The organism is Amycolatopsis halotolerans, assembly GCF_042647905.1.
Classification (GTDB): domain Bacteria; phylum Actinomycetota; class Actinomycetes; order Mycobacteriales; family Pseudonocardiaceae; genus Amycolatopsis; species Amycolatopsis halotolerans.
Genome location: NZ_JBHRWI010000015.1, coordinates 1 through 115343, shown reverse-complemented (window position 1 = coordinate 115343; position 115343 = coordinate 1). Strand labels below are relative to the sequence as shown.

The 115343-nt window shown below is 70.3% G+C and carries 92 protein-coding genes and 1 tRNA gene (1 of these 93 running past the window's edge); 52 read left to right on the top strand and 41 right to left on the bottom strand.

What is annotated here, in order from left to right; genetic code table 11:
- The 3 genes in view from ACFORO_RS10780 to ACFORO_RS10770 are tightly spaced (at most 4 nt apart) and all read right to left on the bottom strand, a layout consistent with a single transcriptional unit that may run on beyond the window.
- On the bottom strand, positions 1-6108 hold the beginning of the coding sequence (locus tag ACFORO_RS10780; protein ID WP_377868626.1) for a WXG100-like domain-containing protein. The gene continues 6915 nt to the left of window position 1, outside the view; only the first 6108 of its 13023 coding nucleotides appear in the window; its start codon is at positions 6106-6108; the stop codon falls past the left edge of the window.
- A 4-nt stretch (positions 6109-6112) separates the two neighbouring features.
- A complete protein-coding gene (locus ACFORO_RS10775; protein ID WP_377868627.1) occupies positions 6113-6487 on the bottom strand; it encodes a hypothetical protein in 375 nt (124 codons plus the stop codon).
- A complete protein-coding gene (locus tag ACFORO_RS10770) occupies positions 6487-6864 on the bottom strand; it encodes a YbaB/EbfC family nucleoid-associated protein (protein ID WP_377868628.1) in 378 nt (125 codons plus the stop codon). Before ACFORO_RS10770 ends, ACFORO_RS10775 begins: the two co-directional genes overlap by 1 nt.
- Before the next feature lie 117 nt (positions 6865-6981).
- On the opposite strand from ACFORO_RS10770, the gene mycP reads away from it, so the two are divergent.
- Complete coding sequence (gene mycP, locus ACFORO_RS10765; RefSeq protein ID WP_377868629.1) at positions 6982-8268, top strand: type VII secretion-associated serine protease mycosin; 1287 nt, start codon at positions 6982-6984, stop codon at positions 8266-8268.
- Positions 8269-8325: 57 nt separating this feature from the next.
- On the opposite strand, the gene ACFORO_RS10760 is transcribed toward mycP, so the two are convergent.
- Positions 8326-8622, bottom strand: coding sequence for a hypothetical protein (locus tag ACFORO_RS10760; RefSeq protein ID WP_354735005.1), 297 nt, complete (start codon positions 8620-8622; stop codon positions 8326-8328).
- Between the two features lie 28 nt (positions 8623-8650).
- Positions 8651-9004: a WXG100 family type VII secretion target gene (locus tag ACFORO_RS10755; protein WP_377896538.1), complete on the bottom strand. Its 354-nt coding sequence runs from the start codon at positions 9002-9004 to the stop codon at positions 8651-8653.
- 157 nt (positions 9005-9161) lie between these two features.
- Between ACFORO_RS10755 and eccCa the strand changes: the two genes are divergently transcribed.
- Genes eccCa through ACFORO_RS10730 form a run of 5 tightly spaced genes read left to right on the top strand, consistent with a single transcriptional unit; the run spans position 9162 to position 16624 of the window.
- Entirely contained in the window at positions 9162-13127 is a 3966-nt protein-coding gene (gene eccCa / locus ACFORO_RS10750; RefSeq protein WP_377868631.1) for a type VII secretion protein EccCa, read from the top strand.
- 45 nt (positions 13128-13172) lie between these two features.
- Positions 13173-13571, top strand: coding sequence for a hypothetical protein (locus ACFORO_RS10745; RefSeq protein WP_354735002.1), 399 nt, complete (start codon positions 13173-13175; stop codon positions 13569-13571).
- Positions 13572-13581: 10 nt separating this feature from the next.
- The gene (locus ACFORO_RS10740; RefSeq protein WP_377868632.1) at positions 13582-14952 is read left to right on the top strand and encodes a hypothetical protein; all 1371 of its coding nucleotides are present in this window, start codon (positions 13582-13584) and stop codon (positions 14950-14952) included.
- Between the two features lie 11 nt (positions 14953-14963).
- A complete protein-coding gene (locus ACFORO_RS10735; protein WP_354735000.1) occupies positions 14964-15410 on the top strand; it encodes a hypothetical protein in 447 nt (148 codons plus the stop codon).
- Between the two features lie 14 nt (positions 15411-15424).
- Positions 15425-16624, top strand: a complete 1200-nt coding sequence (locus ACFORO_RS10730; RefSeq protein ID WP_377868633.1) for a hypothetical protein — start codon at positions 15425-15427, stop codon at positions 16622-16624.
- A 393-nt stretch (positions 16625-17017) separates the two neighbouring features.
- Here the strand turns inward: ACFORO_RS10730 and ACFORO_RS10725 are convergent, their stop codons facing one another.
- The gene (locus tag ACFORO_RS10725; RefSeq protein ID WP_354734998.1) at positions 17018-18268 is read right to left on the bottom strand and encodes a sensor histidine kinase; all 1251 of its coding nucleotides are present in this window, start codon (positions 18266-18268) and stop codon (positions 17018-17020) included.
- Positions 18265-18939: a response regulator transcription factor gene (locus tag ACFORO_RS10720; protein WP_354734997.1), complete on the bottom strand. Its 675-nt coding sequence runs from the start codon at positions 18937-18939 to the stop codon at positions 18265-18267. The genes ACFORO_RS10725 and ACFORO_RS10720 overlap by 4 nt, the downstream gene beginning before the upstream one ends.
- A 34-nt stretch (positions 18940-18973) precedes the next feature.
- Here ACFORO_RS10720 and ACFORO_RS10715 point away from each other — a divergent pair, with 34 nt between their 5' ends.
- Genes ACFORO_RS10715 through ACFORO_RS10705 form a run of 3 tightly spaced genes read left to right on the top strand, consistent with a single transcriptional unit; the run spans position 18974 to position 22681 of the window.
- Complete coding sequence (locus tag ACFORO_RS10715; protein ID WP_377868634.1) at positions 18974-20368, top strand: BTAD domain-containing putative transcriptional regulator; 1395 nt, start codon at positions 18974-18976, stop codon at positions 20366-20368.
- Positions 20368-22008, top strand: a complete 1641-nt coding sequence (locus tag ACFORO_RS10710) for a right-handed parallel beta-helix repeat-containing protein (protein WP_377868635.1) — start codon at positions 20368-20370, stop codon at positions 22006-22008. The genes ACFORO_RS10715 and ACFORO_RS10710 overlap by 1 nt, the downstream gene beginning before the upstream one ends.
- A gap of 10 nt (positions 22009-22018) precedes the next feature.
- Positions 22019-22681, top strand: coding sequence for a response regulator transcription factor (locus ACFORO_RS10705; RefSeq protein WP_354734994.1), 663 nt, complete (start codon positions 22019-22021; stop codon positions 22679-22681).
- Here ACFORO_RS10705 and ACFORO_RS10700 read toward each other — a convergent pair.
- Positions 22663-23346: a hypothetical protein gene (locus ACFORO_RS10700; RefSeq protein ID WP_377868636.1), complete on the bottom strand. Its 684-nt coding sequence runs from the start codon at positions 23344-23346 to the stop codon at positions 22663-22665. The two genes, ACFORO_RS10705 and ACFORO_RS10700, sit on opposite strands and share 19 nt — an antisense overlap.
- A 148-nt stretch (positions 23347-23494) precedes the next feature.
- Here ACFORO_RS10700 and ACFORO_RS10695 point away from each other — a divergent pair, with 148 nt between their 5' ends.
- Together ACFORO_RS10695 and ACFORO_RS10690 are read left to right on the top strand one after the other, a co-directional pair.
- On the top strand, positions 23495-24664 hold the full coding sequence (locus ACFORO_RS10695) for a sensor histidine kinase (RefSeq protein WP_377868637.1): 1170 nt from the start codon (positions 23495-23497) through the stop codon (positions 24662-24664).
- On the top strand, positions 24661-25341 hold the full coding sequence (locus ACFORO_RS10690; RefSeq protein WP_377868638.1) for a response regulator transcription factor: 681 nt from the start codon (positions 24661-24663) through the stop codon (positions 25339-25341). Before ACFORO_RS10695 ends, ACFORO_RS10690 begins: the two co-directional genes overlap by 4 nt.
- Here ACFORO_RS10690 and ACFORO_RS10685 read toward each other — a convergent pair.
- Together ACFORO_RS10685 and ACFORO_RS10680 are read right to left on the bottom strand one after the other, a co-directional pair.
- Positions 25299-26510, bottom strand: a complete 1212-nt coding sequence (locus ACFORO_RS10685) for a macrolide family glycosyltransferase (RefSeq protein WP_377868704.1) — start codon at positions 26508-26510, stop codon at positions 25299-25301. The two genes, ACFORO_RS10690 and ACFORO_RS10685, sit on opposite strands and share 43 nt — an antisense overlap.
- Positions 26511-26521: 11 nt before the next feature.
- Positions 26522-39904, bottom strand: a complete 13383-nt coding sequence (locus ACFORO_RS10680; RefSeq protein ID WP_377896537.1) for an amino acid adenylation domain-containing protein — start codon at positions 39902-39904, stop codon at positions 26522-26524.
- 210 nt (positions 39905-40114) lie between these two features.
- Here ACFORO_RS10680 and ACFORO_RS10675 point away from each other — a divergent pair, with 210 nt between their 5' ends.
- Genes ACFORO_RS10675 through ACFORO_RS10665 form a run of 3 tightly spaced genes read left to right on the top strand, consistent with a single transcriptional unit; the run spans position 40115 to position 50072 of the window.
- Positions 40115-44566, top strand: coding sequence for an SDR family NAD(P)-dependent oxidoreductase (locus tag ACFORO_RS10675; protein WP_377868640.1), 4452 nt, complete (start codon positions 40115-40117; stop codon positions 44564-44566).
- Positions 44563-48906, top strand: coding sequence for a type I polyketide synthase (locus tag ACFORO_RS10670; RefSeq protein ID WP_377868641.1), 4344 nt, complete (start codon positions 44563-44565; stop codon positions 48904-48906). The genes ACFORO_RS10675 and ACFORO_RS10670 overlap by 4 nt, the downstream gene beginning before the upstream one ends.
- Positions 48903-50072, top strand: a complete 1170-nt coding sequence (locus ACFORO_RS10665; protein WP_377868642.1) for a cytochrome P450 — start codon at positions 48903-48905, stop codon at positions 50070-50072. Before ACFORO_RS10670 ends, ACFORO_RS10665 begins: the two co-directional genes overlap by 4 nt.
- Here the strand turns inward: ACFORO_RS10665 and ACFORO_RS10660 are convergent.
- The 3 genes from ACFORO_RS10660 to ACFORO_RS10650 are packed head-to-tail and all read right to left on the bottom strand — an operon-like array spanning position 50066 to position 52084.
- Complete coding sequence (locus ACFORO_RS10660) at positions 50066-51181, bottom strand: MAB_1171c family putative transporter (RefSeq protein WP_377868643.1); 1116 nt, start codon at positions 51179-51181, stop codon at positions 50066-50068. The genes ACFORO_RS10665 and ACFORO_RS10660 overlap by 7 nt on opposite strands.
- On the bottom strand, positions 51178-51666 hold the full coding sequence (locus ACFORO_RS10655) for a hypothetical protein (protein ID WP_377868644.1): 489 nt from the start codon (positions 51664-51666) through the stop codon (positions 51178-51180). Before ACFORO_RS10655 ends, ACFORO_RS10660 begins: the two co-directional genes overlap by 4 nt.
- A gap of 22 nt (positions 51667-51688) precedes the next feature.
- Positions 51689-52084 carry an XRE family transcriptional regulator gene (locus ACFORO_RS10650; RefSeq protein ID WP_344276142.1) on the bottom strand — a complete coding sequence of 132 codons (396 nt, stop codon included), beginning with the start codon at positions 52082-52084 and terminating at the stop codon, positions 51689-51691.
- 157 nt (positions 52085-52241) lie between these two features.
- Between ACFORO_RS10650 and ACFORO_RS10645 the strand changes: the two genes are divergently transcribed.
- Entirely contained in the window at positions 52242-52781 is a 540-nt protein-coding gene (locus ACFORO_RS10645; protein ID WP_354734983.1) for an RICIN domain-containing protein, read from the top strand.
- A 512-nt stretch (positions 52782-53293) separates the two neighbouring features.
- Here ACFORO_RS10645 and ACFORO_RS10640 read toward each other — a convergent pair.
- The gene (locus tag ACFORO_RS10640; RefSeq protein ID WP_377868645.1) at positions 53294-57187 is read right to left on the bottom strand and encodes a WD40 repeat domain-containing protein; all 3894 of its coding nucleotides are present in this window, start codon (positions 57185-57187) and stop codon (positions 53294-53296) included.
- A gap of 557 nt (positions 57188-57744) precedes the next feature.
- Here ACFORO_RS10640 and ACFORO_RS10635 point away from each other — a divergent pair.
- The 5 genes from ACFORO_RS10635 (at position 57745) to ACFORO_RS10615 (ending at position 62355) form a co-directional block, all read left to right on the top strand.
- Entirely contained in the window at positions 57745-58794 is a 1050-nt protein-coding gene (locus ACFORO_RS10635; RefSeq protein ID WP_377868646.1) for a ParB/RepB/Spo0J family partition protein, read from the top strand.
- 181 nt (positions 58795-58975) lie between these two features.
- Positions 58976-59845 carry a 3-hydroxyacyl-CoA dehydrogenase family protein gene (locus ACFORO_RS10630; RefSeq protein WP_377868647.1) on the top strand — a complete coding sequence of 290 codons (870 nt, stop codon included), beginning with the start codon at positions 58976-58978 and terminating at the stop codon, positions 59843-59845.
- Complete coding sequence (locus tag ACFORO_RS10625; protein ID WP_377868648.1) at positions 59845-60120, top strand: acyl carrier protein; 276 nt, start codon at positions 59845-59847, stop codon at positions 60118-60120. Before ACFORO_RS10630 ends, ACFORO_RS10625 begins: the two co-directional genes overlap by 1 nt.
- Positions 60113-61249 (top strand): acyl-CoA dehydrogenase family protein, encoded by a 1137-nt coding sequence (locus tag ACFORO_RS10620; RefSeq protein WP_377868649.1) that lies wholly within the window; start codon positions 60113-60115, stop codon positions 61247-61249. The genes ACFORO_RS10625 and ACFORO_RS10620 overlap by 8 nt, the downstream gene beginning before the upstream one ends.
- Complete coding sequence (locus tag ACFORO_RS10615; protein WP_377868650.1) at positions 61246-62355, top strand: HAD-IIIC family phosphatase; 1110 nt, start codon at positions 61246-61248, stop codon at positions 62353-62355. Before ACFORO_RS10620 ends, ACFORO_RS10615 begins: the two co-directional genes overlap by 4 nt.
- Here the strand turns inward: ACFORO_RS10615 and ACFORO_RS10610 are convergent.
- Entirely contained in the window at positions 62327-62995 is a 669-nt protein-coding gene (locus tag ACFORO_RS10610) for an O-methyltransferase (protein WP_377868651.1), read from the bottom strand. The two genes, ACFORO_RS10615 and ACFORO_RS10610, sit on opposite strands and share 29 nt — an antisense overlap.
- A 373-nt stretch (positions 62996-63368) precedes the next feature.
- Here ACFORO_RS10610 and ACFORO_RS10605 point away from each other — a divergent pair, with 373 nt between their 5' ends.
- From ACFORO_RS10605 to ACFORO_RS10585, 5 genes are all read left to right on the top strand, one after another.
- Entirely contained in the window at positions 63369-64745 is a 1377-nt protein-coding gene (locus tag ACFORO_RS10605; RefSeq protein WP_377868652.1) for an SUMF1/EgtB/PvdO family nonheme iron enzyme, read from the top strand.
- A gap of 214 nt (positions 64746-64959) precedes the next feature.
- On the top strand, positions 64960-66597 hold the full coding sequence (locus ACFORO_RS10600) for an ABC transporter substrate-binding protein (protein ID WP_377868653.1): 1638 nt from the start codon (positions 64960-64962) through the stop codon (positions 66595-66597).
- Positions 66594-67667, top strand: a complete 1074-nt coding sequence (locus tag ACFORO_RS10595; RefSeq protein WP_377868654.1) for a hypothetical protein — start codon at positions 66594-66596, stop codon at positions 67665-67667. The genes ACFORO_RS10600 and ACFORO_RS10595 overlap by 4 nt, the downstream gene beginning before the upstream one ends.
- A complete protein-coding gene (locus ACFORO_RS10590; protein ID WP_354734972.1) occupies positions 67664-68740 on the top strand; it encodes a mandelate racemase/muconate lactonizing enzyme family protein in 1077 nt (358 codons plus the stop codon). Before ACFORO_RS10595 ends, ACFORO_RS10590 begins: the two co-directional genes overlap by 4 nt.
- Positions 68737-69990 carry an MFS transporter gene (locus tag ACFORO_RS10585; protein WP_377868655.1) on the top strand — a complete coding sequence of 418 codons (1254 nt, stop codon included), beginning with the start codon at positions 68737-68739 and terminating at the stop codon, positions 69988-69990. Before ACFORO_RS10590 ends, ACFORO_RS10585 begins: the two co-directional genes overlap by 4 nt.
- Positions 69991-70014: 24 nt before the next feature.
- On the opposite strand, the gene ACFORO_RS10580 is transcribed toward ACFORO_RS10585, so the two are convergent.
- Genes ACFORO_RS10580 through ACFORO_RS10570 form a run of 3 tightly spaced genes read right to left on the bottom strand, consistent with a single transcriptional unit; the run spans position 70015 to position 72319 of the window.
- Positions 70015-70467: a pyridoxamine 5'-phosphate oxidase family protein gene (locus ACFORO_RS10580; protein WP_377868656.1), complete on the bottom strand. Its 453-nt coding sequence runs from the start codon at positions 70465-70467 to the stop codon at positions 70015-70017.
- The gene (locus ACFORO_RS10575; RefSeq protein ID WP_354734969.1) at positions 70464-71435 is read right to left on the bottom strand and encodes an ATP-grasp domain-containing protein; all 972 of its coding nucleotides are present in this window, start codon (positions 71433-71435) and stop codon (positions 70464-70466) included. The genes ACFORO_RS10580 and ACFORO_RS10575 overlap by 4 nt, the downstream gene beginning before the upstream one ends.
- Positions 71432-72319, bottom strand: coding sequence for a GNAT family N-acetyltransferase (locus ACFORO_RS10570; RefSeq protein WP_377868657.1), 888 nt, complete (start codon positions 72317-72319; stop codon positions 71432-71434). The genes ACFORO_RS10575 and ACFORO_RS10570 overlap by 4 nt, the downstream gene beginning before the upstream one ends.
- 289 nt (positions 72320-72608) lie before the next feature.
- Here ACFORO_RS10570 and ACFORO_RS10565 point away from each other — a divergent pair, with 289 nt between their 5' ends.
- The 5 genes from ACFORO_RS10565 to ACFORO_RS10545 all read left to right on the top strand — a co-directional run bounded on the left by ACFORO_RS10565 (position 72609) and on the right by ACFORO_RS10545 (position 76256).
- Entirely contained in the window at positions 72609-73394 is a 786-nt protein-coding gene (locus tag ACFORO_RS10565) for a methyltransferase domain-containing protein (protein WP_377868658.1), read from the top strand.
- Positions 73391-74317 carry a 2OG-Fe(II) oxygenase family protein gene (locus ACFORO_RS10560; RefSeq protein ID WP_377868659.1) on the top strand — a complete coding sequence of 309 codons (927 nt, stop codon included), beginning with the start codon at positions 73391-73393 and terminating at the stop codon, positions 74315-74317. The genes ACFORO_RS10565 and ACFORO_RS10560 overlap by 4 nt, the downstream gene beginning before the upstream one ends.
- Complete coding sequence (locus ACFORO_RS10555) at positions 74314-75171, top strand: prenyltransferase/squalene oxidase repeat-containing protein (protein ID WP_377868660.1); 858 nt, start codon at positions 74314-74316, stop codon at positions 75169-75171. The genes ACFORO_RS10560 and ACFORO_RS10555 overlap by 4 nt, the downstream gene beginning before the upstream one ends.
- 362 nt (positions 75172-75533) lie before the next feature.
- A complete protein-coding gene (locus ACFORO_RS10550) occupies positions 75534-75881 on the top strand; it encodes a hypothetical protein (protein ID WP_377868661.1) in 348 nt (115 codons plus the stop codon).
- Positions 75882-76004: 123 nt separating this feature from the next.
- Positions 76005-76256, top strand: a complete 252-nt coding sequence (locus ACFORO_RS10545; RefSeq protein ID WP_354734963.1) for a hypothetical protein — start codon at positions 76005-76007, stop codon at positions 76254-76256.
- A 222-nt stretch (positions 76257-76478) separates the two neighbouring features.
- Here the strand turns inward: ACFORO_RS10545 and ACFORO_RS10540 are convergent, their stop codons facing one another.
- The gene (locus ACFORO_RS10540) at positions 76479-77003 is read right to left on the bottom strand and encodes a DUF6292 family protein (protein WP_377868662.1); all 525 of its coding nucleotides are present in this window, start codon (positions 77001-77003) and stop codon (positions 76479-76481) included.
- Between the two features lie 256 nt (positions 77004-77259).
- Here ACFORO_RS10540 and ACFORO_RS10535 point away from each other — a divergent pair, with 256 nt between their 5' ends.
- Genes ACFORO_RS10535 through ACFORO_RS10525 form a run of 3 tightly spaced genes read left to right on the top strand, consistent with a single transcriptional unit; the run spans position 77260 to position 80336 of the window.
- Positions 77260-77388: a hypothetical protein gene (locus tag ACFORO_RS10535; RefSeq protein ID WP_377868663.1), complete on the top strand. Its 129-nt coding sequence runs from the start codon at positions 77260-77262 to the stop codon at positions 77386-77388.
- An 11-nt stretch (positions 77389-77399) separates the two neighbouring features.
- Positions 77400-78395 carry a zinc-binding alcohol dehydrogenase family protein gene (locus ACFORO_RS10530; protein WP_377868705.1) on the top strand — a complete coding sequence of 332 codons (996 nt, stop codon included), beginning with the start codon at positions 77400-77402 and terminating at the stop codon, positions 78393-78395.
- A gap of 54 nt (positions 78396-78449) precedes the next feature.
- On the top strand, positions 78450-80336 hold the full coding sequence (locus ACFORO_RS10525; RefSeq protein WP_377868664.1) for an HAD-IC family P-type ATPase: 1887 nt from the start codon (positions 78450-78452) through the stop codon (positions 80334-80336).
- A gap of 405 nt (positions 80337-80741) precedes the next feature.
- Here the strand turns inward: ACFORO_RS10525 and ACFORO_RS10520 are convergent, their stop codons facing one another.
- The gene (locus ACFORO_RS10520) at positions 80742-81878 is read right to left on the bottom strand and encodes a serine hydrolase domain-containing protein (protein ID WP_377868665.1); all 1137 of its coding nucleotides are present in this window, start codon (positions 81876-81878) and stop codon (positions 80742-80744) included.
- Positions 81879-82458: 580 nt separating this feature from the next.
- Positions 82459-82656 (bottom strand): hypothetical protein, encoded by a 198-nt coding sequence (locus ACFORO_RS10515; protein ID WP_377868666.1) that lies wholly within the window; start codon positions 82654-82656, stop codon positions 82459-82461.
- Positions 82657-82862: 206 nt separating this feature from the next.
- Here ACFORO_RS10515 and ACFORO_RS10510 point away from each other — a divergent pair, with 206 nt between their 5' ends.
- The 6 genes from ACFORO_RS10510 to ACFORO_RS10485 all read left to right on the top strand — a co-directional run bounded on the left by ACFORO_RS10510 (position 82863) and on the right by ACFORO_RS10485 (position 85755).
- Positions 82863-83234, top strand: coding sequence for a hypothetical protein (locus ACFORO_RS10510; RefSeq protein WP_377868667.1), 372 nt, complete (start codon positions 82863-82865; stop codon positions 83232-83234).
- Positions 83221-83595: a hypothetical protein gene (locus tag ACFORO_RS10505; protein WP_377868668.1), complete on the top strand. Its 375-nt coding sequence runs from the start codon at positions 83221-83223 to the stop codon at positions 83593-83595. The genes ACFORO_RS10510 and ACFORO_RS10505 overlap by 14 nt, the downstream gene beginning before the upstream one ends.
- Before the next feature lie 217 nt (positions 83596-83812).
- On the top strand, positions 83813-84154 hold the full coding sequence (locus tag ACFORO_RS10500; RefSeq protein WP_377868669.1) for a hypothetical protein: 342 nt from the start codon (positions 83813-83815) through the stop codon (positions 84152-84154).
- Positions 84155-84254: 100 nt separating this feature from the next.
- Positions 84255-85235 (top strand): helix-turn-helix domain-containing protein, encoded by a 981-nt coding sequence (locus ACFORO_RS10495; protein ID WP_377868670.1) that lies wholly within the window; start codon positions 84255-84257, stop codon positions 85233-85235.
- A gap of 8 nt (positions 85236-85243) precedes the next feature.
- The gene (locus ACFORO_RS10490) at positions 85244-85555 is read left to right on the top strand and encodes a hypothetical protein (RefSeq protein ID WP_377868671.1); all 312 of its coding nucleotides are present in this window, start codon (positions 85244-85246) and stop codon (positions 85553-85555) included.
- The gene (locus tag ACFORO_RS10485; protein WP_377868672.1) at positions 85555-85755 is read left to right on the top strand and encodes a hypothetical protein; all 201 of its coding nucleotides are present in this window, start codon (positions 85555-85557) and stop codon (positions 85753-85755) included. The genes ACFORO_RS10490 and ACFORO_RS10485 overlap by 1 nt, the downstream gene beginning before the upstream one ends.
- Before the next feature lie 508 nt (positions 85756-86263).
- Here ACFORO_RS10485 and ACFORO_RS10480 read toward each other — a convergent pair.
- The 12 genes from ACFORO_RS10480 to ACFORO_RS10425 all read right to left on the bottom strand — a co-directional run bounded on the left by ACFORO_RS10480 (position 86264) and on the right by ACFORO_RS10425 (position 94791).
- On the bottom strand, positions 86264-89146 hold the full coding sequence (locus ACFORO_RS10480; RefSeq protein WP_377868673.1) for a phage tail tape measure protein: 2883 nt from the start codon (positions 89144-89146) through the stop codon (positions 86264-86266).
- A gap of 2 nt (positions 89147-89148) precedes the next feature.
- Positions 89149-89475, bottom strand: a complete 327-nt coding sequence (locus tag ACFORO_RS10475) for a hypothetical protein (RefSeq protein WP_377868674.1) — start codon at positions 89473-89475, stop codon at positions 89149-89151.
- A 1-nt stretch (position 89476) separates the two neighbouring features.
- Entirely contained in the window at positions 89477-89758 is a 282-nt protein-coding gene (locus tag ACFORO_RS10470) for a hypothetical protein (protein WP_377868675.1), read from the bottom strand.
- Positions 89759-89922: 164 nt separating this feature from the next.
- Positions 89923-90504 carry a hypothetical protein gene (locus ACFORO_RS10465; RefSeq protein WP_377868676.1) on the bottom strand — a complete coding sequence of 194 codons (582 nt, stop codon included), beginning with the start codon at positions 90502-90504 and terminating at the stop codon, positions 89923-89925.
- A 12-nt stretch (positions 90505-90516) separates the two neighbouring features.
- Positions 90517-90900: a helix-turn-helix domain-containing protein gene (locus ACFORO_RS10460; protein ID WP_377868677.1), complete on the bottom strand. Its 384-nt coding sequence runs from the start codon at positions 90898-90900 to the stop codon at positions 90517-90519.
- A gap of 2 nt (positions 90901-90902) precedes the next feature.
- Positions 90903-91199 (bottom strand): hypothetical protein, encoded by a 297-nt coding sequence (locus ACFORO_RS10455; protein ID WP_377868678.1) that lies wholly within the window; start codon positions 91197-91199, stop codon positions 90903-90905.
- A gap of 47 nt (positions 91200-91246) precedes the next feature.
- Entirely contained in the window at positions 91247-91483 is a 237-nt protein-coding gene (locus ACFORO_RS10450) for a hypothetical protein (protein ID WP_377868679.1), read from the bottom strand.
- A complete protein-coding gene (locus ACFORO_RS10445) occupies positions 91480-92271 on the bottom strand; it encodes a hypothetical protein (protein ID WP_377868680.1) in 792 nt (263 codons plus the stop codon). Before ACFORO_RS10445 ends, ACFORO_RS10450 begins: the two co-directional genes overlap by 4 nt.
- Positions 92271-92651, bottom strand: a complete 381-nt coding sequence (locus ACFORO_RS10440; RefSeq protein ID WP_377868681.1) for a hypothetical protein — start codon at positions 92649-92651, stop codon at positions 92271-92273. The genes ACFORO_RS10445 and ACFORO_RS10440 overlap by 1 nt, the downstream gene beginning before the upstream one ends.
- A 447-nt stretch (positions 92652-93098) precedes the next feature.
- Complete coding sequence (locus tag ACFORO_RS10435) at positions 93099-94217, bottom strand: AAA family ATPase (protein WP_377868682.1); 1119 nt, start codon at positions 94215-94217, stop codon at positions 93099-93101.
- Complete coding sequence (locus ACFORO_RS10430; protein WP_377868683.1) at positions 94214-94348, bottom strand: hypothetical protein; 135 nt, start codon at positions 94346-94348, stop codon at positions 94214-94216. The genes ACFORO_RS10435 and ACFORO_RS10430 overlap by 4 nt, the downstream gene beginning before the upstream one ends.
- 209 nt (positions 94349-94557) lie before the next feature.
- Positions 94558-94791, bottom strand: a complete 234-nt coding sequence (locus ACFORO_RS10425) for a helix-turn-helix transcriptional regulator (protein ID WP_377868684.1) — start codon at positions 94789-94791, stop codon at positions 94558-94560.
- A gap of 245 nt (positions 94792-95036) precedes the next feature.
- Between ACFORO_RS10425 and ACFORO_RS10420 the strand changes: the two genes are divergently transcribed.
- Positions 95037-95513, top strand: coding sequence for a hypothetical protein (locus ACFORO_RS10420; protein WP_377868685.1), 477 nt, complete (start codon positions 95037-95039; stop codon positions 95511-95513).
- Positions 95494-96693, top strand: coding sequence for a tyrosine-type recombinase/integrase (locus ACFORO_RS10415; protein WP_377868686.1), 1200 nt, complete (start codon positions 95494-95496; stop codon positions 96691-96693). Before ACFORO_RS10420 ends, ACFORO_RS10415 begins: the two co-directional genes overlap by 20 nt.
- Before the next feature lie 118 nt (positions 96694-96811).
- Here ACFORO_RS10415 and ACFORO_RS10410 read toward each other — a convergent pair.
- The 3 genes from ACFORO_RS10410 to ACFORO_RS10400 all read right to left on the bottom strand — a co-directional run bounded on the left by ACFORO_RS10410 (position 96812) and on the right by ACFORO_RS10400 (position 98789).
- A tRNA-Pro gene (locus ACFORO_RS10410) sits at positions 96812-96885 on the bottom strand.
- 246 nt (positions 96886-97131) lie between these two features.
- A complete protein-coding gene (locus tag ACFORO_RS10405) occupies positions 97132-97902 on the bottom strand; it encodes an enoyl-CoA hydratase/isomerase family protein (RefSeq protein ID WP_377868687.1) in 771 nt (256 codons plus the stop codon).
- Positions 97899-98789, bottom strand: a complete 891-nt coding sequence (locus ACFORO_RS10400) for a PaaX family transcriptional regulator (protein WP_377868688.1) — start codon at positions 98787-98789, stop codon at positions 97899-97901. The genes ACFORO_RS10405 and ACFORO_RS10400 overlap by 4 nt, the downstream gene beginning before the upstream one ends.
- Positions 98790-98910: 121 nt before the next feature.
- Here ACFORO_RS10400 and ACFORO_RS10395 point away from each other — a divergent pair, with 121 nt between their 5' ends.
- Positions 98911-100548 carry an ABC-F family ATP-binding cassette domain-containing protein gene (locus ACFORO_RS10395; protein ID WP_354734903.1) on the top strand — a complete coding sequence of 546 codons (1638 nt, stop codon included), beginning with the start codon at positions 98911-98913 and terminating at the stop codon, positions 100546-100548.
- Positions 100549-100600: 52 nt separating this feature from the next.
- Here ACFORO_RS10395 and ACFORO_RS10390 read toward each other — a convergent pair whose 3' ends face one another.
- Positions 100601-101548, bottom strand: coding sequence for a methionyl-tRNA formyltransferase (locus ACFORO_RS10390; protein WP_377868689.1), 948 nt, complete (start codon positions 101546-101548; stop codon positions 100601-100603).
- A 137-nt stretch (positions 101549-101685) separates the two neighbouring features.
- Here ACFORO_RS10390 and ACFORO_RS10385 point away from each other — a divergent pair, with 137 nt between their 5' ends.
- Together ACFORO_RS10385 and ACFORO_RS10380 are read left to right on the top strand one after the other, a co-directional pair.
- The gene (locus ACFORO_RS10385) at positions 101686-103023 is read left to right on the top strand and encodes a lysine N(6)-hydroxylase/L-ornithine N(5)-oxygenase family protein (RefSeq protein WP_354734901.1); all 1338 of its coding nucleotides are present in this window, start codon (positions 101686-101688) and stop codon (positions 103021-103023) included.
- A 23-nt stretch (positions 103024-103046) separates the two neighbouring features.
- Positions 103047-103256, top strand: coding sequence for an MbtH family protein (locus ACFORO_RS10380; protein WP_377868690.1), 210 nt, complete (start codon positions 103047-103049; stop codon positions 103254-103256).
- A gap of 94 nt (positions 103257-103350) precedes the next feature.
- Here ACFORO_RS10380 and ACFORO_RS10375 read toward each other — a convergent pair whose 3' ends face one another.
- Positions 103351-103947: a TetR/AcrR family transcriptional regulator gene (locus tag ACFORO_RS10375; RefSeq protein ID WP_377868691.1), complete on the bottom strand. Its 597-nt coding sequence runs from the start codon at positions 103945-103947 to the stop codon at positions 103351-103353.
- A gap of 106 nt (positions 103948-104053) precedes the next feature.
- Between ACFORO_RS10375 and ACFORO_RS10370 the strand changes: the two genes are divergently transcribed.
- Entirely contained in the window at positions 104054-104800 is a 747-nt protein-coding gene (locus ACFORO_RS10370) for an SDR family NAD(P)-dependent oxidoreductase (protein WP_377868692.1), read from the top strand.
- Positions 104801-104815: 15 nt separating this feature from the next.
- Here ACFORO_RS10370 and ACFORO_RS10365 read toward each other — a convergent pair whose 3' ends face one another.
- The 3 genes from ACFORO_RS10365 to ACFORO_RS10355 form a co-directional block, all read right to left on the bottom strand.
- Positions 104816-106576, bottom strand: a complete 1761-nt coding sequence (locus tag ACFORO_RS10365; RefSeq protein WP_377868693.1) for an ABC transporter ATP-binding protein — start codon at positions 106574-106576, stop codon at positions 104816-104818.
- On the bottom strand, positions 106573-108264 hold the full coding sequence (locus ACFORO_RS10360; RefSeq protein WP_377868694.1) for an ABC transporter ATP-binding protein: 1692 nt from the start codon (positions 108262-108264) through the stop codon (positions 106573-106575). Before ACFORO_RS10360 ends, ACFORO_RS10365 begins: the two co-directional genes overlap by 4 nt.
- 122 nt (positions 108265-108386) lie before the next feature.
- A complete protein-coding gene (locus ACFORO_RS10355; RefSeq protein ID WP_377868695.1) occupies positions 108387-109277 on the bottom strand; it encodes a DMT family transporter in 891 nt (296 codons plus the stop codon).
- A 43-nt stretch (positions 109278-109320) separates the two neighbouring features.
- Between ACFORO_RS10355 and ACFORO_RS10350 the strand changes: the two genes are divergently transcribed.
- From ACFORO_RS10350 to ACFORO_RS10320, 7 genes are all read left to right on the top strand, one after another.
- On the top strand, positions 109321-109821 hold the full coding sequence (locus ACFORO_RS10350) for a DinB family protein (protein WP_354734894.1): 501 nt from the start codon (positions 109321-109323) through the stop codon (positions 109819-109821).
- 24 nt (positions 109822-109845) lie between these two features.
- Complete coding sequence (locus tag ACFORO_RS10345; protein WP_377868696.1) at positions 109846-110556, top strand: MBL fold metallo-hydrolase; 711 nt, start codon at positions 109846-109848, stop codon at positions 110554-110556.
- A 681-nt stretch (positions 110557-111237) separates the two neighbouring features.
- Complete coding sequence (locus tag ACFORO_RS10340) at positions 111238-112053, top strand: ABC transporter permease (protein ID WP_377868697.1); 816 nt, start codon at positions 111238-111240, stop codon at positions 112051-112053.
- Positions 112038-112742 carry an ABC transporter ATP-binding protein gene (locus tag ACFORO_RS10335; RefSeq protein ID WP_377868698.1) on the top strand — a complete coding sequence of 235 codons (705 nt, stop codon included), beginning with the start codon at positions 112038-112040 and terminating at the stop codon, positions 112740-112742. The genes ACFORO_RS10340 and ACFORO_RS10335 overlap by 16 nt, the downstream gene beginning before the upstream one ends.
- Positions 112729-113739, top strand: coding sequence for an ABC transporter substrate-binding protein (locus ACFORO_RS10330; RefSeq protein ID WP_377868699.1), 1011 nt, complete (start codon positions 112729-112731; stop codon positions 113737-113739). Before ACFORO_RS10335 ends, ACFORO_RS10330 begins: the two co-directional genes overlap by 14 nt.
- On the top strand, positions 113736-114890 hold the full coding sequence (locus ACFORO_RS10325; protein ID WP_377868700.1) for an LLM class flavin-dependent oxidoreductase: 1155 nt from the start codon (positions 113736-113738) through the stop codon (positions 114888-114890). The genes ACFORO_RS10330 and ACFORO_RS10325 overlap by 4 nt, the downstream gene beginning before the upstream one ends.
- Before the next feature lie 240 nt (positions 114891-115130).
- Positions 115131-115310: a hypothetical protein gene (locus ACFORO_RS10320; protein ID WP_377896536.1), complete on the top strand. Its 180-nt coding sequence runs from the start codon at positions 115131-115133 to the stop codon at positions 115308-115310.
- Positions 115311-115343 lie beyond the last annotated feature (33 nt).

The following is a 115343-nucleotide window of genomic DNA, read 5'->3' as shown; positions in this document are numbered from 1 at the left end:
CCGCTGCCGGGCGGCGGGGATCGTGCTGAGCGGGGTGTGGATCTCGATGGTTCCGGTGAGGGGTGGTGCTGCCGCGGCTTCCGCTGCGGGCCGGACGGCGCTGGGCTGGACGGCGCTGGGTTGGCGGGCATGGGGCTGGACGGCGTTGGGAGGCTGGGGCACGGCGGGGGAGCGCTCGGCCGCTTCCACCGCGCGCTGCGCCTGTTCGGCGAGGCGGACGTGTTCTCGGTGCCTGGCCGCCGCTTTGCCGGACAGCCATTCGGCGAGTCCCGGGGCGATCGTCGGCCGGGGCGGGCCGACGGCGTGCGCGGTCAGGCTGGTGAGGAGGTTCGTCCGCGCGGCGAGGACGTCGAACGCCGAGCCGGGGCGGTGGACCGCGACCGCGTCGAAGCCCTCGGCGAGCAACTGCTGGGACAGTTCACGCAGCGCTTCGGGGTCCGCGGCCGTCATCTCGCCGGTGAGCACGACGAACTGGGGGTGCGCGCCGTTCGCGGCCAGATTCCGCCGCAACCGGGCGAAGGTCGTCTCGCGCTCGTCGAGGCTGTCCGCCCGAGCGACGACCACGTGATAGTCCGGGCCGGTCGAAGTCGCGTCCCGCACGGGGAAATCCGGGAAGGCCGCCGGGTCGCCGTCCGGCCGGGCCGGTGCTTCGAAGACTCCGGGCTGCCACAGATCGCCCAGCCCGTGCCAGTGAAGGGCCAGTTCGGCCAGCACCGCCGCGGCGGCGACCTCCTCGTCCGGGCTCGCGTGCAGCGGCCCGAAATCCGGTGCGAACTGCCGAATGTCCTTAATGGACACTCCGGCGCTCAGCGCGGCGAACAGCGCGGACGCGGTCCACAGTCCTTGCGCGTCCTCGTAGGCCTGCTTCCAAGGCGGTCGTCCGTCGATCCATTCCCCGAGCCACTGCAACTTGTCGCGCAGCGCCTGACGCTGATCCTCCGGCACCCGCGCCAGTTCCCGCCCGAGTGCCGCGAAATGCGTATCCCTCGCCGCGGGCGTGCTGTCGGGCCGGAGCAGCAACGACAGGACGTCGACAGCGTCCTTCGCGGGCAGCTGGGCGATCTGCCGCAAGCCCGGCTGCCCGTTGGGCCCGGCGGCCTTCCACAGTTCCGAGAAAACCCTGCCCAGCCAGGGTTTGTCCGAACGCGCCGGTGCCGCGACCGATTCGGCGCGCACTGTGTCGTCGAGATGCAGCGCAGTGACCCGAGGCTCCTCGGCAGGCCGGGTCGGGTCGCTGTACAGGACGGCGGCGAAACCCATTTTCCGCAAGCCGTCAGTGAGCTCCGCGAGATCTGCTTCGCCGACGTTGCGCCAATCCCGGCTGAGGACGAGGTAAGGCTTCTTCTCGCCGGATCGCTGATTCCGCAGATAACGCCGCGCGTTCTTGACCAGCCGTTCGCGGTCGGCGGAGCCGGGACTGCGCAACCGGGCGACGACGACGTTCCGCCGTCCGCCGTCGGCGTGGGAGAAGGAGAACTCGGCCAGCCCGATGGTCTCGCCGTGATCGTGGACCTGCCCGCGCGGCTGGAAATCCGTCGCGCCGCCGAACCCGAGCGCGGCTCGCTCCGCGTCGTCGCAAAGGCTCAGCGCGTGGATGAAACCCAGGTCCGGGCCGACCAGGTCCAGGTATTCCTGGGCCAGTTCCAACGCCAGTTCGTACGCTCGTTCGGCGAGTTTCGGGCTGTCGGCCGCCGCGGACTTCGCGAGCGCCAGCTGCGCCTCGATGCGGTCGAGGAGGTCTCGTCGCTTGGCGAACTCGGCGTAGGCGAAGGACAATGTGGTGAGGACGCCGTAACGCAGGAAGATGCCCGCCGCGCCGTCGCCGCGGGTTTCCTCCTCTTCGGCGACCTGGACGCGCGACTGCGGCCTGCCGGTGAGTTCCGCGAGCCGGTCGCCGACGAGGAGCCGGTCCGTTTCCCGTTCGGTGGCGAGAAACCGGAGCTTGTCCGCGAGACTCGTGTCTTGATGCGGCAGCCCGCGGCCCGGTTTGCGGATGCGGTCGTAGAGGACCTTGTCGACGATCCAGCGAAGGATGTCGCCGGGGCGGGCGCCGGTCGCGCGGACGAGCGCCCACAGGTCGGCGAGTTCCTGTTCGGTGAGCTGCTCGCGGACCTCGCGCGGGAGGTCGAAACGCTCGTCTGTGTCCTCGTCCGGCACCGGCGGCGGTGGCTTCGTCTCGCCGGGATAGTCGTGGCGCAGCGGTACGACCTCGGTGTGCTCGCGGACCGGCCGCGCGACGGTTTTGTCGGTGGGGTATGGGAAAGTGGCGGGTACTACGGGCGGGACCTCCGGTACGGCCGGTTGTGGGTAGCGCACGTCCGGGACGGGTTTCGGCTGGTTGCCGCGGCCGGGGAAGTCCGGCGGGAGTCGCGGAAGCGGGGCGACGTCGCCTGTGCGGAACGGGTCGCCGACGCGCACTGGCGCCGGGTCGCCGGGGACCGGTGTTCCCGGACGGGGATCGCCGACGCGGACCGGTGCCGCATCGCCCACCCGAGGCGGGCGCGGATCGCCGACGCCCGGGAACGGTTCCGTCCGCACCGGAGTCCGGGCGGGGAAGCCGATCGACGGCCGCACCGGATCTGTCACGGTCGTCGGCGCCGGGCTGACGACCGGGCCGAGCAGGCTTTCGGCGAAGCTCACCGACTGCCCCAGCCGCGCCCGGGGAAGCATCGGCTCGGCCCGGACGGATTCCGGCCTGGCGGGTGGCGAGTGGGGGTTGGTCTGGACGGGTTGTGGCCTGGCGGGTGGCGAGTGGGGGTTGGTCTGAACGGGTTCGGGCCCGGCGGACGGCGACTGCGGTTCGTCCCGGACGGATTCCGGCCTGGCGGACGGAGAGTGGGGGCCGGTCTGGACCGGTTCCGGCTCGGCGGGTGGCGAGTGGGGGTTGGCCTGGACGGGTTCGGGCCCTGCGGATGGCGACTGCGGTTCGGCCTGGACTGGGTGCGGCTCAGCGGAAGGCGAATGCGGGCCGGTGCCCAGGTGGTCCAGCTGGTCGAAGGCAGCGCGGAACTGGGCGCGCAGCCCGGTTCCTTCCGGAGTCGGCGTCTCGGTCAGCCAGTCGTGCAACGCCAGCCGGAAGTCGTGGCGTCCGGCGGCGTCGAGGTTTCCGGTTTGGGCGCCGTTCAGGAGCGTCAAGTGCGCGGACAGGCCGCCGGAACGAGCCTGTGCGTGGTAGTTGTTCCAGAGGTCGGGGAGCGCTCGGGCCCGGTCCGGAGAGATCGGGGCGTCGCCGTCCGGCAAGTGCGCTCCGACGGTCTCCGGCGCACGCGCCCCGGCAGGTCGATTCCCGCCGGCCAGCGCTTCGCTCGCCCCGGTGATGACAGGCACCGAACGCAACGCCGCTCGCGTGCCCGGCTCCCCGTCCGAGACACCCTCGCCGTGGAGCACCGTGAAGGCGACGGGATCCGGTTGTGGTTCGGGCGTCCGAGCTATCGCTTCGTGGGCTTTGGCTTCCAGCCCTTTGGCCTCGGCGAGCAGGTCGCCTGTCCTCGACAGCACCTCGTCGAACGCGGTGCGGGCGGGATGTCCTTCTGCGGAGGACAGGTTGGTCCGCGCCACGAGCGCCTGTTTTAGTTCCCACTCGCTCAGTTCCCGGTGCACCATCCGGTCGACGAGCGCGAGATGCCGGGACGCGACGCCCTGCTCGGCGAGGTCCGGCAGCGAGTACCCGAGTCCGCGCAGGCGTCCGAGCACGTCGGCGAGTTCGGCCTCGTTGCGGCGGGTCTCGAGGGTGAACCACCGATCGCCCGGCCTCGGACCGGCGGGGTGACCGCCGAGCGAACCGAGCAGCTGGTCGCCCAGCCAGCCGACGCCGCGATCGCGCGCGTAGGCGGCGCGCTCGGAGAGTTCCGCCAGCTTCGCCTCGGGCTCGGACACGAGAACCCTCTTGACCCGCCCGGCGAACGTCTCCTTCGGCCGGAAATCCTTGAGCTCAGCGGGCGATTTCGCCGATGCGGACTCCTCGCTGCCCGCGGTCTCCGATCGCTGCGGCGCGGACTCGCTGCGGGGCGCAGCGGCGTCGGTCGACCGGGTGGTTCGGAGTGGCGTGGGTTCGTTGTGGGGTGCTGTGGTTCGGGTCGGTCGGGCACCGGTGTCCGGCGATCCGGCCGGACGTGGCGGCGCGGATTCGCCGCGGGTGGCGGTGGCGGTTTTTGTCGGCTGAGCGCCGGTGTCGGCTGATCGGGTGGTTCGGAGCGGTGTGGGCTCGTTGTCGGGTGCGGTGGTCCGCGTCGGCCGGGCACCGGTGTCGGGCGATCCGGTGGTCCGGAGCGGTGTGGGTTCGCCGTGGGGAGCCGTAGCGGAGGCCCCCGGCGGCCGGGTGTCCGGCGATCCGGTCGCTCGCGGCGCATCCTTCTGACTCGCGGAGGGCCCGGACGGTCCAGCCGACTCATCCGGCTGCGGAACTGGCGGCTCGTCCGGCGGGGTGTCCGCCTCAGGAGCCCTCTTCTCCCCAGCCGCCTCGACCGGCTTGCCTTCCGCGGCGGAGTCGGGATTCCGCCGCGAGTCCAGGTCGATTACCTTCCCTGCCTTGGACTCTCCGGCCGCCTCAGCAGACGAGTGTCCCTCTTCCGCGGCACCGGAAGCACCGTCATCAGCGCGCGTCGGTGCAGTCTTCTCCGGCGCGGCGGCGCTGTCCTTGCCCGAAGACGAACCTTTGGCACCACCGCCTGACCCAGCGTCCCTGGTCGGTGCCGAGGCGGGCGCATCGCCAGACCGCGCCGGAGGAGTTCCGTGCGCGGGCGAGTGCGGCGCGAGGGTAGCGGTCCGCGCAGGCAGCTGCGCCGGTGCCGAGGACGGCGGCCGGGCCAGGTTCGTCACTTCCGCGCCAGAAGACCCGGCGTCGACTCTCGGGGCCAGTCCCGCACCGGAATGGGCGCCGTCTGTACCGGTGGCCCGTTCGGCGAGAGGTACTTCGGCGTGCTGGGCCGAGGCCTGCTGTTCGGCGGAGTTGTGCACTCCGGGGTGCTGAGACGTGCCAGCCTGTTCGGCCGAGCCGCGCGCCTCTCCGCCGGACGGGGCGGCGGAGCCGTGGTCGGGAGGCGGCATCGGGGTGTTCGGGGGACCGCCGTCGGGCGGGGTCGGCAGGTGGGACCGGATCAGGTCGCGGATGGTCGGGTGCTGCTCCCCGGTGATCCGCTCATAGGTGTTCTTCATGCCGTTCGCCCCGAGCGCGTGCATTCCGCCCCGCGCGGCGCCGGCGATCGCACCCTGGCCCATGGGGTGGTCGAGGATGTAGTTCGTACTGGCGCCGGTGATGGCTCCGGACACGCTCGCGCCGGCGACCGAGCCGAGCTGTTTCGCGGCGTCCTCGGACAGTTTCGGCAGTTTTCCCAGGCCCTTGGCCGCGGTGTCGGAAACGACCTTCCCCACCGTCCGGTTCGCCACGTGCCCGAGTGCGCCGCCGATGGCGCCCGCCTTGATCGCGTTCTTGACCTTGTCCTTGTCGACGTCCCCGTACCCGCGCCACGAGCTGAACTCCTGGCCCAGCAGATTGCCGACCCCGCCGCCGGCGGCTCCGCGCCCGGCGTTCCAAGCCGCCTCGACGGTGAACTTGCCCAGGCCCACAGCCAGCCGCGCTGCCCGGCTGGAAGCGGCGATCTTCTCGACGAACGCGGCGACCCTGGCCGCGATCTGAGCGCCGAGCCTTGCTGCGAAGAGGGCTTCGCCCGCCGGTCCGGCGATCAACGTGGACAGCGCGAACAGCGCGACGTTGATCAGGATGTCCGCGACGATCTCGCCCTTGATGTCCGCGAGGTCCTTCGCGTACTTCCGGCAGGCTTCGGCCAGCTCATGGCAGTGCCCGGCGAGCTGGGACAGCCCCTCGCCGCCGGACGAACCGTCGAGGAAGCGGTGCAAGGCGTTGTACGCGGAAACGCCCGCGAGGTCGGTCCAGGTCTCGTGCAGGCTCTCGACGTGCGGACCGGCCTGGTCGTGCAGCGTGTTCAGCGCGTCGCGCAGATGGTCCCAGGCGTCGCCCAGCTTCCGCGCGTCGGATTCGCTGTCCAGCGGCCAGATCGCGTCGAGCCATCCGGCGTGCCGCGAGAGCCAGTCGGACTTGACGCGGATCCACAGCTCTTCGGTCGGTTCCTGGACGTCGCCGGGGGCCATCCGGCTACTGCCCGGTCTGGGACGAACGCAGCTCGGCGGCGTTCTTCGCGTCCGCGGTGCGGTATTCGGCGATCTGCCCGACGGCCTGGTCGGTCATCTGCGCGAGGCCGAGCGAGGCCAGCTGCGCGTTCCGGTCGAGGCTTTTCGCCCAGTCGCGGTAGGAATCCAGGAAAGCCTTGCCGGTCGCTCCGTTGCCGACCTGGTACTCCTGCTGCAAGTCGTCGCGGATGCCGCCCAACGTGGTGTGGTAGGTCTGCTGCAGTTGCGCCAGCGCGCGGAACACCTGCTCGGTCGCGTCGGGGTACATCCCGGCGTACCCGCCGGGGTCGGTGCGGTCGACGAGGTGTTCGCCGGGGGCGGGTTTCTCCGGCGGTGCCATCAGCGGCCCTCCCCGGTGAGCTGACGGTCGAGTTCGTGCAGCATCGGATCGGCGCGCAGGTCCGCGGTCTCCGGAGTGGCGTCGGCAGGCAGGTATCCGGACAGGATCGAGAAAGTCTCCTGACGGGCAAGCTCCGCGGCCCGGTGCACGACGTCGGTGATGTCGGCGGCCAGCTGGGCCGAATCGGGCGCACGGTAGATCCGGGAGTCCAGGCGCAGTTCGACGAGTTCGCCGGAACTGCCGACGACCGCGGTGATGAGGTCGTCGTCGGAGGAGGCTTCGGCGCGGACTTCGGCCATCCGGGACTGCGCGGCCCTGATGTCGGCGGCCAGCTGCCGGTATTCCTCGTACATGTTCAGGTGCGGTGGCGTGTCCATGCCAGTCCTCCTCGCTTCCGGACGCCAGTCTGGGACCGCGAGCGCGGTTGTGGCGGGCGGTGACCGGTAGCGGCCACGGAGCCGGGAACGGGCGCCAAGTGCCGCAGTATCGCGAGGGTGACCCGACACCGTAAGGCTTCTGTCGCCACCGTGCTGACGGTGACGTCGCTCCAATTCGTCCTCGGCGGCGGCACGGCGCGCGCGGCGCCTCCTGCTGGGGCCTGTGCCAACGCGCAACCCGCGCACCCCGAGATCGCCGCGCAGCCTTGGGCGCAGCAGACGCTCGCCCCCGAGTCGGCGTGGCGGTACACGCGCGGCGGCGGGGTAGTGGTGGCGGTCGTGGATTCCGGGGTGGACGCCGACCATCCGCAGCTGCGCCGTCCCGGAAAGGTGTTGCCGGGGCGCGATTTCGTGGCGAACCAGGACCTTCCCGGCTCCTTCGACTGCGATTCGCACGGCACCGCGGTGGCGAGCATCGTCGCGGCGGACGCGCTGCCCGGCGTCGGGTTCCGCGGCGTCGCGCCGGACTCGACGGTGCTGCCGGTCCGGGTCAGCGACCAGGACCTCACCGACCAGGGCCAGATCCAGCGGATCAACCCGCAGACCGTCGCGAACGGCATCGTCTACGCGGTCGGGCAAGGCGCTCGCGTGCTGAACCTGTCCATGTCCGGGACCGCCGACTTCCCGCCGATCCGCGAAGCGGTCGCCTACGCGGTGGCCAGCGACGTCGTGGTGGTCGCCGCGGCGGGCAACGCACAGCAGGACGCGTCGGCGAAACTTCCGTCGTATCCCGCGGCTTATCCCGGCGTGCTCGGCGTAGGCGCGGTGGACATCGACGGGGCGCGGGCGTCCAGTTCGCAGATCGGCCCGTACGTCGGGCTCGTCGCGCCGGGAGCGAAAGTGCTCGCCGCGACCAGAGTGGACGGTCATGCCTACGACGACGGAACCAGCTTCGCCACCCCGTTCGTCGCGGGTACCGCGGCTCTCGTGCGCGCGGCCTGGCCGAACCTGTCCGCGCCGGAGGTCATCCGGCGGCTGGAGGCGACCGCGAGCCCGGCAAGGGGCGGGCAATCCAGCGACGCGTACGGCGCCGGTCTGGTCAACCCGTACCGCGCGGTCACGGACGGGATGAACCTCGCGCCGGCAGCGGGAATCCCGGCGTATCACCCGGCTCCCGAGGACCGGGCCGCGGTCGCGCACGCGGAGTGGGTCCGCGGCACGACCTCGACCGCGACCTGGCTCGCCTTCGGGGGCGCCGGGGTTTTGCTGGTGGCGGTGCTGATCGTGGTCGTCGTGCGACGGGGCGGCCGTCGCGGGTGGCGAGCGGGCCGGGCCGCGGCCTTGCCCGCCGATCCGGTGGCGGAGGAGCTGCCGGACCAGGTCTCGCTCCTCGGACAGTCCTAAGCGGACACAAGAAAGCGCGCCCCGTCCGAGAACGGGGCGCGCTTCACCGTGCCAGGATCACACCTGCCACGTGGCGGCGCAGCTCTGCACGCAGTGCTGCGACCGGTCCACCGAGTTCGAGGTGGCGCGGCCCATCGCGTGGGCCTTGTCGTTGTATTCGTTGTCCAGCTTGAACTTCTGGCCCATCGCGGCGTCCATCTCGTGGCCGTTGCCGTCGGTCAGGACGCTCGAGAACGCGTCCTTCGCGCGCTGGTACACGTCGCCGAACGACGTCGAGTCCTGGCCGGTGGCCTTGAAGATCTCCTGGGCCTGGCTCTGGACCTGGTCGAAATACATCAGGATCTGGTCGGTCACTGTGGTCTCCCTTCTCCGGTGCGGCGGCTCAGACGGCGCCGAACGCGGAACCGAACGAACCGGTGTTGATCTGGAAATCGCCGGTCACGCCGAGCGCGCGGCCGTTTTCCGCGTCGTTCTCGAAATACTTGTTCGCCGACGTGGTCAGGGTGTCGGCCAGTCCGTGGCCGCTCGTCGTCAGCCGCTGGTTCTGGGCGAACCGGTCCGGCTCGATCCCCTGGAACATCCGCCCGCCCGCGCCCTTCCAGACGCCTTCCAGCCCGGTGTTCCCGGTGTTGAGGCTGGTGTTGCGGTTCGCGACCTCCTCGTAGAGGCCACGCCAGTTGTCGGCGATCCCGCGCATCTGCGTGGGATCGCCGTTCATGAAGTTGAACCCGGTCACAAGACCCTCCATTCGCGCTCACGGGAACGCGCCCCGGATTCCCCGGCCGCCTCCCTGCGTTGTCCGAAGCTAGTTCCTCCGGCGCGCGATACCGGCCTGGCGGCACGTTCCTGCCACGGCCGCCCGGAACGCCGCCCGGACGCGGAAGATCGGTGCCATGGCGACAGTCCTGGTCAAGCGGCCCGCGCGGAAACCGGCCCCGGAGATGCCGGCCGGCGAGCTGATGCTGCAACCGCCCCCGGCGATCCCGGCCCCGCCGGGACGGCAGTGGGCGCAGGTGTTCACGGTGCTGCCGATGCTCGCCATGATGGCGTCGACGCTGCTGCTGTACTCGGGCAACCTCGGCGGTTCCCTCCGGTTCGTGGTCTACGGGCTGATGGGCGTCGGGATGCTGGGCATGATCCTGACCGGGCTGCTGCAGGGCGGCGGCCCGAGCAAACGGGAAATGGGGCAGGCCCGGCGGAAGTACCTGCGGCACCTGGCGCAGCACCGGGTGCGGCTGCGCCGGGCGGTGCGCCGGCAGCGCACGGCCATGGACTACCTCCACCCGGAGCCGGCCGCGCTGTGGTCGCTCGCGGCGAGCTACCGGCTGTGGGAGCGGCGCAAGGACGACGAGGACTTCGCCGTGGCCCGGATCGGGCGCGGTCCCCAGGGCCCGGCGCTCGCGCTCGTCGCGCCGGACACGCTGCCGCTCGAAGAGCTCGAACCGCTGTCGGCGCTGGCGTTGCGGCGGTTTCTCGCGACTCACCGCACGGTCGACGGGCTGCCGCTGGCGATCGCGGTCAACGGCTTCAGCCGGATCCACCTGCGCGGGGACCGCACGGCGGCACTCGGCATGCTGCGGGCAGTGCTGGCCCAGCTCGCCGCACTGCAGTCGCCGGATGATCTGCGGATCGCGGTGTGCGCGAGCGAGGACCGCCGCGCCGACTGGGAATGGCTGAAGTGGCTCCCGCATTCGCTGCACCCGGCGCGTTCGGACGCACTCGGCCCGCTGCGGCTGGTGGTTCCGGCGGTGTCGGCGCTGGAAGCGATGCTGGAGGAGGAACTGGGCGCCCGCCCGCGGTTCGATCCCGACCAGCAGGTCAGCGTCCCCGGGCCGTACCTGGTCGTGGTCCTGGACGGCGGCGAGGTCGCCGGGTCGGACCACCTGATGACCGGCGGCGGCGTGGAGGGCGTCACGGTGTTCGACCTGACGACTCGGCCGCCGCGAGTGCCTGCCCGGACTTCCGTGCTGCTGTCGGTCGGGGCCGACGGCGCGCTTTCGAGCCGGACCGCAGAGGGCGAAGCGCAGCTCGGCGAGGCCGATTTCCTCGACGGTGCTGCGGCCGAAGGACTGGCGAGGCAGCTCGCGCCGCTGCGGCTCAGCTCGGGAATCCGCGACGCGCCGATGAGTTCCGAGCTCGGTCTCGCCGAACTGCTGGGGCTGGGCGATCCCTACGACCTCTCGCCGGAGGACACCTGGGCGCCGCGGCCGAACCGCGACCGGCTGCGGATCCGGTTCGGCATCCAGGAGGACGGCGCCCCGATCGACCTCGACCTGAAGGAATCGGCGCAGGAGGGCATGGGCCCGCACGGCCTCCTGATCGGGGCGACCGGCTCCGGCAAGTCCGAACTGCTGCGGACGCTCGTGCTGGCGCTGGCGATCACGCATCCGCCCGGCTCGCTGAACTTCGCGCTGATCGACTTCAAGGGCGGCGCGACCTTCACCCGGCTCGACAAACTGCCGCACACCAGCGCGGTGATCACCAACCTCGCCGAGGAACTGCACCTGGTCGACCGGATGACCGACGCGATCAACGGCGAGCTGATCCGCCGCCAGGAACTGCTGCGCGCGGCCGGGAACTTCTCCTCGCTGCGCGACTACGAGAAAGCGCGCCAGGCGGGTGCCCCGCTGCCGGAGGTGCCCACGCTGCTGGTCATCTGCGACGAGTTCTCCGAACTCCTTTCCGCCAAGCCGGATTTCATCGACATGTTCGTCCAAATAGGACGGCTGGGCCGGTCGCTCGGCGTGCACCTGCTGCTCGCGTCGCAGCGGCTGGACGAGGGACGGCTGCGCGGACTGGAAGGCCACCTGTCCTACCGGATCGGCCTGCGGACGTTTTCGGAGATGGAGAGCAGGGCGGTGCTCGGCGTGCCGGACGCGTTCAAGCTGCCGCGCGCGCCGGGGAACGGTTTCCTCAAGGTGGGCACCGAATCGATGGTGCGGTTCCGCTCGGCCTACGTGTCCGGCGTGCACCGGCGGGTCAGCCAGTCCGGCGGACCGGCCGGCCCGCCGGAGGACCTGGTGCTGCACGAATACACGACCGCCTACCACGCGCCCGCGATCGACGCCGGGGACACCGCCGAGCCCGAGCCGGAACCCGACGCCGCGGTCGACGAGACGCTGCTGGACATCATGGTCGACCGGCTGGTCGGCCGGGGCACGCCCGCGCACCAGGTGTGGCTGCCGCCGCTGGACGAATCGCCGTCCCTGGACGAACTGCTGCCGGACCTGGTCGCGCACCGCGAACGCGGGCTGACCGCCAACTCGACCGAACTCGCCGGAGCGCTGCGCCCGGTGCTCGGCCTGGTGGACCGGCCGTACGAGCAGCGGCGCGATCCGCTGAGCCTGGACCTGTCGGGCGCCGCCGGACACGTCGTGGTCATCGGCGGCCCGCGCAGCGGCAAGAGCACGGCCTTGCGCACCTTGATCCTCAGCCTCGCGCTCACGCACACGCCGCGCGAAACGCAGTTCTACTGCCTCGACTTCGGCGGCGGAACGCTCGCCGCGCTGGACGGGCTGCCGCATCTGGCCGGGGTGGCCGGACGCCTGGACACCGGCGCGGTCCGCCGCACGGTGTCCGAGGTCGCCACGCTGCTCGCCCAGCGGGAGCGGCTGTTCGCCGAGCACAAGATCGACAGCGTCGCGACGTTCCGGAAGCGGAAGGCCGCGGGCGAGTTCCCGGACGATCCGCACGGCGACGTGTTCCTCGTGATCGACGGCTGGCTGACCCTGCGCAACGACTTCGACCAGCAGGAGGAGATCGTCAGCGACATCGCCTCGCGCGGTCTCGCCTACGGGATCCACGTGGTCGCCGCGTGCTCCCGCTCGTTCGACCTGCGGATGAACGTGCGCGACCTGTTCGCCAGCCGGCTGGAACTGAAGATCAGCGACCCGATCGATTCGATCGTCGACCGGCGCGCGGCGATGGGCGTGCCCGCCGACCGGCCCGGCCGGGGACTGTCGGCGAGCAAGCACCAGATGCTGATCGCGTTGCCGCGCATCGACGGCGGGCACAGCGTCGGCGATCTGCCCGAGGGACTCGCGGGCCTGGTCACCGCGATCGCGGACGCGTGGCCCGGCGCGGCGGCACCGCCGGTCCGGCTGCTGCCCGGCGTGCTGGCGTATGACGAGCTTCCGGCCGCCGACGCACTGTCCGGACCGGACGCCGGGCTCGCGATCGGCGTCCACGAGCACGACTTGTCGCCGCTGCGGCTGGACTTCGCGAACGATCCGCACTTCTTCGTGCTGGCCGACACCCAGTCCGGCAAGACCTCGTTCCTGCGCACGGTGGCCCGCCGCATCTGCGCCGCGTACACGCCGGAGCAGGCGCGGATCGTGCTGATCGACCACCGGCGCGGGCTGCTCGGCGAGATCCCCGACGAGTACCTGCTCGGCACCGGCACCAACGACGCGCACAGCATCGCGCTGCTGAACGAGGTGGTCACCCGGCTGTCGCGGCGGCTGCCCGGCCCGGACGTCACGCCCGAGCAGCTGCGGGCGAAGAACTGGTGGCAGGGCGCGGAAATCTTCGTGCTCGTCGACGACTACGACATGGTGGCCACGCACCAGAACCACCCGCTCATGCCGTTGCTCCCGCTCGCCGCCCAAGCGGGCGACATCGGGCTGCGCATCGTGCTCGCCCGCCGCACCGGCGGCGCCGGCAAGGGCCTGTACGAACCGGTCCTCAACCGCATGCGCGAGGTCGGCGCGGCCGGCGTGCTGATGTCCGGCGACCGGGACGAGGGCCCGCTGCTCGGCGGGATGCGCGCGCAGGTGCTGCCGCCCGGCCGGGGCTGGCTGGTCGACCGGCGCGGGAACAAGGGGCTGGTGCAGCTGGCCTGGTCGCCGCCCCGGGCCTGACCGAACAGACCACTGTGGACAGACGAGCGGAAGCAGGAGAGCGCGATGACACCACCGGACAGAATGGCGGGAATCCCGGCTTTGATGGAGCGGTTCGCCGAGAACGCGGGAACCCTGGCCCGGGTGTCGGTCCCGGACCTGGTGGCCGGACGGGGCAGCGGCGGCTGCGGCAGCATGCTGAACGGCCACGAGTCCGTGCTGGACGCCGACAGCGGGACCACCGACCGGCTCTACCGGTTCATCACCCAGTTCAAGGAGACGGTCAACGCACTGGGCACTTTCGCGCACAACGCGGCGCAGAACTACCACTTCACCGACCAGGCCGCCAAGGACGACCTCGCGAAGGCCGCCTTCGACGACTACACCCGCACGGCGTTCGGCAAGATGACCGGCGACGGCCTGCCCGCGGTGCTGCCCTCGCTCACGTCCGGGCAGCAGCGGTAGGGCGACCGGCATGATCGACTACCGCAGCAAGGAGCTCGGCGAACTCCGCGACATGATCGTGGCGGAGTGCGTCCAGCACGTGCCCTTGCTCAGCGCGGCTTCGGCGATGTGGACCCAGGTTCGGCCCTGGCTGGCGGACCGGGCGGCCGATCTGGACCGGACGCGGCTCGATCTCGCCGACGGCTGGAAGGACTTCGCGGGCACCGTCTTCGACGCCGAGGCGCTCAAAGTGGTGCGGGTCGCGCAGTCCTGGACCGACGACATGGCCGGAGGACCCGAATCGGGCGGCCCGCTGACGACCAGCACGACCACCAAGCAGATCAGCGACGCGATCACCGCGCTGATCAACGCGATCCACGACGCGCGGGGCTTCGCCGACGCGAAGATCGCGAACCTGCCGTCGAACGCGTCGCAAGCGGACGTGGACCAGGCGCGCAACGACGTCGCCGACCGGCTGAACACCTTGACGCCGCTGTATCAGGAGGTGACGTCGAAGCTGCTCGCCGCTCCCGGCAGGCAGCTGTCGGGGGATCCGAAGGTCGGGTTGACGTCGACCTCGGACCAGCCGGGGCCGGGTCCGGCCGTGCCGAACAACGGCGGCGGGGATCCCGCGTCGGCGAATCCGCAGGAAACCCCGTCCCCGCAAGAGGTTCCCGACACCAAGGAACCCGCCAAAGACCCCGCCGACAGCTCGCCCGAATCGCCGCTGGTGACCGCCAAGAACGCGGCGGACGTGGCGAGCAAGCTGCTCGACCTGGCCAAGAACGCGGGCGGCACCGGGGGAAACGCCGCGCAGGTGCCCGATCCGGTCAGCACTGCGTTCAACCCCGCCGACCTGTATCAGCCTGCGGACTTTTCCCCGGTCCCGCAACCGGATTCCGGATTGCCCGGGCTCGCTGGCTCGGTCGGCGGCGGGGCGGGAGCCGGAATCGGCGGTGGTGGTGGTGTCGGCGGCGGCCCGGCCGGGGCGGGAACAAGCGCGAGCGGGGCTGTTTCGCCGAACGCCGCGCAGGCGGGGCTTTCCGCCGGAGCCGCACCCGCCGCCGGGGCGGCGACGTCGACCGGGAGCGCTGGCAGCAGCGGCATGCCGCCGATGTATCCGCCGCAATCCGGTGCCGGGCGGGGAGGTTCCGGCTCCGGCGGGATCCGGCCCGGGGCGGCGGAACGGGTCAACGCCGTGCGGTCGCGCAAGACCGACGGCAAGACCGGGGTCGTGCTGGCGGGACGGGAAACCGAGGGCAAGCGCAGGAAACCGGCTCCGGCTCCGGCGAAGGCCCCGAAGAAACCGCCGCCGCCGGTCGAGCAGGCGCCCGTCGAGGTGCTCGACGAAGAGTTGTGGCAGGTCGGCAGCGCCGGCCCGGAACGCAGTTACCGAACCTGAGGAGGGGAAAGATGTCCGACGCATCCTTCATCAAGGGGGACCCCGAGGCGATGGCGGTGTTCTCCGCGCAGACCAAGGCCCCGGCGCCGCCCGCGTCGCTGGCCAGGCTGGGGGAGCCGGTCAGCCCGCTGGGCACCGTCGAGGGAATCCTGATGGCCGTGCTGGACAAGGCGGCGACCGGCGTGGTCGGCGCGTACATCGGCAACACCAGCGAGGACATGACGACCATCTCGGCGAAGGTGAAGGCCGCCGCCGCGCAGTACAAGGCCACTGACCTGATCAACAGCATCGACCTGGCGACGTCCACGCTGAAGGTGGCCGACAAGGGAATCGGCGTGCTGAAGCAGTTCTCGGGCGCCGGGAAGACGCCGAGCACCGGCACTGGCACTGGCACCGACACGGGGACCGGCACCGGTGGCGCCTCGCCCGAGCATCCGTCCGCCCCGAAGTCTGTCTGAAGAGGAGTTGACCGGTGATTCCCTACAACGTGCTGCTTCCCGATTTCCACAAGGCGATGATCAACGCCGAGCAGGCGCACATCCCGACCCTGCGCTCCGCCGCGACGATGTGGTCGGAGGTGCATGCCTGGAGCCAGACCGCCGCCGCCGAACTGCGTCGCAACGCGGGCACCGTGACCCTGGCCGGCTGGCAGGACAAGGCCGCAGATTCGTTCGAGTCCAAGGTCGGCCGGTCGATCGCCGACCTGACGACGTGGAGCGACCGGATCGCCGCGTCGCAGGTCTCGACCCAGCTGAACGCGCTGGCCGACACGCTGCCGGTGACGCAAGGTCTCGTCGAGGGCTTCTTCGCCGAATACGCGGCCACCCGGATGAACCCGCTGACGTGGGAATTGGCTTTGCAGGCCTGGCAAAGCTCCGCGACGGTGATGAACGAACTGGGCGGCCAGTACGACGGCGCGATGCTGGCTGTGTGCGGGGCGGCGGGCGTGACGAACCCGGCGGACCTGATCCCGAACTTCACCATCTCCTCGGCGGACGCGGTGAAAACGGCGGACGCGGCGGTGAATCTGCTGACCGAGGTGCAAAGCCTCGCCCAGACAGCGGGAATCGGCAGCGGGTCGGGGACCTCGCCGGACCTGTCGAAGCTCACCAGCGGCCTGCCCGGCGCCATCGGCGGCAACGGTCACGGCCTGAGCCTCGACCCGAAGGATTGGACGTCGGGCCAAGGCATTTCGCTCGCCGGGCTGGGTCCGGGCTCGCTGTCGCCGGGCGACCTGGGCGGTGCGCTCGGCGGGATGCCTTCCGCGGCCGGTTCCGCGCCGGTGGCCTCCGGGTTGCCTTTCGGCGCGCTCGGTGCCGCTGGCGCCGGGATTGGTGCGATGCCCGCCATGCGTTCCACGGCCGCGAAACGAAGCAGCGTGGAACCCGAGGGGACGGCGAGTGGCTCGGCCCGTGGCGGTGCGGGCGGAATGGTGCCGCCGATGACGCCGCACGGTATGGGGGCCGGAGCCGCCGGAACCCTGCGTCCGGGCAGCGCGGAGAACACGGACGGCCAATCCGCCAACGGACGCCGCCGCTCCACCGCGAACGACGGCGTGACGGTCGCCCTTCGGGGCCGGGCCAACGGTGCCCAGGACGGATTCGTGGCGCGGCCGAACCGGTTCGGTGAGTCGGGGAGCGGCACGGTGGAACTGATCAACACCGCGGACTAGCGCCGAGCCGTGACGGCCGAACCTCTGGCTCGGCCGTCACGCTGCTTTGTGGATACGGAGTTCAAGGCCGCGCAGCTGTGGGCATCTGCCACTAATCGGAGGAACGCTGAGCCGTGGCACCCGTATCCGGCCTCTCGGTTCGGCCGTGACGCTGCCTTCGGAAAGCACAGCTCGAAGACCGCCCCGCCCTCGTCCGCGTTGTACACCGTCAACACCCCGTCGTGCGCCACCCGCCCGACGATTGCTGCGTCGCGGCGGCCGGAGCGAACCGCTGGACCCTGTCGTCGTGCGGCCTGAAGGAAGCGGAGTTCGAAGGCATCGCCGACGTCAGCATTGCAGATCGACAGCACGGCGCCGTGAGTTCGCGCGATCCTGCCGACGATCGCTGGGTCGTCACGCCGCTTGCGGGAAGCGGAGCTCGAAAATCGCCCCGCCCTCGTCCGCGTTGTACACCGACAACACCCCGCCATGGGCCTGCGCCACCCACCGCACAATCGACAGCCCCAGCCCCGACGACCCGCCGGTGCTGCTGAACCGGTCGAAGGCGTCCGCGGCCGTGGACGGGTCGATGCCGGGCCCGTGGTCGGCCACCGTGACCGTCCCGCCGTAAACCGTGATGTGCACGATCGCTTCCGCGCCCGGCTGCCTTCCGTAGCGAACCGCGTTGTCCAGCAGGTTGCCGACCGCGCGGCGGATCAGCGTCGGGTCCGCGTTCACCTTCGTCGGGGCCGCGGTCACGGTCACCTGCGCGCCTCCGGTGTGCGCGCTCTCGGCGATGTCGGTGACCAGCTGATCGAGCCACACCGGTTGCAGGTGCAGCTGTTCGACGCCCGCCGCGAGCCGGGCGCGGACCAGCAGGCTGTCGATGATGCTGCCCATGTCGGACGCCAGTTGCACGGTCCGCGGCAGCAGCGCGGCGCGCTGGTCCGGGTTCGCCTGGGCGGTTTCGGCCAGCGCGCGCAGGGCGGCGACCGGGCTGCGGAGGTCGTGCGCGGTCTCGGCGAGCAGCACTTCCTGTTCCTGCAACGCCGCCGCCGCGGGCCGGATCGACCGGCCGGACAGCAGGTGCCCGGCGAAGCCGAGCACGGCGATCAGCAGCACGCAGCCGCCCACCACCAGCAGCACGAACCGCGTGTGCGCGGACTCCGTGTCGGTGAGGTCGGCGGACGCGACGACGGCCCCGAGGTACTTCCCGGACGGGTTCAGCAGCGGCTGCGCGCGAACCAAGACCGACCGGCCGTCGGTGCTCTGCTGGTAGCCCTGGACGAGACCGCCGGTGTGGATCGCGTCCGCGGCGAGCCCGTTGAGCACGCCGGTGTCCATCGGCACGCAGGTGCGGCCGGAGAGGTGCGGCCGGAAGGTCTGGGCGCCGCCGGGCAGGATCGCGAACTGCGGGCAGGCGTTGTTCAGCTCGTCGCTGTTGACGAGCGCGAAGCTGACCACGCCGCCGTCGTAGCCGACCTGCCTGCTGACGGCAGACGTGACGCGGTCGAGGCTCGAAGTGACCTCGGCGGTCCCGCGGTCGGCGTCCTCGTTGACGACGATCCAGGCGAGCACGATCAGCCCGATCGCGTTCATCGTGGTGAACAGCGCGGTCAGGACCCAGCGCAGCCGGCGCAACCGGTCGGCGGCGGAGCCGTTCACTGAGCGCCGAACCGGTAGCCGAGACCGCGCACGGCGTGGATCAGTTCCGGTTCCCGCAGCTTCCGCCGCAGCCGCTTGACCACCGCGTCGACCGGGTTGGACTTGTCGCCCATTTCCTCCGGAGCCGCGGCCCAGCAGTGTTCGAGCAGTTCCGCCCGGCTCACCGCCTGCCCGGACCGGACGAGGAGGTATTCGAGCACGGCGAACTCCTTGTTCGACAGGGTGAGCAGCACGTCGGCCCGGCGGACCTCGCGCCGCGCGCAGTCCATCACGAGGTCGTCGTGGCGCAGCACCGAGGGCCGGTCCGACCCGCTGCGCCCGCACAGGTTCAGCACCCGCTGGGTCAGCTCGGCCATCGCGAACGGTTTGACCAGGTAGTCGTCCGCGCCGTGCTCGAACCCGGCGACGCGGTCGGCCGGCGAATCGCGGGCGGTGAGGAACAGCACGGGCGTGTGCCAGCCCTGGCGGCGGAGCGCGTCGACGTAGCCGAGGGAATCGCCGTCGGGCAGCATCCGGTCGAACACCGCGCAGTCGTAGGCGTGCGAGCCGAGCGCTCTCCCGGCGGCGGCGAGGTCTCCGCAGACGTGCACGCCGAGTCCGGCCGCGCCCAGCTGCGCGGCGACCGCGACCCGCATGTTCTCGTCGTCTTCGACGACCATCACCGTTGTCATCCAAACCTCAGGTGTCCCGATGGAAAGTTAGCGCATGGAGTTTCAACTACTCGGTCCGCTCGAGGCGCGCCCGTCGAGCGGCACCCGCATCGAGCTGAGGGCGACGAAGCCGGGCGCGCTCCTGGCGTTGTTGCTCCTGCACGCTAACGCCTGGGTCCGCGTTGATCAGCTGATCGCCGGAATCTGGCATGAACAGGCCGTGCCCGCCTCCGCGCTGCGCAACCTGCGCAGCTACGTGTGGCAGCTGCGGCAGAGCGTGGGGGAGCGGCTGGAAAGCCGGCCGGGCGGCTACCGGATCAAGGTGCTGCCGGGCGAACTGGACACCGAGCTGGTCGAAACGCTGGCGGAATCCGGCCGGGCGGCGCTGGCCGAGGCGGCGTACGAGACCGCGGCCGAGCGGCTTTCCGCCGCGCTGGGGCACTGGCGGGGCGAGCCGTTCGAAGGTCTCGAGTTCGACGGCGCGCGGGCCGCGGCGGCGAACTGGGAGGAACGGCGCGCCGAGCTCCGGTGCCTGCTCGCCGAGGCGTACCTCGCGTCGGACCGCGCGACGGACGCGATCACGCTGCTGCGCGAGGTCGCCGACCGCGACCCGCTCCGTGAAAGCGCATGGGCTCGGCTCGTGCTGGCCCTGCAGCAAGCCGGTCGTCCGGCTGAGGCGCTGGCCGCGTTCGAGCACGCTCGGAAGCTGCTGGCCCGCGAGCTCGGCTGGGAACCGGGGCCGGAACTCGTTGCCGCGCAGCGGAAGGTGCTGCAAGAACGGCAGCCCGGCACGGGCGCGAAGCTCAGCCTGGTCGCGGGCGGCGGTTCCGCGCCGCGACCGGCCGGGATCGACGGGCTGCTGGCGTCCGCCGCGAGCGAGGTGCTGATCATGTGCGCCACCGTCGGGCCGGGACCGGCGGAGGTCGTGCGCCGGCTGGGTCAGGCGACGCTGCGGCCCGGCGTGCGCTATCGCGTGCTGTGCCCCGATTCCGCCCGGCTGTCCGGTGCTCTCGGCGGCCTGGCGCTCGCCGGCGCGGACGTGCGGACCGTGGCCGACGTGCCGATGGACGCGCTGGTCGTCGACCGTTCGGCCGCGGTGCTGCCGGACGACCGGGCCGGGAGTTCGTCCGCGGCGGTGTTCCGGCTGCCCGGCGTCGTCGCGGCGACGGCCGGGTTGTTCGACCGGATCTGGCCCGAGGCCGTGCCGCTGATCCCGACCGGTCTCGACGACCGCGAGGGCGCCGCGGGGCTCACCCGCCGCGAGCGCGATCTGCTGACCCTGCTGTGTTCCGGCAGCACCGACGAATCCGCCGCGGCGCGGCTGGACATCTCCGTGCGCACGGTCCGCCGGATGGTCGCCGACATCATGAACCGGCTCGGCGCGCGCAGCCGGTTCCAGGCCGGGGCGAAGGCGGCCGGGCGGGGCTGGCTGATGGCCGAGGCGGGCTGATGACGAACGCACGACGCCTCCTCGTCGCCGACCGGCCCGGCGCGTACCCGACGATCGGGGACGCGCTCTCCGCCGCTCCGGACCACGCCGTGATCACCGTCGCCGAGGGCCGGTACCGCGAGGTGCTCGCCCTGTCCGGCCTGCACGTGACGCTGACCGCGGAGGCCGGGGCGCGGGTGATCGTCGACGGTGCCGGAGCGGAGCATCCGGTGCTGCACGCGGTCGGCGGATCCCTGACGCTGCAAGGGATCGAGTTGCACGCGGGCGAGTCGGCCGCGTTGGCCGCGGAGAACGTTGAGCTGGTCGTACGCCGCTGCCTGATCACCGGCGGGCGCGGGCCCGCGGTGCGGATCGAGGGGACGGCGGGGTTTGAGCTGACCGGCTGCTCGCTCGAGGCCGTCGAACAGGGCGTGGTGATCGAAGGCAGTCCCGGACGGCTGGTGGACACCGTCATCGAGGAGGTGACCGGGGACGGCGTCGTGATCGGCATGGGCGCCGCACCGGTGTTGCGCGGCTGCACCGTGACCGGGTGCGGGCTGCGCGGGGTGTACGTCTACCAATACAGCCGCCCGGTGTTGGAAAACTGCGCCATTTCGCGGACCGGCTCGGACGGGATCGCGGTGGCCCAGCACAGCTCGCCGCTGCTGCGGCAGTGCACCGTCCGGGACGCGCGCGGTTTCGGCATCGCGTTCGCGGCCGGATGCGGCGGCAGTATCGAGGAGTGCCGGGCGGAAAACACCGCGGAGCCGGGCATTTCCCTCGCCGACGGTGCGAACCCGACCGTCGTGGAGGCGACCGGACCGGCCGGTTCCGGCAACGGGGCGCCGGACGAGCTGCTGACCGAACTCGACACGATGGTCGGCCTCCCTCGCGTCAAGGCCGAGGTGCGTTCGCTGGTGGACGAACTGCAGGTCAACGAATGGCGGCGGAACGCGGGACTGCCGGTCGGCGGCGCGAGCCACCACCTGATCTTCGCCGGCGCGCCCGGCACCGGGAAGACGACCGTGGCCCGGCTGTACGGGCGGCTGCTGCAAGCACTGGGGGTGCTGCCGCACGGCCAGTTCCGGGAGGTGTCGCGGCGCGATCTCGTGGGCCAGTACATCGGCCACACGGCGGAGAAGACCGCGCTGATCTTCGAGGAGGCCAAGGGCGGGGTGCTGTTCATCGACGAGGCCTACACGCTGTCGCGCGCGGGCTCGGCGGGCGGCGACTTCGGGCAGGAGGCGATCGACACCCTGGTGAAGATGATGGAGGACCACCGGGACGAGGTCGCCGTGATCGTGGCCGGGTACACGAAGGAGATGGCGGGGTTCCTGTCCGCCAACCCCGGGCTCGCGTCGCGGTTCGGCAAGACGATCGAGTTCGAGAACTACACCCCCGGCGAACTGCTCGGCATCATCGAACGGATGGTCTCCAGCCAGGACTACGAGCTGGACGCGGCCGCGGAACCGGTGCTCGTCGACCACTTCGCGCGGATCTCCGGCGACGAGAACTTCGGCAACGCCCGCGACGCGCGGCGGCTGTTCGAGGGCGTGCGGAAGTCGCAGTCCCAGCGGTTGCGGCTGCTCGGCCGGGTGCCGACGCTCGAGGAACTGCGGAGCCTGAGCATCGCCGACATCGAGGCGGCGGTGGCCCGCTAACCTGGGCTTCGTGCGGGTGCTGGTGGTCGAAGACGATGACAATTTGCGGATAGCTCTCGACGTTTCGTTGCGCAGTGCCGGATTCGCCGTGGACGCGGTGGGCGATCTGCCGGTCGCCGACGAAGCGCTCTTCGTCAACGCCTACGACTGCGTGGTCTTCGACCGGATGCTGCCGTCGGGCGACTCGCTCGGCTATGTGCAGCACCGGCGCCGGTCCGGCTGGCTGGTGCCGGTGCTGTTCCTGACCGCTCGCGACAGCACCGCCGACCGCGTCGCGGGCCTGCAGCTCGGCGGCGACTACCTCGTCAAACCGTTCGAGATGGCCGAGCTGGTCGCGCGCGTCCGCAGCCTCTGCCGGCTGAGCCCCGCGCCGCGAACCCGCCCGGCCGTCCTGCGCCGCGGCGACGTGGAACTCGACGCGGGCACTCGCGAGGTGCGCCGCGCGGGCGTGCTGCTCACCCTGGCTCCGAAGGAGTTCCTGGTCCTCGAACGCTTGATGGCCGCGGCGGGCGCGCCGGTGCCGCGCAAGGAGCTGATCGAGCACGCGTGGGACCGGATGGCCGACCCGGACTCGAACGTCCTGGAGGTCGTGGTCCGGCAGCTCCGGCGCAAACTGCGGGAACAGACCCTGATCGAGACGGTCCGCGGCGTCGGCTACCGGTTCGCCGGGTAACGGCCTGCTCGCCGTGGCAGGAACACGGCGAGCCCGAGGAACCAGGCCATGCCGAGGTAGCGGCCGATCGGCAGGAAGGGGGAGAACCCCTTGGCCAGCAGCGAAAGCATGGACAGCACGGAAAGCGCGGCGACCCCGAGGCCGAACCAGGCGAGCCACTTCGGAAGGCCGCGCGCGCCGGTCGAGACCGCGGCGGTGAGGAGCCCGGTGGTGGCGATCTGGACGGCCGCGCCTGTGCTGAAGCTGAGGTCCGTGACGGCGCGGTAGACGGCGAGGTTGTCGGTGATTCCGGGCAGGGAAAGGATCCATTGAATGCTGGCCGAAAGCAGGAGAAATACCGCTGCCGCGGTCCCGGCGGACCGGGCGAGCGCGGCATGGGCCTCGCGGCCGAGGCGGTGCAGGTAGGCAGCTGACCAGCCTGCGAAGACCAGCAGTGCGAGACCGCTGACGGCTTGGCAGAAGGCGGCGATCGGGAGGCCGCCGTGGCTGGTTGCGGCGAGGTAGGCCGCAACCTCGGAGTTCGTCGAGTACGGCGTGACTATGGACGCACCTCGGTTGTGCCCGAGCAGGCCCGGGAGGACTAGGGACGCCAGGAAGAAGGCCACATAGGACACTGCGGCCAGTACGCCGGTGCGGACGCGGGATTCGGTAGTGGTGGTGGGCATGCCAGGGATCATGCGGCGGTCCGCGGCCGGTGCGCGTCGCTTCGGAGGCGTATCCCGGCCTGCTCCCGCGGGAGTACGTCCGGGAGCGTAGCGGCGAATGCGCTTCCGGACGGACGCGCCAGCACCGCGAGACGCGGACGATGGCGTGGTGACATCTGGTCGGGCCGCCGCAGCATCCCGCCGTCTGCCGGGCGGCGGGAATGCGTTGCTGGCCTTGGCTTTCGCCGTGGCCGCCGCTGCGGTTGCCGTCGTCGCCCACAGCGCATCGTGGGCGGGGTGGGTGACTGCCGCCGTAGCCGGTGCCGCCGTGGCGTGGTGGCGGACCCGCCCGACGCTCGCGTTGCTGGCCGGATTCGCCATGTACGCCGCGGATCTGCTCCTGGGCACGGTGCCCGCGCCGGTATTCCTGCCGCTGGTCCTCTTGTTCGCCGCCACGGTGGTACTCGGCCGCCGCCCGGTCGCCTACGCGGTGCTAGCTGCCGGGTACGCGCTGGCCGTCAGCGTCCCGGTGCCCGGCTGGGATGCGCCCACCCTGGCTTCGGCGGTCGGGTTGGCAGCGTGGTTTCTCGTGCTGGCCGTTGCCGCGGAACTCGTCCGGGTCCGGCGGCAGGCACGCCAAGCCCGCGAGGCCGAGCTGGCCGGTGAAGCGCGAACCCGGCGGGAACAAGCCTTGCGCCGAGCCGGGGACGAACGGCTCAGGATCGCGCGCGACCTGCACGACGTGCTCGCTCACCAGCTGGCGTTGATCACCGTCCAGGCCAACGCCGGGCTCGCCCTGCTCCCGCGCGATCCGCAAGCCGTCGAACAGGCGCTGACCGCGATCAAGGACGCGGGAAACTCCGCGCTCGGCGAGGTGCGCGCGGTGCTGGACGCGCTGCGTGCGCCCGAATCCGGCCACGTCCCGTACCGCCCGAGCCCCCGGCTTTCCCAACCCGGCGACCTGGCCGAACTGCTCGACGGAGCGCGCGCGGCGGGACTGCGCGTCGCGACCGAGATCGAGGACGCGCTGCCGTCGTTGCCCGTCCCGGTGGACCAGGCCGCGTACCGGATCGCCCAGGAAGCGGTCACGAACGCGATCCGGCACGCCGGTGCGGGCGCGACCGTCGGACTCCGCCTGTCCTGCGCCGACGACCGGCTCGAGCTGACCGTGACGGACGACGGCGGAGGCAGTCCTCGCGGAGGAGCATCGGGCGGCGGCAACGGGCTGCCGGGAATGCGGGAACGCGCGACGGCGTTCGGCGGCGCGCTCACGACAGGCCCGGTTCCCGGCGGCGGTTACCGGGTCGCCGCGGTCTTGCCGGTTGGCAGCGCCTGGTGACCGGTCCGATCCGGGTCGTTCTCGCCGACGATCAAGCACTGGTGCGCGCGGGCATCCGGGTGCTGCTGGAGACCAGTCCGGACCTCGTGGTGGCAGGCGAAGCCGCCGACGGCGAGACCGCGCTGAACCTCGTGCGGGAACTGCGGCCCGACGTCGTCCTGATGGACATCCGCATGCCCGGCCTCGACGGACTCGCCGCGACCGGCCGGATCGCCGCGGACCCGCGGTGCGGCGGGACCCGCGTGGTCATGCTCACCACCTTCGACCTGGACGAGTACGTCTTCGAGGCGCTGCGCCGGGGCGCGGCCGGATTCCTGGTGAAGAACAGCGAACCGGGCGAACTCGTGCGCGGCGTCCGGGCCGCCGCGGCCGGGGACGCGCTCCTCGCCCCGGGCGTCGCGCGCAGGCTGATCACGGAATACGCCGCCCGCACGAAGCCGGTCCCGTCCGCCGCGGCGGCGCTCTCCGCGTTGACCGGGCGGGAGCGGCAGGTACTGGCACTGGCCGGGACGGGACTGTCCAATGCGGACATCGCGGCTAGGTTGCGGGTCAGTCCGCTGACCGCGAAGACCCACGTGTCGCGCATCATGGGCAAGCTGTCGGTGCGGGACCGGGCGGGGCTGGTCGTGCTCGCCTACGAAACCGGCCTGGTCCGTCCCGGCTGGGCGGCCGAGTGACCTCCGATACCCCTCGCCGCCGCCAACTCCGCCTCGATCAGATCAGCAGCCCGCGCGGTCCCGCCCTCCGCCATCAGCTCCTGACGAACCTCGGCCAACCGAGCTGCGACCTCCGGCGACCCGACCAGCTCCAGCAAGCTCTCCCGCAATGCTCCGGCAGTCACGCGGCCAGGATCGATCCTGCGCCCGACCCCGAGCCGAACCAGCACGTCGGCGTTGTCCGGCTGATCGGTGTGCGGGTCCTGGGGCACCGCGATCATCGGCACGCCGTGAAACAGCCCCTCCACGCACCCGCCCATCCCGCCGTGGGTCACGAACGCGGAGGCCTTCTCCAACACCGCCAGCTGCGGCACCCAATCCCGCACCTCGACCGTCCCCGGCAACTCCCCGAGCACGGCCGGGTCGACGTGCTTGCCGATCTGGAGCACCACGTGCCACCCGGGCAGGTCGCCGAACGCCGCGACGCAGTCCCGGTAAAAGCCGGGCTTGCCGGTGAACGTCGACCCCAGCGACACGAGCAGCACCCGTTCCACCCCGGCGGGAGGCTGCCACGCTTCCGATCGTGCACCGAAGCAAGGGCCGACGAAGGTGGTCCGCCGCGAGTCCACCCGGTCGGGGTTCGGCTGCAGCACCCGGGGAATCAGGGCGAGTTCCCGCGCCGGACGGCCGAGGTAGCCAGACGGGATTCCGTTGTTGCGCAACCACTCCGCCCACCGTCCGTAATGGACGGAGAAGCGCGGATCACGTCGCCGCTCCTCGAATTCGCGCAGGAGCTCGTCGTCGCTGCGGTCCGGTACGGAGTTCGGCGAGAACATCACGTGCGGCACCCGCCACTGTTCGGCCAGCACTCGGACCGCGCCCACGCCCTGGTCGTAAAGGACCAGGTCCGGCCGGTCGTGCTCGAACGCCGCCCGGAGCTGCGGAGTCATCGCGATCGCGTCGTCGAGGAACAGGTCCCGGTGCGCGATCTCGTCGGACGGCCATTCCGCACGGCCGTCCAAATAGGACAACAGCGTCGACCGATACGGAATGAAATCCGCCCCGACGGCGGTGATCACGTCGGCGAAAGCGGGATCGTTGGCATAGCTCACCCGATGCCCGCGCGCGACGAGTTCCCGGATGACCTCCAGGCTCGGCAGCACGTGACCGTACGACGGCAGATTCGCCATGCAGAGATGCGTCACGACGACTCCAGCCGGGAAAGCGGCGCGTCGGGCGCGTCGACGGCCGCGGCGAGCAGCGTCCGCAGCTTGTCGAGCAGGCCGGCGGCGGTGGCGCGGTCGAACAGGTCGCCGGAGTAGTGCAGGTAGGCGTCCAGTTCGTTCGTCCGCGCCTCCTGGAACTCCAGGTACAGGTCGTGGTCGTGCGAGTCGGTGCCGATGGCGACCGGACGCTCGTCGCCCCGGTTCGCGCCGACCGGCAGGTCCTGCAGCGCTAGCTGGACCTGGAACAACGGGTGCCGGTCCGGCGTCCGCGCGCCCAGTTCCGCCACCAGCCGGTCGAAGGGCACGTCCTGGTTGGCGTACGCGGTCAGGTCCACCTCGCGCACCCGCGCCACCAACTCCCGGAACGACGGGTCTCCGGCGGTGTCCGTGCGCAGCACCAGGCAGTCGGCGAAACAGCCGACGAGATCGTCCAGCTCCGGACGCGGACGGCCGGCGACCGGCGTGCCCAGCGGCAGGTCGGTGGCACCGCTGAGACCGGTGAGGAGAGCGGCCAGCCCTGCGTGCAGCACCATGAACAGGCTCGCCCCGCATTCCCGGGCCACCGCGGTCAGTCCGTCGCGCAGCCCGGCCTCGAACCGGCCGAGCACCGTCCCGCCTCGCCCGGTCCGGAGGGCCGGTCGCGGCCGGTCGGCGGGCAGCGGGATTTCCGCGGGCAGCCCGGCGAGCGTGGATCGCCAGCGGGCGAGCTGTTCCTCGACGCGCAGATCACGGTGCCACACCGCGTAATCCGCATAACGAACCGGAAGCGGCGACCACGTGGGCGGAGCACCGGCGCGTCGAGCGGAGTAGGCCTGGCGGAAGTCGCGGGACAGCACGTCCAGCGACCAGCCGTCCGCGGCGACATGCGGGAGCACCAGCAGCAGAATCGGCTCCGCGCCGGCGACCAGGTAAACGTGCAGCGGCGGCTCACGCGTGAGGTCGAACGGTTCGGCCGCTGCCGCCGACAGCACCTGATCCAAGTCACCGGCGGTCAGCCGCCGCACCTCAGGCGGTGCTGGAGGCAGGATACGTTGGTACGGCTGGCCTTCATGCACGTCGTAGACCGTCCGCAGTGATTCGTGGCGGGTGACGAGATCGGCCAGCGCGGCGGTCAGCGCGGGCTCGTCCAGCTCCGGCAGCCGCAGGGCGAGCGGAAGCACCGTCGTGGCCGTCGGCCCGTGCAGCTGATCCCGTGCCCAGAATCGGAACTGACTGTGCGACAACGGGATCCGGTCAGGAAGAGGCTGCCGCTCCAGCGGTGCCGTCACAGCGGGCCGAGCCCGCTCCACCCGCGCGGCGAGCCCGGCCGCGGTCGGGTGATCGAACAGCTCGCGCACGGCGAGTTCAACCCCGAGCAGGTCCCGGATCCGGGAGACCGCCCGCATCGCCAGCAGCGAATGTCCGCCCAGCGCGAGGAAATCCTCGTCGACGCCGACCGGCGAACGGTCGAGTGTGTCGGCGAAGACCTCGCAGAGCATCCGCTCGTGCGGGGTGCGCGGAGCCCGGCTCGCGATCGGAAGCGCGGGCTGGGGCGCGCTCGGCCTAGGCAGCGCCGCGCGGTCGATTTTTCCATGGGCAGTACGCGGAATCTGCGCCATCACCAGCAGTGCGGACGGCACGAGGTGGACCGGCAGGCGCGCCGCGAGCCCGGTCCGCACCGCGGCGGGATCGACCGCGGCGCCGGGCGCGGGCACGAGATAGCCGATCAGCCGCCCGTCGTCCGGCACGACCACGGCCTGCCCCACGTCTGGGTGATCCGTCAAAGCGGCCTCGACCTCGCCCGGTTCGATCCGGATACCGTTGACCTTGACCTGGTCGTCGACGCGCCCTTCGTAGTGCAGGAGCCCGTCCGCGTCCCAGCGGCCCAGGTCGCCGGTCCGGTACATCCGCGCGCCGGGCGGGCCGAACGGGCACGCGGTGAACCGCTCCGCGGTCAGCCCCGGCCGTCCCAGATAGCCCCGGGTGAGACCGGGACCGGCGACGTAGATCTCGCCGATCGCTCCCGGGGCCACCGGCGCGAGCCGCGAGTCCAGCACGAACACCTCGGTGTCCCGGATCGGGCGGCCGATCGGCGCGACGGCGCGGCCGGAACCGGGGGAGCAGGGCCACAACGTCACGGTGTCGGCGGCCTCCGCTGGGCCGTAGGTGTTCACCATCCGGCGGCCGCGCGCCCACGTCTCGATCAGCGGGCCCGGACAAGCTTCGCCCCCGACCACGAGGGTGCGCACCCGAGGCAGGCTCTCCGCCGGGACGGTCGCCAGCACCGCCGGAGCGAGCTGCACGTGCGTGACCTCGTGTTCAGTGATCCACTCGGCCAGCGATGGCCCTTCCAGGATGACATCCGGGCCTGGCAGCACCAGGTGCGCGCCGGATAGCAAGGCCGAGCACAGTTCGGAAATCGCCGCGTCGAAGCTCGGCGACGACAGCTGGGAGACGGTCGAGTCCGCGTCGACAGCGAATCCGTCGATCTGCGCGGCAGCCATGCTCGCGACCGCCGCGTGCGGGACGGACACCGCCTTCGGCGTCCCGGTCGAACCCGAGGTGTAGAGCACGAACGCGGGGTTGAGCGGCCGGAGTTCGACCTTCGGCGCCGTGTCCGGTTGCTTGGCAAGGGCGGTCCGGGGATCGGCGAGATTGAGGTGCGGCGTGTCCAGCTCCTCGTGCGCCAGCGTCAGCACCGGCTGAGCGTCGGCGAGCATGAACCGGATCCGCTCGGCCGGGTAAGCCGTGTCCACCGGCAGCACCGCCGCCCCGGACTTGAGCACCGCCACGATCGCCAGCGCGTGGTCGGCTCCGCGCGGCACCGCGACGGCGACGACGCGCTCCGGCCCCGCGCCGTGGGCGATCAGCAGATGCGCGAGCCGGTTGGCCGCCGCGTCGAATTCCGCGTAGGTGTAGGAAATCCGTGCATCGGAGACCGCAGGCTGATCCGCGTAGCGCGTGGCGATCCGGCTGAACCACTCCGCGACAGTGGTCGTAGGCCGCAGGATTCGATCGGGTTCGTCCGCGACTGTCAGCAGGATCTGGCGGAAGCGCTCGGCCAGCTCGGTCGCCGTCGCCGGGACGATGACATCAGGCCGGTAAGCCAGCCGGATGCCGAGCTCCGCGCCGGGGCGCACAGTCAGATCGAGCGGGTAGTGCGTCGCCTCCCGCCCGCTGACCCCGGTGAAGAGCGCGTCGCCGCCTGGGAGTTCTTTGGCGCCGGCGTAGTTCTCCACGACGGTCGCGGTGTCGAACAGCTCGCCGTGCCCGGCGAGGCGCTGGATCTCCGCGAGGTCGAGGTACTGATGCTCGAACAGCTCGGCCTGTTCCCCCTGGAGCCGCCGCACGAACTCGGCGAGCGGCTCGTCGGCGGCCAGCCGGACGCGCACCGGGAGCGTGTTGATCAGCAGGCCGATCAGCTCGCTCGCCGCGGGCAGGTCCGGCGGCCGCCCGGACACGGTGGTGCCGAACACGACGTCCGCGCGACCGGTGTGCTCGCTGAGCAGGATCGCCCAGGCGGCCTGGACGGCCGTGTTGAGCGTGACGCCGAGCTGCCGCAGCCGCGCCGACAACCTGGTGTAGTCCTCAGTGGACAGTGCAGCGGTGAGCTCGACCGGATCAGCGGTCGCGCGGCGGTCGGCGATCAGCGTGGGGCTGGTGAGGCCGTTCAGGGAAGACCGCCACGCCTGAACTGCTGCCTCGCGGTCGCGCTCGCCGAGCCAGTCGAAGTAATCGCGCAGTTCCACCACCGACGCTCGGTGGTTCCCGGCGTACCCGCGGCGAACCTCGTCCAGCAGCAGCGGAATCGACCATCCGTCCAGCAGGACGTGGTGATAGGTGAGCACCAGCCGGTTCTGTCCGCCGGGCAACCGCACCAGCAGCGCCCGCAGCAGCGGCGGCTTGGTGAGGTCGAACGGCCGGGCCGCCTCCGCCTCCACTGCGCCACTGTCACGTAGATCGCTCCACTCCAGCTCCGGCTTCGCCGGAATCACGGCGACCGGTTCGCCGGAACTGACCGTCGGGAACGCCGCGCGCAGGTGCGGATGCCGCTCCAGCGCCGAGACCACTGCCGTCCGCAGCCGTGAAGCATCCACGTCGCCGGTGAGGTCGAGGCTGAGCTGCATGCGATAGCGGTCAGCGTCGGCCCCGTCGAGGTTGGCGTGGAACACGAAGCCGCGTTGCAAGGGCGTGAGCGGGAGGACGTCGACGAAGCCGGGGTACTCCGCCGCGATTCTGTCCACATCGGACTGGCGCAGCGGCGTCAGCGGGAAGTCGGACGGCGTGTGCCCGCCAGCGCCGGGAATCCGGGCGTGGTCGGCCAACGCGGTCACTGCCCAGGTCCAGCTCTCCGCGAGATCCCGGACGTCCTCTTCGGACAGCAGCGCCGGGGCGCAGGTCCAGGTGGCGCCGAGGACGGGGCCGTCCGGGCTTTCGGTGACGTGGGCGTCGACGAGCAGGGGATGCCCCAGCGGCTGCCGGTTGCCGGAACCGCCGGTGATCACCTCGGCGGTCAGCGCGCCGTAGTCGGTCACCGGAGCCCAGTCGGCTTCGGCTGACGGGGTGAACCGGCCGAGGTAGTTGAACGCGATCTGGGCCGAGGGGGCGGTGGCAAGGCCGGCCGCGGTGTCGGGGTTGAGGTAGCGCAGGAGGCCGTAGCCGAGGCCCTGACCTGGTGCGGAGCGGACCTGCTCCTTGACCCGCCGCAGGGACGCGCCCACGTCGGCGCCGCCGGACCAGACGTCGTCCCACCGGAGCGGGCCGGGGTCGAGGCGCACCGGACGCATGCTGGTGAACCAGCCGACGGTGCGGGTGAGGTCGATCGCCTCGTCGAGGTCCGCGCGGCCGTGTCCCTCGACGTCCACCCGGAATGCGGTGCGCGGCAAGCCGTTGCGCTCCCGCCAATCGGCGACCGCGATCGCGAGCGCGGTGAGCAGGACGTCCTCCGCCGAGGCGTGGAAGGCCGCGCACACCGGACCGAGCACGGCGCGGGTGGTGTCCACGGGCAGCGAGACGGTGTGGTGCGTCGCGGTGCCGAAGGTGTCTCGTTCGCGGTTCAGGCTTCCCGTGGTGATCGCGGGGCCGGTGTTCGCCACGACCGAGTGCCAGTACGGCAGCTCTGCCAGCCGCCGCGTGGACCGGGCTTCCTCGTGGAGTCGGGTGGCCCAGGCGCGGAAGGACGTGGGTACCGGCGGCAATGGCGTGTCCGGGGCCTCGCAGGCGGCGGCGAGATCCGACAGGAGGATCGGCCAGGACACGATGTCGACGGCCAGGTGGTGCACGATCAGGAGCAGGCTGCCCCGGCGGTCAGGCCCGGCGTCGAACCAGACTGCGCGGACGATCACGCCCTGCTCCGGCGCGAGTGAAGCGCCTGCTGCCGCGGCCTCTGCCTGGGTGAGCGCGTCGGTGTCCGGGCCGGTGGCGTCGACCCGCCGAAGGCAGCTCCCCGCGCTGGCCTGGATCTCGATCGCCCCTCGCGTCCACCGCATCCGCAGCATGTCGTGCCGCGCGAGGACCTGCTCCAGCGCACCCGCCAGCCGAGCCTCGGCCAGCCCGGCGGGGGTGTGCACGAACGCCGACTGGCTGAACCGGTCGATGTCCCCGCCGGTCTCGGTCAGCCAATGCATCACCGGTGTCAGCGGCGCCTTCCCGCCGAGCTCGACTTCGGCCCGGACCCGCGCCACCGCGGCGAGCCCGGCGGGACTGCCGTGCCGGAACACCTCCCGCAGCGTGAACCCGAGACCGGCGGCCTGCGCCCGCGTCACCAGCTGGATCGCGGAAATGCTGTCCCCGCCCAGGTCGAGGAACCCGTCGTCCGCGCCGACCTCGGTCGTGCCCAGTACCGAACCGAAGATCCGGCACAGCGTCTCCTCCCGCGCGGTGGCCGGGCGACGAGATTCGGGGCGGTCCGGGCGGGGGAGCGCGGCACGGTCGACCTTGCCGTTGGCCAGCCGAGGCAACTCGGCGAGCCCGACGACCGCACCCGGCACCACAGCTTGCGGCAGCACCCGGCCGAGATGCTCCCGAACGTCCGCAGCGTCGATTTCCGGGACCACGTAAGCGATCAGGCGCTTCTCGACGGTGACCACGACGGCCTGCTCGACGTCCGGATGCGTCAGAAGGGCCGCTTCGATCTCGCCCGGCTCCACCCGGACGCCGTTGATCTTCAGCTGCCCGTCGGTCCGGCCATCGTAGTGCAGCGTGCCCTCGGAATCCCAGTGCGCGAGGTCGCCGGTCCGGTACATGCGCGCGCCCGGCGGACCGTACGGACAGGCGGTAAAGCGCTCGGCGGTCAGTGCGGGCCGGTCGCCGTAACCGCGGGCGAGACAGTCTCCGGCCAGGTACAGCTCGCCGGTGATCCCCGGCGGGAGCGGGCGCAGCGCCGAGTCCAGCACCAGCACGCGCACTCCCGGCATCGGCTGACCGATCGCGGCGACGGCCGTGCCGGAGCCGGGCTCGCAGTCCCACAGGGTCGCCCAGATCGTCGCCTCGGTCGGACCGTAGGCGTTGACCACCGTTCGGCCTTCACCCCATCGCTGCGCCAGTTCGCCGGGACACGCCTCGCCGCCGACGATCACGGTGGTCAGCCCGACGGCGGATTCGGGCGGGATCGTGCCCAGCACCGTCGGCACCAGCTGCGCGTGGGTAATTTCCGCCTCGCGCAGCCAATCGCCGAGTCCGGCCCCGGCGCGCGGCACGCTGGAATCCGGGATCACCACGGTCGCGCCCGCTGCGAGCGGCGCGAACAGTTCCGCCACCGAGATGTCGAACGCCGCCGACGTGGTGTGCGCCATCCGGGCGTCCTCGCCGAGGCGGTAGCCGGTCACGAAGGCAGCGACAGCGTTCGCAACCGCGGCACGCGTGGTGACAACCGCCTTCGGGGTCCCGGTAGAGCCCGACGTGTAGAAGAGAAAAGCTGGATGCTGCGGCATCGTGCGATCAACCGGTCGCGTGTCGGGCTGGTCGATCGTGCTTGGGAGGACGAGGTGCGGGCCAGGCAGACCGTCGAGCGTCGCCGCGGTTCCGAGCGTCAGCAGCGGGCGGGAGTCTTCCACCATGAACTGTCGGCGCTGCGGGGGATGGTTCAGGTCGAGTGGCAGCGCGGCCGCGCCTGCGCGAGTGATCGCGAGCAGCGCGGTCAGATACGAGGCGGACGGCGGGATCGCCATCGCCACTGTCCTTTCCGGACCCGCGCCGTGCTCGATCAGCAAGTGCGCCAACCGGTTCGCCGCCGCGTCGAGTTCGCGATAGGTGAGCTGAACCTCCGCGTCACGCACCGCGACCCGGTCCGTGCCAGCCGAGATCGGATCGAACGGCCGTGCTCCTGAAGCTGCGCCCAGGCCCGTGGCGAGCAATGCCTTCGCACGGTCGTCGGTCAGCAGCCGGATCGCCTCCGTCGGTTGCGCGGGCTCATCGACGATCGCCGTCAGCAGGCTGAGGAAGCTCTCGGCGACCTCCGTCGCGCTGTCCGCGCTGAGCACGTCCGGTCGGTAAGCGAGTTCGATCGTCAGCTCGCGGCCGGGAATCACGTAGAGGTAGAGCGAGTAATGCGTCGACTCCTGCCTGCCGAACCCGGTCACCGCCAGTTCGCCGGTGCGGCCGAGCCCGCCCATGTCCGGGTAGCTCTCGACCACGGTCGCGGTGTCGAACAGCACCCCGTGCCCGGCCGCGCGCTGGATGTCGGCGAGACCGAGGTATTGGTGCTCCAGCAGATCCGCCTGCTGGTCCTGGACCTGCCGCAGCAGCCCGGCGAGCGGCCCGTGCGGCGAACACCGGACCCGGACCGGGATCGTGTTGATCAGCAACCCCACCATCCGGTCCGCGTGCTCCAGCTCCGCCGGACGCCCGGACACGGTGGTACCGAACACGACATCTGCCTTGCCGGTGAGCCTGCCGAGCAGAACCGCCCACGCGGACTGCACGGCGGCGTTGAGCGTCAGGTCCAGCCCGCGCAGGCGCTCCCGGAGGGCAGCGAAGACGTCCGCCCGCAGCCGGGCACTGACCAGCTCCGGCCGGACAGTGCGCGAGCGGGGCCGGGCCACCAGAGTCGGCCCGTCGAGATCCCGCAACGTCTGCGCCCACGCCTTGGCCGCGACCGCGTGCTCCTGTTCCGCAAGCCAGCGCAGGTAATCGCGGTGATCGGCGGCGGGAGGCAACTTCGCGCCGGCGGCCAGCGCGAGCAGTTCGCGGATGACGATGGGCGTCGACCAGCCGTCCAGCAGCACGTGGTGCAGGGTCAGCAGCAGCCGTGACCGGCCTTCCCCGAGCGTCAGCAGCGCGGCCCGCAGCAGCGGTGGATCGGCAAGGTCGAACGGTGCCTGCAGTTCCTCGGCGGAGATCCGCTCGGCCTCGTGCCCTGCCGAGGAAACCTCGCGCCAGTGCGGCGGACGGTGCGCCGGGATGACCTGCACGAGGCGACCGTCGCGGGTGGCCGGGAACGCCGCGCCGAGGTTCGGGTAGCGACGGACCAGTGTGTCGACTGCGGCGTGCAGGCGGTCCGGATCGAGGTCGCCGTCCACGTCGAGCGCCAGTTGCACCCGGTAGTTCTCGTCGTTGTCGTAACTGCCGTGGAACACCAGACCTTGCTGCAGCGGCGTCAGCGGTACCACGTCGACCAGGCCCGGGTAGTCGCGAAGCAGATCGTCAACCTCGGCCTGGTTCAGTTGCGCCAGCGGGAAGTCGGCGGGCGTGCGGCGGTCGCCGGCCAGCCGCGCGAGCCGGGCCGGGGTGCGGCGCAGGAACAGCTCGTGCGGCGTGAAGCGGACTCCCTTCGCCTGCACGCGGCCGACCAGCGTGATCGCCAGCAGGCTGTCCCCGCCGAGCGCGAAGAAGCTGTCGTCGACGCCGACCTCGGCAAGCCCGAGCACTTCGGCGAACACCTGGCAGAGCAGCTGCTCCGCAGAAGTCGTCGCGCGGGTGGTGCTCGTCGCGGACCGGACTGGGGCTGGTAACGCGGCAAGGTCGGTCTTACCGTTGCGGGTGGTCGGGATCTCGTCCAGGACAACGAGGTCAGCGGGGACGAACGCGCCGGGCAGGGTCGCGGCGAGCCCGGTCAGCACGCCCTCGACGTCCACTGTGGACGCCGGTGCGGGCACGACGTAGCCGACGAGGCGTCGCCTGCCCGGCTCGTCCTCCCGCACCACGACCGCCGCACGATCGATCGCCGGATCGGCGCGCAGGGCCGCTTCGACCTCAGCGGGCTCGATCCGCACGCCGTGGATCTTGACCTGCTCGTCGACGCGCCCGCAGAAGTGCAGGATGCCGTCGGCGTCCTCGCGGACCAGGTCTCCGGTCCGGTACATCCGCGCGCCCGGCGGGCCGAACGGGCAGGCCACGAACCGCTCCGCCGATAACCCCGGACGGTCGGCGTAGCCACGGGCGAGCCCCGTTCCGGCCAGGTACAGCTCGCCGGGTTCGCCAGGCTCCAGCGGACGCAACCGCGCGTCGAGCACGTGCGCGGCGACACCTGGCAGGGGACGGCCGATCGGAGCGGTCGCCGTCGTCGCGCGACCAGGCCGGTGCCGCCACAGCGTCGCGACCACCGTGGTTTCCGTGGGCCCGTAGGTATTCCAGATCTCCCGGTCCGGCCCGGCGAGACGGTCGAGCAGATCCGCCGGGCACGGCTCGCCGCCGAAAATCAGCAGCCGCACCGACTCCAGGTCCTGCGCCGTCCACGCCGCGGCGAGGGCGGGCACCGTCGAGACCACGCTGATCCCGCGCTCTCGCAGCCAAGGCCCCTCGACCGTCTCCCGGGCCGCCGGGACCAGGCACGCACCGCCGCGCCACGCCAGCCAGATCTCCTCGCAGGACCCGTCGAAAGCGACCGAAAGCCCGGCGAGAACCCGATCGCCCGGCCCGAGCGGCTGACCAGCGCGGAATAACCGCGCCTCGCTGTCCACAAAGGACACCGCAGCGGAATGCGGGACGGCCACGCCCTTCGGCCGCCCGGTGGAGCCCGACGTGAAGATCACCCAAGCCTCGCCGTCAGCCCGGCCCCCGGCCGCGGAGCGCTCCTCGACCCGGTCGCCTTGCCGCACCACAGCTCGGACCGCGGCCTCAGCGAAGACCCGTTCGACGCGCTCGTCCGGGTCGTCGGCATCCACCGGGACATAGGCTGCCCCGGCGAGGAGCACGCCGAGGATCGCGACGTACAGCTCAGCCGTGCCGGAGGGAACCCGCACGCCGACCCGATCGCCCGCGCCGACCCCGTGCCCGCGCAGGCGCTCGGCCAGCGCACCAGCCTGTTCAGACAGTGCGGAGTAGCTCAGCACCGTGGTTCCGTCGTCGAGCGCCGCGGCCGCCGGATGCCGCCGCACGGTCTCGGCGAAGACGTCCGACAGCGTCCGTTCTGCGACGCGGGAGTCAGTGCGCGACAGCACTTCCCGCGGCTTCTCGGACATGGCGGCGGCGATCCGCGCGGGGGTCCGCCGCCGGAACACGTCCCGAGGCGAGAACGCCAGACCCGCCTTGCGCGCGCGGTTCACCAGCCGGATCGAGGACATGCTGTCGCCGCCCAGCGCGAAGAAGCTGTCCTCCGGCCCAGCCTCGGCCAGCCCGAGCACCTCGGCGAACAACCGGCAGATCACCTCGACCGTGCCGGACACCTCTCCGCGCGGAGCGGCAGGCACCGCGGGCGCGGGCAAGGCGCCCCGGTCGAGCTTGCCGTTGCGAGTGAACGGAATCGACTCCAGCACGACCAACGCACCAGGCACCAACCCGCTGGGCAGACGTCGTGCGAGGTCCGCCAGTGCCGCATCGGTGTCCACAGCGGACCCGGTCACGTATCCGACGAGCCGTCCTTCGCGGAGCACGACGACCGCGTGCTCGACGTCCGGCCGCGCCAGCAGAGCGGCCTCGATCTCGCCCGGCTCGACCCGGATCCCGTTCACCTTGACCTGGTCGTCGGCGCGGCCCTGGAACTCCAGCAGCCCGTCGTGGCCCCACCTCGCGAGGTCGCCGCTGCGGTACATCCGCGCACCCGGCGGCCCGAACGGACACGCCACGAACCGCTCCGCCGACCGGCCCGGCTGGCCCAGATAACCCCGGGCGACACCAGAACCCGCGAGGTACAGCTCCCCGGTCACGCCCGGCGGCACCGGTTTGAGCGCCGCGTCCAGCACGTACGCCTGAGCGCCCCGATGCGGGCGGCCGATCGGCACGGTCGGTGTCTCGGCGCCGGGCTCGAAGTCCCAGAGCGTCGCGCTGACCGTCGCCTCGGTCGGGCCATAGGCGTTGACCACCCGGCGTCCGTCCCCGTGCCACCTCGCGGCGAGGTCCGTCGGGCACGCTTCGCTGCCGACGAACACCGTCTGGACGCTGCGGAGCGAGCCATCCGGAAGGCTGGCGAGGACCGTCGGGGTGAGCAGCAGTTCGGTGACGGCCTGATCGTCCAGCCACTTCGCCAGGTCCTCGCCAGCGGTTGGAGCCTCGGGGATCACCAGCGTCGCGCCGGCGGCCACCGCGGCACCGATCTCGGCGACGGAGGCGTCGAAGGCCGCCGAGGCGAGCTGCGCGACCCGCGACTCGCCGGTCAGCCCCAGCCGCTCCGCCCACGTGGCCGCCAGTCGCGCCCACGACCCGCGCGTGACCACCACGCCCTTCGGCTCGCCGGTCGAACCCGAGGTGTGCAGCAGGTAGGCGGCGTTGTCCGGAAACGCCGGACGCGTGACAGCCGCGGTGGGCAGATCGTCCAGCGCGTCCAACACGACGGGGTCGCTGCCCGGCGGCAGCAGGTCCACTGTGGACGAGGTGGCCAAGGTCGCCGTGGTATTCGCCAGCAGCTTCGCGATCCGCGCTGGCGGGGTGGCGGCGTCGATCGGGGCGAACGCGGCTCCAGCGCGGAGCACCGCCAGCACAGCGGTCAGGTAGGCGGCCGAACGCGGCGCGACGATCGCCACGACGTGCTCCGGACCGATCCCGCGCGCGGCCAGCACCTCGGCTAGGTGCTCGACGCGTTCGTGCAGTTCGGTGTAGGTCAACGTGGCGTCGGCAGCTTCCACCGCCGGGCGTTGCGGCGCGTTCTCGGCGTGACGGGCGAGCAGATCGGGCAGCTGTTGCGGCGCAGCCGAGGGTTCTCCCGTGCTCCAGGCCAGCACCTCCGCCAGCTCATCGTCGATGTGCACGGGCAGGTCGCGCAGCCGCGTTTCCGGCGCGTCCAGGGCCGCGGCCAGCAAGCCGAGATACCGCCGGGGTAACGCCTCGGCACTGCGCCGCTGGAACAGATCGGTCCGGTACAACAGCCATCCGTCCACAGCGGACAGTTCGAACGCCAGATCGGCACGGGCCCACCCGTTGTGAATCGACTCGTGCCCCGACGACGGAACATAGTTGAACGCGACCCGGGACAGCTGCCCGAACCGGTCCGCGGCGCCGGCGCTGAACTCCTCAGCGATCTCCTGGAACGAGATTCCCTTGTGCCGCAACCCGTCGAAGAGCGCGTCCCGGACCCGCGAGACCGCTTCGGCGAAGGTCAGCCCGGCAGGCAGCGCGACCCGCACGATCACCGTGTCGATGAACATCCCGATCACCGACCGCGTCTGCCGGTCCCGGCTGGAGGTCGGCACCGCGATGGCCACGTCAGCGGTGCCCGACAGCCGCGCCAGCAGCACGTGATGCGCGGCCAGCAGCACCATGAACGCCGTCGCGCGGAGGCCGCGCCCGACTGCGGTCACGCGGTCGATGAACCCGTCCGGCAGGCGAAACGGCACCGCTGCGGCCTCGTGTCCTGGCACGGCGGGCCGGGGCAGGTCCGTGGGCACCAAGTCCGGCAGTTCGGCGAGCTGATCGCGCCAGTACGCCAGCCGCCGCTCCTGATCGCCGCGAGCGGAGCGCTGCCGCACCGAGTAGTCGGCGTATTGCGTCGCGAGTTCGGGCAACTCCGGCGGCCGCCCAGCCGCCCACGCCGCGCACAGTTCGTCCAGCTCGGCCTGCAGCAGCACACTCGACGCGGCATCGAACACCGCATGGTGGACCACGAACAGCAGCCAGTAGTCCACGTCGGACAGGCGCACGCACACCGCACGCCACAGCGGCGCGCGATACAGGGGGAGCGGTCGAAGGCTCAGCTCCCGCAGCAGGCCGCGAGCCTCCGCCTCGGCCTCGTCGTGCCCGCGCAGGTCGACGTGTTCGACGTCCAGGACAACCTCGTCGTGGATGGTCTGGTGCGGCACTCCGTGCTCGTCGGCGGCCAGCGACGTGCGCAGGGCTTCGTGCCGGGCGGCGACGGTCGCGAGCAGTTCTTCGATTTTTTCCGGCGGCAATGCGACCGGCGGCAACGTCATTGCCGCCGAGATGTGGTAAGCCGGGGAATTCGGCTCGAATTGGCTGGCGAACCAGATCCGTTCCTGTTCGCACGAGGCGGGACAGATCCGTTCGGCCATGAGCAACTCCCGAAGCCAGCGAGCCCGAGCGGGGCCGAGATGTGCCCGCATTGTTTCCGCGCCCGCCAGGTCCGGTCAAGTGCTGACCAGCCGCGACGCGGTATCCGGGGTTCGCTTCGGCCCTGTCCGAAATGCTGGCTGCCGCGCCGGCGGGTGTGCTGCACTGCGCGTATCGGCTCTCCGCCGAGAGTGAAATGGTGAGGGGTGGATATGGAGCCGATCGCCGTGGTCGGGATGGCGGTCCGGTTTCCGGGTTCGAATGACCTCGGCGAATTCTGGCGGAATCTCCTCGACGGCCGCGATTGCGTCACCGCGCTTTCCGACGACCAGATCCTGCGCGCCGGGGAGGACCCGAAACGCCTGGCCATGCCCGGCTACGTGCGCCGCCGTCCCCGGATCGACGCGCCCTACGACTTCGACGCCGCGTTCTTCGGCCTCACCCCGCGAGAAGCCGAGATCCGCGACCCCCAGTTCCGGGTGTTCCTCGAGGTCGGCCACGCCGCGCTGGAGCACGCCGGACAGGTCCCCGCCGATTTCCCCGGCCGGATCGGCGTTTTCGCCGGCGCGGGCAGCAACCGGTACGCCAGCGAGCACGTCGAGCCCGACGCCCGCCTCCTGCGCTCGGTCGGCCAGCTCGCCGTGGACTTCAACAACGACCCCGATTACTTCGCCGCCAGCGTCGCGCAACGCCTCGGGCTGACCGGCCCGAGCCTGACGGTCCGCACCGCCTGCTCCACCTCGCTGGTCGCCCTGCACCTGGCCCGCCAAGCGCTGCTCGCGGGCGACTGCGCACTCGCGCTCGTCGGCGGTTCGATGATCGACCCGCAGAGCGAACGCGGCTTCGTGCACGTGCCCGGCGGGGTCAACTCCGCCGACGGCTCGTGCCGCCCCTTCGCCAGCGCGGCCACCGGGACGAACTTCGGCGACGGCGTCGGCGCCATCGTGCTCAAACGGCTCTCCGCCGCGCTGTCCGACGGCGACACCGTCCACGCGGTAGTCCGCGGTTCGATGGTCAACAACGACGGCGGGCGCGGCACCGGCTTCACCGCCCCGAGCGTCGACGGCCAGGCCGACTGCATCACCGGCGCGTTCGCCGCGGCGGGGATCGACCCGCGCACCATCTCCTACTTCGAAGCGCACGGCACCGGAACGGCGATCGGCGACCGCACCGAGGTCGCCGCGATGACCCAGGCGTTCCGCACGCTCGCCGGGCAACCGCTGCCGCCGGGTTCCTGCCTGCTCGGCTCGGTGAAGTCCAACGTCGGCCACCTCGGCGCCGCGGCCGGAGTGGCGGGCGTGATCAAGACCGTCCTCGCGCTGCGGCACGAGCGGCTGCCCGCGAGCATCAACGTGGACGCGGTGAACCCCGGACTCGGCCTCTCCGATTCGCCGTTCGAGGTGCTCACAGAGTCTCGCCCGTGGCCCCGCCAGCCGGGTTCGGTCCGCCGCGCGTGCGTGAACTCCTTCGGCATCGGCGGCACGAACGCCCACGTGATCCTGGAAGAGGCCCCGTCAGCCGAACCTGGTCCGGCTTCCGGGGAGCAGATCGTGGTCTGGTCCGCCGACGACCGGACTGCTGAGTCCGAGCTTCGCGACCGCCTCCGCAGCTACTTCACCGACCTCGACCCGGCCCTGTTCGCCGCCGCGGCGCACACGCTGCAGGTTGGCCGGAAAGCGCGCGCCGTTCGTTCAGCGGTGGTGGCGCGCGACCGTGACGACTTCCTCGCGCGGCTGGCGTCCGGGGCGCTCAGCTCGGAGGAGCGTCCGCGCAGCGTGGGCCTGCACTTCCCGGACGAGTCAGTGTGGCAACCCGGCTTGGCGAGCGGTCTTTACGCCACCGAGCCCGACTTCCGCGACGCGTACGATGCCGCATTCGCGGTCCTCGAACCCCTTGCCGGACCGGGTGGCGCGCCCGACCTCGCCCGCCCGACATTGTTCGTCCTCCAGTACGCGATGGCCACCTGCCTGACCCGCTGGGGAGTGCGGCCGGAGAGCGTGACCGGCGACGGTGTCGGCGCACTGGCCGCGCAGGCCTTCCGCGAGGGCGAAATCTCGCACGATCTCGCGGAACGCGTGCTGAGCGGCGCGGGAAGTCCACAAAGGACCGAGCCGCGAGCGGACCTGACGGTGCTGATCGGCCCCGGCGCCGCATCCGTCCGCGTCCTGCCGGTCCTCTCCGACAACGGCCTCAACGACGCCCTGGCGAGGTTATGGGTCCACGGTCAGGACATCGACTGGCGCAGCCGCGCCCCGCGCACCTCACGCCGGATCCCCGTGCCGGGCTATCCCTACCAGCGAAGGCGACACTGGGTCGAGTATCACGGCCCCACTTCCGATGACCAGCCGAAACCCGCCGGGTGGACGTTGCTGCGCGAGCGCTGGCAACCCGGCAGCGACGCACCGGAGACCATCGTCCGAGGCGCGCGAGCGCTGGTACTCCGACCCGAGAACGCCCAGTGGGTAACGGATTCCGTAGCCGCGGCCGGGTACGGCACCACCGACCTGCCCACCGTCGAAGCCCTGCGCGAGACCGCGATACCCGACCTGATCGTCCATGCCCTCGGGGTCGCCGACGAGGACGGCACCGACCTGGAAACCGGCCTCTACAGCGTCCTGGCCTGCGTCCAAACCCTGGCGAAGCAGCTTCGGTCCGCCCCGGCGACCCTAGCGATCCTGCTCCGGAACGCCGTCGACCTGACCGGCGCCGAACCGCTCAACCCTGCCCGCGCGATGCTGAACGCCTTCGCCCGCACCGTCGAACGCGAGATCCCCAGTCTCCGCTGCGTGCTGATCGACGTCGGCCCCGTCACGGTGCCCTCCGTGCTGGCCGCCGAACTCGCCACCCTGACCGCGCCCCACGTGGCCCTGCGCGGCCGGACGCGCTGGCTGCCCGAAATCGTCCCGGTTGACGACACCCCGGCTGAGCCACGCCCGTTGCGGGAGAACGGGATCTACCTGATCACCGGCGGCCTCGGGGGAGTAGGCCTCGTCATCGCGCAGGCACTCGCCGAGACCGGGATCCGCCCGCGGCTGGCCCTGCTCGGCCGCTCCGCCACCCGCACCCCGGCGATCGGGCAGATCGAAGCGACGGGCGCGACCGTCGCAGTGCTCAAAGCCGACGTGACCGACCCCGAGTCCCTGCGCGGTGCCTTCACCGAAATCGAGCGCACGTTCGGCCGAGGCCCGCACGGAGTCGTCCACGCCGCCGGAATCGCAGGCGGCGGCCTGATCGAACGCCGCTCACGGTCCGATGTGGAGAGTGTCCTGCGCCCGAAGGTCCACGGCACCCTCGCACTCGAACACGCCCTGTCCGGAACAGACCTCGACTTCCTCGTCTACTTCTCCAGCCACGCCGGGGTGTCCGGCCTCCGCGGCAGCGCCGACTACGCCGCCGCCAACGCCTTCCTCAACGCCCACGCCGCCCGCCACCGGCTCCGCCACCCCCGGACCCTCTCGATCGCCTGGCCCGGCTGGGAACGAACCGGCATGACCGACACTCCGGGCCACCGCTTCGTCATCGCCCCAGGTCAGACCTGGCAGCTCGACGAGCATCAGTTCGGCGGCGTCCCGGTCCTGCCCGCCACGGCGATGCTGGAGTTCGCCGTCACCGCCGCGCGAGCCGTCCTGCCGGACACCTCCCCGGTCGGCCTGCGCGACACGCTGATCCTGCGCTCCCTGCCCGTCACGGAGCCCCACTTCGTCAAGGTCGCCGTCTCCGCCGCCCCCGGCGGTCATCGCTTCCGCCTGCGGTCGAAACCCGTGCAGGGACAAGGGGAGTGGACCGACCACGCCGAGGGACTGATCGAAGTCCCCGGCACCGAACCCGAACTCGCCAGCCAATCGCTCCCGAGCGCCGCCCCGTACGTGCCCGCGACGGCGGCGGGCCCCGGCTTCGGATTCGGCCCGCGCTGGGAAAGCGAAGTCCGCAGGCGCCGCGACGGGCATGAAGCGGTCGCCGAACTCGAACTGCCCGAAAAGTTCCACGCCGACCTGCACGAACACCTCCTGCACCCGGCCCTCCTCGACGTCGCGACCGCCACCCTGATCGACACCACCGCCGACGCGGTGTTCGTCCCGTTCCGCTACCGCTCGGTCGCCGTCTTCGCCCGGCTCACCAGGCGGGTCACCGCCCGCTCCCGGATGCGCGAGCAGACCAGCACCACCCGAGTAGTCGACGTGGACCTCCACGACACCGAGACCGGCAACCACCTCGTCGCGATCCGCTCGCTGACCTTCCGCGCCGTGCCCCGCACCGACTTCAGCCGCCCCGCCGCACCGGCACCGACCTCGCGCGACCCGCGGCTCACCCCAGCGGAAGGCGCACAGATCTTCCTCGACGCCCTCAGCCGCGACCTGCCCGCCACGGTGATCGTCGACCACCTAGGCGCCCCGCCCGCACCCCCGCCCGCGGCCGAGCCGGCCCCGCCGCCCGGGCAGCCGGTCGTCGAGGTCGTCCGTCAACTGTGGACAGACCTGCTCGGCAACCCCGACATCGGCCTCGACGACGACTTCTTCGACGTGGGCGGCAGTTCGCTCGCCGCCGTGCACATCGTGGACCAGATCGAACAGCGCTACGGCATCGCGCTGAGCTCGGGCGCGCTGTTCGAATCCGCGACCGTGCGCACCGTCTCGGCCGCCCTGACCGACCGAGGAGCACGATGAGCGACGAGATCGCGATCGTAGGCATGGCCTGCCGTTTCCCCGGCGCGAACGAGGTCACCCGCTTCTGGGAGAACCTCCGCACCGGCGTCGCCTCGATCGCCGACCGCACCGAGGACGAACTCCGCGAAGCAGGGGTCCCGCCGACGAGGATTGCCGACCCCGACTACGTGCGGGCCGCCGCGCTGGTAGCCGACCTGGCCGGATTCGACGCCGACCTGTTCGGCTACCGCCCGGAGCTGGCCAGGGCCACCGACCCGCAGCACCGGCTGTTCCTCGAATGCGCGCACGCCGCGCTCCAGAACGCCGGTTACGACACCGGCCGCGTTCCGGGGCGAGCCGGAGTCTTCGGCTCCGCAGCCCCGAACCTCTACGGCACCCTGCACGTCAGCCGCGACCCGGCCGCCCGCGCGGCGCTCGCGTCGCTGGAGTGGAGTGTCGGCAACGAAAACGACTACCTGGCCACGAACGTCTCGCACCGTCTCGGCCTCGACGGCCCCAGTCTCGCGGTCGCCACGGCGTGCTCGTCGGCCCTCGTCGCGGTGCACCTGGCCGCCCAATCCCTGCGGCAGGGCGACTGCGACCTCGCCCTCGCCGGTGCTGCCGACGTCCAGCTGCCCTACGGCCACGGCTACCTCTGGCACGAGGGCGCGATCGTGTCCCGCACCGGTCGCTGCCGGCCATTCGACGCCGCCGCCGACGGAACCGTCTTCGGCTCCGGCGCGGGCGTCGTTGCGCTGAAACGCCTCGCCGACGCCGTCGCCGACCGCGACCACATCTACGCGGTGATCGGCGGCTCCGCAGTGAACAACGACGGATCCCGCCGGTTCACCTTCACCTCGCCCGGCATCGTCGGCCAGGTCGAACTCGTCCACACCGCGCTCGCCCGCGCCGGGCTGACCGCCGCCGACCTCGGCTACGTCGAATGCCACGGCACCGGCACGACCGTTGGCGACCCGATCGAGGTCGAGGCGCTGACCACCGTGCTGGCGGGCGGCGGCCGCGTCCCGATCGGCTCGGTCAAGGGCAACATCGGCCACCTCGGCTCCGCAGCCGGGATCGCGGGCCTGATCAAAACCGCGCTGGCGATCCACAATGGACAAATCCCCGCGAGCGCCGGTTTCGCCGAACCCAACCCGGACATCGGCTTCGACTCCAGCCCCTGCTTCGTCAACACCGAACTCCGCGACTGGACGCAGCCTCGCCGGGTCGCGGGCGTCAGCTCCTTCGGCATCGGCGGCACCAACGCCCACGTCGTGCTCGCCCAAGCCCCGGCCGTCACCACCGAAGCCAGCGCGCGGCCCCGGCAGCTGGTCACCGTCTCCGGCCGGACCGAAGCCGCCGCCAACGCCGCCGTCCGCGCGCTCGCGGAGACCGTGCGCGCGAACCCGGACCTCGACGTCGCCGACCTGGCCCACACCCTCCACCGCGGCCGCGCCGCACACGCGCACCGCCGCACCCTGGTAGCCGCACCCGGCGAGAATCTGGCTCGCCGACTGGAAGAACTGGCCACCGACGGCCGCCCACCGGCCCCGCGACGTCCGCCAGCAGTCGCGTTCCTGTTCCCCGGGCAGGGCGAGCAGTACGCGGGAATGGGCCGTGAACTCTACGCAGCCGAACCGGTGTTCCGCCGCGAACTCGACCGCTGCGTCGACCTCCTCGGCATCGACCTCGACCAGGAAACCCTGCGCACCACAGACCTCGCCCAACCCGCACTGTTCGCCGTCGAGTACGCCCTCGCCCGGCTCTGGACGCACTGGGGCGTGCGGCCCCGAGCCCTCGCCGGACACAGCATCGGCGAGTACGCTGCGGCCTGCGTCGCGGGTTGCTTCAGCCTGGAAGACGCCGCCAAATTGGTTGTCCTGCGCGGCGAACTCATGGCGAGCACCGCTCCGGGCGCGATGCTCGCGGTCCCGCTTCCCGAGGACGACCTCCGCGCCGAACTCCCGGACGGCGTGTCGATCGCCGCCGTCAACAGCGCTCGTAACACCGTCGCGTCCGGGCCTGCCGGGCTCGTGGACCAGCTCCGAAACCAGTTGACCGACAAGGGAATCCGCTGCGTCCCGCTCCCGGTCGACCACGCCTTCCATTCCGCGCTGATGGACCCGATCCTCCCGAAGTTCCGCGACGCGCTCGCGGACATCGAGCTGCACGCCCCGGAAATCCCCGTCGTCTCGAGCGTCACCGGCGACTGGCTGACCGCCGACCAGGCCCGCGACCCGGAATACTGGGTCCGGCAACTCAGTCAGCCAGTGCGGTTCGCCGACGCCTTGAACACGTTGTGGGACAACGGAGAACACGCCCTGCTCGAAGTCGGCCCCGGCGGCGCGCTGTCCACTCTCGCACGCCTGCACTGGCGGGAAACCCGAACCGGGCCCGCACCGGCCATTGTCTCCTCCATGCGTCACCGGGCCGACAAACGCACCGACGCCGACCTGCTGTTCCGCGCACTCGGCACCCTCTGGTCCGCCGGAGTCGAACCGGACTGGGACACGTTCTGGGCCGGGGAGAACCGCCGCCGCCTGCCGCTGCCCGGCTACCCGTACCAACGCGTCCGCGCGTGGGTCGATCCGGATCCCGGCTGTCCGCCGCTGGCCGGGATGTACGGCGTCCCGCTGACCGCCGCCGCGCCACCGGTCGAAAAGACGCCGCTCGAACTTCCCACCTGGGCCGAACAACCCCTCGACCAGACCAGCGTCGGCGTCACCCCCGGCGAACCCTGGCTCGTCTTCACCGCGGGCTCGCCGGTCGCAGACCTCGTTCTCGACGACCTCCGCCGCGCCGGCGCCACCGTGGTCCGAGCCGAACCCGGCACCGAGTTCGCCCGCCGCGCACCCGGCCGGTACACGCTCCGCCCCTCCGACCCCGCCGGCTACGACGCACTCCTGACCGACCTCGCCGCCGCCGGGCTCGCACCCCGCCGCATCGTGCACGCCTGGCTGCTCGACGAGGACAGCCTCGAACACGGCCTGTACAGCCTGCTCGCACTCGGCCGGACCTTGGCCCGCAGGCAAATCTCGGTCCCGATCACCCTGACGGTCCTCACCACCGGCCTGCACGAGGTCACCGGCACCGACCCGGTCACCCCCGCGAAAGCGACCGTCCTCGGCCCGCACCACATGGTCAATCAGGAGATCCCGAACCTGTCCAGCCGCGTCGTCGACCTCGCGCTGCCCGCGGACGCCCGGCAGGTGCTCGCCGAACTCGGCGCCACGGACGACCAGGTCGCGCTGCGCGGACGCCGCCGCTGGGTCCGCGAGATCCGCCCCCTGCCGAGCACCCCGCCGCGATCCCTGCCGCCGCTGCTGCGCGAACGCGGCACCTACCTGATCACCGGCGGGCTGGGCGGCATCGGCCTGGCTCTCGCCGAGGACCTCGCCCGCCTGGTCCGCGCCCGGCTGGTCCTGGTCGGCCGCTCCAGCTTCCCCGACCGCCCCGACTGGGACACCTACCTCGCCGAAGGCCCATGCCCGATCCGCAAGCAGACCATCAGGCGCTTCAAGGAGATCGAGGCGCTAGGCGGATCCGTCCTGGTCCAGGTCGCCGACGTCACCGACGAGCAGGCCATGCGCCAGATCCGCGACACCTGCGGCCGCATCGACGGCATCTTCCACGCCGCGGGCAGCCCCGGCGGCGGCATGTTGGCAGTCCGCCGCCGCGAGGACGTCGAAGCCGTACTCGCCCCGAAGATCACCGGAACCCAGATCCTGGACCGCGTTTTCGGCCAGGAACCGGACTTCCTCGTCCTGTTCTCCTCAGTCACCGCACTCGTCCCGACCTACTACGGCCAGGCCGACTACCTAGCCGCCAACGCCTACCTCGACGCCTTCGCCCACGCCAGCCCGCCCGGGCCGCGGCACACTGTGTCGGTCAACTGGGACGCCTGGAGCGAGACCGGCATGCTCGCGTCCAACGATCCGCACAGCAACTACCTCCGCACGAGCGAAGGCCTCGACCTGCTCTGGCGCATCCTCGCCGCCCGCCTCGGCCCGCAGGTCATCGCCGCCCCGCGCGGCCTGGCCGAAGTCGGCCGCGAAGCCGCCCAGCGGATGGAACCCCAGCCTGCCCCGACGCCCGCGCAACACCTAGCCCCCGTGCTGCGCGAGGACCTCGCCGACGCGACCGACCTCCAGCGAACCCTGCTGCAGCTGTGGGAAGAAACCCTGGGCGTCCCCGACCTCGACCTGGACAGCGACTTCTTCGAACTCGGCGGCAATTCGCTCCAGGCCACCCAGCTGCTCGCCCGGCTCCGCGAACACCTGGACGTCGACCTGCCCGCCGCCACCTTGTTCGACCACTCGACGATCCGCGCCCTGGCCGACGAACTCACCGCACTCCGATGAACCTGGCCGACCCCCGCACCTTCGAGTCCGACCTCGCCGAGTTCTGGCGCTCCACCCGCGCGTACAACCCCGTCTACCGCCACGAACCGCACGGCTTCTGGGTCGTGTCGCGGCACGCAGACGTCCTCGCCGTCTACCGCGACGCCGCCCACTACACCTCCGAACGCGGCAACGTCCTGGTCACCCTGCTGGCCGGGGGAGACTCCGCGTCCGGCCGCATGCTCGCCGTCACCGACGGCCCGCGCCACCGCGAACTCCGCCAGATCCTGCAACGCGCCTTCACCCCGTCGGCGCTCGACCGCCTGACCCGCCAAGTCCGCCGAAACACCCGCGCCCTGATCATCGACGCCGTCTCGCGCGGCGATTGCGATTTCGCCGCCGACGTCGCCAGCCGAATCCCCATCACCACCGTCGGACACCTGCTGGGCGTGCCGGAGAGCGACCACGATTTCCTCCTGACCCAGACGAAACGCGCCCTCAGCTCCGACGACCGCGACTCCGACGAGCTGGAATCTTCCCTGGCGCGCAACGAAATCCTGGCCTACTTCACCGACCTGCTGGCTGATCGCCGCACCACCCCGGCCGACGATGTCCTCACCGCGCTGGCCGCCACCGCGTTGTCCGCCGAAGAGATCGTCCTGAACTGCTACAGCCTCCTCATCGGCGGCGACGAGACGAGCCGCCTGTCCATGATCGAAGCCGTCCGGGCCCTAGCCGCCCATCATTCGCAATGGGATCTGCTGCGCAACGGAGACGTCACCCTCCTTGCCGCCACCGATGAGGTCTTGCGCTGGTCGACTCCCGCGATGCACTTCGGCCGCACCGCGATCGCTGACACCGAAATCTCCGGTCACGCGATCGCGGCGGGGGAGATCGTCACCCTGTGGCTCAGCTCGGCGAACCGCGACGAGTCCGTCTTCGCGGATCCGGACCGCTTCGACCTCCGCCGCACCCCGAACAAACACCTCGCTTTCGGCTACGGCCCGCACTATTGCGTCGGTGCCCAGTTGGCGCGGATCGAAATCGCGGAACTGCTTTCGGCACTCCGGAAGTACTCGACCGGGATCGAGGTCGTCGGCGAACCGAGGCGGATCCACTCCAACTTCCTGACCGGGTACAGCACGCTGCCGGTGCGGTTCGTCCCGGATACCGCGGAGCTTTACTGAAGCCGGTACGTACCCGGCCAGCGGAGTTCCCGGGAAACCGCAGTGAGCCAAGCCGTCTCGGCCGCGATGGTCGGAGCGAGACCGGGCGGCCGATAGTCCGCCGCGGCGCGGAACCGGCGGCCTTCGCGATGGGCGGTCAGTGCGGCGACGATCGAGGCGGCTTCGATAGCGGCGGGTATCCGATCGGGGGCGATCCCGGTACGCCGTGCGATGTACGCCGCCCGTTCGGCCACCGCGGGGTCGAAGTGCTCCCGCAGCGCCAGGTGCCCGTCGCGGATCTCGATGATCCGGCGGTAGAGGGCCAGATGCACCCCGCCGCCGGTGTTCAGGACGATGCCGGGCACCGCCTTCCGCATCATCGTCCACAAAGGACCAAGACGGCGGTACCGCAGGTAGGCCCGCAGCCACCGCACCGGCGCGCCCAGTCGCGGCCCCCACGCGGAGAGCGTCGCACCGGCGGCGGCGAGGGTCACGGCGACCGCGCCGAGCAGCACCGACGGGATGTCCTCGGCGGCGCTGACCCGGCCGGTTGCCAGCAAGCTGTACATGTCCTCGACAGCCCACGCCGTCCACAGGAGACCGACCGAGGCACCGGCGATGATCAGCTGAAGCCCCCGCCGCAGCGAACCGGGGGCCATCCGCTTGGCGTACCGCCGGATCAGGACGATGAACAGCGACAACGCCGACGTGGCGGCCAAGGTGTAGATCACGTAGTAGATCAGCAAGGGCAGGACGCCGGACCCGTTCACCACGGTGTTCCCGTCGACCTCACGGGCGTCGGCGGCGGCGAACAGCACGGCGTTGACCGCGAGCATCTCGCCGGTCACCAGCAGGGCGCAGCGGACCTGTCGCCGTGTCGGTTCTCCCGGCGACAGCGATCGCGCGAACAGAACGAGGAAGGCGAGCGAGGCGAGTTTCAGTTCGTCGCCGAGCAGGCCCGCCGTATTGCCGCCCCGGACGGCGAGCAGCGTCATCCCGGCGGTCAAGCAGCCGATGAACAGGCACAGATACCTGATCCCGGGCGGGGGAGTCGGGCGACGTGACTCCACCTTCGCGGCCACCGCGAGCAACGCGCCCAGGCAGCCGGAGTACCCGATCGCCTCGATCACCCGAACCACCGCTCCACCAAGGCGAGCCCGCGCGAAACGCGAGCGTTCTCGGCAGGCGCCGGATCGTGTCCCCGGGCCGCGCGGTGCGCGACCAGGGTGGCGAGCAATTCCGCCTCCTGCTCCTGCACCTCGGTGTAGACCGTGCGGCCGAGCACCCGCTGGACGAGCTTGGGGGAGAGGGTCGGCAGCAGCGCGCCGACGTCCACGGCACCGGAGTGCCCGCACACGAGGTGCCCGATTTCGTGGAGCAGGATGTGCTGGCGATGCAGCGCGGAAGTGTTGGCGGGCAAGAGAATGTAGTCGGCGCGGTCGGTGGACATCACCAGCCCGCACGGACCCCCGGCGATCGCCCGGGCAGGCAGCAGCTCGATCGGCCGGTCCCGGCTCGCGGCGACTCCCCGCACGAACTCCGCCGGGTCGAAGGGCTCCGGCAGTTCCAGGTCGTCGGCGAGTTTTCGGCATCTTCGCCACAGCTTGCGATCCACGAACCGACCCCCCAGTCCTGCCTTACTCGCCGGCTTCTCTTCGCGCGATCGCGTCGATCATGTCGCTGATGGTGCCCAGCCCGGCCCTGGACAAGGTCACCGCGCGCAGCGCCACGTCCCGCACTCCGGCGTCGCGCAGCGCGCCGAGCAGTTCCAGTTCCTCGGCGATCCGGGCGCTCTGCTCGTCGTCGAAGAAATACGCGGGCGGCACCTGGAAAAACCCGGCCAGCGCCTCGAGATGCCGCTTGGTGGGATTGTCCCGGCGGCCCGTGCGCAGCTGCCAGAGATAGGTGGCCGAAAAGGTCTCGCCCGTCGCCTCCCGGCAAGCGCTGGCGACCTCCTCGCTGGAGTACTGATCGCGGCCCGGCTTGCGCACGACGTCGAACAACTTCTCGATCTTCTCGGCGAGCGAGGCCATCGTCAGTCTTCCTCTGCTGGCGTGAACATGTCCGGCTTCCAGATTCATCTTAGTTGACAGCGGCCGTCCCGTCATCCAGGATCGGCTATCAGCTGAGATGAATCTGTCGACGGATCGCACTCATGTCAGCTAACACCCCGATGTCGAAGGAGAAGACATGACGAAGCGCAAACTCCTCGCCGGCGCAGTCGGCGCCCTGGCCCTCGCCAGCACGATGTTCACCGCGGCCCCGGCGTCCGCGGCACCCGCGACCGCGCCCAAACCGGTGCAGCCGGTCGGCTACTACGCCTTCGGGTCGTACTACTTCAACGGCACGAAGTGCATCGACGAAGACTCCGATGACAGCAGAGGCGACGGCCGCAAGGTCTGGACCTACAACTGCAACGGCAGCTACAACCAGCAATGGGCCATCGCCCCCGACGGCTCCATCCACAGCACCAACGACGGCCGCTGCCTGTCCCCGTCCGCGACCGGCCTGGGCGACCCGACCCCGCGCCTGGAGGGCTGGGGCTGCAACGGCCGGGCCGAACAGCAGTGGGTCTTCTACGACGACGGCACCATCCGCAACCGCCTCCTGGGCACCTGCATCCAGTTCGGTTTGGACCAGGTGAACAAGAAGGGCGTCTACACGTTTGTCGGTCAGTGCAACAACCTCGCGCCGCTGCAGGGCTGGGACGCGCACTATCTGCACAGCTGATCTGGCCGCCCGGACGGAGCCTCTTGCCGGGCTCCGTCCGGTCCCGCCTTGTTGGTGATTTGTCATCGTCCAGCCTTGATTTCCGCCCGCGGGCAGGCCGAGTGTCGGGTGGCGCACTTCCGGCGTCCGCACCGCCGAGGAAGGGGCGCGGGCGTCCGTCCGCTGGGCAACCGTGGGCGACGATGCCGAAACGGGAGGCTTCTTCGACGACGAAGGCCGGGTCGCTTGGTGACCCCAATGCCAGGGATTTGAGCTGCGCGGCCCACGCCCGCCGACGGTCCACAAAGGACTTCAGTGCCGCCGGAATGCCCTCACTCCGTGAGGGGAACCCTGAGGGACTCTGAGTCCCTCAGGGTTCCCCTCACGGACGCCTGGCCCCGCCCAGATCCTTCGACCTGGGCAAACCGCACCCGCGGCACCGCCTTAATAAGTCCCTGCCATCGCTTGGCGACCCCGGCAGGGCGAACCGCTTTCCGGGCAATCCACTGTGGACTGCCGGGCACCGGAGCGCCTCAGCCGCACACGGGGTTGTAGTCGAATTGCGGCAGATGCTGTTTCCACCGCTCGGGAGTCAGGACCGCGCGGGTGACCGCGCAGATCCGGTCGATTGCGTGGTTCTCGTCGAGGTCCCAGACCCGCACGTTTCCGTCGTATCCGCCGGAGGCGAGGACCCGGGTGAAGGGGTTGAACACCACGACCCGTCCGGCGTCGCCGTGGCTGGTGAATTCCTGTCCGAACGGTTGCGGCGCCGCGGGGTCGGCGATCTCCCACAGCCGGACGGTCTTGTCTTCGCTCCCGCTGGCCAGCAACTGCCCGTCGGCACTGAACGTCAGCGAGTTCACCGCGTCGGCGTGCCCCCGCAGCGGTTGTCCCAGCTGCCGCGGCTGTTCAGGCCGGGAAAGGTCCCACAGCCGGATGAGCTTGTCGTCGCCGCCGGTGGCGAGGACGCGGCCGTCGGGGCTGAATTTCGCGGACCGGACCAGCGCGGTGCCGCCGCCCGCGGCGGGTCCGAGGGGCTTCGGGCGGGTCGGGTCGGCGACGTCCCACAGCTGGAGAGTCTTGTTCTCGTTGCTGGTGGCCAGGATCCGCCCGTCCGGGCTGAAGGCCGCGGAATGGATGTAGGGGTGCTGGGCGGGAAACGGCGGACCCAGCGGTTTCGGCTGGACGGGGTCGGCGACGTCCCAGAAACGCAGGCTCTGGTCGCCGTCGCCGGTGAGCAGCACACGCCCGCCCGGGGCGAACAGCGCCGGACTGCCGTACCTGGTCTTGAGCTCCAGCGGGCGGCCCGAAGGCTTCGGGCGGGCGGGATCGGCGACGTCCCACAGCCGGACCGTGCTGTCGCCTTCGCTGACCGCCAGCGTTCTTCCGTCCGGGCTGAACGAAAGGGTGTTCGCATACCCGCGGCCGCCGGTCAACGGCGGGCCGAGGGCCCGGGGCCGGGCCGGGTCGGCGATGTCCCACAGCCGCGCCGTTCCGTCTCGTGCCGAGGTGGCCAGCACGCGTCCGTCCGGGCGGAATCCCATCGAGGTGATCCGCGCGGTGTGCCCGAGCAGCAGGGTGTTGGGCAGGGACCAGAGCTGCGCGGTGCCGTCGCCGGTGCCCGCGGCGAGCGTGTGGCCGTCCGGGCTGAACTGCAGGCTGAAGACCGAGCCGCTGACCCCGGTCAGGGGCGCGCCGACCGAAGTGACCGCGGCCGGATCCGTCGCGTTCCACAGCCGTACCGAATCGTCGCCCGCGGACGCGAGCAGCCGCCCGTCCGGACTGAAACTCACCTGCCAGATGTCCCCGGTGTGCCCGACGAGCGGCTGTCCCAGCGGGGCCGGTCTCGCCGGGTCGGCGACGTTCCACAGCCGGATCGTCTTGTCGGGGCCCGCCGTGGCCAGCGTGTGCCCGTTTTGGCTGAAGGCCACGGAATTCACGGTGTCGGAGTGTCCGGTCAGCGGCTTGCCCAGCGACACCGCGGCGGCCGGGTCCGTGGTGTCCCACAGGCGCACGGTTCCGTCGTTGCTGCCGGACGCCAGGGTCCGGCCGTCCGGGCTGAACGCGACCGAGCGCACCCGGCCGGTGTGGCCGGTGAGGGCGCGGCCCGGGGAAACCGGGCGGGCCGGATCCGTCACGTTCCAGAGACGTACCGTGCCGTCGTCGTCCGCCGTCGCCAGATCCCGGCCGTCCCGGCTGAGCGCGATCGCGTAGACAGTGCCGTTGCCGCTGTTCACCGGATCTCCCAGCGGTACCGGCTTGGCCGGGTCGCTGATGTCCCAGCGGCGGATGGTCCAGTCGTCGGCGGCGGTGAACAGAGTGCGGCCGTCGTGGCTGAACACCGCCGAGGTGACCCAGCTCGTGTGCCCGCGCAGCGGCGCTCCGAGCGGGCGCGGATCGGCGGCGTCGCGGGCGTCCCACAACCGCACGGTGTGGTCGTCACCCGCGGTGGCGATGGTGTGCCCGTCCGGGCTGAAGGCGATCGTGTAGACCGGGCCGGTGTGCGCGGTCATCAAGGCGGCCAGGGGGTTCTGCTGGGTGGACAGCAGCCGGGCCGCGACGGACTGGTCGTCGGGGCGCAGGCGATGGGCGACGAGGTCGAGCTGCGCCGACAGGGACGGGTCTGTTTCCTGCAGCCGGTCGGCCTCGGCCAGGATTTGCCGGAAGTTGGCCTCGTCTCGTTCCCGGAACGCGACCCCCGCCGCGATCGAGGCGATGAGGGCGAAGACGACCACCAGCGCGACCGAGGCGCGGCGGGCCCACACGACCCGGCGGGACTGCCGGGTCGAGGCGTGCAGGAACTCCTGTGCGGCGGCCGAGCTGCCCAGCGGTCCCGCCGGTTCGGCCGACTGTCCCGCCTCGGACAGCTTGATGCCCCGGTACAGCAGGGAAGGATCCCGGTCCCGCGCCTGCCAGGCGCCGGCGTCCTCCTCCAGCCGCTGCCGGATCAGGTTCCCGGCGCGGTCGTGGTCGATCCAGTCCCGGAGGCGGGGCCACGCGTACAGCAGCGCCTCGTGCGTGATCTCGACGGAATCGGCGTCCAGCGTCACCAGCCGGGCCGAGGCAAGGGTTTCGAGCGCTTCCTCGACGACGGCGGGGTCGTCGGCGCTGTCCACCAGCTGGGCCCTGGTCGCCCGCCTGCGGGTGTCGCGACGGTCCTCTCCGATGCACACCAGCCGAAGCAGCAGCGGGCGCGTCGCGTCGCGTGCGGCGGGAGTCAGCTGAGCCCAGGTTTGTTCGGCGGTCGCGGCGACCGCCCCGTTGATCCCTCCCGCCGCCCGGTAACCAGCGATGGTGAGCTTGCCGGCCTGACGGCGCTGCCACGTCGCGGCGAGCGCGTGGGACAGCAGCGGCAGGGAGCCCGCCTCGTGCACCTCCTGCTTGCCCGCCGGCAGGCCGCGGCGATGCCCGACGGCCAGATCGAGCAGGATGAGGTCCGCGAGGCCCGCTTCCAGAGGCAGCCCGACCGACTTCGCCGGTCCGGTGATCGCTTCGCGCACCTCCGCGGAACTCATCGGGCCGAGCAGGAGCTGGCGGTTTTGCAAGGCGTCGGCGAGTTCGGCGTAGCGCAGGCATTGGTCGTAGAAATCAGCGCGCAGCGCGATGAGCACCACGGCTGGCGCATTCCTGTCGAGCTTCCCCGGCACACACAGTGAACGCAGCGCCTCGATGAACAGCTGTCGTCGCGACTCGCTCTCGCAGAGAGTGAAGAGTTCCTCGAACTGATCCACCACGAGAAGCAATCGGCGCGAGGCCTTCGGATTCGGAGCGGGCGGATCCGAAGGCTCGGAGCTGATCTCGGGAACTGTTCTGGCCAGTTCTGCGAGCGGATCCGTTCGCGGAGTCATTTTTCTGAGCAGCCATCCGGGCGCTCCCTCGCCGGAGGCGTCCCGCGAAGCCAGAATCGGCATCAGCCCGGCTTCGAGCAGGGAGGACTTCCCGGCTCCGGAGGAGCCGATGAGGGCGAGGAAACCGCCGGTGGCGGCCGCGTCGGCCAGCCGGGCCAGCAACGCCTCGGTGCTGCGGCCCCGGCCGAAGAACCAGGCGGAGTCCTGCTGCCGGAAAGTCGCGAGACCCGGGTAGGGGCAGAGCCCCGTCCCGGCGGCGGGCGGGGAACCGGTCCCGGTCTCGCCGGAGCCCGGGGAAATGGGACTGGCCAAGGCGTTCTCCCACAGGGAACGCCAGTGGCCGAGATCGTAGAGATCACTGACCAGCGACGCCGGACGGTCTTTCCTCGCCTCGGTGACGAGCACGTCGAGCACCGCCGCCAACACGGCGAACTTGGCCGGGACGTTCCGCCCGCGGCGCCAATCGCTCACCCGCTGGGCGGTCGCCCGCACCGGCTGCCCGCGTTCGTCGACCTGCCGGGCCCTCGCGACCGACTCCGTGACGCGTTTCAGCGGAGGATCGCCGGCCGCGGCGTACAAAAGCGAAAATCTTTCGGCAAAGATTTCCCGCGGTCCCGGTTTCAGGATCGGATCGTCGATGTCGCCTCCCTCGAGCCGTCGAGCGACCCGGGAGCCGGGTCGGCGGCTTGCGCCGGCGGCGAACCGCCATGGTTCATCCTGGACAGCTTCCGTTCCACTTTCAAGATCGTGCGGCCGTCCGGGGGCGCCGCGGACGGCGTCTCCGCGAAGACCGGGATCCGCCGTCGTCCGCGCGGCCCGGCGCGCCCGGTCCCGTCCAGCCGGGGCCGACTGTCGAGGTGAGCCGAACGAGTGAGCCGGTTCCGGACCGGAAAATTGACCTTGGCGGCTGAGCTGGGGTTTCGGCGCGGCGCTCCGCCGTACGCCGTTGAACGCCGCCGGGCTCGGTGGCAAGCTTCGGCGGGTGGGGTGAACCGGACCGGCGTCTGCCGAAATGTCCGGACAACGGGCGGGTACGGGTGCGGTGGCGCCTGGGCGCACCTCGGTGCGCGTTCCCGGCGACGGGCCCGGCCTGAATCGCGTCGAACGGCAAGGTCGGACTACGGAGATGGGGCGGTATGGGCTCACGCTGGCAGCCGGTCGAGACGATCCAGATGTCAGACGATCCGTTCGAGGAGTTGTTTTCGCCCGCGGAGGAGCCCCGGCCGATCTCCGGGCCGGTACGGAAGATTTCGCTCGATTCGCTGCTTCCGGGCGATTCGCCGCGGATCGGCGGGGAGGACAGCGAGCACGTCCGCGCGCTCGCGCAGGTGAACGGCGCCCTGCCGCCGATCATCGTGCACCGGCCCAGCATGCGCGTCATCGACGGGATGCACCGGCTGCGGGCCGCCGCGTTGTGCGGCGAGCGCGATATCGCGGTGCAATTCTTCGAGGGGCCGGCCGAGGAGGCGTTCGTGCTGGCGGTGAGGTACAACGCGCATCACGGACTGCCGCTTTCGCCGGTGGACCGGGCCGCCGCGGCCGCGCGCATCCTCCATTTCTTCCCGCGGTTTTCGGACGCGAGGATCGCCTCGCTCGCCGGTGTTTCGGACAAGACCGTCGCGGCCATCCGGGCGTGTTCGACCTCGGAAACCCCGAAGTCGAACACACGGATCGGCAAGGACGGCCGAAGCAGGCCGCTCAACGCGGCGGAGGGGCGGCTGCGCGCCAGCGCGCTGTTCGCCGAAAAGCCCGACGCGACACTGCGGGAAATCGCGAGTCAGGCGGGGATCGCCCTCGCCACCACCAGGGACGTGCGTGAACGGCTCCGTCGGGGCGAGCACCCGGTGCCGTCGCCCCGGCGGCGCGGCGGCGCCTCGCGCAAGCCGGTCGCGGTGGTGCCGGACAGTGCGGACGAGACGAGCCAAGGGGACGGTGCGACCGGGCCGGCGGCGCCAGCCACACCGGACTTGCGGACGATCGGGCGGGACCCGGCGATGCGGCTCAGCGAAGGCGGGCGGGAGGTGCTCCGGCTGATCGGCGCGCATTCGCTGAAACAGCAGGACTGGGTGCGGCTCATCGAAAGCGTTCCGCCGCACTGCGTCCCGGGAGTGGCGGACGCCGCGCGCAGTTGCGCGGAGACCTGGCAGCATTTCGCCTGGCAGCTGGAAAAACGCCGCCGGCTGTAGCGGAGCGAAGGGGTGTCCGGCATCGCCGATTCGCGGCCGCCGGCCACTCGTTCGGTGGTGTTGATCAGCGGCCGGGCCAGTAGGCTCGGCGCGGGGTTCGAAAATGGCGTGCGTTTGCCCGTGATGAATCGGGCGAAGAAAAAATCAGTCGATAGCGGTCCCTACGTGCTCACGCGGAGGAGTGTTGGCTGCACAATTCGATAATTGTCGGATCGCTGTCTTCGGAGCGGGCGTGATGGGCGTGGACATCGCGACGATGATAGTCAGCCAGGGAATTTCGGTCACGGTCGTCGACGTCAATTCCGCCGCTCTTGAGCGAGCGCGAGAAGGAATAGCCAAGCGGATGCGGCACGCCGCCTTGGCCGGGACGGTCGCGGAGGGGGTCGAACCGGGGAACGTGACGATCGCTGCTTCCTTTTCCTTCGATTCCGAAACCGCGGCCGTGATCGAGGCGATCACCGAACGCGCCGATCTCAAAGCCGGGCTTCTCGCGGAGGTTTCCGCCGCGCTGCCGGCCGGCATCCCGGTGATCACCAATACCTCGGGCATCCCGATCGAGGAAATGGCGGGCTGGGCGGCGCGGCCCGCGGAGGTGGTCGGCGTGCACTTCATGAACCCGGCGTACTTGATAGCCACGGTCGAGGTGGTCAGGGGTCCGTCGACCGGTGCGGCCGCGCTCGACCGGGTGCTGGAGCTGCTCGCCCGGCTGAACCGGAAACCCGTGGTCGTGCGCGACTCGCCCGGGTTCGTCACCAGCAGGCTGCTCCATCCGATGCTCAACGCGGCCGCGCGCCTGGTCGGAGCCGGGACCGCGACCGCGCAGGAGGTGGACGCGCTGATGGAGGGGTGCCTGGGGCATCCGGTCGGTCCCTTGCGCACCGCGGACCTGATCGGTCTCGACAATCTCGTCGATTCGCTCGCGGCCCTTCACGAGCGCACCGGCGAAGAGTCCTGCCGGCCCTGCGGCGTGCTGGAAGAGAAGGTGCGGAACGGTCACCTCGGCCGCAAAAGCGGCCAGGGTTTCTACGATTACGGGAAGGAACCGTGGTAATGACCGCTCTACCCGCCGAAAGCGTTTCGGTCATCCAGGACGAGATCGCCGGCTACCTCGAAAAACGGGTCAAGGCCCCGATTCTCCCGGAACAGGACCTGTTCGCCGCCGGGCTTGTTTCCTCCCTGTTCGCGATGGAACTCATCCTCCACCTGGAGGAGAGCTATTCCGTGACGATCGCCGGGCCCGATCTGAGACTGGAGAACTTCCGCACTGTCCGGCAGATGACCGAACTGGTGTCCCGGCTGGGCGGCTTGGCGGGCACCGGTGGCTGACCTCCCGCCCGCCGCCCGCGCGATGGTCGCCGACCTCGTCGGAGACCGGGCAGGCGACTGGGACCTGGCGGGGGCCGTGCCGGGGGAAGTGATCAGGAAGCTCGGTTCCGCGGGGTTGCTGTGCGCTCAGGTGTCTGCCCGGCACGGCGGTCTGGGGCTGAACTTCCGGGACGACGGGCAGTGGACCGCGTATGTCGGGAGTCTGTGCAGTTCCCTGCGCAGTCTCATGACCTCGCAGGGCATGGCCGCCTGGAGCGTCAGCCGTTTCGGGGACGAGGAACAACGGGCCGGGTACCTTTCCCGGCTGACCGGCGGAGATCTCGCCGCGGTGGGCTTCACCGAGGCCGGCGCCGGCAGCGATCTGTCGGCGATGCGCGCCCGGATCCGCCGCGACGGCGACTCGATCGTCGTTGACGGGCACAAACGGTGGATGACCGGCGCGCGGTATGCCGACCTGCTGCTGGTCTTCGGGCGCTTCGAAGACGGAGCGGCGGCGGTGATGGTGCCGGCCGAGGCGGCGGGGGTGAGCGTGGAGCCGGTCGCGGATCCTTCGGGCTGCCGCGCCGCCGGGCACGCCGACGTCCGGCTGAACGAAGTGCGGTTGCCGTCCGCCGCTCTTCTCGGCGGCGTCGCGTTGCCCCTTCCGTTGCTCGTGACCACGGCGTTGGGATACGGGCGTCTTTCGGTGGCTTGGGGATGTGTGGGAATCCTGCGCGCGTGCCTGGCGAGCGCCGCCGCGCACGCGCAGCGGCGAGAGCAGTTCGGCGTCCCGTTGAAGGCGAATCAGCTGATCGCGCGTCATCTGGCCGGACTGTTCTCCGGCGAGCAGATCGCGACCCGGTTGTGCGAGCACGCGAGCGCGTGCTGGGACACCCGCTCGCCGGAACTCGTGGTGGCCACCGTGCTGGCCAAACAGGTCGCGGCGGAACAGGCTGTGCGCGGAGCCGCGACGGCGGCACAGGTGCTCGCCTCGGCGGGCGCGCACGGCGGGCACGTCGTCGCGCGAGCGCACCGGGACGCGAAACTCATGGAGATCATCGAAGGCACGGCGGAGATCTCCCAGTTGATCCTCGCCGATCACGTGACAGCGCACTCGCCGCTGCCCGCCGCTGAGGAGAAGAACCTTTGACCGCTTCGGCTGAACTGGTGAAATGTCTCGTCTGGGATCTGGACGAGACCCTGTGGCGGGGAACGCTCGCCGAGGGCGACCGTCCGGTGCTGCCGGCCGCGGTGCGGGAGGTGGTCGAGACTCTGGATTCCCGGGGGATTCTCCAGTCGATCGCGAGCCGGAACGACCACGAGCAGGCGATGGCCCGGCTGGAGGAGCTCGGGATCGCCGAGTACTTCGTGCTGCCCTCGATCGGCTGGGGACGAAAATCCGATGCGGTGCGGGCGATCGCCGACGAGCTGGGGTTCGCCTACCGCACGATCGCCTTCGTCGACGACCAGCACACCGAGCGGGCGGAAGTGGAGTTCCACCTCCCCGAGGTGCGCTGCTACGCGGCCGAAGACGCGGTCCGGCTGGCCGGTCTGCCGGAGTTCGTCCCGCGTTCCCGCACCGCCGATTCCCGCCGGCGGCGGCAGCTCTACCAGGCGGGATTCCGGCGCGCGGCCGAACGGGCCGCTTTCGCCGGGCCGGACGAGGGGTTCTTGCGCTCCCTCGATCTGCGGCTCGACGTGCGCCGGGCCTCGGGCGACGACCTCGCCCGGGTCGAGGAACTCACCCTCCGCACGAGCCAGATGAACGCGACCGGGGTGCACTACGACGCCGCCGCGTTGGGCGAGCTGACGCGCGACAGCGGGCACGAGGTGCTGACCGCCGCCTTGACCGATCGGATCGGGCCGCACGGGGCGGTGGGAATCGTGCTGCTCGAAACCGGGGTTTCGAATTGGCGGCTGAAGCTGCTGGCGACCTCGTGCCGGGCGGTTCCGTTCGGCGTCGGCTCGGTGCTGCTCGGCTGGCTCGCGGACCAGGCCGCGCTGGCCGGGGTGCACCTCAGCGCGGACTTCCGTCCCACCGGGCGCAACCGGATGATGGAGGTCGCCTACCGCTTCGCCGGCTTCGCCGAACAAGAGTGTTCCTGTCTGCCCGGACGCGGTGGCTCCGGTCCGGACGAGGAAGTCCAGCGGTTGCACCTGATTCCGGACCGGCAGGCGCCTCCCGCCACGATGCGGTTGTCCGTTCCGGATCTCGCCGGGCCGCGGCTCAGCCGGTCTTCTTCCGGACCAGAGTGACCCCGTCGGCGACCGGAAGGAGGCTGAGGTCGATCCGGTCGTCGGCGCGCAGTTCGGCGTTGAGCCGGGACACCTCGGCCGTTTCCGGGTCGCTTTCGGCTGGGTCGAGCACCCGGCCGAACAGGAGCGTATTGTCCACGACGATCAGGCCGCCCGGGCGCAGCAGCTCGAAGGACAATCGGTAATAGTTCCGGTAATTGCTTTTATCGGCGTCGATGAAAACGAAATCGAATGTCTCGCGGTGCCCCGTCGCGAGAAGCTGCTCGAGGTATTCCCGGGCGTCTCCGAGGTGTTGTTCGATCCTGTCTTCGAGTCCCGCGCGCGCCCAGTGGGGCGCGCCGATGCCCGGCCACTTCGCGGCGAGGTCGCACGTGAGGATCTTCCCGTCCGCGGGCAGCGCGGACGCCATCCAAAGCGTGCCGTATCCGGTGAAAGTGCCTAATTCCAGTGCTTTCCGGGCGCCGCTGAGCCGGATCAGCAGCGCAAGCAGCTGCCCCTCCTCGGGCGGGATGCGCAAGGCGTCGCCGGCCGGGAGCGTCGCGGTCTCTTCGCGGAGCCGGCGCAGGACATCGCTTTCGCGCAGCGACGTGTCGCGAACGTACTGCAGCAGTCGCGCCGGGATGAACGTGCGGTCTGTCATATTTCGATATTAGGCGCTTCGCGGTCTCCGAGGCGAGTGCCCGTTGCGGTGCGAACCGGAAGTTGAACAAACACCGCCCCACGAAAAGACCATTGTCCGCTCTTTGTCGCTGGCACTAGTATCTGAGATGCGCTCACAGGTATCGGTTTTATCGGTGCTGCTGAACCCAGCGATTATGTGGCGCTTTCCCGGACAATACGAGCAAAGGGGGTGTCATGTCGTACTCCAAGCAGTGGCAGAAGGCGCGCGAAGCCCGCAAGGTGCGCCCGGTTCTGTCGGTCGTGTCCAAGTGGTGATCGTGCTGCGGTAGCAGGCTGATAGACGGCGGAGCCCGGCGTTCCCGGACTCCGCCGTCCACCCCATGGAGGGCTCTGTGGCTCATTGGCGAGAACTGCTTCCCGAAAAGCAGCTGTTCGAGCGGCAGCTTCGCCCGGAAGCGCTGAAAGCGGATCTGGCCGCGCTGGGACAAGCGGTCGCGCGCTGTCCGGACGGCGAGATCGAGGAGGCCTGCGCGGTCGCGGCGATGCACGAGCTGCCGTGGGTGCGGCAAGCCTTGCTGAGGGCGCTCGCGGTCCGGGCCCCGCAGCATGACGAGGTGCGCGCGGCGGTGGGGTGGCTCACGCACGACTACGAGGATTTCGTCGCGTTCGAAGCCGTGACCCTGGCGGGCGAACTGCGGTTGCGGGAGGTGCTCGCGGACCTGCTGGTCATCGTCGGCAGGGCGAGCGAGCGCGTGACCGGCTTCGCCGGCAAGCCGGTGGGCATCGGCCACGCGGTCGTCCTGCGGGCGATCACGGCGATCATCGGCAGCACGGACCAGGCGGTCCTGCGCTCGGTCGAAGACGAACTGTTCGCCGAGGGCGTCGACCAGGCCGAGTATCCGGCCCGGCCGGTCGAGGACGCGGCGGACGGCGGTTCGCACGAGCACGGGTCGATGGCGGCGGTGCCAGGGGGAGTCGTGCTCGGCGGACCGCCGCCCGCCTTCGCCGGCGAGAACCTGCTGTTCGACTGGAACGATCCGCCGGAAGAACGGCACTGCGCCGGTTTCCGGATCGACAAGCTGCCGGTGAGCAACGCCGAGTACGACCTGTTCGCCGGGTCGCCCGCGGCGCTCCGGCACCGGTTCTGCCACCCGCGGGAGCCGAAGGGCAAACTGCATCTGCGCAACACCCTGCTGGATTCCCGCAGCGGCCCCGGCCATCCGGTCACCGGGGTCGACTGGTTCGACGCGTACGCCTACGCCCGGTCGCTCGGCAAGCGCCTGCCCACCGAGACCGAGTGGCAGCGTGCGGGCGAAGGGCCCGACCGCCGCGCTTACCCGTGGGGCGACGAGTTCGACGGGGCGCGCACCCGGTGCCTGCCGCCGCCTTCCGGGAACGGGTGGGCGACTGTCGACCGCTGGCGGGACGAACTGCTGGGCCTGGCCGACGACCCGCCGGCGCACACGGCGCGGGAACGGGGGATGCCCGGCAACGTCAGCCCGTTCGGGGTCGGCGACCTGTCCGGCAATGTCTGGGAATGGACGTCGTCCTGTTTCGACGGCCCGGCCTTCAGCCCGGTCGGAACCGACCGCGACGCCATCGACGTCATCTACGACCAGCGCTCCTACGTGGTGATCAAGGGCGGGACCTGGACGTCGCTCCCGGAACAGGCCTCGCTCGCCTTTCGCGGCCGAGACCTCGCCTTCGACCGGCATTTCGAGATCGGTTTCCGCTGTGTGTGCGACTGCGGCGGGGACGGCGCCCGATGACGGTCGCCCAGGGCCGCCGGTTCACCGGACTGGAGGTGCGGTGAACCGGCGGCGGGGAAGGTCCGGCCGCGGCGCGAGCGGACGGAGCAGGGGACCAGCGACGACCGGTCGCAGCGAAAACGCGCGTGCCGCCGGGCGCGCGGCGAACCAGGCACGGCGGCGCGGGCCCGGACCGGGATCCCGCCGCGGCGCCGCATCGGGAGGGCAGTGAGCCGTGGGTACCGAATCCTCTGTGGTGATCGACGCGTTCGACGATCCGGCCACGCTCGATCCGCACAAGGCCTTCGAGACCGGGTCCCGGCATCCGGTGCTGAACCTGTACCAGGGCCTGCTCGGGCTGACCGACGACGACGAGTTCCGCCCGCTGCTGGCGGCCGCCGAACCCGAGGCGACGCCGCACGGGGACGGCTGGCGCGTAGTCGTGCCGGTGCGGAAAGGAATCCGGTTCCACGACGGGACCGAAATGACCGCCGACGACGTCTGGTATTCGGTGAGCCGGGCGGCGATCACGGCGGACGGCCCGGCCGGTCTGCTCGCGGACGTGCTGCTGGGCGCTCCGATCGACCGGCTCGGACCGGAGGCCGCCGCCGCGATGCTGCGGCGGATCAGTCGTTCCGGCGACGAACTCGTGCTCGACCTCGCCCGGCCTTACGCGCCGCTGAAGCATTTCCTGGTCCATTGGTCGCTGGTGGTGAGCCGGTCCTGGTGCGCCGCGCGAGGGGAGTGGGACGGTTCGCCCGGCGCCGTGGAGCGCTTCCTGAACCGCGGCGCCTCGGCGCTGGACGACCAGGCCAACGGCACCGGTCCCTACCGGCTGGAGGAGTGGGACCGGGCGGCCCGGGAACTGCGGTTCGCCCGGTGGGAACAGCCGGGCGCGCGGCGAGGCCCCGCCGGAATCGTCCTGCGCTCGGTCGACGACCGGATGGAACGGGAGAAGGACCTGCTGGCCGGGGCCTGCGATTTCTCGGTGTGCCAGCCCGAATCCGTGCAGCGTCTCGGCGATCTGGGACAGACCGTGCTGGAGAAGCTGCCCGCGGAATGGAGCATCAACCCGCTGGCGTTCATCGCCCAGCGCGTGCGGCCGGATTCGGAATTCCTCGGGTCCGGGGAATTCGGGCCGGACGGGCTGCGCCCGGACGCGTTCGCCGACGTGCACCTGCGCCGGATGCTGCCGCTGTGCTTCGACCACGAGCGCTACGTGCGCGAAGTCCTCGACGGCGAAGGGATCCCGCACATCCCGCCGTTCCCCGCTCCGGCCCTGCCCGGGACGTCTCCCCGGCCGCTCGCGCGCGATCTCGACCGGGCGGCGTTCGAGTTCCGCTCCGCCTGGGGCGGCGAGGCGGCCCGTGCCGGGTGCCGGATCGTGATCGCGACCCACGGGACGAACGTGTCGCGTGCGCGGGCCGCGGAGTTCCTGGCCGACGGGCTCACCCGGATCAGTCCCAAGATCACCGTGGAGATCTTCGAAACCGACCTGCCGCGGCTGACGGAACTGCTGTATCAGGGCAAGTGCCCGCTCGTGTGGGCCGGCTGGGCCAGCGACTTCATGCACCCGCACGCTTTCGTGTCCGCGTTGCTCGACCCGCGGGCCACTCTCCCCTCGGCACTGGGCTTTCGGGACGAGGTCCTGTCGGGGCTGGTGGAAGCGGCGCGCGGGGCGGAAGGCCCGCTCCAGGAGCCGGTCTACCGTGCGATCGCGCGGTACGCGGAGGATCAGGCGTATTACTTCGCTCCGCCCGGGAAAATCAGCTACATGACCTACAACAAGCGCTGGCACGGCGTGCGGCTGATGCACCAGATGTCGAATGTCCTGGACTTCTCCAGCTTCGAGGAACGGGTCCCGGCCGAATGAACGATCAGTGGACCTGGGCGACGGTCGCGGATCCGGCCGTGCTGGAGCCGGAACCGCCGTCGATGCCGCCGCGCGAGGCGCAGGACTGGTGCAACTTCGTCGTGTGGATGCCGACGGAACTCCCCGCCGACGTGGTGCCGGAAGCGGCCAGCGTGCGGAAGGAAGCCCCGCCCGGCAGGCCGACGAGCTCCGCGGGGCGTGCCACGTGGTCCGAGTGCAATCCGTCGTCCTTCCGGTTCGAGCTGGCCGGGCACGAACGGCGGGCGCGGGTCAAGCAGTTCCTCTACGATTGGGCCTTCCCCGCGCTGGACCATCCCTCGCTGTTCGGAAATCCCGCGACGCCCGTCGTGCTCGACGACCGCTACGTCCTCTGGACCGGGACCGACCACAAAGGGAATTCCGCGGCCACCGCCAGGATCGCGCGCACCACGATCGAATTCTCGGTGCTGCGGGGCGAGTTCACCGAGGCCGAGGTGCTCGGCGTTTTCCGTTCCCTGGCCCCGGCGGTCCCGGAGGCGCTGCCCGGGATCGCGCGCATCCCGTTCCCGGAACTCGGCTACTGGGCGCGGCATCCCACCGCCGCGGTGGTGGAGGTCCCCACCGGCCTGTGGCGGTTTCCCCGGGAAGAAGGGGAAAACCACGTCGTCTGGCTCGAGGACGCGGCGGCCGGGCACGACGGCGTGCGGCTGCCGGGCCGGCTGGGCGGGATGAATCTCGACGGCGCGGCCGTCTTCAGCGACGGAGCCGGTGCGACGGAACTGGAGGCGGTGTACGCGGGCGGCCCGGACCGGGGGCACGAGCTTCGGCTGGTGGTCCAGCGGAAGGGGAAGGGCCGCCTCGAATGGCCTCCGGCGCCGGAGCGGGTCGCCGCCCTTCGCACCCCGGTGAAGGGCGATCAGTGGCAAGGCATGCTCGCCTGCCTCGACGAGAACGTCGGCCCGTGCGACGCGGTCGTGGAGATTCCCGCCGCCGATCTCGAGCTGAGACTCTGCGGCAGCACCGGCCCGGGGATGGGCAGGACGTGGTTTTCCGGAGTGGTCCGCCAGGTGTGCGAAGCGGGGCTGCGATGAGCGGCGTCCGGCTCGAATCCGTGACGGTCGGGCTGGACTGGCGTGCCGCGTTCGCCAACGCCTATGTCCGGGTCAGCGGGTTCAGCACCACCATTGTCCGGCTTCGGCCGGACCCGGAGTCCGGGCTGGAGGGGATCGGGGAGGCGGCGCCGTCCATGCTGGGCCGGGAATCGGCCCGCACCGTGGCCGCCGATTACGCGAGCCTGTCCGGATCCGGTCTGCTGCGGGACGTCCGGGCGGACGACCCGGAGACCTGGGCGCCCGTGCTGCGGGCGCTGTCGGGGCGCCCCGCCGCGCTGGCCGGGGTGGAGACGGCGCTGCTGGATCTGTCCGCCAAGGAGGCCGGACTGCCGCTGTGGCGGTGGTGGGGGTTGTCCGGGACCGGGCCGACCAGGACGTTCTTCACCATCCCCATGGTCGGCGGAGCCGAACTGGAGCACTGGATCGGTCTCGGGACCGAACTGGGAGCCACCCGGCTCAAGGTCAAGGTGGGCAATCCGGGAGCCGAACCGCGGTCGGCGGCGGCCGACCGGCTCCGCCGGACTCGGGCCGGGTTTCCGCAAGCGCCGATCAGGGTGGACGCGAACGCCGCGTGGGAGCTCGAGGACGCGGCGGATTTCGCGGGCGAACTGCTCCGGTGGGAGGTCGGTTCGCTGGAGGAGCCGCTGGCCGAAGGAGCCTCGGTCCAGGATTTCGCCGACCTGCGCGCACTGACGGGGCTGCCGGTGTTCGCCGACGAGTTCTGCACTTCGCCGCGGGCTTTGGCCCGCGCGGCCGACCGTTACGACGGGGTGGTGCTGAAAACGCAGAACTGGGGCGGTCTCGGCCGGACCCGCCGCGCGATCGAAACGGCGCGCCGGAACGGCTTGGCGGTCTGTCTCGGCTGCAACGCCGAGACCTCGGTCTCCATCGGCGCGTCCGCTCAGCTCGCGTCGCTGGCCGACGACCTCGACCTGGACAGTGCCCTGCTGATTCACGAAGATCCCTTCATGGCGTCCGGAATCGAAGGCACGGAAATCCTTCCGGGTTCGGCGCCGGGCATCGGGGCGCGGGAAGCCGGTGCGCCGCGGTGAGGACACGGACCGAGAACCTGGTGCGGAACCGGGGTTTCCGGATGCTGTGGGCGGCGGAGTCGGTCAGCCAGGTCGGGTTCATGGCGGCGCAGACCACGGTGCCCCTGATCGCGGTGGCACTGCTGGCGGTGTCGCCGTTCGAGATGGGCGTGCTGACCGCCGCCGGCACGATCTCGTTCCTGCTCATCGGTTTGCCCGCGGGCGTGTGGCTCGACCGGCTGAACGTGCTGCGGTGCCTGATCTGGGCGAGCCTGGTCCGGCTGGCGGTGATCAGCACCGTCCCGATCGCGATCTGGGCGGGTTTCCTGAGCTTCCCGCAGCTGACGACGGTCGTGCTGATCGCCGGCGCGGCCGGGGTGTTCTTCGACGTGGGATACCAGAGTTACGTGCCCCGCCTCGTCAGCCGTTCCTCGCTCGTGGACGGCAACGGGAAGCTCGAAGCCAGCCGCTCCACCGCACAGGCGGCGGGACCCGCGCTGGGCGGCGGACTGGTGCAGGGCGTCGGCGGAGCCCTGGCGGTCGGCGCCACCGCTTTGTGCTACGCGATTTCCTCGCTGATCCTGCTGCGCATGCGGCCCGTCGCCGGTCCGCCGAAGGACGAGGAGCGCGCCGACCGGCACCTGTGGCGCGAGATCCGCGAAGGACTCCGGTTCGTCTCGACCCACCGGGTGCTGCGTTCGCTGACCTTGTGCAGCGCCAGTCTGCTGCTGTTCACCGGCATCGCCAACGCGGTGCTGGTGCTGTTTCTCGCCCGGAGCCTGCTGCTCTCCTCGGCGGAGGTGGGGCTGGTGCTCGCCGCGGGCGGGCTCAGCGGCGTGCTGGCCGGGATCCTCGTCGGCCGCGCCGGGAGAATCTTCGGGACCGCGCGGCTGATCTGGCTCGCCGCGGGGCTCACGTGGCCGTTGGCCGTGCTGCTGCCGCTGTCTCAAGCGTGGGGCGGAGTCGCGCTTTTCGCGGTGGCCTGGTCGGTGATCGGCTTCGGCTCCGTGCTGTTCAACGTGGCTCAGGTGAGCTGCCGGCAAGCCTTGTGCCCGCCTGGGCTTCTCGGCCGGATGAACGCGACCGTGCGGTTCCTGACCTGGAGCGCGTTGCCGGCCGGCGGGCTGCTCGGCGGTGTGCTCGGCGAGAGCTGGGGAATCGGGACCGCTTTCCTCGTCGGGGCCGTCGGGATGGGGCTTTCCCCGTTGTGGCTGTTCTTCACGCCGCTGTGGCGCATGCGGGACATCCCGGACCGTCCGGACGAGGGTTAGCGCGGGACCGCCCGGCCTCGCCGGTCACGCGCTTTCGAGCCACTTCCCGTCGCGCATGACCGTCCGCCCCTTGATCTCGTCGGGCCCGCGCCAGACCTGGACGCGGTCCGGGGTCAGCACCATCACCACCCAGCTCTCGCCGAGCCCCCTGGCGTCCCAGCCCGTTCGGTCGGCGAACAGGTCCAGCGCGCCGGCCGGAGCCTCCGCCTGCGGGAACACCTGCGCGGTGGCGGAGACGAGGACTACGTCGCGGCTGTCTCCGACAAAGAGTTTCGCCTTCGGGTTGCCGGCCAGATTCCTGGCCGTCGCGTTCTTCCCGTCCGTGGTGAGAATGATGCGCTCGCCGTCCCAAGCCAGGGAGAAGGGCACGAGAGCGGGATTGCCGTCCGTATCGGCGGACGCCAGCCAGACGTCGGCTTCGGTTTCGAGTTTGTGGCGCGCGTCCTGTTGCCGTTGCTCGAGTGTTCGCTCCGTCATGACTCGACCTTAGCGAGCCGGTCCGAGCTTTCAAGGGCGTGCACCAGCATGTCGGCGAAGGCGCTGCCGACTCCGTCCGGCGTCCTGTGCAGCGAATCGTCGGCGACGTGTCGCCAGAAAGAGATCGTGGGATTGACTTCCAGGATGGTCAGCGAGCCGTCGAGTCCTTCGGCGAAGTCGACGCAGGAGTGCTCCAGGCCGAAACAGCGGGTGGCCGCGACGACCGTGTCGACGAGCTCGGCGGTGCACTCGTAAGGCTCGACGAGCTGGGGGTTCTCGCGGGTTTTCTCGTCCGCTGGCGAATGGAGCGTCTTGCGCTGATAGCACGCCACCACCTGGTCTTCGATGCACATCGCCCGCACATCGCTTCCGGTGTTCGGCACGAATTCCTGCGCGCACATCGACTCGTGCGTCCGGAGTAGGTACGAGAGCTTGATTTCGTTTCCCAGGGAGAGCTCGTGCGGCGTGTCCGGACTCCGGAAATCGACCTGGTCGCGCAGCAGCACGTTATCGGTGGACGCGATGCCGTGCACCGGTTTGAAAACCACGTCCCCCCATTCGCGCAGGCACTCGGAAGCGTGCTCCAGCGTCCGGACCAGCCTCGTGCGCGGGACCGGCAGGCCCGCGCGCGCGAGCACGTCGACCGACAGGACCTTGTTGTGCGCCTGCTGCACCCCGGACGCCGCGTTGACCACCCGGATGCCCGCGTTCTCGAGCATGGCCAGCGAGTCGAAGACCGAGACCGCCTCGGAGATCCGGCTGAAGAAGCGGGAGCGGATCAGCACCACCGCGGGATCGACCTGCTCGCCTCGGTGCCGGAGCGGGGAGCCGCCCGCGCTGAAGACCACGTCGTCGTAGTTCAGGTAGGCGGCTTCGAGCCCGCGGCCGCGCAGCGTGTCCAGGAGCCCTTGCATCTCCAGGTACGGGATTCCGCGGTCGAGGATGGCGATGTCGATCTTGGCTGTCATGTGTCGACCTCTTCTCTTTCGGGTGCCGGGACGACGGCTGTGCGGTTCCGGGACAGGAATTCCCGGACCTCGCGGAACTGGCCGCGCGAGTCTCGCCAGCGGGGGAGCAGTACCGGCTCCTCCGCGACAGCGGCGCGGCAGGCGGCGTTGCGGAGCTGGAAACAGTGATGCCAGGACTGGCGGGGCAACGGCACGTCGAGCCCGGCGTAACGGAACCTGTCGTCGTTGTGCAGCCGCTCGGCCAGGTCCGGTCCGACCAGCACGTCGAGATATCCCGTCTCGGTCAGGTCGGGCAGCGTGCCGAGCGTGCTCGCGGTGTCGACGAGGTAGCGCGTGACGCCGAGGGCCGGATGCTTGATCACGGCCGGTTCGAGCACCGCTTCGGGCACCGGGTCGGCTTCTGTCACGGTGAGCACAGAGGAGTGTTTTCCCTGTTTCACCATGTCGTGATACCAGCCGTACCGCAGATTCGCCGGCCGCATTCCGAGGAGGGACTTCAGTCCCTGACTGGCCGCGGTTTCGCACAGGCAGGTGCCGTAGCACAGCAGGCCCGCTCTTCGCACGGCGCGCATCCGCGCTTGCTCCAAGGCGAGGGCGACCCCGTAATCGCGGTGGCCGGGATCGACGGCCATGTTCATGATGTACGCGTACCGCCCATGGGTTTCGAAAGCCGCGTAGCCGACGATTCTTCCTTCGCGCACGGCGGTGAACCTCGTCCTCGAGGCGGATCCCAGCATCGAATGCTCGAAATAGCGGAAGTAGGTGCGCCGGAACAGGTCGCCGATCTCCTCGACGCTGTGCCGGGGCAGGGGCGAGCCTGCCGGGTGCTCGCGGACGACCGCCTCCGGACCCTGTTCTGCCGTGCGGATCTTTTCCGTGTCCATAACCGCTCCCTGGGTCGCCCTGTCGTCGATGTGGCCGGGAAATCGGGTGAGGCGCGAACGCGGGCCTGGGATTTTATCCTAGACACGATCGAGAAGGTCGACAACGGTTATTTTCGTGCTGCTCCGATCGGGTTTCCGGTGATGGTCTTCTTGCCTCTCGGTGGCATTCGTTGCTAGTCTCCGTCGGCGGGGGCGAGAATTGGCGTAAATATGTCGCCGCGGTCGAATGGTTCGCCAGTCGGTATTCGAATCAGGAATCGAGCTGTCTTCTTTCATGAATTCTGCGGCTGTGAATCGATTTCAGGATCTGGACGCCGGGCCGGGGCACCGGGTCGAGGACTATCTCGACACGGTGCGGCGCCTGCACACGTCCCACACCGGGCCGCTGGAAGCGGCGGTGCGCGCGGATCCGGGGCTCTCGGTGCTCGACGTCGGCTGCGGCGTGGGCGGCCGCCTGCTGGAACTCGCCCGGGCGGGGCATCGGGGCGAGCTGGTGGGCATCGACCGGAGCGAGCTCGTGCTCGCCGAGGCGCGCCGCCGGTGCGCTGCCGAGGGGCATGCCGTCACGTTCGTCCACGCGGACGCGGCCGACTCGGAATTCGACGCGGATTTCGACCTCGTGCACTCGGAGCGAGTGCTGATCCACGTCGAGGACGTCGAGACGGTGGTCGCCGCGTACCGGCGTGCGGTGAAGGTCGGCGGCAAGGTGATTGTCTCCGAACCGCACGCGTCGGCATTGGCGGTGAACGTCCCGGACATCCCGCTCACGAACGCGGTTTTCGGCCATGCCCACGGTTCGCTGCGCAATCCGTGGGTATCCGCCCGGCTTCCTTCCCTGCTGCGCGCGGCCGGATTCGCCGACGTGTCCACCACCGGCTGGGTCGGGATCACCGAGAGCCTGCCCGACTTCGACCGCATGCTGCAGCTGACGAGGTGGTCGGAGGCGGCGGTGGCGGCGGGCAGCGTCGACGCCGGCGGGCGGGACCGGTGGCACGCACAGCTGGAAAGCGCTCAGCGGCGTGGAGAGTTCTTGGGCAGCTGGACCGTTTTCACCAGTCAAGGAACGCGAGCGTGACGAGAGGGGACTGGGCCATGACGACGTCGGTTGTCCCGCTGCTGGATCTGCACGACGCTCCCGCGCGATTCCGCGAGCAACTGCTGGCGGGGGCCTCGTGGGGGGCCGCCGAACTGGCGGGAGCCGAGCAGTGCCGCGAACTCGCCCGCCGGACGGAGCTGGCCGCGTCGGAGTTCTTCGCCGGGGACGAGTCCGAGAAAGCGGCCAGCGTCAGCCCGTCGGGGCACCGGAACCGCGGCTGGACCTCGGCGGCGGACGACGACGGGCGGCCGGTCTACGACCGGCTCAGCATCGCCCGCTTCGACGACGCGGCGGCAGCGAGCGCGGGCGGGGTTCCCGCCGAGTACACGGGGTTGTACGAGCATCCGAACGTCTGGCCGTCTCCCGAACTGAAGGCGTTGACCGAGCGGTTCCGGGACTCGGTGGTGCGCACGTGCGAACAGCTCCTCGCGCGCATCAGCGAAGCACTGGGAGTCAAGCCGGACGACCTGTTCGCCGGAGCCCCGGACAACACGAACATCACGCTCACGGAATATCACCCCCGGACGGGATTGCCCGCCGGCGACGGAAACCCGCTGTCCTTCCCCGAGCACAAGGACCGCAGCCTCCTCAGCCTGCTCTCGGAATCCGGCGAGCCGGGACGCCTGCAGATCGAGTCCTTGACCGGGGAATGGCTGACCTGCCGTCCTGATCCGGCCCGGTTCGTCGTGCTGTTCGGCCTCACCGCGGAAAAGCGCACCGGCGGGCTGCTCCGCGCCGGCAACCACCGGGTGCTGCCGCCCCGGACCGGGCGCAGGAGGTCGACCTCCAATTTCTACTTCCCGCACCTCGCGACGCCGACCGGCTCCTTGTTCGGCGAGGTCGCGGCAGAGCGGGAGACGGTCGGTCAGGTGCTGCTCGCGGCGCGAGGAAGGTCGTTGTGACGAATCAGCGCGAGCGGGACCTCGTCGACGGCGAGGTGCTGGCGTTCGTCCGGACCGCCGAGAGCGCCGAAGGCTATCCGCTGGAGTCCTCGGACCGGATCCCGTCGCTGCAGGCCGCGAGATTCGCGAGCGAACTGACGAACTTGGCCGGCCTGCCGGTCTCCGCCCGGACGCTCGCTTTCGTCGCCCAGTGCCGGCGGGGCGAGGCGTTCGCTTTCGAGCGCGAAGGGGACCTGCCGACCCTGCCGGGAACGTACTACGCGCTGCGGGTGCTGACGCTGGCCGGAAAGCCGTGGCGGGAGCCGGCCACGACCCGATGGATCACGGAGCGGTTGTTCGATGACCGAGGGCGGCTGGCTGTCGGCATGGACGAGCTGTTCTACGGTGCGCGGGCGTTGATGCTGCTGGAAGCCGACTTGCCGCAGCCGGCGCGGAAGGAGATCCTCGAGTTCCTTCGGGCGCGCAGGTCGCCCGAAGGCGGCTACGGGCCGGATCGAGGGGAGCCTGCCGACATCCAGCGCACATATTGCGCCATTTCACTGCGCGGCTGGTTGCACGACGGTGCCCGCGTCGAAGAGGACGAGGGCCTCGCCGAGTGGATAGTCGGGTGCCATCGCGACGGCCGGATGCACCTGAGTCCCTCGTCGGGGGAGTGGTCGCTGGGCACCGCCGCCTCCGGACATCGCTGCGCCGATGTCCTGGGGCTCGCGTGGCCGTGGAACGAGGCTCGCGAATTCGCGGAATCCCACCGGCGAGAGGACGGCGGTTTCGGGCTCGGCGCCGCTTCGACGTTGTGGGAGACCTACTGCGGGCTGCGGACAATCCAGTTGGCAGACGAGCACAATCGCCTCTGACCAGACCCCGTGGAACGGTACTCGGGCCGGGGCTTTCGTCGTCCGGGAACGGAACGAACCCCGGGATGGCGAAGTGGTGTGTTGGTCCTGAGCCGTCGAGGTCGTATTCCCCGAGGCATTCGTCCACAATGGATTTGTTTCGGTCGACCCGGCTGCGGCCGACAGCAGTGCGTTCCCGTGGCTGCCGCTTCCGGAGTCGACCGAGGTGCAGCGCCCGGCGGCGATCCCGGCACACCGGATGAAAATCAAGCCGACGTACCCGCGCAAGCGGCAGCGCCGCGCAGATCGACACGGTCTGCCGGCACCTGACCTCCGACGAAGATTCCTCGTGCCAGCCACTCCTGCCAGGTTGCGGCGGCTAGGTGACCATCGTGGCCCTGGGAAGCACTCCGACAGCGCAACGAGAATCGATGATGAAGGCGGCGCGCCTCGTTCTTCCGGGATCGCTACGCCGCCGCGCCGACGGGGCGTACATCAACTACCCGGACGTCGATCTCGCGGCTCTGGCCTCGTTCAGCGCCTCATTCGCCACGGTCAAGCGCCGCGCCGCCCGCACGACCAAGCGGCGCCCATTGCCACTGGATCGGCCCAGTATGTTGCGCGGTGGTCCCCACACGGTGTTCCCGGGCAAGATCAACCCACGGAAGCAAAAAGCCGCCCGACTTGGATTTTCACCCAAGCCAAGCGGCTTGTTCGTCCGGCCGGGCTGACCGGATTCGAACCTGCGACCCCTTGAACCCCAGGACGGTGGCTTATCACCTGCGGCTGCTGGGCCGCGCCGTGACAGTCCGGGACGCGGAAGCCGAACCCGGCGGGATGCCGATTTCGACGTATTGAACACCTGGTACTACAGCGATGCCGAAGCGAGCGTGCGGCCGAGGCTGGAAGCTGCCCGGCGGACGTCGACCTTCGACGAGGTGACCGGCGGGCTCGATCAGGAGACCGCGGTGTACGAGGCGCGTCGCTGCCTGTCCTGCGGCAGCTGTTTCCACTGCGACAACTGCTTCGGCGTCTGCCCGGACAACGCGGTGCTTCTGCAAGGGATGCGGGATGTGCGCGCAGGAATGTCCTTGCGGAGCCATTGAAATGGTGCCCGAAGAGACGTGATCACAGACAGGCGGAGGGGGCAGACGATGCACACCGGAAAATGGCGGGTGGACGTTTCCTGAGCGAGGACGAGAACCGCACGCACGCCATCGCGCGGCTGCACACCGCGGCGGTCGAAATCACCGCCGACTCGCCGGGCTGCACCGGCTGAGCATCGAAGGACCGTGCGGCTCTCGACTCCGCTGCCGTCTCTGCGGGAATCAGATTCCCTCACGGACGTTCGCGGTGCCGGACGGCACCTGTTGACCAGGGACACGACGCTGACCGTCGTGTGCGGAAGGGGGTCGCAGGCCGAGCAAAGTGTGCGGGGCCCGGTAGCCGAGAAGAAGGCCGACGAGTTCGGCCCGGCTGCGGCTCAGGTCCGGCGGCGCGGGCGACGGTGTGCGCCGGGTGCGGGCGCGGACCGCGCGGACGAACTCCCGGACCCGGGAAGGCGGCGGCACCAGTTCGCCGCCAAGGTAGGCCACCACGAGCAAGTCTTCGCCGGAATGGGTTTCGATGGTGAACGACCAGCCGTGGCGTTCGTCCCACGCCAGCGCCGTGTCGCGTCCGGGATGGACAGAGAGCTGTCCGTCGAGCGCGAGGTATGCCGACATCGGCGGGTCGAGGTCGATCGTGCAGGATTCCGAGCCGACGCCGGCGGCGGCGCTCACTGCGTCGAGATAGGCGCTCATCGCGCAGAGCAGGCGGTATTCGGAGTCGGTGGTCAGGGGCTGTGCGGTCATCGATGCTCGTTTCTGCTGCCGCGTGGGCGAGTGGATTTTCGGGTGTCAGCCGGCTTGGCCGTGGGCGTTCGCCCGGCTCTGGAAGGAGTTCTCGCCGGATTCCTGCCCCGCCGGTTCGCGGCGGTCAGGTCATCGGCGGCTCTCGGCTGCCCGCTTCAGGCTGCGCTCCGGACTCATCCCGGGCTAGGGCCGAAGGTCCTCGGCCCCGGCTGTTGTGGACGGTCCGGCACCCAACCGCCGAGTCCCCCTTGTCGTCGTGGCGGTCTCGCGGGTCCGTGCCGGGCGAGAAGAGCAGAACGTCCCCGCCGGGCGGGACCTGCGGACGTCGTTCGGCGCCCGCCGGGACGACATCCTGGACGGGCACTCCGGGCGAGAGGAGCCGTGATGACGGCGGAAATGCGGGCCTGGCGGGTGCGCGCGCCCGGCCCGATGGCGAGCGGGCCGCTGGTGCGGGAACGGATGCCGGTCCCGGAGCCGCGAGAGGGCGAACTGCTGGTGCGGGTGCGCGTGTGCGGCGTGTGCCGCACGGACCTGCACGTGGCGGAGGGCGATCTTCCGGTGCACCGGGCGGGCGTGGTGCCGGGGCACGAGGTCGTCGGCGAGGTGGTCTCCCCGCGGGCGGGCGGATTCGAGACGGGGGACCGGGTCGGGATCGCCTGGTTGCGCGGCACCTGCGGGATATGCCGCTATTGCCGGTCCGGCAAGGAGAACTTGTGCCCGGATTCGAGGTACACCGGTTGGGACGCCGACGGCGGCTACGCGGAGTACGCCGTCGTCTCGGCGGAGTACGCGCATCAGCTGCCCGCCGGGTACTCCGACGAAGAGCTGGCCCCCCTGCTGTGCGCGGGAGTGATCGGTTACCGGGCGCTGCGGCGGGCACAGGTCCCGGACGGCGGACGGCTCGGCATTTACGGTTTCGGTGGCAGCGCGCATCTCGCCGCGCAAGTCGCGCTCGCGCGCAGGGCGACGGTGCACGTGCTGACCCGCAGTCCTGAAGCGCGGAAGCTGGCGCTCGAACTCGGTGCCGCTTCGGCGGGAGACGCGGCCGAAGCGCCGCCGGAACCGCTGGACTCGGCGATCCTCTTCGCCCCGGCCGGAGAATTGGTGCCAGTCGCTCTCGCGGCGCTGGACCGCGGCGGCACGCTCTCGATCGCGGGCATCCATCTCTCGGACGTCCCCGTGCTGAACTACCAGCGGCATCTCTTCCAGGAGCGGCAAGTGCGCAGCGTCACCGCGAACACGCGGGCGGACGCGCGGGAGTTCCTCGAGTTCGCGGGAGCGCACCGGCTGCACGTCCGGACGACGTCTTACCCGCTGTCGGCGGCGGCGGAGGCGCTGACGGACCTGGCCGCGGACCGCGTCACCGGAGCCGCGGTCTTGCGCGCGGACTGACACAGTCCACTGTGGACCGAACCGGAAGACCTGCGGCGCCGATCGGGAGGCGTTATGACACGTCAGGGGAAGCGGCTGCCGGGCGAATCGCTCTTGCTCGCCGCGGTGGCTGCGCTGTTGCTCGCCGGGGGAATTCTCTGGTTGTCGCGAACGCCCGGCTCCGACGGCTGCTGGGCGGCGGCGACCGCGCTCGCGCTGGCTCCCGCGGCCTGGTGGGTGGCGGCGGATCTGCGCCGCCGGCGCTGGGGCGCGGATTCGCTGGCGGTGCTGGCTCTCGCCTCGACCCTCGCGGTGGGCGAGTTCTTCGCGGGCGCGGTGGTCGCGGTCATGGTCGCGACTGGGCAAGTGCTCGAATCGCGGGCACTGCGCCGTGCCGCGCGGGACCTGACCGCGCTGCTGGAACGGGTGCCGCAAACGGCGCACGTGCGGGCGGGAGACGACCTTCGCGACATCCCGGCGGGCGAGGTCGCCGCCGGGAACGCGGTGGTCGTCCTGCCCGGCGAGGTCGTGCCGGTGGACGGCAGGCTCGCCGCGGGCGGGACGTTCGACGAATCGGCGCTCACCGGCGAACCGCTTCCGGTCGCCCGCCGCGCCGGGGACGCGGTCCGCAGCGGAGTGGTGAACGCCGGGGCCGCGGCGGAGATCACGGCGGCGGCGAGCGCGGACGAGAGCACTTACGCCGGGGTGGTGCGGCTGGCCGAGCCGGCGGCGGCGCAGAGCGCGCCGGCCGCCCGGCTGGCGGACCGGGCAGCCGTGTGGTTCTTGCCCACTGCGCTGCTGATGGCCGCCGCGGCGTGGTTGCTGAGCGGCGAAGTGGCGCGGGCGGTGGCGGTGCTGGTGACGGCGACTCCGTGTCCGTTGCTGCTGGCGGTGCCGATCGCGGTGACCGCTGGGATGTCGCGCACGGCGAAGGCCGGGGTAGTGGTCAAAGACGGTGCCGCGCTGGAGTCGCTCGGCCGGGCACGAGTGCTGCTGATGGACAAGACCGGCACGATCACCGCCGGGCGGCCCGAGGTGACCGACGTCGTGTGCGCTCCGGGGCGCACCGTCGAGGAGGTGCTCCGGCTGGCCGCCAGTGTCGAGTACTACTCGCCGCACGTCCTGGCCGCGGCCGTGGTCCGCGCGGCGGAGTCGGCCGGAATCACCCGCGCTCCCGCTGCCGACGTCGGCGAGGAGCGCGGTTCCGGGGTGTCCGGGCACGTCGAGGGACACCTGGTCCGGGTGGGCAGGCTGGCGGCTGGCCGGGAGATCCCGGCGTGGGCGCGCAGTGCGGCTCGCCGGGGACGGCTCGACTTGGCGACCGTGCTGTGGGTCGACCAGGACGGCGAGCCGGTGGCGGCGCTGCTCGCGAAGGACCGGGTCCGCCCCGACGCGGCCCGCACGACGCGCCGGCTGCGGGCGGCCGGGATCGCCAAGATCGGGCTGCTCACCGGCGAAATTGCAACCAGCCGACTTCTGACCGCGCGCACCGCCGGTACGACGGATGCGCTGTCGAACCGCTGCCCACGACGGGCAGCCGTGATCGCTGGAACGCTGGCACACCGACGGCTCTCGCAAAGAACCGTCGCTGCGGTCCGCGAACTCCTTGGCACCGAAGCGAAACGTGCAGCAGCCCTGAGACGTCGCGTTCGAGGCGAGATCGCGACATCCGGTCCGGATTCACGACCGGCTGGCCGCGTGCGCGGCGTGACTCTCCGGGATCGCCGCAACCCAGGGCGGGGGCGAGCAGGCTTGCCAGCATGCCGGTCGCGCATGAACTGTCCGGCACGGAATGTCCGGCTCAATACGACAACTGCAAGGGAAGGATCTGTTCAGTGCGGAAAAGCCGCGTGCACGCCCGCGACATCGCTCCCACGCCGACACCCCCGACAAGCACTACTTGATCTCCGTATGGCTGGCACCGGAAAAACCGCCGACTGTCCCCCGGGAGGGGAGCAGTGACCACTCGCCACGCATGCTGAACCAGGGAGGCACCGCAGCGGGTCACAACCAGCGCCTGTTTTTCGTGACAGGTACAAGCTGCGCCCGTTGTCCGGCGGCTCGTTGCACCACCTGTGCCTATGCCGTCAAGATCGCGGGCCCGTCCAGTTCAGCTCATTCTTCTGCTTGTGGTTCGAGGAGTTTGGTCGCCCGAGCGGTTTTCACCTGGTGGTGTGCGGGCCAACGGCTGTGCGGTGGCCGGATCGCGGATTCCATTGGCCGCTGGGTGCTTCGGCAGCGTGGGGTGTCGGCGGCCTTGGCGCGATGGCGGCCCGGACCTGATCCAGGCTGCGGCGGTCGGCCGTTGTGCGTCCGGCCGCAGGCGCGGGATCACCATGGGCTCGCCGTTGGGTCCTGTGTGGATTGTCAGTTCAGGAATGCTGTCATGAGCAGGCGAATGGTCACCGGGGGAGGGGAACCGGAACGGTCTTGGTTGCTTGTGGCCACCACGACGGACCGGGAGAAATCCCGGGTGGCGAAGACGGCGCCGGTGTAGCCGAGGTTGCTGCCGCTCTTGCCCCATATCGTGGGGCCGCCGGGCAGGTCCGCGCGCATCAGACCAGCTGAAAAGCAGGCCCTGCCAGGACGCTCCACCATAATGCAGTTGCGTTTGTCGCGGTAGGGAACGTCCGGGGTGGCGAACAGTTCGGCCTGTTGCGCGGGGGCGAGCAGTTGGCCGCGGAACACTGCGGCGAAGAAGCGCTGGACGTCGCTGGGGGTGGAGGTGATGAAGTTCGGTTCTCCGCGTTGGGCGCTCACGTCGACCAGGTCGCCGCGGCTGTCGCGCGCGTAGCCCACCAGATGCGGCCGCGGCATCCGCGGATCGCGCTCAGGCAGGAAGGTGTGGTCCAGACGCAGCGGACGCAGTATCCGGGATCGGACTTCTCGGGCGAAGGAATATCCTGAGACTCGCTCGATGAGGGCTCCGATGACGCGGTAGTTGAGCGTGTTGTACTCCTGCTGGGTGCCTGGCGGGAACACCTCGCCCGGCCACGGCCGGTTCTGCGGGCGCAGGGTGTCGTCGGCGATGCGGGCGAAATCCCGGTAGGCGAAGCGTTCGCGGATGATTTCGTCCGGCGTGGCGGGCGGTGATCCCGCGTCGATGTCCGGCAGTCCGCTGGTCATGGTCAGCAGTTGGCGAATGGTGACGGGATCGAACCCGGAGCTGCCGTCGGCGGATCGGGGAGGCAGTGCGCCCGGCAGGTAGTCCTGCACGGGACGGTCCAGGTCGATGCGGTGTTCGCCGGTCACTTGGAGGGCCACCACGGCTGTGAAGGTCTTGTCGACGCTGCCGGTCCGGTAGGCGGAATCCGGCTGGATCGGCCTGCCGCTGTGCCGGTCGCCGTCACTGCCCCACCAGTCCAATCCCGGTCCGGCCACATGGGCGATCACCCCGGCCTGCGGTTCGTCCGGCCGGAGCCTGATCGCCTCGGCTAACGCCTTCTCTCCCGGCTCGGCGGCCTGGGCCTCCGCGATACCTGTCGTGCCGGTCAATGCGGCCATGACCAATACCATCGCCGCAGTCCATTTCCGCATACTGGCCCCCGTTCACTCGGCTGCTGCCGATCTTCTTGGGCGACAGGGCTGGCCGCATCGGGGAGAACCCGGAACTCGCCCCGGGTTCTCGGCGACGCTGTCGTGGTGCGGCTCCTGGGTGACGGCGAGTTCGTAGTTGTAGCGGGTGGCGGGGGGTTTGTTGTCGGTGCGGAGGCTGCGGTCCCACTCCCCGACGTAGGAGCGCCACACGTCGTTAGCAGGGCGCGGCAGACCCTGTTTGGTCAAATTGATCGGCATGGGGAGAGCCCTCCAGCCAAGGTGTCACCGAGCGCTGTGCTAGACCGGAAAGATACCGGCGACCACATGAAAAAACGGGCTCCCGCTGCTCTGAGCGGCGGAAACCCGTTGTCCGGTCGGGCTGACAGGATTTGAACCTGCGACCCCTTGACCCCCAGAGGAGTGCGAACCGTCCAACGGTTCCGCGCGGTCCGTTTACCTCTGCGGGAGTCCGGCAACTGTCCAGGTCAGGGCCTCTGTTCTGCCTAGTCCGTACGCGTCCGTGATACGCGTGTGAGACGCGATGTGATCACGCAGGCCGCTCCGGCAACTCGGCTCCGTTCTCGCGCACGTACCAGGCGGCGAGGTCGTTGAGCACCTTGGACCGGTCGGAACCGGCGTCCTTCGCCTTCTCGCCGAGGGTCTTCCAGCGCTTGTCGGGAATCCGCACGCTGTGGGTCGGGTCCTGTCCGGTCGCCGGGCGACCGGGCCCTCGCTTCTCTGCCATGGCTGCGAGCATAGCGATATTTCCGTAACACACAAACCCCTTGTCTCGCTGCCAATAGCGAGCTAGTTTGTGTGTTACGGAAATTAGCGGCCCCCGGCGGTGCGTCACCACCAACCGAGGGCCTTGATCCACTGAATAGGAGTGGACCCGCCATGAAGGATGCACGAAGGTTCCTCCGGCCGCCCACCTGGCTCCGCCGGGCCGCGGTGCGGCGCACCGCCACCGCTCAATTCCTGGACGACCTCGGCCTGCGCGACCTGGCCGCGGACACGCGGCGGAACGACCTGCGGATGCGCGTGAGGCGCGCGCGTTTTCGCATCCGCCATCACCTGACGCCGCCGTCCACGGATTTCCTCGAGACCTTCGAGCAGTTGATGCGCACCTACTCGCCCAATGAGGTCGAGGCTGCCCGTCGCCGCGAGCAGGCCCGGCCGTGGTGGCAGCGACTGAGCCGCTATAACCGCGCGATGGCCGCCGCGATGGACAAGCACCTCGCCGCGCAGGAGGCGGAGATTGATCGCCTCGTCAGCATGATCCGCGAAGGGTTTCCCGTCGGAGGCGACGATGACGCCGCGTGAGCCGGTGAGCGTGCTCGTCGAACGGTGGGAGACGGCGCGGATGCGCACACTGCTGGCGAGGCGCGCGCAGCAGGGGATCGCGGACCCGGCGGACTACTGGGCGGAGTTGCGGCTGGGCGTCGAGATCGCGGAGGCGGTGCTGTCCGGCCGGTGGTGCGTGCTGGCGAATCTCCTGAGGTTCGGCACGGTGAAGTCTTGGGCCGAGGTCGGCGGGGCGCTGGGCATGTCCGAGACGGACGCGCGCGACGGGTTCGCGCGGTGGCTGTCCGGTCAGGTCGACCTCTTTAGCCAGTCCGGAATCGGGGTGTCTCCGCGCGAGCGGGACGAGCTGGCGATGCTGGCGGAGGCCGTGCCGCTGTGAGCTGTGCACGCGTAACGCGATCCTTGATCAACCCGACCGTGAGGACGTTACGTCGTCACGGGAGGTCGCGTTGTCCAAGCTGCAACCGCATCCACGGTGGGTGGTCGGAGGGGTCGTTGCGCTGGCTTTCGCTGTCGCCAGCTGCTCCGGAAGCGACGACCCGCCGACCGGTACTCAGGCGACCCCCGCCGTGCCCGCACCGGCCGGAACAGCGCCGGTGCCGACGGGCGCCGCGGCGATCCTGCAAGCCGCCGGACCGCTGCACGCGCACATCGAGAACACGAACCAGCTGATTTGCGATCCGGACACTGCGACCGTCACGCAAGCCGGGCACGGGTTCCACGTCCACGTCGACTACCCGGGGCCGGCTGGGCTCACGGTGACGGCGCTCAGCGTCGACCAGCAGTCCGCGGACCAGAGGTACACGCTCGGCGCGCAGGAGGTCGGCCACGATTTCCCGATCACCGCGTTCCCGCTCAGCAAGGTTCAGACGGTGTCGGTGAGCGTGACCTCGGCGGCGGGCGGGGGCACCTGTGACGTCCTAGACCACACTCAGTAGCCGAGCCGGTACGCTGGCTGTGCACCTCTTCGCGGAGGACGGCCCCGGGTAGCTCCCGGGGCCACGCGGGGAGGGCCTACTCCGCGAATGAGGCACGCCAATGGAGGCTTTCGGCACGGCATTGTTGCGGCTCCGCGAGGAACGCGGGCTGTCGCAGCGTGCGCTCGCGCGCAAGGTACCGATCTCCCAGCCGACCTTGTCCAAGTACGAGGCCGGGTTGCAGCGCCCGGACGAACGGATCGCGGCCCGGCTGGACGAACTGCTCGACGCTGACGGCGTCCTGCTCGAATTGTGGCCGACGATCGGTACGGGGCCGCTCAACGCGGAGGACGAGGAACGGCTGAACGAGACCGGCAAACGTCCTCGGCTGGTCGGCACCACCGCTCTTGATTCGCTGGCCAGCGTGCTCGCATCGGTGCGTCGGCTCGAAGACGAGACCTGTGCCAACCACGTGATCCCGATGATCGACGCGCAGCGGGATCTCGCGCGCCAGTTCACAGCCGAGGCCCGTTCCGCTGTCCGCCCGGCCGCGGAAGGATTGCTGTCCGAACTGGAGCAATACCGAGGCTGGCTGGCGATCCCCGGTCGCCAGTGGACACAGGCGCAGAAGCATCTCGACCGGGCCGCGGTGCTGGCGATGCAGGCCGATGATCCGCTGCGTCTGTCGACCGCGTTGAGTTTTTCGGCGTACGCGGCTATGCGGCGCCGGGATCTGAACACGGCGGACGCGCTGTCGGAGGCAGCTCGACGGGATACCCGCGTTCACATCGGGCTGCGAACCTACGAGACCTATCAGCGTGCCGAGGTACTGGCCCGCAACGACGCTCGCGCCGACGCGGTTCGACTGCTGACCGAGGCTGACGACATGGTCGATCACCTGCCACCGACGGAGGAGTTGCCGCCGTCGGGGTACTGGTATGTGCCGTCGTTCTTCCTCGGACAGCGTGCGTTCGTGCTGCGCGCGCTCGGCGACAAGTCGGGGGCCCGGCAGGCCGCGCGTGATTCGTTGGCGGAGATGCCAGCGGAGTGGGTCACGTCGGAGTGGGCAGAGCGTCGTCGGGAGCTCGCCGACGCCAGTTGATGCGCATCATGATGCGCATCAAGCATCATCTTCAGGCTGCGTGGTTCCTGCCCGACGATCGAAGCATGCACGGACGGGGATGGCGGAAAGAGCGGTGGTTGGAAACGTCGGACACGTCGGGTCGTCCGGTCAGGATCACGACCGGTCTCACGGTTGATGCGCGCGGCGAGGACGTTGTCGGGTTGGCGATCACGGCTCTCGGTCCTGTCTCTGTGGTCGGCCCCACGGCGGTTTTGACGCTCGACAGCGGCAGCGACGTCGTCGGGGATCTTCTGCGCGCCTCTCTCGCCGACTTGTTCAAGCAGCAAGGAGGTGCGTGATGAACACGGCCGGGGTCACGGCGGCGACACCGGATCCGTCGATCCAGCATCTGCAGGCGGACGAGTGGCGGATCAAGCAGATGAGCGACAAGGAAAAACTGATCTCCACCTGCATGTTTTGCAAGACCCTGTACCGGAATCCGGGCGTCGCGAACAAGTGCGAGCACTGGCACTACCCGATACCGACGCTCAAACTCTGATCTTCCGGTCGACGCTGGCCTTTCCCCTCTTTGCCGGGGCCGACGTCGAACCGGGGGCGCTCACCCCGAATGAGCGTAGGCCGGTGGTTCCTCTTTTGCGGGTAGGGACCACCGGCCACCGGAAAACTCCTGATGCCGCGACGGTTTCCCCGACACCGTGACGGCACCGGGTGCGTCCCACTGGACGGGGCGCGCACGGCGGCGGCCTTCCGCGCCATCTCCGAGGGCCGCCGCCATCCAGCTCCCGGTCGCGCCCGTTCGGGCAATTGCGGCGCGGCGACCGGTGAGCCCGACTGTTGCGACGAGAGACCCTCGGGCGCGCGGTCGGGAACACCCCGTGAATGGATACACGGGGAAGGGCCGGTGACTGCTTCACCAGGGGGCTGTCACCGGCCCGCCAAGCTCCCGGTCGGCCTCAGGGACGTTACGGCCGGGAGGGGGTGGGACCGGCAGGTACCTCAACCAGCTACAGCTGGCCTGAAGTGCTCGACGACTGCCGGTCCCGCCTTCACCTCCGGTAGTTCTGGTAGGTGACGGGACGGCGTTGCCCGGCGCGGAGCATCGCGGATTGGACAGCGTCGCCGATCTGCCGATCGGTGATCACGCTGCCGCTGACGTAGACGTTCACGATGTTGTTGCCGCCGCCGGTGAAGCTGCCGCCGCTGGCGCGGATCCCGCCGGAGGATACGAGTTGCCCGCCGAGTTTCGGGTTGATCGGCGCGCGCCCGGCCTGCATGTCGTTCGACACCACGTATTCGCCGCCGTGCACGACTGCGAGCATCGGCTGCCCGGGCGCACCCGGGACGAAGCCGCCGTCGTCGAACCCGAGGAAATGACCGATGCCGGAGACCGCGGACCCGATGCCGTGCGCGATGCCGCCGACGGCGTTCATCACGCCCTTAATCGCGCCGCCGATCGCGTCGAAAATCGGTTTGATGAAGTTCCAGACGTCCTGAATGATCGACTTCACCCAGTTGAAGGCATCCGAGAACGCCTGCCCGACGCCGTGAACCGCGTTGCCGATGAAGTCGGCGACCGGCTTGATCGCGTTCGACCACAGCCAATTCCACGCGCCGGCGATGGCATCGCCGACGGGTTTGATGGCGTTGTCGTACAGCCAATGCCAGGCCTTGGACAGGGGTTGAATGACGTTGTTGTCGAGCCAGTGCCAGGCGGCCTCGGCGGCGTGCTTGATCCAGTCCCAGATCTGCGACCAATGCGTCCACAGGAAGATCGCGGCCGCGACGACCGCGGCCAGCAGCAACGCGATACCGCCCGTGGCGGCGATCATGGCGATGTTCGCGGCCACCCACGCGGCGACCGTCGCGGCGGCTGAGGCGACGTTCGTCGCGACCACGACCGCGGCCTGAGCGATCCACCCGGCCAGCCACACGGCGAGTTTCACGGCGCTCTGAGCGACCATCGACCCGGTCTGTGCGATCCAGGCACCGGCGGCAATAGCCGCTTGCGCGGTGGCTTTCGCGGCCACCGTCGCGTATTGCGCGGTGGTCGAGACGCCCCACCACACGGCTTTAGCGACCGCCACGGTGAATCCTGCGGCGGTTTTCACCGTGCCCGCAACGGCTTTCGCCGTGAACCCGACCACCGCCGCCGCGAGAGTCCCGCCGATCACGCCAGCCGCGATCTTGGCCACGACGCTGTGCTGCGACAACCATCCCGCCCACGAGGAGAACAGGTTGATGGCCGGTTTCACCATCGGCAGCAGCACGTTCCCGACGTTGATCGCCAACGCGCCGAGCGCGGCCTTCGTCTCGTCGAGCCGTTGGTTGAAGGTGGCCTGCACGTCATGCCAGCCCTTGACGTTTCCGCCCGCTTCCTGCGCGGCCCCGGCGATCTTCTTGACGTTGGCGTTGACACCGGCGGCGTTCTCGCCGGTCGTCATCAGCGCAGTGTTCAACCCGTCGGAGGTGCCGGTGAGCTTTTGCAGCGCCTGCACCAGGTTCTGTGCCTGAGGGCTGCCGTTCTTCATGGCGTTCGTGAAGCCCTGTGCCTGGTTGTGCATCGTGAGGAACGCGGCGGCCATCTGCCCGGCGTCGCCCGGCATCGCCTTGGCCTGCTTCGTGAACGCCGCGACCCCGATCTGCCCGGCATTGAACTGCTTCGCGAGATCTGCCAACGGGGCGGGCATCTTCGCGATGGCCTCGTTCATATTCGCCGCGGCGTCCTTGGAGCTGTTGAACGCGTCGAGCAGCACCTTCCCGGACGGCCCCATCTTCTGCAAGATCGACTGTTCGAGCAGTTGCAGGGTGCCGGAGATTCCGCGCTGTCCGATGTGGTCGGACAGGTCCGATGCGGAGATGCCGAGCTGCGCGAACTCCTGCCGCTGCGTGCTTGTGGGAGCGATCAGGGACCGCATGGTGTGCGCCAAGTTTTGGCTCGCCTGATCCGCGGACATGCCGTGCGCGGTCATCTCCGCCAGCGTGCCGGTGACGTCCGCGAGGGAGATGTGCAGCGACGCCGCCAGCGGGGTCACGTTGTGCAGCGACCCGGAGAACTCCTCCATGGTGGTCTTGCCCTGCCCGACCGCGGTCACCAGCTGGCTGGTGACGTTCGCGGACTGGTCCGCCGACAGGTGATAGTCGTTGAGCGCGGTCGACACCGCGTCGGCCACAGTGGACAGCTGCGCGTTCTCTTCCTTCGCACCCTGCGCCGCGGCTTTGAGCACCTTCAACGCGTCCGCACCGTGATAGCCGGCCGACTCGACGGTGTACATGCCTGCCGACAGCTTCTCGGCGGAGACGCCCACCTGTCCGGCCATGTCCAGCATCCCTTGCCGGACCTGGTCGATCGCCTGTTCCGACTCACCCGCGGACGTGACGAGCCGGTTCGTCGAAGACTCGTACTTTGCGGCCATGTCGACCGCTACCGCGCCGACCGCGCCGACGGCGAGAGCGGCCATCCCGAAGTTCTTCGTCTGGGCCGAACTGGACTTCGCCGCCGCCTCGTCGGCCTTCGCATAGGCCGCGCCGATCCCAGCTACAGAGGCATCGGCCTTCCCCGCCGCCAGCTCCATCTTCGCCGACAGCGCCGCTGTGTCGGCGGCCATCTTGTCCATCGCGAGCTTGTTCTCGGTTGCCGCGGTCTCGGCGGCGATGCCGATCTGCTCGAGCTTCCCCGCGACCACAGTGGAGGACTCGTCGATCCTCGTCGAGGCACCGACGACCTGTTCCGCCGCGGTGTCCGCCGCCGTGCCGACCGTCGCGACCGCAGTAGTCAGCCGGTCTGTTTCCGCGGTCACCGCCATGGTGGCCTCGGCGATCTTCGCCGACATTTCCTCGCCGGCCGTCGACACCTCGGTGAATCCTGCGAGCGCAGTGTCCACCTTGGTCGACAGGACGACCATCAGATCGGCGACGACGGACTCGGCCATGATCAGTCCTTAGCGGTCATGCCCGGTGCGGCGAGGACAGACGCGAACGCGGCGGCCAGGCGATCACCCTCGTACGGCACGACGAGAGCGGACACGGCGAACCGGTCGACGTGCACCAACGCCGGGACCAGCTCGGCCGCTGCCCCGGTGGCAAGCATCTGCAGTTCCTCGGCGCTGAGGCTGTCGTGGTAGGCGTGGACCGCGTCCACGATCGCGAGTTGCCCGGACACGGTCAGGTGCCGCGCCCCGCCCTCGGCTCCGTCGCCGGAGATCCGGACGGCCAGCGGATCGACGTGGATCTCGAACCCAGCCGTGAGCGCCGATGTCACGTCACCGCTCCTGTTCGGTCGGAGCGCCGAGACCGCTGCCCCAGAACGCGCGAGACGCGGCGAGCGGGTCAGTCGCGGCGGTCCGGTCGTTCATGACCTTTTCGCCAGCGGCCCGGAAATCGTCGTCCGGCAGCGCCGCCAGCGCCTCGCCTACCGCTTTGAGTGTCGGCTGGAGCGCTTCGGCGATGACGGCAGGGAGGTCGGCAGTAGTGGCGTGCTCCGTGGCCAACTTGGCACGACCGGTGTAGGTCTCGGTGAACGCGGTGATCGATTGGTGCTTCACGTTGGCTCCCAACGGATTCGAGGGATGGATGGCCGCAGCGGGCAGGTGCGCCTCGCCGGAGTGAGCCCGGCGTCTTGGGCGTCCTGTCGATTCCCCTCCCAGCGGGCCGCCGTGACGACCCTGTGTGTGCCGGAGCGGTGACGTTGACCCGCGCGGCCGGAGGTCTACAGGGCGTGCCAGCCTTCGCGACGGTGCCGCGCGACCAGATCGCGCAACAGGCCGTTTCGCTCAAGCGCGACGATCATGGGGCCGGTCGAGTACCGCGAACCCGTAGCCTGCAACGGCGAACCGTCCAGATCGGCGGCCAGAGCAGCCACGCGGCCTCGCACGCCATGCAATTCACGCTCCAGCGCCTCGGTCTGCTCGATCCGGTCGACGAGCACGTCGAGCGTCGGCCGAACATCGGCGAAGGTACGTGCCGCCTCGTCCTGAAGTTCGTCGAGCCGCTTCCGATGCCGGGCCAGCTCCTCCGCCTGCGCCTCGCGAGACCGCTCGGCAGACACAGCGCGGTGCGCCTCTTCCCACGCCTTGAGCGCGCCCTGCGCAGTGCTTAATTCTCCGCGGAGCCTGACGGTTTCCTCGTCGGCGGCCGTCGCCCCCGCGAGGTCGACAGCCTTCCGGGCATCCGACGCCGTGCGCTCCGACTCGGCGATCGCGAGCCCAAGGCGCTCGACCTCGCCGCGCGCTTCCTGTACCTGGCGGTCGAGAGCGACCGCACGTTCTGCGGTGCTGGCGGGCTCCGTCATGCCGATCTCCGGTCATTTCCTGAGGGCTTCGACCGCCTTTCGGTCGATAAGCCAGGTTTTCCCGGCCTTCCGGCCAGGGAGAGCACCGGACGCCACACGCTGCCGCACGCTTTCAGAACTGCAACTCAGCATCTCGGCCGATTCGGCGGTGGTGATCTCTCCCTTAAAGGATCGATCGGTTTGGTGTACCGCAACAACTTCCGGCTTGGGATACCCCACAGTGGACAGTGATGCCCGGTCTCGCGCGACTGCCCTGCACACGACCGCCGTGGCGGTCAGTTCAGGCGTCAAACGCACTCCGCACTCCGCCAGCTGTCTCAATGCTGCCGCCAGCTGCGCCGCCCACGCACCCGGCAACACCACATCGCCCGACGGCGTCGGCAACGGCTCAACCATCGTCACCACCCCGGATTCTCGCCCGGCACGTCAAACACGACCTCACCGCGGCGCGCACGCTCCCGCGCACCCGGCGGCAACGCCGGACACGACGGCTCATGCGTCCGAACCACCTGGAACGCCACACAATCGCCCGGCAGCAACCGCACCGCCCGCGCGCCATCGCACGCCCCGCACGGATCCACAAGCGACACCTCAAGCAACAGGTGCGACAGGTCGATCAACCGTTCAGCCGACCACCGCGCGCCAGCTCCGGCGTGCCGCTCGACGACGTGCCCGGCCAGCTCGGCCACCGGCACGCGATCCCCGCACTGACTGCAGGTACACAGCGCATCGTCGCCCGCAGTCACGACCCACCCCCGAGCAGACGACGAAGCTCACCGTCGAGACCCGAACGATCCGTAGCCGCGCCCAGATTGTCGGTGTACCGCAAGTACTTCGCCGGCCCCTCACGCACGAAATACTTGACCTCGCAACCGATCACGTCGCGCCAGTAGCCCTCGATCGCCTCATCGATCATGACGTGGACCCGCTCCTGAAGCCGAGCACGCGCCTCCCGCTCCAAATCGTCTGCCGCGCTCACGCCCAGTTCTCCCAACCCGGCACCGAACCATCCGCGTTCAACGGCCGATACGGCTCAATCTGGCGACGCGGCCGCGACGGCGGCAACTCCCGCGGCTGCTCAATCACCACCGGCTGCGCAGGCTGATTGCACTTCGGACACGGCTTCTCAACCTCGACATCCCGGTACTCCACGCGCTCAACGACCTTGTACAGGTCCGGGCGCTCCGGCAGTCGAGGCTTAGGCTCGCCGTTGAGCTCGGCTTGCATCACCGCGGCCATGATCTTGCGAGCCTGCTGGTAGTGCTCGTGCTGCAGCCCCAGCCAGTCCAGCACCGCGAACGCCATCGCCGCCAACATCTCAGCCTGCCGCTCGCCGATCTTGCCGTGCACCTCGACGAGGCGCTCGTCAATGCGCAGCTTCGCGATGGCGGTGAGGATCGCGGCCATACGGTCGGTCGCCTTCTCCAGCAACTGCACCTCGTGCCGCACCTGCTCGCCCATGACGCCCTCGTACCCGAGCGCCGTCAGCTGCGAGACACGACCGGCGAGCAGTTCTTTCCACCGCTTCGCCTCGCCGGCCAGCTGCAGCAGCTCGCCGAGCGGGTCTTCCACTGCCTCGGCCGGGCCGAGCAACGCGGTCAGCTTCCCCAGCTCGACGCGCGCCTGCGCCTCGGTCTGCCGCTCGACGGCCTTGCGCTTCGCTTGAGGCGCAGAACCTCCGTGTGTCGCACACACTGCCTGGCCGACCATGGCGAGCCGTCCGCACGGCTTGCCGCTGCGCTTCGATGTTGCGGTACAGAGCGGCATCAGCGCTCACCTCCTGCGGGACGGGCGCCGGCGAGCAGCGCGACGAGATCGGCCAACGTGCACGTGACGTACTGGCTGGCGGGGTCGGTGGTGCCGCGTCGCTTGTGGACGACCAGGCCGACGAGGGCGTCGTCGTTGCCGCGCTCAACCTCCGCCTCGGCGAGCCAGCCAGCCAGGTTGAGCCGGGCGACGTCCTTGCACTCCAGCACCACCCGGCCACCGCCGGGCGCACGGACACCGGCGATGTCGCCGCGGTCCTTCGCGCCGGTGCGGGCACGGCGCTCGACCCGGTCGTCGGCGAGGACATCCGCCAGGTAGCGGGCGACGCTCGACTCGAACCGGGTGCCAGCGGCACGGGCCGAGGAACGGGAGCGGGTCATCGCCGACCACCCGCCCAGCTCACTGGCCGCGCACTTGACGACCCAGAAAGTGCCGACGCTCTGACCTGGGCATAGACGAGGGATCTCACGTGCTTCTCACGATCACCTCTCGTCGGCGACCAACACGCCCGCCAGAGACGCGAAGATCGGCTACGCGACATTTCCAAGAGGTACCCCCGGCGCGCAGCGACTTCATGGGGTAGCCGGGCGAGGCGATGTCTCTGGGGTCGGTTGGGGTTCCACGGGGTGGTTTCCCAGGGTGTCCCACCCCCTATAGGGGTGTGGGACTTTGGGACTTTCCCGAGTGCTTGGTGGGACTCGGTGGGACTGTGGGAATCCTGCTGGTGGGAGGGGGTTTTGTTTGGTGGGACTGGTTGGGACTGATGACGGTCTGAACTGTCCTTTGTGGACGAGTCCCACGAGGTCGGTGGGAATTTCGAGGGGTGGTCATTCATGGGGGAGCGGCTCCTGTGTTTCGTCGGCCGCGGGGACGTAGCGGGTGCCGCGGCCTTCCTTGTGCTGGACGACGAGGCCCTTGGCGACGAGGGCCCCGATGGCGCGGTAGTAGGTCGTCCTGGCTTGGCCTGAGGCGTCGCGGAGCTCGGTTTTGGTGGCCCCGGCGGTGCCGAAGGTGTCGCGGAGGCAGGCGAGGAGGTCGCGTTCGGACTCGGTGGGCGCGTCGGCGACGCCGTAGGGGTCGTGGGAGAGGACGGCGCTGCCGCCGAACGCGGTGAGGGTGAGCTGCAGGGGCGGCTGCTCGGGGGAGTCCTTCTGCTTGGTGTTGGTGATCTCGACGACCGCGCCGTCTTTCGAGCAGCGCAGGATGGTCGTCGCGGCACCTTCCAGCGCGGTCGAGCCGCGGAGGTTCTCGGCGCCGCGCGCCTCGTGGTGGACGACGAGGATGCACGCGCCGGACGCGCGCCGAAGGTGCTCGAGCGAGTCGACGAACCGGCCCATGTCCTTGGACGAGTTCTCTTCGCCGCCGACGGTCACCCGGGCCTGTGTGTCGATGATGACGAGATCGGGGCGCAGTTCGGCGGCGAGCGCGGTGAACGCGGCCGTGTCGAGCGCGTTGAGCAGCTGGACGGGGATGGGGAGGAAGAGCACGTTGTCGACGCGTCGGCCGTTGGCGGCGGCCCACGAGTCGACTCGCAGGGACAGCCCGGACGCGCCCTCGGCGATCAGGTAGAGGACGCTCCCGCGTGTGACGTCGTGGCCGTGCCACGCCAGGCCGGTGCCGACACAGCACGCGAAGTCGACGGCGCTGAACGACTTCGCGTGACCGGGTTTCCCGCCCAGCCACGCGAGCGAGTCACGGAACAGATAGCCCTCGACGATCGGCACCGGCGGCGGGATCTCCCGCAGGCGGTCGGGAGTCAGAAGCCGGCCGCGGAGTTCGATGGTGCGCCGCTCGATAGCGGATGTTGTGTCGTCGGGCGGATAGCCGTCGTCGGGTGGCTCCGGCGGCGGCTCGTATTCGGTCGGGCTTGGCGGGGACTGGTCGAACTGTCCGCTGAGGACGGTCGCGCCGACGGCGGACAGTTCGGGCCGGACGGGAAGGCTCATGCGGCAACCCGCCCTCCGCGCGCGTCGGTGATCTCGCGCTGCAGGAATTCCTCGACGTGTTCGGTGAGCAGCCCGAGGTCTCGGAGGTGGTGCCACGTGCGCCGCGCGGCGCGGAGGTTCTGCTCGGACACTCCGACGGGTTCGACGTCGGCCCACGGGTCGACCCTGCCGTCTGCGAGGGGCGGGAGTCGCTGGGACGCGGCGCGTCGGCGACGCAACTGTTCCGCACTGTCAGTGGCGTCAAGTATCGTGTCGGGTGCGGCAGTGGCGTGGTGGCTACTCGGCTGTTGACGGGCATCTGTGGGCGTGCACCCCGGATGCCCGTTCTGCTGTCCGGGGTTCACGCAGCCGCACCACCCGGTCCGGTGCCCTGCTGTCCCAGGACCTCACGAACCGAGGACGTCACGACGCGGTATCTCGTGCCTAGCTTGATCACTCTTGCCGGGAATTCTCCGCGCTTGGCCAGTTCGTAGCCGTAGGACCGGCTGATACCGAAGGCCACGCAGGCGTCCGGCAGGTCCATCGTCGGCGTATCGATCTTCTCCAGGCTGAAGGCAGTGGCGGATTCGGGCATGGGCGGCAGCTCCATTCGGCACTTCGCTGAAATCTTCTCAGCGATTCGCTGTATGCCGTAGTTGTACGCCGTCCACTTGCGCCTAGGCAATCCGGCGAGTAAAGTTCGTCAATGTGATGAATTCGAGTCAGCTGAGCGAGATCGTCGGAGAGCGCCTCCGCGTGCTGCGTAAGCATCGTCGGTGGACCGTCGAGGAGCTCGCAGAGCAGTGCGCGGCGCACGGTGCCCCGCACTTGACGGTGCCAGTGATCTACGTGATCGAGAGCGGACGCAGAAAAGCTGGCCGCCGCACTAGATTCGTCACCGTTGACGAGTGGTTCGCACTAAGCCTGGCTCTGAACGTCTCCCCGCTCGCCCTCTTGTTTGGCGATCAGATGAACGAACAGGTCGACGTCACGCCGGATGTCTCGGTTCCGGCCGAGCGCGCGCTGTCCTGGCTGTTGGGTGTCGGCAACGAGTTGTCCGGAGCAGATCCCGAGAATCTCGATCTTGCTAAGTTCCAAGCCTTCACTGCCACGTTCCCTGGCTGGGCCACCAGCGTCGTCGCTGCGGCGGGTTCGGCCGTGACGAGCGAGGGCAACGTGCAAGCGCTGTTCGAGGGCGCACTTTCCCAGCGGGAGGAAACCCTGCTGGCGCAGGCAAAAGAGGCTGCCGAGGTTGCGGTGCGTGCCGCCCTCGCGGAGATAAAGGAGAGCAGAACCGATGGCAGCACCACCGATTAAAACGATCACGGTAGGCGGGAAGACCCGCTACAGATTCGTGGTCGACATCGGGAACGACCCGAAGACCGGCAAGCGGAAGCAGTTGACGCGCACGTTCGACAAGAAGCGTGGCAAGGGCGGCGCGGAGGAAGCTCTCGCGAAGATTCTCAACGAGGTGAACCGCGGATCGTTCGTCGCGCCGGCGAAGGTGACCGTTGACGAGGTGATTGACCTGTACCTGCGGTCGGCGACCCGCGGGAAGGCGAAGAACACCGTCGAGAACTACAAAAACGCGCTCAAGCCGGTCCGCGATCAGTACGGCACGAAGGCGTGGCAGATCTTCTCCACGACGGACGTCGAGGACCTGGTCGACTGGATGAGCACGTCCGGCCGGAAGCGCGGTGGCAAGCCCGGTACCGGGCTTAAGCCGAGATCCATTCAGCTGATGCTGTCGCGGCTGCGCGCGGTCGGTGACTTCGCGGTCCGGCAGAAGCTGTGCGAGTTCAACGTCGCCGCGCCGGTGAAGTGCCCGACCCAGACCGGGCAGAAGGTCAAACGGAAGCCGTGGACCCCGGCGGAAGCGAAGCAGTTCCTTGCGTACATGGTCGGCCGTCGCCTTGAGGCGGTGATGCAGCAGGCGCTGATGGGCATGGGGCCGGCTGAGCTGTGCGGCGTCAAATGGGATGAGCACGTCGATCTCGATCCGAAGGGCAAGGACGAGTTCCCGACGATCAACGCAGGCGAGAACACGCGCACGATCGTTTGGGGCGACGAGGGTGGGGTGGTCGAGGAGAAGGGGGGCAAGACCGTGAACCGCGACCGGAAGCTGCCGCTTCCCGCGCCGAACGTCGCTGCGCTACGCCGGTTTAAGGCCCAGCAGGCGAAGGAGCGGCTCGCCGCGGGCGAAGCGTACGAGGCGAGCGGCTACATGCTCGTGGACGAACTCGGGCGCCCGTTCCGCACGGACCAGCTCCGGCGCGCGGCGTACAAGCTGATGAACGCGGCCGGTGTGCGCCGGGTCCGGCTTTACGATGCCCGGCACGCGTGCCTGACCTATCTCCGGATGAACGGTGTCCCGGGGCCGATCGTCTCGGCATGGGCCGGGCACGGCGACCTCACCATCGCAGACCGGGTGTACACGCACCCGACGACCGAGGACTTGCGGCAGGCAAGCGAGAAGCTGACGGCGCTTCTCAACTGATCATGCAACACCCGTGCAATACGAGTTCGTGAGATTTTGTGAGATCTGGGGACCCTAGACGCAAATCAGGGCCCCTCCCGCTAGGTGCGAAAGAGGCCCTGACCTGGTATTCGTCCGGTCGGGCTGACAGGATTTGAACCTGCGACCCCTTGACCCCCAGTCAAGTGCGCTACCAAACTGCGCCACAGCCCGGACTCCTCACTCCCCCGAGGAACCCCTCGTGGAGTGCGATGTGACTACTCTAGCGGGTCCCCAAACCGGCCCCGCAGCGAGGTCTTCATTAGTCCCTGACCTGCGCAAACCCAGGCAAACGAGGTTCCCAGCGCGAGAAGCGGGACGACACCGTCATGATCAACCCGGAGCGGCCGACCGCAGCACCACGCGGGCACCAAAAAGCCCGGGCCCGCGCAAGGGGGCCAGGGCTGGCGAGCAACCCGCTCAGCGACCGCTGAACCGAGCCTTCCCCGGCCCCTCCGCCAGGAACGACTTCACCGCACCCCGCAGGTCTTCCGTGTTGTACAGATCCGCGGCAATCTCCGTCACGTGCGCGTTCGCCTCTGGCACCCCGCCGTGCTCGAAGTGCGCCAGGATCTGCTTCGTCGCGGCGTGTGCCTGGGTGGGGCCTTCAGCGAGCTGACGGGTGAACTCCCGTGCAGCGTCATCGAAACCCTCATCCGGAAGCACCCGGTTGACGACGTTCCACCGTTCCAAGGTCGCCGCGTCGAACGGCTCCCCGGTGAACACGAACTCCTTGGCCCGCGCCACCCCAGCGCGGGCAGCGAGGCGCTGGGTTCCACCCATCGTGGGCGTCAGGCCGACGACCTTCTCGACTAGGCCAAACTTCGCGCGGGAAGCGGCCAGCAACAGATCGCAAGCGATGGCGACCTCGAAAGCCCAGGTCAGGCAGAGGCCGTGCGCGGCGAAAACTGTCGGGAACGGCAGTGCGGCAAGGCGATCCGGGACAGTGAGCAGCTCGTCGAAGAGCACCTTCGCCTCAGCGGGAGAAGATTGCGCGTCGAACAGCGCGACATCGACACCCCCGCTCACGACGCGGCCTTCGGCTCGGATCAGGAGGGCTCGGGCGGGGGTTTCCTCCAGCGAGCCGATCGCGTCCAGAAGCGCGTCCTGGAGCGGCTTCGTGTAGAGGTTGAGCGGCGGCTCGTCGATGGTGAGCACGGCGAGCCCGCCGTCGCGTTCCAGCCTCGTCATGCTTGCTCCTCGTTCGCGGTGAGTTGGTCCCAGTACGCCTGCGCGGCGGGGCGCCATTCCACGTGTTTGCGGTGGAACAGCTCTGCCGCTTTGGCACCGCTCCAGCTTGCGGGCAGCAGTTCTGCGGGCAGTTGCGGGTCGAGGAACGGGAAACGCCGCCACTCGTGCACTAGTTCGGTCTGCGCGCGCAGGACTGCTTGCGAGCCGGAGGGGGACACACCGGTGAAGCGGTCGATGAAGTCCTCGTACCGGTCGGTCAGCTCGGAGAGGTCCCAGGACCGCGCGACCATGCTTTCCTGGTCGCCGATCGCGCCGTACTCCGCGGTGAACGACATCGCCTGCGCTTCGAGGCCCAGTTCGGCGACGATTTTCTGCGCTTCGGGCTCGCGGCTCGGATCGGGACTGACCCAGACGCCTGCCACGGGCGAACCGAAGCCGGCCCAGGTGAGGCGGGTGCGCAGGCGGTGGCGCAGGTCGCGCTTCGCCTCCGGTACCGAGACGATCAGCATCAGCCAGCGGTTCTCCCAGGCGTGCGCGTCGCGGCCGAAGGCGTATATGCGGTCGGCGCCCTCGGTGAGCAGGCGCCGTCCGGGCGGGGTCAGCGACCAGCGGACGCGGCGGCCGATGCGTTCGGACACCAGCCAGCCCTCGCCAGCGGAACGGGCCAGCGCCTGGCGCGCGGACTTCTCCTCGATGTCGAGCATGCCGAGGGATTCGACCAGCATCGACGTCCACACCGGACGGTCGCGCGGCAGCGCGTACTCGCCCAGCACGGTCATCAGCAGCGACCGCGCACTGGCGTGGCTCACCTCGCGCCGTCTGCTGACGGTCGGCCGGGGAGCCCGCTGCTTCCCCCGGCCGAACGGGACGGGGGCGGGTTCCGCCATCGCTTTTCACCGACCTCACTGCTCTTGTTGGACCCGGCAACCCGCCCAGAGTACCCACTCGGAGTGACGGAGCCGACACGCGGCACGCGGCGCGAGGGGCACCCGTAAACTCGGCTGCGATATGAGCGCCACACTCGTCGCGAAGGACCTGGCCGCGGGCCACGGTGACCGCGTTCTCTTCTCTGGTCTTGATCTCGTCGTCGCCCCTGGCGAGGTGATCGGCCTGGTCGGCGTCAACGGCGCCGGCAAGTCCACCTTGCTGCGCACGCTGGCCGGGCTGACCCGCCCGGAATCCGGCGAGGTCCGGCTGAATCCGCCGACAGCTACTGTCGGGCACCTCCCGCAGGAACCGGAGCGGCGCGAGGGCGAGTCGGTGCGCGCGTTCCTCGCGCGACGCACCGGTGTCGCGACAGCGCAAACCGCACTCGACGCCGCGACCGACGCGCTTACCGCGGGCATCGACGGCGCCGACGACGCATACGGCACCGCGCTGGACCGCTGGCTCGCGCTCGGCGGAGCGGACCTGGACGACCGTGCCGGCGAGGTCGCCGCGGACCTCGGGCTGGCCGTCGACCTCGACCAGCCGATGCTCTCGCTCTCCGGCGGGCAGGCCGCGCGCGCCGGGCTGGCGTCGCTGCTGCTCAGCCGGTACGACATCTTCCTGCTCGACGAGCCGACGAACGACCTCGACCTCGACGGGCTCGCCCGGCTGGAGCGCTTCGTCACCGGGCTGCGCGCGGGGACCGTGCTGGTGAGCCACGACCGCGAGTTCCTGGCCCGCACCGTCGACCGCGTGGTGGAGCTGGACCTGGCGCAGCGCCAGGTGAAGGCGTACGGCGGCGGGTACGAGTCCTATTTGGAGGAACGGGCGGTCGCGCGGCGGCACGCGCGCGAGGACTACGACGAGTACGCCAACACCCGCGCGGCGCTGGAGGCGCGGGCGGGCATGCAGCGCTCGTGGATGGAGAAGGGCGTCAAGAACGCCCGCCGCAAGGCGACCGACAACGACAAGATCGGCCGCAAGTTCCGCAGCGAGGCCACCGAGAAGCAGGCCTCGAAGGCGCGTCAGACGGACCGGATGATCGAGCGGCTCGAGGTCGTCGAGGAGCCGCGCAAGGAGTGGGAGCTGCGGATGGAGATCGCGGCCGCTCCGCGCGCGGGCGCGGTGGTCGCGACGCTGCGGGGCGCGGTCGTGCGGCGCGGCGAGTTCACGCTCGGGCCGGTGGACCTGCAGATCGACTGGGCGGACAAGGTCGCCATCACCGGCGCGAACGGCGCGGGCAAGTCCACGCTGCTGGCGGCGTTGCTCGGCCGGGTGCCGCTGGACGAGGGCAATGCCGCGCTCGGGCCGGGCGTGGTGGTCGGCGAGGTCGACCAGGCTCGGCGGCTGTTCCTCGGCGACCTTCCGCTGGCGGACGCGTTCGCGCAGGAGGTCCCGTCGCTCGCCGACGCGGAAGTCCGTACCCTGCTGGCGAAATTCGGGCTCAAGGCCGCGCACGTGCTGCGTCCGGCGGCGACGCTTTCGCCCGGCGAACGCACCCGCGCGGCGCTGGCGCTGCTGCAGGCGCGCGGGGTGAACCTGCTGGTGCTGGACGAGCCGACCAACCACTTGGACCTGCCCGCGATCGAACAGCTCGAGTCCGCTTTGGACGATTACCCCGGGACGCTGCTCCTGGTGACGCACGACCGGCGGATGCTGGACGCGGTGTCGGTGACGCGGCGGCTGGAAGTCGACGGGGGCAAGGTTTCCGAGCGTTGACCAGGCCTCGTGAGTGCCTGCGCCGGAGAACGGAACAGGCACTCACGAGCTGTCACGGACGGTCGGTGAGATACCCGCCCATGGTCGTGAAGTACTCCGCCGCCGAAAGCTCCCGGTCGTCAGCCGTCCGGACGCGTTCGATCCGCAGCCCCGGCGACTGACCCCGCCGCGCCTCCCGCCCGGCGACGATCACCACGCCCTCGCCTTCGCGGATGAAGACGCGTCCCGGCGTCCCGCCGTAGTGACCGTCCGAAACCGACGCGCGCACGATGCGCAGTTGCTCGCCGCGGTGGTAGGTGAAGGCGTTGGGGTACGGGTCGGATTGGGCGCGCACCAAGCGGTCCAGCTCCTCCGCCGACCACGTCCAGTCGATGAGGCTGTCGCGCGGCGCTCGCTTGTGGAAGAAGCTCGCCTTCGTCCGGTCCTGCGAGATCGGGACGACCGTGCCGGATCCGATCAGGCCCAGCGCTTCCGTCACGAGCGGTTCGATGAGGTCGACGGTGCGGTGGAACAGATCCGTGGCGGTGTCGCGCGGGCCGACCGGCACTGCGCGCTGGGCCACGATGTCGCCCGCGTCGAGTTCGTCGTTCATCATGTGCGCGGTGACGCCCACTTCCGGCTCGCCGTTGATCAGCGCCCAGATGATGGGGGAGAAGCCGGCGTAGGCGGGCAGCAGCGAATCGTGCACGTTGAGCGTGCCGTTGCGCGGCAGGGCGAAGATCTCCGGCGGCAGCCAGGTGCGCCAGTTGTTCGCGACGATCAGGTCCAGGTCCGCGGCCTTCAGTTCGTCGAGCAGTTCGGCGTCGTCCGGGCGGGTGCGCAGCAGGGTGCGGATTCCGTGCTGCTCGGCCAGCTCGGCGACCGAATCGCTCCAGATCCGTTCGTAGGCGTGGTCGCTCGGCGGGTGGGTGACCACCAGCCGCACGTCCTGGCCTGCGTCGAGGAGGGCCTTCAGGGTGCGGTGTCCCCAGGTCTGGTAGCCGAACATGGCCACGCGCATCGGCGGTGCACCTTTCGTGGTCGGGACGAACATCACCCAGACAGTACTAGTTGAGGCTTACCTAAGTTAGGTTAGGGTTTCTTGAGCATTGGTCAGTCGGGAACGGTGATGCGGCAGTGCCGCGCTAGGGGACTTTCATGTCACGAGCAGGGGCCGAGGACAGCCAGGTGCCGGTGTACGACGTGGTCGGAGTCGGGTTCGGGCCGTCCAACCTCGCGCTCGCGATCGCCCTCGCCGAGCACAACGCGGGCTCGGGGGAGACGGTCACGGCGCACTTCCTGGAGCGCCAGCCCCGGTTCGGCTGGCATCGCGGGATGCTGATCGACACCGCGACGATGCAGGTGTCGTTCCTCAAGGACCTGGTGACGATGCGGAACCCGGCGAGCGCGTTCACCTTCCTGAACTACCTGCACGAGAAGGGGCGGCTGGTCGATTTCATCAACCACAAGACCCTGTTCCCGCTGCGCGTCGAGTTCCACGACTACTTCGAATGGGCCGCGGCGAAGGTCGACGACCTGGTGTCCTACGGCAGCGAGGTCGTCTCGGTCGAACCGGTGCGCGACGGCGACGAGATCGCGTTCTTCGACGTACGCGCCGAGGTGGACGGCGAAATCACCGAGCTGCGGGCACGGAACCTGGTGCTGGGAACCGGATTGCGGGCGAAGCTGCCGGACGGTGTCGTCGCCGGGGAACGGATCTGGCACAACAGCGAACTGCTGCACCGCGTCGAGTCGTTGCGCGGCACGGACGCGCGCCGGTTCGTGGTGATCGGCGCCGGTCAGAGCGCGGCCGAGGTCGCCGCCTTGCTGCACGACGAATTCCCGCGCGCCGAGGTGTGCGCGGTGTTCGCCCGCTACGGCTACAGCCCGGCCGACGACAGTGCGTTCGCCAACCGGATTTTCGACCCCGAGGCAGTCGATTCCTTCTACGCGGCAAGCGAACCGGTCAAGGAACGCTTGATGGGCTACCACGGCGCGACGAACTACTCCGCGGTCGACCTGGACCTCATTGACGAGCTGTACCGGCGGCGGTACCAGGAAAAGGTGCTCGGCGTGGAACGGTTGCGGCTGTTCAACATCTCGCGTCCGGTCGAGGTCGCCGACCAGGGCACGCACGTGCGCGCGACAGTCGAATCGCTGGCGACCGGCGAACGTTCGGTGCTGGATGCCGACGCTGTCATCTACGCGACCGGCTATCTGCCCGCGGATCCGACGTCGCTGCTCGGCGGACTGGCCGGGCAATGCCGCAGGGACGACGAGGGGCGGTTGAAGGTCGAACGGGACTACCGGATCACCACTGATCCCGTTGTGCGCGGCGGCCTCTATCTGCAGGGCGGCACGGAGCACACGCACGGCATCACGTCGTCGCTGCTGTCGAACACGGCTGTGCGGGTGGGCGAGATTCTGCAGTCCATTGTGGACCGACGGGCGGCCGGGGCTGACCCGGTCGAGTACGCGGTGAGCGGGATTCGCTGAGCGAGCTGGGAGAGGACTGAGCTATGACGAATCCGTTCGAAAACCCCGACGGCGTTTACCGGGTTCTCGTGAACGACGAGGGTCAGCACAGCCTGTGGCCGGACTTCGCGACCGTGCCGGACGGCTGGCAGACCACGTTCGGCCCGGACGCGCGGCAAGCCTGTCTGGACCACATCGAGCAGAACTGGACTGACCTGCGTCCGCTGTCGCTGATCAGGTCGCGGGAATCCTGAAGCCCCGGCGGGGGACCCGGTGCGAATCCAGGGTTCCCCGCTCGATCCGGCTGGCTGGACTTTGCCTGCCGGGTCGGGCACCGGCGCTGGTTCCTCAGCGTGCGTCGGTGCGGTCCGGCAGGAGTTGAGCCGCGAGCGACTGTGCGGTCGCGGCGAGCGTGGCTGTGTCCAGTCCGGTCCGGCTCATGAACACGAGCCCTTGTTGCGCGGCCAGGAGGGCTCGCGCCAGTGCGATCGGATCCGCTCCGGAAGGCAGGTCGCCCTCGCGTTGGGCACGCGCGACGCAGTCGCCGATCAGCGCGGTGGACGTCTCGTAGGTGCGGTGGGCGTGGGCGAGGACTTCCGGATCGGCGTTGCCGAGTTCGCACGTGCTGTTGGCCATCAGGCAGCCACGCCGCGTGCCGGTCGGGTCGTCGATCGGCGCATCGAGGAGCAGGCGCAGTGCGTCCAGGGCTCGCGGCGGCTCGGAGAGGGCTTTCCGGAGAGCTTCGTGGCTGTCCTCGGTGTAGCTGCGCAGCGCCCGGAGGAAGAGCTGGCGCTTGTCGCCGAACGCCGCGTACAGACTGCCTTTGCCTAAGCCGCTGACCCGCATCAGGTCTTCCAGCGAGGTCGCGGCGTAGCCGGCGTCCCAGAACTGATCGCGGACGGCGGTGAGCACCTGTTTCTCGTCGAACGTGCGCGGACGTGCCATGCGGACCAGGGTAAAGGTTCTTGACCGTGCGGTCCACCATCCTTATGGTGGACCGCACGGTCAAGAACTCCGCGGCACGTCGCGGCCAGGGGAAAGCGGGAAGCGCATGGGAAAGCTGGACAACAAGGTGGCGATCGTGACCGGCGGGTCGCGGGGGATCGGGGCGGCGTCGGCGCTGGCGCTGGCCGACGAGGGAGCCGATGTCGCGATCAGCTACTCGTCCTCGGCGGATCGGGCCGAGGCCGTGGTCGCGGACTTGGAAGCGAAGGGGGTGCGCGCGGCGGCTTTCCGGGCCGACCAGGCGGACGCGATGCAGGCGGCGGGCTTGATCGGGCGGGTGGTCGAGCGGTTCGGGAAGCTGGACATCCTGGTGAACAACGCGGCCGTGGGCGGCGGCGATCTCGTCGGCAGCGAGCTTGTCGACGAGGCCGCTGTCGAACGGCAGCTTGCCGTCAACTACACCAGCGTGGTGGCCGGAATCCAGGCGGCGGTGCCGTTGCTGCCTGAGGGCGGGCGGATCGTCAGCATCAGCTCGGGGGTGGCCGCTCGGGCGGGTTTCCAGGGGATGGCGTATTACACGGGCACGAAGTCGGCTCTCGAGGGCTTCAGCCGGGGCGCGGCCCGCGATCTGGCGCAGCGGGGCATCACGGTCAACGTCGTCCAGCCCGGGTTCATTGACACCGAAGGAAATCCCGCTGACGGTCAGGCCGCATCGATGTTCCTTCCGACCGCGGCGATGGGGCGGTACGGCAGGCCGGAGGAAATCGCCGCGGGCGTCGTCTTCCTTGCCAGCCCGCAGGCCTCCTACGTCACCGGTGCGGTGCTGAGGATCGACGGCGGATACGCCGCATAGCCCGGTCGCGCAGGATCACTCCGTCCTGCGGAGGCCGGACCAGGCGGTCCAGAGCGTGGCGTATCGTCCGCCAGCCGCGACCAGTTCGTCGTGCGTGCCGGATTCGACCACCGCACCGGCGTCCAGGACGACAATGCGGTCCGAAGCGGCCGCCTGGGTCAGGCGGTGCGCCACGATCAAGCCGGTACGGCCTTCGAGCGCGGCGGCTGCGGCGGATTCCAGCGTTTTCGCTCCCGCGCTGCCTGCTTCGGCCGTCGCCTCGTCGAGGATCGCCACCGGCGGGTCGGCGAGCACCAGGCGGACCAGCGCGAGTTGCTGAGCCTGCGTGACGGTCAGCCGATGCCCGCCCTCGCCGACGACCGTGGCGAGCCCCTCCGGCAAGGCCTCGACCCACTCGGCCGCGCCGACTTTCGCCAGCGCGGCCCGCAGCTCGCCGTCGCTGGCCTCGGGGGCGGCGAGGCGGAGATCATCGGCCAGCGGGCCGCTGAAGACGTGCACCTCCTGGCTGATCAACGCCACCGCGCGACGGGTGGCGGCCGGGCCGAGCTGGTCGAGCGGAACGCCGCCGATCGATACTGTGCCCTTGCTGGCCTGGTGGATTCCGGCGATCAGTTTCGCCAGCGTTGTCTTTCCTGCGCCGCTGGCCCCGACCAACGCGACTCGCTCGCCCGGCGCGACTTCCAGATCGACGTCCCGGAGCACCGGATGGTCGTCCACATAGGAGTGTCCAATGTCGACGGCCTTCACCGACGCGTCGACCGGACGGCTCACCCGGGTCGGTTCGGCCGGTGAAGGGAGATCTGCCACCCCGATGAGCCGGGAGAGGCTCGCGGTTGCGGCCTGCGCGTCGTCTACGAGCGCGAGTGCGGTGTTGATCGGCCCGAAGAGGCTGTGGAAGTACAGCGCGGCTGCCGTCGCGACACCGACGGTCGCGAGATTCGCGCCCACCAAAAGAAAACCGGCCGCGAGCACGGCTGAGAGCCCGACAAACTCGGCGAGGTTGAGGCGTCCGTAGAACCGGGTGCCGAGGCGAACCCCGCGCAACGCCAGCTTCACCGCGCCGTTGGACCGTTCGCGGACCCGGTCGACGTGTGCGTCCGCGAGACGGAACGCGCGGACCGTCTTGGCGCCGCCGATAGTGTCGAGAAGCTGTTGCTGCTGCGCGCCGACGGCGGCTCGCTGGGCGGCATACAGCGGGGTCGCGCGGCGGACGTACCAGCGGACGGTGTGCAGCTGGATCGGGACCGCCAGCAGGGCCGCGGCGAGGAAACGCCAGTCGAGGATCGCCATCGCGACCAGGGTGAGCACGATCGTCAGCACCGAACGGGCCAGCGCGGGCAGTGCTTGCCGGACGGCTTCGGCGACGACCGAGACGTCGTTGGTGACGCGGGTGGTCAGGTCGCCGGAACCGGCCTTTTCGACCTGTTCCAGCGGCAGGCCGAGCGCGCGGTCGATGAACCGTTCGCGCAGGTCGGCGAGCATGGTTTCGCCGAGCCGGGCGAGCATCGAGACGCCGATGGCGGTGGCGATCGCGGACGTCACGGCGACCAGGACCAGCCCGGCGACCGGGTACGCGAGCGCGGACGCGGGCTGCCGGGTGGCGACGAGGTCCACGACCCGGCCGAGCAGCGGAGCGGTGAGCAGGCCGATCGCGGTCGCGCCGACCACGAAGGCGAAGGACCCGGCGGCGCGGCCTTTCGCCTGGCGCAGCAGATCGAGCAGGACGGCCCGGATGCGCGGCCCGGCGGCGACGGGCAGGAGTTCGCGTTCGGTCACGACAGCACCGCCGCTCGGTAGGCCGCCTCGGCGCGGACCAGTTCGGCGTGGCTGCCTTCCGCGACGACCTGGCCGTCTTCGATCAGCACGACCCGGTCGGTCTCGGAGAGCAGGGCCGGGCTGGTGGTGACCACGATCGTCGTCCGGTTCCGGCGCAGCTGCGCGACTCCAGTGGCGATGCGGGATTCGGTGACGGTGTCGACGGCGGTAGTCGGATCGTGCAGCACCAAAACCGTCGCTTCCGTGGCGAGAGCGCGCGCGAGGGCGACGCGTTGTCGTTGCCCGCCGGACAGCGATCGCCCGCGTTCGGTGACCGTCGTGGCCGTGCCGGAGGGGAGAGTGGCGGCAACCTCGTCGGCGGCTGAGGCGGTGAGCACTCCGTCGGGGACGGCGGGCATTCCGCCGCGGACGTTGTCTTCCACGGTGCCCTCGAACAGATCGGTGTCGTGCGCGGCGACGAGGACGACGTCACGGACTCGTTCGGGATCCACAGTGGACAGATTCACGGCATCAATGTGGACGGATCCGTCGCGGGGGTCGGCGAACCGGCCTAGGCAGTCGAGGAGATCGGTGGCCGTGGCGGGGTCGGTGGTGACGACGCCGAGCAGTTCGCCGGGCGGGACGGTGAGGTCGAGCTCGCGGAGTTTTCCCTGCGACACGGAGGAAAACGTCACGCTGCCGCGCGCCGAGACGGGCAGCTCGCCGGTTCCGTCCAGGACAGCCGGGGGCGCGCTGAGCACAGCGGCGACTCGCCCGGCGGAGGCGCGGCCCTGGGCGAGTTGGCCGTTGACCCAGGCGAAGATGGTGAACGGTGTCTGGAGGAACTGGGCCAGTCCGACCGCGGCGACCAGGTCGCCGACGGAGATCTCGCCGTTTGCCGCGAGCGAGCCGCCGACGAGTGCGACGATCGCGATGAAGATCCCGGTGAGGGCGAGCAGCGCGCCGTTGTGCCAGGCCTGCGCGCGGGCGGCGCGGATGGTCGCCTGCAGGGAATCGCGGCTGGTGCGGCGATATCGTGCCGTCGCCGCCGGTTCCGCGCCGATGCCCTTCAGGACGCGCAGCCCGCTGACGAGATCGGCGGCGACGCCCGAGGCGTGCGCGGCGCGTTCCTGTTCGAGTTCGCTGCGTTTCTCGAGCGGTTTGCCGATGAGGTGGGCGAGGAAGAGCAGCGGCGGGGTGCCGAGGAGGACGAGCAGCCCGAGCGGTACGGACATCCGGAGGAGCACGACCGCGCTCACGACCAGTCCCACGAGTGCCGCGATGCCGAACGGAAGCACCGCGTTGACCATCCCGACGCGGCGGGCGTCCGAGGTCCCGACGCTCACCAATTCCCCGGCGAGGGAGCCGGTCTCCGCGCCGCCGCGCGGATGCAGGACCCGACGGCTGACCGCGAGCCGGATCTCGTGCGCGGCCCGCTCGGACGCCCGCTCGGCCGCTCGTGCGCCGAAGCGGTAGCTGTAGGAGAGCACGAGGAACACGACGGCGAGCACGGCGAGCCAGCCGAGAAGGGTGAGTGTCGAACTGTCGCCTACGGCCCGGTCCAGTACGACGCCGACCACTACCGGGACGAGTGCCTCGCCGCCTTGGTGACCTGCGGCGAGGACGGAGGCGGCGAGAACGGACTTCCGTTGGCCAGTGACGGCGCCGCGGAGGACCCCACGGCCGGTCGTGGGTGCGGTCGTGCTCACCAGCGCCTCCCTTCGTGCGGGCGAGGCTGGTCCCGTTCGCCGATTGCTCCCGTTCGTCCCGCCAGTTTCGAAGGCTAGCCTAACCTCCGGTGGGGGACGGTGGGGCGGTGGGAGGTGCGGGCCTACCGGCGGGCGTCGTGTCCGGCGGGCTCTGCCTCCGGCGGCTGCTCTCCGGACGGGGCGGAGGCCGGTTCGGGTTCGCCGAACCGGGCCAGTGCCAGAGCGGCGGCGACGGCCAGGACGAAACCGATCAGGGCGACGACAGCGAAGCCGGGCCGGGTTCGGTCGCCGAGCAGGACGACGCCGATCAGCGACGGCATGACCGTCTCGCCGAGCACCATCATCGCCGTGGCCGTTGTGACGCTGCCGCGTTGCAGGGCGGTGGCGAAGAACAGCATGGCCAGCGCACCTGCGACGGCGACGACGTAAAGGGCAGGATCGCGTAGCAGGTCCAGAGGCGCGAGGCTGGGGATCACCCGTCCGGCGACCGCGACGAGGCCGAAGCACAGTCCCGCGACCAGGCCGAGGCCTGCGGTGCGTACACGGTCGCTGGCGCGGCCGACCAGGAGTCCAGCGATTCCGAGTGCGACGGCGGCACCGGCCAGCGTCAGGCGGAAGCCTAGGCCGACCTCACTGGAGCCCTCGCTTTCCGCCGACGAACCGAGAAGGGCGAGCCCTGCGCACACGACGCCTACGGCGGTCCATTCCCGTGCGCCGAGTCGGACGCCGAAGACCCGTACCGCGACTGCCGTTACGGCGAGGCTCGCGGCTTGGGTTGCCTGCACGAGAAACAACGGCAGGACGTGCAGGGCGGCGATCTGCGCGATGAAGCCGACACCGTCGAGCAGCAGGCCGACGACGAACTTCCACTGCCGCAGCACGCGCAGCAGCAGGCGCGGGTCGACCCCGGAACCGCCCTCGTCGGGGGCGGCCTTCGCGGCCACCGCCTGCATGACCGAAGCGACGCCGTAGGCCACCGCGGACAGCAGCGCGCACAGAAATCCCCACACCATGACGCCGAGGGTATTCCTGCCCGGCGACGATAGGATCGGGGCCATGGCGGAGGTGGAACGCGTCTGGCCGGATCCGCTCGACGGCGACGAGTTGACCGTGCAGACGCGGTTCCTCGACTTTCTTCGGGCGACCGCGGTGCGGAAGGTCACCGGGCTGACCCGGGAGCAGGCGGCCGCGACCCCGTTGCCGAGTTCGCCGCGGACCAGCGCGCTGGGCGTGCTCAAGCACCTGACCGCGGTCGAGCGGTGGTGGCTCGTGATCGAGGCGGGCGGGTCCGATGAGCCGTCGCTCTGGCAAGGGTCGCCGGATCCGAGCTGGGATTTGACGGCCGAGGACGACGTCGCCGGGGTCGTCGCGGCTTATCGCGCCGAGCGGGAACGGGTGGCGGCGGCGCTGGCCGGGCTCACGCCGGAGGACCGGACGCGGCGGTCCGGGGACTACACCGTCCGCTGGGTGCTGGCGCATGTGGTGCAGGAGACCGCGCGGCACGTCGGGCACCTCGACGCGCTGCGGGAACTCGCCGATGGCTCCGTGGGGGAGTGAGCGGCGACCGTTAGGCTGCGGGGCATGGCAGACCAGCTTTACTTCCGCCAACTGCTCGCCGGCCGCGATTTCGCCGTCGGGGATCCCGTCGCGACCCAGATGGTGAATTTCGCTTACCTGATCGGGGACCGCGAATCGGGCGAGGCGGTGCTGGTCGACCCGGCGTACGCGGTGGGCGACTTGGTCGAGACGCTGGAGTCCGACGGGATGCGGCTGACCGGCGTGCTCGCCACGCACCACCACCCCGACCACGTCGGCGGCGACATGATGGGCTTCTCGCTGCCGGGCATCGCGGAACTTCTCGCGCTGCGGCCGGTGCCGATCCACGTCAACGCGCAAGAAAGCGAATGGGTGCGCCGGGTGACTGGCGTGTCCGACACTGATCTGCGCGCCCACGAGCACGACGACGTCTTGACGGTCGGCTCGATCGACATCCGGCTGCTCCACACGCCGGGACACACGCCGGGAAGCCAGTGCTTCCTGGTCGGCGACCGGCTGGTTTCCGGGGACACGCTGTTCCTGGAGGGCTGCGGCCGGACCGACTTCCCCGGCGGCGACGCGGACGCGATTTTCCGCAGCCTGCAATGGCTGGCGACGCTTCCGGGCGATCCGGTGGTGTATCCAGGACACCAGTATTCGCCGGAGTCTTCGGCGTCGCTGTCGCGGGTGAAGGGGACGAACTTCGTCTTCCGGCCCCGGTCGCTGGAGGAATGGCGGCTGATGTTCGGCGGCTGAGCCGGGTCTCGGTTCGGGCCGCTGACAGTTCGGCTCGGCGCGCGGTGCCGGAGGCTGGCGGCGGGATCGGCCGGTTGGCTGTGCGGTCGCCGCAGCGGTGGTGCCGCAACTTGCCCGCGGGGCAGGCTGGTTGCGCCGGCGGGGTGTGCTGTGCGGGGCCGGGGCGAAGAACGCTTGCTGTGCCGTGGAAATAACCATAGTGATCTTGTACCGCACAGCACCGACAATTTTCGCGATGGCTCCGGTCGTCCGGCGGTTCGGCGAGGCGGGCGTCGCCAGGGGCGGCGAGCAGCCGCAGCGATGACAGCCCGGATCTCGGACTGGGCGCACCGGATATGCGGAGCTGACCGGGAAACCCCCTGTGCGGACGCCATTCCGCAGCGCGGCACGCCCCGTCCCATGTTCGGCAACAGCCCGGGAAACCCGTCCCGCATCCCGGGCATCCGTGGACCCGCCGGGTGAACAAACCCCGTACACCGGCGCGCGGGTTCCAGTGCGTGAGAGCCGTCCGGCGCGACATTGACTTCACCCGTCCGGGGATCGAAGCTCGGGGGCATGAAGCGCGGCGTCCTCCTCGTGTGCCGCCTGCACGTCGACCTCCGGCAGCAGGCGAGCGCGGTCTGTCTGCCCCGCCGCTGAATCCCTTTCCCTGAACCGAAAACCCCCACCCGGGAGAAATCCGTGTCGATTTCCACCACGGGCGTGCTGCCGCGCGCCGAAACGGCAGCGCCGAAGCGTGCGCCGCGGCGGCGGTTGCCGTCGCTGCGGCGCTGGATCAGCCCGGTCGTGCTGGTCGCGGCGTGGCAGATCGCCAGCTCGACCGGCGCGTTGCCGCCCGACAAACTCAGTTCGCCGTGGACTGTCCTGCAAGCCGGCGTCGACGTCGCCCGCAGCGGCGAACTCGGCAGTGCCTTCGTTGTTTCGCTGGGCCGCGTCGGCGCGGGGTTCGCGCTCGGGGCGCTGGCCGGGCTCCTGCTCGGGGCCGTCGCGGGATTGTCCCGGTGGGGCGAGGCGCTGGTCGACCCGCCGGTGCAGATGTTGCGCACGTTGCCGTTCCTCGGGTTGATCCCGTTGTTCATCCTGTGGTTCGGGATCGGCGAAGAGACCAAAATCGTGCTGGTGGCGCTGGGCGTGGCGTTCCCGTTGTACCTGAATGTCCACTCGGGAATCCGCACCGCCGACCCGCAGCTCGTGGAAGCGGCGCGGGCACTGGGATTCACCCGCGGCGAACGGTTGTGGCACGTCGTTCTGCCGGGTGCGCTGCCGCAGGCGCTGGTCGGGCTGCGGCAGTCGCTCGGGGTCGCGTGGCTGGCGCTGATCGTCGGCGAAACGGTCAACGCGGACGCCGGGATCGGTTACCTCATCAACAATGCCCGCGAGTTCCTGCGCACCGACGTCGTGGTGGTCGGGCTCGTGGTCTACGCCGTGCTGGGCCTCGTCACCGACGCGCTCGTCCGGCTGCTCGAAAGGAGGGCCCTGCGATGGCGAGCCCGGTAGTGGAGGTCCGTGACCTCGCGAAGAGGTTCGGCGACCGTACTGTCCTCAATAGACTCAATCTGGACATCGGCCGCGGCGAGTTCGTCGCGCTGCTCGGGCGAAGCGGGTCCGGGAAGTCGACGCTGCTGAAGGTGCTGGCGGGGCTGGATCGGGAGATCGAGGGCACTGCCAGCGTCGACGGGACGGTTTCCGTTGCGTTCCAGCAGCCCCGGCTGCTGCCATGGCGCAAGGTCTGGCGCAACATCGTGCTCGGTCTGCATCAGGACAACGGCCGTGCTGTCGCGGAGAAAGCGCTGGCGGAAGTGCAGCTGGCGGAGCACGCCGACAAATGGCCGCTCACGCTGTCCGGTGGTGAGGCGCAACGGGTTTCGCTCGCGCGGGCCCTGGTCCGCGAGCCGGATCTGCTGCTCCTGGACGAGCCGTTCGGCGCGCTCGACGCGTTGACGCGGCTGGCGATGCACCGTCTTGTCGAGGATCTGTGGCGCACGCATAGACCCGCGGTTCTGCTGGTGACCCATGACGTCGACGAAGCGCTCGTGCTCGCCGACCGGATCCTCGTCCTGGGCGAAGGCCACATCGTCGCCGAACACGTTCTCGGCCAGCCGCGTCCGCGGAAGGCCGCCGACCACGCCGAGGTGCGCAGCCGCGTCCTGGCCGATCTGGGAGTGACCGAAGGTGCACCTGCGTAACGTCCTGGCCGCGGCGCTGCTGCTGACCGGGCTCGCCGCCTGCTCGTCGTCCGCTTCGGACGGTCGCGCGCCGGTGCCCGCCGCGGTGTCGCCCGCCGAACTGACGAACGTGACGCTTCGCGTCGGCGACCAGAAAGGCGGGGTGAAATCCCTGCTCACCGCGGCGAATCAGCTGAGCGGAACGCCGTATCGGGTCGAATGGTCGACCTTTACCTCCGGGCCGCCGCTGCTGGAGGCGGCGTCGGCGGGCGCGATCGACGTCGGCCGGGTCGGCAACACGCCGCCGATTTTCGCGGCGGCGTCGAAGGCGAAGATCTCCGTGGTGAGTGTCGCGAAGAGCAATGTGGAACGGGAAACCATTCTGATTCCGCCGGATTCGCCGCTGACCGATGTCGCGTCTTTGCGGGGCAAGACGGTCGGTGTCGCGAAGGGGAGTTCGGCGCACGGCCAGCTGCTGAATACCTTGAAGAAGGCTGGTTTGTCCACAAAGGACATCAAGATCTCGTTCCTGCAGCCGTCGGAGGCGTTCGCCGCGTTCACCCAGCACCAGATCGACGCGTGGGCGATCTGGGACCCGTACACCGCGCAGGCCCAGCTCGAGGCGCACGCTCGGGTGCTCGCCGACGGCCGCGGCGCGTCCAACGGGCTCGCCTTCGAGACCGCCAGCACCACCGCGCTCGCTGATCCCGGAAAGAACTCGGCGATCAAGGATTTCGTGCAGCGTGTGGTGAAGGCCCAGCTGTGGGCCAATTCGCATCCGGACGAGTGGGCGCGCGCGTGGGCGGCGGAGACCGGGCTGAAGCCGGAGGTGGCGAAGAAGGCCGTGTCCGCCGGGCGGGACCGGCCGATTCCGCTGGACGATTCCGTCGTCGTGTCCGAGCAGCAGCTCGCCGACGCGTTCACGAACGAGGGCACGCTGCCCGGGAAGGTCGACTTCGCGGCGTTCGTCGACCGCCGTTACGGGCCCGACATCGAGGCCGCGAGGAGGAACGGATGAGCGTCAAACTGCACTGGTTCCTGCCGACCACCGGGGACGGCCGGACGATCGTGGAACGCTTCCACGCCAACAAATCCCGGGGTCCGAGCGCGCAGCGGCCGGCGGATCTGGACTACCTCGCGCAGGTCGCCCGCGCGGCCGAGCGGCTCGGGTTCGAGGGCGTGCTCACGCCGACCGGGACCTGGTGCGAGGACGCCTGGCTGACCACCGCCGCGCTGATCCGCGAGACGAACCGGCTGAAGTTCCTGGTCGCGTTCCGCCCGGGCGTCATCTCGCCGACGCTCGCCGCGCAGATGGCGGGAACGTTCCAGCGGCTGTCCGGCGGCCGGGTCCTGCTGAACATCGTGACCGGCGGCGACGCGATCGAACAGCGCCGTTTCGGCGACTGGCACGACCACGACGCCCGCTACGCCCGGACCGACGAATTCCTCTCCATCGTGCGCGGTGTGTGGTCGGGCAAGCCGTTCGACTTCGCTGGCGACCACCTGCGCGTCGAAGGGGCCACGACGCTCGCCGCTCCGGATCCGTTGCCGCCGCTGTACTTCGGCGGGTCCTCGGCGGCGGCGCTCCCGGTCGCCGCGCGGCACGCTGATGTGTACCTGACCTGGGGCGAGCCGCCCGCACAGGTCGCGGAGAAGATCGGCAAAGTGCGGGAACTGGCGGAGCAGGAGGGACGCACGGTGCGGTTCGGCGTCCGGCTGCACACGATCGCGCGCGACACCTCGGCCGAGGCTTGGGCGGAGGCGCAGAAGCTGCTCGACGCGTTGAATCCGGAGCAGATCGCGAAGGCGCAGTCGCAGCTGGCGGCGAGCGAGTCGGTGGGGCAGCAGCGGATGGTCGCGCTGCACGGCGGCAAGGCCGGGACGACTGCGCGGGATTTGGAGATCCATCCGCATCTGTGGGCGGGGATCGGGTTGGTTCGCGGCGGGGCGGGGACTGCGCTCGTGGGCAGTTACGCGGAGATCGCGGATTTGATCGAGGAGTACCACGACGCCGGGGTGTCGGAGTTCGTGCTGTCCGGGTATCCGCATTTGGAGGAGGCGTACTGGTTCGGCGAAGGGGTGCGGCCGGAGCTGGGGCGGCGTGGGTTGCTGGACGAGGTTCCGGTGTTGCGGGCGGTGCCGGGAGAGAGGGCGGTGGCTGCGCAGTAGGGGGTGGCGGTGCCGGTTCTGACCGGGATGAACACTCACGCGGCCGTGGTGCTCCGCGGTTTGGGGCGTGCGCGGTCTTGCGCCCCAATGTGGCGTTCGGTGCGCTCAACGCACCGAACGCCACATTGAGGTTTTCTCAGTAGGGCTGGGCGGGGTGCGTGTCGTCGGGGGATGAGGCGTGGGGCCGCTGGTAGGACTGGATTTGCGAAGATCAAGTCCGAGAAAACCCAGGGGCCCCACGTGATTGCCTATGGTGCCACGCTCGACGTGGCGCGCGAGCTTGCCCTGTTCGTCGCGCGTGTCCTGCGCGCCGAACGCCGCGCCCGGGGCACCCGCCGCGGCCGGCGGGCGCTGACCCCGTATCGCCAGGCGGTGCTGGTGCTGGCCTGGTTCCGCGACCCTGTCATGATTTCCGTGTAAGCCACGGATGGTTTCTTCTTTTATTCTAGTGGA

What these genes read in the sequence shown, in the direction of transcription:
- ACFORO_RS10775 (WP_377868627.1), bottom strand. Translation starts at nt 6,487, where the DNA reads ATGGCACCGCCGGAGAAACCCGCCCCCGGCGAACACCTCGTCGACCGC.
- ACFORO_RS10770 (WP_377868628.1), bottom strand. Translation starts at nt 6,864, where the DNA reads ATGGACACGCCACCGCACCTGAACATGTACGAGGAATACCGGCAGCTG.
- eccCa (WP_377868631.1), top strand. Translation starts at nt 9,162, where the DNA reads ATGGCGACAGTCCTGGTCAAGCGGCCCGCGCGGAAACCGGCCCCGGAG.
- ACFORO_RS10745 (WP_354735002.1), top strand. Translation starts at nt 13,173, where the DNA reads ATGACACCACCGGACAGAATGGCGGGAATCCCGGCTTTGATGGAGCGG.
- ACFORO_RS10740 (WP_377868632.1), top strand. Translation starts at nt 13,582, where the DNA reads ATGATCGACTACCGCAGCAAGGAGCTCGGCGAACTCCGCGACATGATC.
- ACFORO_RS10735 (WP_354735000.1), top strand. Translation starts at nt 14,964, where the DNA reads ATGTCCGACGCATCCTTCATCAAGGGGGACCCCGAGGCGATGGCGGTG.
- ACFORO_RS10720 (WP_354734997.1), bottom strand. Translation starts at nt 18,939, where the DNA reads ATGACAACGGTGATGGTCGTCGAAGACGACGAGAACATGCGGGTCGCG.
- ACFORO_RS10715 (WP_377868634.1), top strand. Translation starts at nt 18,974, where the DNA reads ATGGAGTTTCAACTACTCGGTCCGCTCGAGGCGCGCCCGTCGAGCGGC.
- ACFORO_RS10710 (WP_377868635.1), top strand. Translation starts at nt 20,368, where the DNA reads ATGACGAACGCACGACGCCTCCTCGTCGCCGACCGGCCCGGCGCGTAC.
- ACFORO_RS10700 (WP_377868636.1), bottom strand. Translation starts at nt 23,346, where the DNA reads ATGCCCACCACCACTACCGAATCCCGCGTCCGCACCGGCGTACTGGCC.
- ACFORO_RS10685 (WP_377868704.1), bottom strand. Translation starts at nt 26,510, where the DNA reads ATGGCGAATCTGCCGTCGTACGGTCACGTGCTGCCGAGCCTGGAGGTC.
- ACFORO_RS10680 (WP_377896537.1), bottom strand. Translation starts at nt 39,904, where the DNA reads ATGGCCGAACGGATCTGTCCCGCCTCGTGCGAACAGGAACGGATCTGG.
- ACFORO_RS10675 (WP_377868640.1), top strand. Translation starts at nt 40,115, where the DNA reads ATGGAGCCGATCGCCGTGGTCGGGATGGCGGTCCGGTTTCCGGGTTCG.
- ACFORO_RS10670 (WP_377868641.1), top strand. Translation starts at nt 44,563, where the DNA reads ATGAGCGACGAGATCGCGATCGTAGGCATGGCCTGCCGTTTCCCCGGC.
- ACFORO_RS10665 (WP_377868642.1), top strand. Translation starts at nt 48,903, where the DNA reads ATGAACCTGGCCGACCCCCGCACCTTCGAGTCCGACCTCGCCGAGTTC.
- ACFORO_RS10650 (WP_344276142.1), bottom strand. Translation starts at nt 52,084, where the DNA reads ATGGCCTCGCTCGCCGAGAAGATCGAGAAGTTGTTCGACGTCGTGCGC.
- ACFORO_RS10645 (WP_354734983.1), top strand. Translation starts at nt 52,242, where the DNA reads ATGACGAAGCGCAAACTCCTCGCCGGCGCAGTCGGCGCCCTGGCCCTC.
- ACFORO_RS10635 (WP_377868646.1), top strand. Translation starts at nt 57,745, where the DNA reads ATGGGCTCACGCTGGCAGCCGGTCGAGACGATCCAGATGTCAGACGAT.
- ACFORO_RS10625 (WP_377868648.1), top strand. Translation starts at nt 59,845, where the DNA reads ATGACCGCTCTACCCGCCGAAAGCGTTTCGGTCATCCAGGACGAGATC.
- ACFORO_RS10610 (WP_377868651.1), bottom strand. Translation starts at nt 62,995, where the DNA reads ATGACAGACCGCACGTTCATCCCGGCGCGACTGCTGCAGTACGTTCGC.
- ACFORO_RS10595 (WP_377868654.1), top strand. Translation starts at nt 66,594, where the DNA reads ATGAACGATCAGTGGACCTGGGCGACGGTCGCGGATCCGGCCGTGCTG.
- ACFORO_RS10590 (WP_354734972.1), top strand. Translation starts at nt 67,664, where the DNA reads ATGAGCGGCGTCCGGCTCGAATCCGTGACGGTCGGGCTGGACTGGCGT.
- ACFORO_RS10580 (WP_377868656.1), bottom strand. Translation starts at nt 70,467, where the DNA reads ATGACGGAGCGAACACTCGAGCAACGGCAACAGGACGCGCGCCACAAA.
- ACFORO_RS10575 (WP_354734969.1), bottom strand. Translation starts at nt 71,435, where the DNA reads ATGACAGCCAAGATCGACATCGCCATCCTCGACCGCGGAATCCCGTAC.
- ACFORO_RS10570 (WP_377868657.1), bottom strand. Translation starts at nt 72,319, where the DNA reads ATGGACACGGAAAAGATCCGCACGGCAGAACAGGGTCCGGAGGCGGTC.
- ACFORO_RS10540 (WP_377868662.1), bottom strand. Translation starts at nt 77,003, where the DNA reads ATGACCGCACAGCCCCTGACCACCGACTCCGAATACCGCCTGCTCTGC.
- ACFORO_RS10530 (WP_377868705.1), top strand. Translation starts at nt 77,400, where the DNA reads ATGCGGGCCTGGCGGGTGCGCGCGCCCGGCCCGATGGCGAGCGGGCCG.
- ACFORO_RS10525 (WP_377868664.1), top strand. Translation starts at nt 78,450, where the DNA reads ATGACACGTCAGGGGAAGCGGCTGCCGGGCGAATCGCTCTTGCTCGCC.
- ACFORO_RS10520 (WP_377868665.1), bottom strand. Translation starts at nt 81,878, where the DNA reads ATGGCCGCATTGACCGGCACGACAGGTATCGCGGAGGCCCAGGCCGCC.
- ACFORO_RS10515 (WP_377868666.1), bottom strand. Translation starts at nt 82,656, where the DNA reads ATGGCAGAGAAGCGAGGGCCCGGTCGCCCGGCGACCGGACAGGACCCG.
- ACFORO_RS10505 (WP_377868668.1), top strand. Translation starts at nt 83,221, where the DNA reads ATGACGCCGCGTGAGCCGGTGAGCGTGCTCGTCGAACGGTGGGAGACG.
- ACFORO_RS10495 (WP_377868670.1), top strand. Translation starts at nt 84,255, where the DNA reads ATGGAGGCTTTCGGCACGGCATTGTTGCGGCTCCGCGAGGAACGCGGG.
- ACFORO_RS10490 (WP_377868671.1), top strand. Translation starts at nt 85,244, where the DNA reads ATGATGCGCATCAAGCATCATCTTCAGGCTGCGTGGTTCCTGCCCGAC.
- ACFORO_RS10485 (WP_377868672.1), top strand. Translation starts at nt 85,555, where the DNA reads ATGAACACGGCCGGGGTCACGGCGGCGACACCGGATCCGTCGATCCAG.
- ACFORO_RS10480 (WP_377868673.1), bottom strand. Translation starts at nt 89,146, where the DNA reads ATGGCCGAGTCCGTCGTCGCCGATCTGATGGTCGTCCTGTCGACCAAG.
- ACFORO_RS10465 (WP_377868676.1), bottom strand. Translation starts at nt 90,504, where the DNA reads ATGACGGAGCCCGCCAGCACCGCAGAACGTGCGGTCGCTCTCGACCGC.
- ACFORO_RS10460 (WP_377868677.1), bottom strand. Translation starts at nt 90,900, where the DNA reads ATGGTTGAGCCGTTGCCGACGCCGTCGGGCGATGTGGTGTTGCCGGGT.
- ACFORO_RS10445 (WP_377868680.1), bottom strand. Translation starts at nt 92,271, where the DNA reads ATGCCGCTCTGTACCGCAACATCGAAGCGCAGCGGCAAGCCGTGCGGA.
- ACFORO_RS10440 (WP_377868681.1), bottom strand. Translation starts at nt 92,651, where the DNA reads ATGACCCGCTCCCGTTCCTCGGCCCGTGCCGCTGGCACCCGGTTCGAG.
- ACFORO_RS10435 (WP_377868682.1), bottom strand. Translation starts at nt 94,217, where the DNA reads ATGAGCCTTCCCGTCCGGCCCGAACTGTCCGCCGTCGGCGCGACCGTC.
- ACFORO_RS10425 (WP_377868684.1), bottom strand. Translation starts at nt 94,791, where the DNA reads ATGCCCGAATCCGCCACTGCCTTCAGCCTGGAGAAGATCGATACGCCG.
- ACFORO_RS10415 (WP_377868686.1), top strand. Translation starts at nt 95,494, where the DNA reads ATGGCAGCACCACCGATTAAAACGATCACGGTAGGCGGGAAGACCCGC.
- ACFORO_RS10405 (WP_377868687.1), bottom strand. Translation starts at nt 97,902, where the DNA reads ATGACGAGGCTGGAACGCGACGGCGGGCTCGCCGTGCTCACCATCGAC.
- ACFORO_RS10400 (WP_377868688.1), bottom strand. Translation starts at nt 98,789, where the DNA reads ATGGCGGAACCCGCCCCCGTCCCGTTCGGCCGGGGGAAGCAGCGGGCT.
- ACFORO_RS10395 (WP_354734903.1), top strand. Translation starts at nt 98,911, where the DNA reads ATGAGCGCCACACTCGTCGCGAAGGACCTGGCCGCGGGCCACGGTGAC.
- ACFORO_RS10390 (WP_377868689.1), bottom strand. Translation starts at nt 101,548, where the DNA reads ATGCGCGTGGCCATGTTCGGCTACCAGACCTGGGGACACCGCACCCTG.
- ACFORO_RS10385 (WP_354734901.1), top strand. Translation starts at nt 101,686, where the DNA reads ATGTCACGAGCAGGGGCCGAGGACAGCCAGGTGCCGGTGTACGACGTG.
- ACFORO_RS10380 (WP_377868690.1), top strand. Translation starts at nt 103,047, where the DNA reads ATGACGAATCCGTTCGAAAACCCCGACGGCGTTTACCGGGTTCTCGTG.
- ACFORO_RS10375 (WP_377868691.1), bottom strand. Translation starts at nt 103,947, where the DNA reads ATGGCACGTCCGCGCACGTTCGACGAGAAACAGGTGCTCACCGCCGTC.
- ACFORO_RS10370 (WP_377868692.1), top strand. Translation starts at nt 104,054, where the DNA reads ATGGGAAAGCTGGACAACAAGGTGGCGATCGTGACCGGCGGGTCGCGG.
- ACFORO_RS10355 (WP_377868695.1), bottom strand. Translation starts at nt 109,277, where the DNA reads ATGGTGTGGGGATTTCTGTGCGCGCTGCTGTCCGCGGTGGCCTACGGC.
- ACFORO_RS10350 (WP_354734894.1), top strand. Translation starts at nt 109,321, where the DNA reads ATGGCGGAGGTGGAACGCGTCTGGCCGGATCCGCTCGACGGCGACGAG.
- ACFORO_RS10345 (WP_377868696.1), top strand. Translation starts at nt 109,846, where the DNA reads ATGGCAGACCAGCTTTACTTCCGCCAACTGCTCGCCGGCCGCGATTTC.
- ACFORO_RS10335 (WP_377868698.1), top strand. Translation starts at nt 112,038, where the DNA reads ATGGCGAGCCCGGTAGTGGAGGTCCGTGACCTCGCGAAGAGGTTCGGC.
- ACFORO_RS10325 (WP_377868700.1), top strand. Translation starts at nt 113,736, where the DNA reads ATGAGCGTCAAACTGCACTGGTTCCTGCCGACCACCGGGGACGGCCGG.